Origin of the sequence: Mesorhizobium sp. M0626, assembly GCF_040320665.1 — a bacterium.
In the GTDB taxonomy this organism is placed as follows: domain Bacteria; phylum Pseudomonadota; class Alphaproteobacteria; order Rhizobiales; family Rhizobiaceae; genus Mesorhizobium.
Window position 1 is genome coordinate 54770 of the sequence record NZ_JAMYQD010000004.1, and the last position, 110881, is coordinate 165650.

Below are 110881 nucleotides of genomic sequence, written 5' to 3' on the forward strand. Positions count from 1 at the left end.
CTATCCCGCCGAGATCGTTGGCGTCATTTCCGACCGGGCCAACGCCGCCGGCCTCGGCATCGCGGCCGCGCGCGGTATCCCGACCAAGGTCATCGTGCGCGCCGACCATGCCAGCAAGGAAGCCCATGATGCGGCGATCGACGCCGCGCTGATTGCGTTCAATGCCGAGATCGTGGCGCTGGCCGGCTATCTGCGCATTCTCTCCCGCGGCCTGGTCGAGAAGTGGCAAGGGCGCATGCTCAACATCCACCCTGCCCTGCTGCCGGCCTTCAAAGGGCTCGATACGCATGCGCGCGCCCTGCGCGCCGGCATTCGCATTCATGGCTGCACGGTGCATTTCGTCACATCAGAGATGGATGACGGCCCGATCATCGCGCAGGCAGCGGTGCCGGTGATGGTCGGCGACAACGAAGACACGCTGGCCGCCAGAGTGCTGAAGGCCGAGCACCGGCTTTATGCGCTGGCACTCGGGCTGGTCGCCGACGGCAAGGCGCACATGGAAGGCGGCCGCACCGTGCTGGCGCATTTCGCCGACGATGCCGAAAACGGAACTTCCGTGGTGATGGCGCCCGACCCGCTGCGCGAAGAACGCGATCTCGAACATCTGGCGCGGATCACGCCGTAGGCCGACATGGCGACACCGAGACAATTGCTCCTGCTGCGCCACGCCAAGTCGAGCTGGGACGACCCGGCGCTTGCTGATTTCGACCGGCCGCTCGGGCCGCGCGGGCTGAAGACGGCGCCGCTGATGGGGCGCGAACTGGCCCGGCGCAGTTGGCTGCCTGACCTGGCGCTGGTGTCGCCGGCGCTGCGTACGCGCGAGACATGGCGGCTGGTCTCGGCGGAACTGTCGGCGAGCGTAACGGTGGAGTTCGCCGAGGCGCTTTTCGAAGCCACGGCTGGCGACATTCTGGCCGAGCTGCAGCAGGCAGTCGCATCGGCTAGCTGTCTCCTGGTGCTCGGCCATAATCCCGGCCTGGAGGACTTTGCCCGCCGGCTCGCCGGTCCGCGATCGGGTGTGGCTGCTCTCAGGAAACTTGAAGAGAAATTCCCGACCGGCGCCCTTGCCCGCTTTGTCATCGACGGCGACTGGGCGGATCTCGGCTTCGGCGCGGCCCGGTTGACGCATTGCATCAAGCCGAAGGATCTAAGCTAGACCAAGCTGCCTAACGGGCTAGCCGCAGGTGACAGCCGCAAACCGTGTTTTGAAAAGACCACGGTCAAACAAGGAGATAGGACCAATTGCTGGCGGATTGATTCAAGATCTTTGCGGCCCCGAGTCGATTGCATAAAAACAAGAGCGGTGGGCCGGGCCCACCGCTCTTTGTGGTCGTAGATTTCTCAGAAAATCAACGACCCCAGATGCCCTGGCCGGATTCCGGCTGGTTCGAGTCGCCCTTGATCGTGAAATCGCCGAGGCTGGCCGGCTTGCGGATCGAGGCGGTATAATTGTGATCGATGTTGCCGGCGGGCGCTGTTACAGCAGGCTGGTTGACGCTGTCGGAGCCGTAGTGGTCGCTGCCTGCGAAAGCGGTGCCGGTGGCAAGGAGGATGGCAGCAGCGGTAAGTGCGATCTTGGTCATTTCAGGTAATCCAGATTTTTCAGTTCTGTCCGTCAAGTGGCGTGCCTTGGGAGGAATTCGCGTCGCTCGGACCACCCCGAAATGGGTGTGCGTTGCTGCCATTGCCAATCACAAAAATGTGCGAACCGAACCGTTCGGTTCGGTCTAGGAAGGCGCGAAATGGCGTAGTTGTTGCTATATTCTATTCTCTATACGGCTCCGACCTCGCAACGCCCCTCGTTGCGTTACGCTTGCATCTCAAAAGGTCGTGAAGCCCAGTACGTCGCGCATGTCGTATTCGCGGGGCGGCCGGACGGCGACCCAGCGTGCTGCCGCAATGGCGCCGCGCGCGAACATCGAGCGGTCGGCGGCCGAATGGGAAAGCGTGAGCGTCTCGCCCTCGGCCAGCAAGCTCACGCTGTGCTCGCCGACGATGCTGCCGCCGCGCAGCACGGCAAAGCCGATCTCGCCGGCAGGGCGTGGACCTGTAACGCCGTCGCGGATGCGTTTCGCCACATCGTCCAGCCTGACGCCATGTCCGCGAGCGGCCGCCTCGCCCAGCATCAGCGCCGTGCCCGACGGTGCGTCGACCTTCATGCGGTGATGCGCTTCCAGGATTTCGATGTCGGTGTCGGGACCAAGTGCTCGCGCCGCCTGCTCGACCAGCCCGGTCAGCATGCTGAGCCCGAGCGAGTAGCTGCCGGAGCGAACGATGGCGACGGACTTCGAAGCAGTAGCGATGGCGGCGAGATCGGCCGGCTCGAAGCCGGTCGAGCCGATGACCAGCGCCGGGCCGCCGCGGGCCGCGCAAGCTTGTGCAAGATCGACGGAGGCCGCAGGCGTGGTGAAATCGATGACGACATCCGCAAGCGCCAGTGCTTCGTCGCGCTCGACCAGCCCCTCACCGATGCTGCCCGGCCTGTGAAAGCGGGCGACGAGCGCCAGCCTGGGATCGGTCTCGACGGCCAGCGCCATCTCCCTGCCCATGCGGCCGAGCGCACCGGCTATGGCTATTTTCAATGGATGCGGCATGGCGGCTTTCACTGGAAATGCGAGTCGCAACAATGATCTACCATGCCGCCCTGCCAGATTGATTCAGCCCGCGCCATGCGTCTTGAGCATCATGCCGGCGATCTCCTTGACCAGCTTGGCGGCAACCAGCGCGGTGAGATTGGAGACGTCCTGGCTTGCATTGTATTCGACGACATCGGCGCCGACGATGGGCTGGTCGATCCGCTGGATCAGGTTGATCACTTGCCGGGTTGTAAGACCACCGGGTTCGCGGTGCGACACGCCGGGCGCACAAGCCGGGTCGAGGCCGTCGAGATCGACCGAGAGATAGACCGGCGTCTTGAGATCGAGCTGCAGATCCTCGCTGAAATGCCGCGCCTCGATCATTTCGACGCCGAAGCGCTTGAGCTGGTCACGAAGCTCATCATTGAGGGTGCGCGAGCCGATCTGGATCAGCCGGTCGGCCAGCCCCTCCTCCAGGATGCGCGCGAAGGACGAGGTGTGGGACCGCCTGTTGCCCTGATAGGCATCGTAGATGTCGGGATGGGCGTCGATCTGGACGATCGTTAGCCTGGCATGGCGGCGGCGCACGGCACGCAGCACCGGCCAGGCGATGGCATGATCGCCACCGAGGCTGATCAACGGGTGGCCGGCATCCAGCGCGCGGCCGACCTCGGCCTCGATCCGCTCCCATGGACCGCCGGCGCCTGAAAAGTCGATGTCGCCGTGGTCGACGAAACTGTCCGCCACATCGAAGCCGGTTTCGCTCCACGAGCTGTGCGCGTCGCTTTTGAGTTCCCGCCGGATCAGGGCCGGCGCTGCGGCCGCGCCTTTGAGATAGGACGAGTTCTCGTCATGCGGTATTCCCAGAAGCGAAACCCTGGTCATCGGCGTGCGATCTCCGGCAACAGGCAATCTCCTTAAACCCGGCAGCTGGCTGGCGATAGCAGTGCCGCTTGGGCCAGTTGCGAAGGCGATCAGGCGTCATTTCCCGATCGCGCCGCCCAGTCTTTGCCTGACGATCGCGATATGGAAATCCGTGCCATGCAACAGCCCGTCATCGTTGAAGTCGTAGCTGGAATTGTGCAGCGGCGGCGAGGTCTCGCCATTGCCGAGAAAGACGAAGCAGCCCGGTACGTGATCGAGGAAGCGGGCGAAATCCTCCGAGGCGGTCATCGGCTCCGCCGCGATGCTGGCGGCGCCATAGGCCAGCACGCGCCTTGCGGCGACAAAGGCCGCGTCCACCAGGTCGGCATCGTTCTGCAGCGGCACGAATTCCCTGCTATAGGTCACGTCGGCGGCGACATTGTAGGCAGCGGCGGTGCCTGCCGCGATGACCCGCATCTGGCGCTCGATCTCGGCGCTGACCTCGGGACGAAAACTGCGGGCGTCACCGAGGATGCGGGCGAGGCCGGGCAATGCGTTGCGGGTGCCGTCGGTGATCAGCTCGGTCACCGAAACCACCGAAATGTCGGCGGGACTCAGCCGGCGCGAGACGATGGTCTGCAGATTGGTGACCAGCGCGCAGGCGGCGACCAAGGTCTCGTTCCCGGAATGTGGCCGCGCCGCATGGCCGCCGATGCCCTTGAGCACGATCTCGAAATTGTCCTCCGCCGACATGAACGGGCCGGCACGGGTCTCGAAATGCCCGACGGGCAGGCCAGGCATGTTGTGCAGGCCAAAAATCTCGTCGAAGGGAAAGCGCTGCAGCAGCCCGTCGTCCAGCATCGCCAGCGCGCCCCTGCCCCATTCCTCGGCGGGCTGGAAGATGAAGCGCACGGTGCCGTCGAAACCGCCCTCGGCGGCCAGCAGCTTTGCCGCGCCGAGCAGCATGGTGGTGTGGCCGTCATGGCCGCAGGCATGCATGATGCCGGGGTTCTGCGAGCGATGGGCGGTCGCGGACTGCTCGGTGATGCGCAGCGCATCCATGTCGGCCCTGAGCGCAATCGCCCGGTTGCCGCTGCCGCGCTTCAATGTGCCGACGATGCCGGTGCCGCCGACCCCCTCTGCAACATCGTCCAGCCCGAATTCGCGCAGCTTCGCGGCGACAAAGCCAGCGGTGCGCTTTTCCTCAAAGCCGAACTCGGGGTGCGCGTGCAAATCGCGCCGCCAGCCGGTCATTTCCTGCTTCAGCACATCACGATCGAGCTCAGCCATTTTCTCCCCGACCTATCTTGCAAGCTCACTGGCGACATCAAGCAGGATGTTGGTGCCGGCGACAAGCTCGGCATCTTCAGTGTGTTCGCGCGGATTGTGGCTGATGCCACCGGCGCTCGGGACGAAGATCATTGCCGCCGGCGCGAGGCGGGCCATCATCTGCGCGTCATGGCCGGCGCCCGATGTCATGCGCCTGACGCCGAGACCGCGGTTCTTCGCGGCCGCCTCGATCCGTTCGACGATGCCGATGTCGAATAGCACCGGTTCGAAGCGGGCGAGCCGCTCGACCGAGATCGATACGTTCTCCAAAACCTCAAGCTCCTCGAGATAGGCAGCAAGGGCCGCCTCATGCGCCTGCAAGCGCTGTTCGTCGGGATCGCGCAGGTCGATGGTGAAGACGGCGCGCGCGGGAATGACGTTGATGGCGTTGGGTTCGAAGCGCATCGTGCCGACCGTGGCCACGGTTGGCCCATTTGAAGCCCTGGCCCGATCGTGCAGGAAGGTGATGATGCGGGCGGCGGCGTGGCCGGCGTCGCTGCGCATCGACATCGGCGTGGTGCCGGCATGGTTGGCGGCGCCGTCGATGGTGATGCGCTGCCAGGAAATGCCTTGCAAATTCTCGACCGCGCCGATCGGCACGCCTTCACGCTCCAGCACCGGCCCCTGCTCGATATGAAGTTCGAGATAGGCATGCGGCTTGAGGAAGCCGGGTTCGCGGTCGCCGGCATAGCCGATGCGGGCGAGCTCCTGGCCGAGCACGCTGCCATCCGTGCCGATGGCGGCCAGCACGGCCTCGGCACTGACGCCACCGGCATGGCATAGCGAGCCCATCATGTCAGGCGTGTAGCGCACACCTTCCTCATTGGTGAAAGAGGCGACCGCGACCGGGCGCGACGGCGAAAAGCCCGAAGCCTGCAGCGTCTCGATCACCTCCAGCCCGGCCAGCACGCCGTAGCAGCCATCATAGATGCCGGCATCGATAACGGTGTCGATATGCGAACCGATGAGCAGCGGCGCCTGCCCGGCATTGTCGGGGCTTTGCCAGATGCCGAAGATATTACCGACCCGGTCGATGGCGACTTCCAGCCTGGCCTGCCTGAGCCAGCCGACAAAGAGGTCACGGCCCTGTTTGTCTGTGTCGGAGGCGGCGAGCCGGATCAGCCTATCCTCACTGTCGCGGCCAACGGCGGCGAGTTCCCGGATGCGGCCAAGCAGACGCTGTGCATCGATCCCGATCATGGCTATGCCTCGGCCTTCAGCTTGCCGGCCAGCACATCGGCGGGGCTCTGCCCGACCAGCTCGGTATAGCGGTGCGGGTCTGTGGCGCCTTCGGTGTTGATTACAAGCACGCGGGATTTGTCGTCGAACCCGAGAGCGGCCTTGTGGTCGGCCACCGCCCGGATCAGCCCGGCCAGACCGACGCCGCCGCTTTCGCCGGCGACGATCACTGGATCATTGCCAGCCGGCCGTGCCAGCCGCCGCATCACCGCGACCGCCTCCTCCTCATCCACCGTCATGAAGGCATCGGCAACCCGCGCCAGAACGCGCCAGGCAACTTGCGAGGCCTCGTAGCATTCGAGCATCGCCATCACCGTCGGCTGGTCGTGTGCGACCTTGACCACGTGGCCCGCCCGGGCGGCTGCGACAACGCAGGCGGCGCGGGCCGGCTCGACGACGATGAAGGTCGGCCTGGCGTCACCGAGCACGATGGCGAGATGGCCGGCCAGGGCGGCGGCAATGCCGCCGACACCGGCCTGCACGAAGACATGGGTCGGCGGCTGCGGCAACTGGCCCAACGCTTCGCGCACGATCGCCGTATAGCCCTGCATGACCAGACCGGGGATGCGCTCGTAGCCCGGCCAGGAGGTGTCGGACACCACGGTCCAGCCTTGCTCCGCTGAAACCTCGGCGGCCTGCCTGACCGAGTCGTCATAATTGCCGTCGACGCGGATCATCTCGGCGCCATAGCGGGCTATTGCTGCAATGCGCGCCTCGCTGACGCCGGCGTGAACGAAGATTGCCGCTTTCGCGCCTACCAACTGTGCACCTTGCGCGACCGAGCGGCCATGATTGCCGTCGGTGGCGCAGGCAACCGTCATGCCGGCAGCGACCGCCCGGACGTCGAACCGGTTGAGATCGGCCACGTCAACGGGCCGATGAAGCGATCGGCTCGCCTCCTCCAGCACCAGTCGAAAAACGGCATAGGCGCCGCCGAGCGCCTTGAAACTGCCGAGACCGAGGCGAAAGCCTTCATCCTTGATGTGGACGGAGCCGAGGCCGAGTTCGCCGGCCAGCGTCGGCAATGCATGCAACGGAGTTGCCAGGTGATTGTCGCGATGGGCAAGAAAGCGCTCGACCGTATCGGCACCGGCATTCCCCAGCGTTTCGGCATCGACCGGATCGAGCGGCCGACGGTGCAAGGCATTGCTGTTGAGCAGGAACACGGGTGGCCTCCTTTGGGTGTGACGAAATCATATTGCAGCCGAGGCGCAAATAGCGCTGTTATTGGCGCTTCGAAATGCAAATTTGTTTCGCCAGGATAGCGCTTTGCCTCGATCGCCTTCACTCGACAGTTTCGACCTCGCCATCCTTGCCATCCTGCAGCGGGACAACACGATGCCGCAGCGGCTGATCGGCGAAGCCGTCAACCTGTCGGCGCCGGCGGTGCAGCGGCGCATCAAGCGCATGGAACAGTCCGGCGTCATTGCGGGCAATGTCGCCGTGGTCGACCCGGCGGCGGTCGGCCATCCCATCACCATTTTCGTCGAGGTCGAACTGGAGAGCGAACGCTCGGACCTGATCGACGCGGCCAAGCGGCAATTCTCGGCAGAGCCCGAAGTGCAGCAATGCTACTACGTCACCGGCGAGGCCGACTTCATCCTAGTCATCACCGCGGCCGACATGGGGGCCTATGAGGCCCTGACGCGCAGACTGTTCTTCGACAGCAAGAATGTCCGAAAATTCCGCACCTTCGTTGCCATGGACCGTGTCAAGGTGGGGCTGACGGTGCCTCTGCCGGGATAGCCAGTCTCTTTTACGCAATTCCGGACGGAAAACCGCTCACACTTTTCCTGGAATTGCTTTAGCCCGCCGGCCGCAGCCAGACCTTGTTGTCGTGGAAGGCCGCACCGCCATAGGGCGCTGGTGCGTCGGCGCCGGTGAGCACATTGATGCCTTCGCCACGCTCATGGGCGCTGTTTGGCCAGATGCCCTCGGCGATCACCACGCCGCGCTTGAGGCCTTCGAACAGCTTTGCGTGCAGCACCACCTCGCCGCGCCGGTTGCCGACCTCGATACGGTCGCCGTCGCCCAAGCCAAGCGCGGCAGCGTCGTCCGGATGCACCAGGAGTTCCGGCCGGCCTTCCTTGGCTCTCGACACCGGCGTTTCCGAGAAGGTCGAATTGAGGAAGTTGCGCGCCGGTGATGTCGTCAGCCGGAACGGATGCTCGGCATCCGCGACCTCGATCAGGTCGACATGGTCGGGGAATTCGGGGAGTTCCGCCACCGGCCCGAACAGGCCCATGCTTTTCGGCGGCCGGTTGGGCGCCGCCTGCCCGCTCCAATTGGCGCGGAAATGGAATTTCTTGTCGGCATGGCCGAAACCATCGATGAAATGCGCCGCCTCGAAATCCGGCTGCAGGTCGACCCATTTGTCTTCCTTGAGGCTGGCGAAGGAGCCCAGCCCGCGCTTGCCCAGGATGATGTCGATATGCTGCTGCTCGGTCAGGCCAAAGCCCGGCCGGTCGGAGACGCCGAGACGCTGCGCCAATTGCTCGATGACGAAATGGTTGGTGCGCGGCCCTTCCGGCGGTTCGATCAGCTTGGGACCGAGCGTGATGTGCTGGTTGCCACCGCCCTTGTAGACGTCGTCATGCTCGAGAAACATCGTTGCCGGCAAAACGACATCGGCGAGCTTTGCCGTGTCGGTCATGAACTGTTCGTGCACGCAGGTGAACAAGTCGTCACGCAGGAAACCCTGCTTCACCAGCCGCTGCTCGGGCGCGACATTCACCGGGTTGGTGTTCTGGATCAGCATCGCCGTCACCGGCGGGGCGCCATAGAGCGCGTCCGCTGCACCGGTCAGCACCGGGCCGATGCGCGACTGGTCGAGATGGCGAATATCGGGATCGCGCATCGCGGCGCCTTCCAGCACATCCTGGTTGAGCTTGAAGATGCCGGAATTGGAATGGAAGGCACCGCCACCCTCATATTGCCAGGCGCCGGTGACGGCGGCGATGCAGGATGCCGCGTGCATGTTGACCGCGCCGTTGCGCTGGCGGGCAAAGCCATAGCCGAGGCGGAAATAGGTTTTCCTCGTCGTGCCGACGAGGCGTGCGAAAGCCTCGATCTCGGTGACGGCAAGACCGGTGATGGCGGAAGCCCATTCCGGCGTGCGCGTCTCCAGATGCGCTTCCAGCCCCTTCGGATCGTCGGTGTATCTTTCGAGATAGGCGCGGTCGGCCATGCCTTCCCTGAACAGCACATGCATGACCGCGCAGGCCAGCGCGCCATCGGTGCCGGGCTTCAGCACAAGGCCTATATCGGCCTGCTTCATCGTCGCGTTCTCGTAGACATCGATGACGACGATCCTGGCGCCACGCTCCTTCCGCGACTTGATGGCGTGGGTCATGACATTGACCTGCGTGACCACGGCATTGGTGCCCCAGATCACCACGCAGTCGGACTTCGCCATCTCGCGCGGATCGGGACCACGCAAGGCGCCCGCTCCCATCATCCAGCCGGTCCAGGCCAGATTGGTGCAGATCGAGCCGAAGAAGCCGGAGTATTTTTTCGCATGGCGCAGCCGGTCGATGCCGTCGCGCTGCACCAGCCCCATCGTGCCGGCATAGAAATAAGGCCAGACGGTCTCGGAGCCGTATTTTTCCTCGGCCGCGATGAATTTCTCGGCGACGAGGTCGAGTGCCACTTCCCAGCTGGATACCTTCCAGACGCCGTCACCCTTGGCGCCGGCACGCACCAGCGGCTTCAGCAGCCGGTCGGGATGGTGGACACGGTCGGCATAGCGCGCGACCTTGGCGCAGACGACGCCAGCCGTATACGTATTGGACTTGGCGCCATGGACACGGCCGATGCGGTTGCCATCGAGCAGCTCGACCTCGAGCGCGCAGGTCGAAGGGCAATCATGCGGACAGGCGGAGTGGCCGATGCGAAGCTGCTGGTTCATACCGCGTATTTAGCGGGTTTTGCGGGCGACGTGTAGGGCCAGATCTTACCCTCCCCTTGATGGGGAGGGTCGGCGCGCAGCGACGGGGTGGGGTGCGGCGCGGGGGGGTGGGCGGCCCCGCCGGCGCCTGGGCGCGGCGCCCCCCCCCCCCCCCTCTCCTCGCGGCGGCGGCGGGCGGCGGCGGCCGCCGCCCGCGCGCGGCCCCCCCCGCGGCGCGAACCCCCACCCCGCTCCGCTTCGCGGATCGACCCTCCCCACAACGGGGGAGGGTAATCACTCCACCGTGCCTTCCTCATACTCGGCCGACATGGTCAGCCACTTCTCCTCGTGACCGGCAAGCTGCTGGGCCAGTTGCGAGCGCTCCTTGGCGAGCCGGGTCGCCGTCGACGGATCCTTTTCGTAGACGGCCGGATTGGCGAGTTCGTCCTCGATCAGGTCGATGCGCTTGCGGATGCGGTCCATCAGCGCTTCGGTGGCGCGGATTTCCTTGGCCAGCGGCTCGAAGGCGGCGCGGCGCGCCGCGGCATCGCGGCGGCGATCGGCCTTGGATGCCTTCTCGGCCTCGCGCTTGCCGCGGCGATCGCCGGACACGCCGGTGACCAGCGTCTTGTAGTCCTCAAGGTCGCCGTCATACGGGTTGACCGCACCATCCTTGACCAGCCACAGCCGGTCGGCGGTCGCTTCCAGCAGATGGCGGTCATGCGAGATCAGGATGACGGCGCCGGGAAACTCGTTCAGCGCATGGATCAAGGACTCGCGGCTGTCGATGTCCAAATGGTTGGTCGGTTCGTCGAGGATGAACAAGTTTGGCCCCTCAAAGGCCGACAGGCCCATCAGCAGGCGCGCCTTCTCGCCGCCGGACAGGTCCTTAGCGGCGGTGTTCATCTTCTCGGTGGTGAGACCGAACTGGGCGACGCGGCCACGTACCTTGGATTCCGGCGCCTCCGGCATCAGCCGGCGGACATGCTCGTAGGCGTTTTCATCAGGCCTGAGATCGTCGAGCTGATGCTGTGCAAAGATCGCCACCTTCAGGCCCGGCGCCACCGTCATGGTGCCGGTTTCCTGCTTCAGCCGGCCGGACAGGAGCTTGGCGAAGGTCGACTTGCCGTTGCCGTTGGCGCCGAGCAGCGCGATGCGGTCGTCGGCATCGATGCGCAGCGTCATCTTCTTCAGGATCGGCTGGCCCTCGGTGTAGCCGACATTGACGTTGTTCAAGGCAATGATCGGCGACGCCACCGTTTTCACCGGTTCGGGGAAAGAGAACGGCCGCACCGTGTCGTTCACGATCGCCGCGATCGGCTTCATCTTCTCCAGCGCCTTGATGCGCGACTGCGCCTGTCTCGCCTTCGAAGCCTTGGCGCGGAAGCGTTCGACGAAGGACTCCATGTGTTTGCGCGCGGCTTCCTGCTTGACACGGCCCTTCTCCTGCAACTCCTTCTGCTCGGTGTACTGGCGCTCGAACTGGTCGTAGCCGCCGCGCCAGAAGGTCAGCTTCTTCTGGTCGAGATGAACGATGGAATTGACGGCGCGGTTGAGCAGGTCGCGATCGTGCGAGATCAGAAGCACCGTGTGCGGATATTTCGACACGTAGTTTTCCAGCCAAAGCGTGCCTTCGAGATCGAGATAGTTGGTCGGTTCGTCGAGCAGCAGAAGGTCGGGCTCGGCAAACAGCACCGCGGCGAGCGCCACACGCATGCGCCAGCCGCCGGAGAAGGACGAGGCCGGGCGGCGCTGCGCGGCGTCGTCGAAGCCAAGGCCAGCGAGGATGGTGGCCGCGCGAGATTCCGCCGAATGCGCATCGATATCCGCCAGCCGCATATGGATGTCGGCAATGCGGTGCGCGTCGGTGGCGGTCTTTTCCTCCTCGAGCAATGCGGTGCGCTCGAGGTCGGCCTTGAGCACGATTTCGATCAGCGGCTCCTCGGTGCCGGGCGCTTCCTGCGCCACCTGGCCGATGCGGGTGTTCTTGGGCAGGCTGATCGAGCCGGTCTCGGAGGGAAAGTCGCCGGTGACGGCCTTGAACAGCGTCGTCTTGCCGGTGCCGTTGCGGCCGACGAGGCCGGCCTTGGTGCCGGCCGGCAAGGTCAGCGAGGCATGATCGAGAAGCAAGCGTCCGGCCATGCGGAGCGAAAGATCGTTGATGATAAGCATGCCGGGGCTTTTGCACGGGAGGGCGGCGCTTCGCAAGTGCCTGGGCGCCGGCGGGGGCATAAGGCATGAAGACGGCGCGCCCAAAGCGCGCCGTCCATCACTGCTAACTGCAGACTGACTTTAAGAGGCTGCCTGGTTCAGGCTTTGGGTTTGCGCTTCGTCACCTTGGCCGCGGCGGCCGGAACGGCCGGCTTGCGGCCGAGGCCCGAGGACTTGGCCAGTGCCGAACGGGTCGCGGAGTAGTTCGGCGCCACCATCGGATAGTCCGACGGCAAGCCCCATTTGCCACGATATTCCTCCGGGCTCAGACCATGGTCGGTCATCAGGTGGCGCTTCAGCGACTTGAATTTCTTGCCGTCCTCAAGACAGACGATGTGATCGGGAAACACCGACCGCTTCGGATTGACAGCGGGGTTCAGCGCGGGGCTTTCCACGGCGGCAATGCTGCCCAGCTTGCGCACCGATGCGCTGACGCTGGCGATCAGATCCGGCAGGCCAGACGCAGGGAGAGGATTGTTGCCGACATAGGCCGAGACGATGTCAGCAGTCAGTTCAATAGCGGTCTTGCTGTCGATGGTGTGCAATTCTGTTTCTCCCGCCGGTCATGAAGTTGCCGGCTTTTTTTAAGACTTCTCTTGATGTATCGACCTAGCTGCACCCCCCAACGGGTCGCTAAAGTCTCAATAAACGATCAAGAATCGGAACAGGAGGATGTTTCCACAACAGGTTGCAACGTTGCAAATTAGAAAATCTAATACTTGGAAACGGCCGACTTCGCGCCAGCAGATTTCAACTGCACGGACGCCGCAGGTTTAGAGTCGGCCAGTATGTCCAGAATGCGCTTCCAGCGGGCGCACCGGCCGAAATCTTTTTGCTCTATCGCCTTTTCGGCCTTCATGGCGGCGTAGAGCGGCGCCTCGGCGCCGAACTCCTTGAGCAGCCAGAATGCTTCCTGTCTGGCGAGGCGTTCATCGTCGTCAAGCATGTTCAGCCTCCGAGCGTTCTATGCCCACCGCAATACAGCTGCCGATGACGAGGACCGCACCGGCTATCGCGGTCAGCGTCAGCCTTTCGCCCGACAGCGTCAGCAGCAGCGTCGATGCGATCGGGGTCAGATAGGCGATGACCGCAACCTTGCCGCCGCCTTCAAGCTTCAAGGCGCGCGACCAGAAATAATATCCCAGCCCCATCGGGCCGGCACCGAGATAGAGGCCAAGCAGGAGGTGCTCACTGGATGGCCAGGCAGCGCCGTCGTGAATACACCACAGCAAGGTCAGGCCGACGCCGACCAACGCCGAAGGCAAAAGCAAACGCTCCGACGGTGTGGCCAGGCGGGCGACCGCAATCGAATAGAAGGCCATGCACAGCGCCGAGCCGAAGGCAGCGAGATAGCCGACGATGCTGCCTTGGAGAAAAGGCTGGCCGCGACCACCCGAGATCACCAGCGCCACGCCGACAAAGCCGAGCACGGCAGTCAACCCCAGCAGCACGGGGCGTTGCCGCTTGCCCAGCACGATGACCGCCGCCGCGACCATCAGCGGCCAGGTGTAGGCGACGAGATTGGCCTCGATCACCGGCATGGAGGCAAAGGCGATGTATTGCAGCACCATGGTGCCGACCAGGCCAATAAAGCCGACCGCGACCGGCGCCAGGGTGCCGTCAGCACCCTTGGAAAAGGCTGCGTCTTGCGTGTCCCCCTTCCGGCTCGCCAGATGGATGACGGCGAACACCAGAGCCGCTCCACAAAATTGCAGCAACTGCACGAGCGATACTGGATGGCTGGCCAGCAGGGATTTGCCGACCAGCGCGTTGGTCGACCACAGGGCGACCGCGCCGGCGGCGAAGACCAGGGCCGATGGCGAGCCGGATCCATCCCGGAATCGGCGCGACGGTGCCTTGTCCTTATCGCCGACCATGATGTTACCGACGGTCAAACCGGCGTCCACTTCTATGCCCTGGCTACCATGATTCCCTTGATCCGCCCGGGACCGGCGCATCGGTCGCCGCCGCAACCGGACGCTCTTCCTCGAAGCGGCGATAGGCCGGCAGCTGGTTCGTCCAGACGTCTTCGGCCAGTTCGTTGACCCATTCGCGATCGTGATCATTGTCGGCTGCGAGATAGAACATGCGATTGTCGTCGACGTAGGGCTTGGCCACAGAGCGCTGGTTGAGGACCAGCGTGACGCGCGAGCCGAGCTGTATCGGCGCGGTGCGGTGCAGCACACCGAGAAACTGGCCGAGCGTGGCGTAGTTCTTCTTGTGGTCGATGCGCATGACCTGGTTGCGCGGAATCTCGCGGCCGGATTCAAGGATGGCGCGGCCGGTCTCGGAATCGTCGCAGTAGATTTCGAGATGGCCGCCGACCAGCGGATTGCTGATCGACAGCGGAATGAGTTCGGTGACCGGGACACCGTCGCAATGCCAATCGACGGCGCCGTCCTTGGGATTCATGAAAGTGACGGTCGAGCCGACGATCGACAGCGGATAGGGCTCGAGCTTGGTGCCCATCATGTCGGACAGACGTTCCAGGCGCAGCTTGTCATGCAGCAACTCCTTGATCTCCGGGATAAAACGGTCGGCGCCGGTGATGAAGGTAAGGTCGAGGTGCTTGTGCACGGCGTGGCTGGCCTTGAGCTTCAACGCCGCCTCTTCGATCGCCGCCAGCAGCGCCGGGTCGTAGCCATGCAGATACTGCGCAACGCCGAAACCCGACACTTTCCAGGCCGTCTCATGGCCGATAATGGCTTCTCGGCTCATCGCGTAGCGCAGTTCAGGTATGGTATGGGCGTTCATTCTACTTCTCCAGGATGGGGGCATCACTTGGTAAACTGTCGATTAATTTCCCCACCCCTGTAAAATTAGGAATGCTGGTGCTAGTGTAAGCCCAGCTTAAGGTCGAAACGCGTGCGTCTGCTCAGTCAGGTCAACCTCAATTCGCTGAAGATTGTCGAAAGTGCCGCCCGGCACCGTAACTTCACGCGCGCGGGCGAAGAGCAGTTTATTACTGCTTCCGCCGTCAGCCAGCGCGTCAAAAGCCTCGAGGAACAGCTGCGCTTCAAGATCTTCCAGCGCGGCGGCAATGCGGTGTCGCTGACACCCGAAGGCGAGACCTATGTGTCGCGCGTTCGCGAGGCGCTGGAGCGCATCGTGGCGGCCAGCATGGAGGCGACCGGACAGTCGCAGGCGCATGTGCTGAAGATTTCGGTGCTGCCGACGTTCGCGGCGCGCTGGCTGTTTGCCCGCCTGCCGCTGTTCCAGCGGCAATATCCCGAAATCGAAATGCGGGTCTCGACCTCCTACGCCACCAATGAGTTCGCCACCTCCGAGTTCGACCTCGAGATCCGCTATGGCGACGGCAGCTTTCCCGACCTCAAGGCGGACCTGCTGTTCAAGGAGGATTTGACGCCGGTGTGCAGCAGGAAGCTGTTCCACGAGGTTCTCGGCGATAGGCCGCCGTCACAGGTGACGCCCGACGACCTCAGGCATTTCACGCTGCTGCATTCCGACACCTGCACGCAGAACTGGCAGTCGTGGCTGGGTTTTGCCGGCGCGAGTTCCGTGCTCGGCGAGACCAAGAGCATCTATTTCGATTCCTGCATGATGTCCTATGAGGCGGCCAATGCCGGCATGGGCTTTGCAGTCGCCAACCGCGCCTATATGGCGAGCGAGATCCGCGCAGAGCGGCTGGTCGCGCCGTTTGCCGTGCATCACCCCAACACCGCCGGCTGGTATTTCGTCTGCCCGGTCACCGCGCCCTACACGCGCAAGGTGGAATTGTTCAAGCAGTGGATCATGGCCGAGGCGGCGCTGACGCAGTGCCAGCTGGACGCCGGGATTGCCGGCGGCCCGGTGCTGCGCAAGGCCATTGCCTGAGGTCGGATTCTTTCCGCGGCCTTGCGGGATTTGTCGTCTTTTCTGCTGGTTTTGCGCAGACGGCATGAGCAGAACCGGCACGAAAACTGCCACCTCATGACGCAGGCGAGAGACTCAGCTATCTTCGGTTGTTGCGGCGGACCTGATATCCGCCTGGCCGGCGCTATCAGCTCACCTCCCAAGCGGCGCCGGCCTTCTTCTCCTGAAAGCCATTTCTCGTCTCCCGCCGGAAAACGATCATTGCGCCGGCTGATCGCCGCCGGCCGCCGGCTTTGGCGCCGAATCCGTCTGCGGAGTTTGATCGAGCACCGGGGCTTTGGTTGGCTGGATGTCGCCGTCGCAGGCGGCGAGCGCCAAGCTGGCGGCTAGCAGAATCAGAAGCCTCTTCATGGCGACCTCCTAGGTCTGCCCTCTCCTTCGTAAGGCAACGAGGTGGTTCGGCTTTGGTTGCACGCTCGCAAACGACGCCGCGTCGGCTGGAACCAAACGGCGGCTCTGAGGTTGGTTGCCCAAAGGAGATCGCGCCATGATCCGTCTGCTCATTACCGGCCTTTTCGCTTACGCGACCTATCGCATCGCCAAGGAGATCATCAAGGACGTGCCTGACAATTTCGATCCGTTGCCGGTGCCTGGCGACGAACGCGCCGCCTTGCGGCGCCAGTCGGCGGCAACGGGTGTCGCGCCACGGCGGTAAGGGCGACTTCCGCCCGTTGCGAACAAAGCGGAAACGATGCTTGATAGGCGATGACCATCGCCATCAATGATTCGTCCTTGCGGCCCGCCTATCTGGCGAAGCTCAACGCCGAGCAGCGGCTCGCTGTCGAACATGGCGACGGCCAGATCGCCGGGCCGCTGCTGGTGATCGCCGGCGCCGGCTCCGGCAAGACCAACACGCTCGCCCACCGGGTTGCGCATCTGATCGTCAAGGGCGCTGATCCCAGACGCATTCTGCTTATGACATTCTCGCGCCGCGCCGCCACCGAAATGGCCAGGCGGGTCGAACGCATCGCCGGCGAGGTGCTGGGCCGAGACGCGTCCGTCATCGCCGATGCGCTGGCCTGGGCCGGCACGTTTCACGGCATCGGCGCCAGGCTGCTGCGCGACTATGCGCTGACGATCGGCCTCGACCCCGCCTTTACCATCCATGACCGCGAGGATTCCGCCGACCTGATGAATCTTGCCCGGCATGAACTTGGATTCTCGAAGACCGAAAGCCGTTTTCCGACCAAGGGCACCTGCCTGGCGATCTATTCGCGCGCCGTCAACGCGCAGGCGCCGCTTGGCGAGGTGCTGGGTTCGGCCTTTCCGTGGTGCTCGGGGTGGGCAGAACAGCTGAAAGAGCTGTTCGCCCGATATGTCGAGGCCAAGCAGGCGCAGAACGTGCTCGATTACGACGACCTCCTGCTCTACTGGGCGCAGATGGCCGCCGAGCCGGAGATCGCGGCGCATCTGGGCTCGCGCTTCGACCATGTGCTGGTCGACGAATACCAGGACACCAACCGGCTGCAGGCCTCGATCCTTTCGGCGCTGAAGCCGGACGGCGCCGGACTGACGGTGGTGGGCGACGACGCGCAGTCGATCTATTCGTTTCGCGCCGCGGAAGTGCGCAACATCCTCGATTTCCCGCAACAATTCGCGCGAGCCGCCGATGTCATCATGCTGGAGCGCAACTACCGCTCGACCGAGACCATTTTGGCGGCAGCCAATGCGGTCATCTCGGAGGCATCGGAGCGTTTCACCAAGAACCTCTGGTCGGAGCGCAAATCCTCGCAAAGACCGAAACTGGTCAGCGTGCGCGACGAGGCGGAGCAGGCGAACTATGTCTGCCAGGCCATCCTTGCCGAGCGCGAGGCCGGCACGGTGCTGAAATCGCAGGCGGTGCTGTTTCGCGCCTCGCACCACAGCGGCCCGCTGGAGATCGAACTGACGCGCCGCAACATCCCCTTCGTCAAGTTCGGCGGGCTCAAATTCCTCGACGCCGCCCATGTCAAGGACGTGCTTTCGGTGCTGCGTTTTGCCGAGAACCCGCGCGACCGCGTCGCCGGCTTCCGCGTGCTGCAGCTGCTGCCCGGCATCGGCCCTTCGGCGGCGAGCACCATCGTCGAGACCATGGCGACATCGCTCGACGAGGAAATGGGGCTGGCCCGCTACCGGCCGCCGCAACGCGCGGCTGAGGACTGGCCGGCCTTCGTTGCGCTTTATTCCGGCCTGCGCGCGCGGTCGGGGAAATGGCCGGCCGATCTCGAACAGGTCAGGCTGTGGTACGAGCCGCATCTCGAGCGCATCCACGAGGATGCGACGACGCGGCGGGCCGACCTCATGCAGCTCGAGCAGATCGGTTCCGGCTATGCTTCGCGCGAGCGCTTCCTGACCGAGCTGACGCTGGATCCACCGGATGCGACCAGCGACCAGGCCGGGCCGCCGCACCGCGACGAGGACTATCTGATCCTGTCGACCATCCATTCGGCCAAGGGCCAGGAATGGAAGAACGTCTTCGTGCTCAACACCGTCGATGGCTGCATCCCGGCCGATCTCGGCGTCGGCACCAAGGAGGACATCGAGGAGGAGCGCCGGCTGCTTTACGTCGCGATGACGCGGGCCAAGGACGGCCTGCATCTGGTGACGCCGCAGCGCTTCTTCACCCACGGCCAGGCAGCGCGCGGCGACCGCCACGTCTATGCCTCGCGAACCCGTTTCATCCCGGCCTCGATCCTCGGCGCCTTCGAGCAGACGTCGTGGGCGAGCGTCCACGCCAAGGACGATCCGCGCCACAGACCTGAAGTCCGCGTCGACCTCGGCGCCCGCATGCGCGGCATGTGGAAATAGCCGCAACCGCGATGCCGGCAGGGAGCGACCTCAAGAGCAAATCGTCCTGTCATGGCATCTCTCAGGGAACCTCGGGCCGCCAGCCGCGTTTTCTGGCGTCCAACCCGCGATCGGAGGGCGGCGGCCGCCGCCCTTCCGCCCATCCAGAGAGGCCAGAATGCACGACGCGATGTTCTTCACCCCGGTTGCCGTTAGCGTTGGCGCCGGCCACAAACGCATGCTCGCCTCGCTGTTCGAGATGCATGATTTCCTGACCGAATTTCCGCCGTCACGCCGGCGCCTGAGCTATGGCGCGGCCGTGAGGGCTTGCGAGGCGGCGCGCGCCGGAGAAATCTCGACCGAGGCCGCACGCGATGCCCTGATCACCTTTGCAGTCACGGCAGGCATCCTCTGGCCCGCGGTCCAGCCGGCCGTCTCGGTCAAGCCGGTCGCACACGGTTATGGCGGCTACGCCGTCTGAGACGGCCGGGACCAGGCCTGCCCAGCAAAAAAGATCACTCGGACTTGCCGGCAGACGTCGGCGAGGCCTGTGCCAGCCTTGCCGACGGGGCGGTCTGTTCGGTGTTGCCGACAAAGAGTTGATCGCCGACAAAGGGATAGGCAAGCTGCCGATGATAGAGCGAGGGAACCGGGTCATCGGTGTCGTATTCCGCGGCATCCTGTCGGGCATGAACAATGTGCCTACCAGCATGTCGAGCAAAGGCAGCTGCCCGGCGAAATTCTTGTCCCAGGCTTCGCGCTCATTGGCATGATGCCAGTGATGAAATCGCGGTGACGCCAGCAGCCATTTCAAAGGCCGTTGCGGCCGAAGATCGGCTCGCCAGAGATTAATGCCAAGGGATGAACGAATCGCGGCTGGCCACGGATTGCTGCCATTTGCCGGCAGGGGCCGCATGCCTGGCCAAACCAAGTCTCAGGTTTGGCGAATCGCCAACCGTTCCGACAGCGCAGGCAGCGGCACTGCGGCGACTGGAGAGCTTGCCGCCATCTGCCCGGATCGCGGCGGCCTTTTGAACAGCCCGCCTGCCCACCGCGTGGACGGGCGCTCGATCCATCGATAGCTTGCCCAGCTTACCATCAGGACACAAACGCCTGTGGTAACGATGTAGGAGAGGACACCCGCTGAATGGCTCAACCAGGCACCGAACAACAGCGACACTGCGATCATGGTCGGCCAATGCCACATATAGGTCGAGTATGAAATATCGCCCAGAAATGTGACCCACTTGGCTGGGCGCGAGCCGGCGCCCTCCAATGACAGCGCGCCCCATACGATCAGCGACGCAGCCGTTCCATAGATGGCGAGGCGAAGCAGGCCGGTCGTGGTCCCGAGCATCGGCCCAGCGTAATAACCGGCTACAGCCACAATGACACAGCCCAGAACTATGCAGACTCTCGGAAATGGCAGCGATCGGCGGCTCGCGACATAACCGATCAGCAATCCCGGCAGGAACTCCACTGTGATAGGGGCGGCAAAATACAATCCATGACCCCAGCCGCGCTCTGCTGCAGTCACAGCCACAATATGGGCTACGCCCCAGACAGCGATCACCGCTCCCGACCTTCGACCGAACAGCATGGCCAAACCCGCGACAAGGTAAAATTGAATTTCGAAGCAAAGCGTCCAACTGACCGGATGCAGAAAATTCGTCGTCACCAAGCCGAGGGTTTTCGGCGTCAATTGTGAAAAATCGACGGGATAGAGACCCCCGCTGCTGAGCAGCACGACGATTGTCGCGCCGAGGGAAAGCCAATAGATCGGATAGATCCTGACAAAGCGCCGCATAAGGAATTGCAGGGAATAAAAAGGGTGACCCGCGTTCTGCTGCTGCAGGAGACCTGCGATGATTACGCCACTGACGACGAAAAAAATGTCGACCCCGAACGCTCCGAAATGCAAGAAAAAGTTGTAGGCCGTAGCTCCCCATTGGTTCTTGCCAAATGATGAGACCGTACAAATATGCAAAAAAACAACTAAAGTTGCAGCAATCCCTCTTAACGCTTGTATTGAAAGTGATTTCGAGCGAAGATTCATATCTCACCCAGAAAAAACGATATTTTCTTTGGCATATTGCGGGCATTTCTTGATTAACCTATCATCTCTCTTAAGATTGTCGATTCACTCCTTTCATCGCTCCACAGGCTGATGTCAAAAGCCCGGAAGCTAACTGTTTCCGCGAGTTTAGACAGTGCGAGAGCCACGAACTGTTCCTGGCATACGGGCCGGCCGACCGGCAAAGCAAGGTGCCGTGGCACTTAGCTGCTCCGCACGGCTACTTCCGCAAAAAACGATATTTTTAGGTTAGCAGGCGAAATTTCGTGATGAATTGGAATCAATGAGCAGATTCGACATCTCGCCCTGCAATCGTAAAATAAGATTTTTCTATAAGCATGACACGATATCTGTAAGATTCTTATATTTCTAAGATGATATCGCGGTTCTACTAAAAGTAGGAAACAAAACATGCCGATAATCTTTGAATGCATATTGTGGAATGAAGCTCTGACGGCTAACCTACTTGGCAGAGTGGGAAGTGATGCGCTATTTTTTGCAAAAAGCATGTCACGGGGCTAAGTTAAGAAATAATATCAGCATACAGATGGGTGAAATCTTGGTGAATACACGAGATGTATTGTCGAACAGGCCGAGTCACCGGTGGAATAAACCCAACATTGGCGCTCTGTTCGCGACGGTTGGACAATTCGGTATCCAGCAGTTTTTTGACTTCCGCAAAGATCCCGCCGTCGAGAAGGTCAATGCACCATCTTCCAAAGCGCTGATTGACGAAACGCTCACAAAAGAGAAAGCAAGCCAGCTTCCCAAGCTTATGTGCGCACTCGACGTTCCTTCGAGCCGCTCATTTCACGTCGGCAAGGGGCTTGCGCTGTACCTGCAGGGCTGGGCTTTCTGTCCCGGCAACGCGATCAGACGGCTCTATGTCCTGGACGGAACCAGGCAGCATGAAATCAAGAACCATTCCTGGGCTCGGCCCGATGTCGTGCACTGCTTCTATCCCGCGCAGGATCCAACTGGCGGCAGCCTGTTCTCCGAATTCACCACCATATTGCCGATCGAGGAGATTGCGGAACCGGAGACCCGCGAACTGCGACTTCTTGCCGAGCTTAAATCCGGAGACATGATCGAGCAGTCTCTTGCCGCCTTCAGGCTCCAACCTGGGACCAACCGGCGACCGGTGAAGGTGAAATGGCCGGCCACTGGTCCCAAGATTGCCATCTGCATGGCGGCATACAATCCGCCACAGGAACTTCTGGAGCAACAGATCGCGTCAATCATCGGTCAAGACCACAAGAACTGGATCTGCATCATCACTGATGACAGCTCAAATTCCTCTTCCCGTCGCGATATTCTTGATTTGGTAGAGAATGATAAACGATTTATTTACGTTAGAAACAGGGAACGGAAGGGTTTCTACAAGAATTTCGAAGAGTGCCTTTCGCTGGTACCGGTCGGTGCAGAGTTCGTCGCGCTGGCAGATCAGGATGATCGTTGGCGTGCGGACAAACTAACCAAGCTCGTCCAGGCTTTGCCGGAGAACAAGAAACTCGCATTCAGCGACTGTCGTATCGTGGCCGCCGATGAGGTCGTCTCCGACACGTATTGGAGCCATCGCAAAAACGAATATACGGATTTTCTTTCGCTATTCCTCGGCAATAGCGTGAGTGGCGCCGCCAGCCTATTTCGCAGCGACATTCTCGACCGGATACTGCCGTTTCCGCAAAGGCTGGTGGATGCCTACCACGATCAGTGGATTGCACTTACTGCCCAGGTTGCGGGCGGGATTTCCTACACCCACGAGCCTCTGTACGATTATCATCAGCATGGAGCCAACGTGGTGGGGCAAGTCGTCGTGCCCTACGCCGGCGTTTCCCATTCAATAGGGTTTCTCCTGAAAGGCGTCGGAAACAAGCGTGCCTTGGTTGAGGCAGGTCGAGCTTTGCTGCACCAGGCACGCAGAGATTTTGTGGGGACGCTGGAAAAGGCCATATTCGCCGAGACGCTTCGGTTGCGAAACCCCGGGATGCCGGGAAGGCTGGGCAAGATAGTCAACCGCATGTCGCGCCTGACCACCAGCTTGGCCGAAGTGATCCTTCTGAGGTTTTCAGCCGCGCTACGGCGCCGTTCGACATTGAACGTCGAAGGACAGATGATGAACGCGGCCTTAGGTGTCAGGGCAAGAAATCTTGCCTATCGGTTGAAGAAAGCCAAATATTTGCAGTATGTCCGCAAGATCGCCACGGGATCCGACGCTCTGCCAAAAGCTGCGGCCTCCGGAGGGATACCGAGCGTCGCGGATACAAATGCCAGCTGGATTATTCACAATATCCAGCCGTTGACGCTGCGGGTGTCGAAGCGCGAGCCAAAGCGCGTCAACATCCTCCTGGCAACGATCGATTTCAAATATATTTTCGGAGGCTATATCGGCATGTTCAGCCTGGCGCTGCGCCTGCGTCGGGAAGGTTTTCTCGTCCGGATCGTGACGTTGGAACATACGGAACTGGACATGGCGCTCGCTCGCGAGCGCATCAAAGGTTATCCCGGCGTCGAACAATTGTTTGACGAGATCGAAATCGAACATCGGTATGATCGCGATGACGAATTGTTCGTTAATCCCAATGATCGCTTCATTGCCACCAATGGCTGGGCGGCCCATGTCGCGCACCACGCCAGCCGGAAACTGGGACAGGACCGTTTCATGTTCATGGTCCAGGAATATGAACCCTATTTCCTACCCATGAACACGATTGCCGCACTGTTCCAGCAATCCTACCGCTTCCCGCAGTTCCAGCTTTTCTCGACACCCTTGCTGCGCGACTTTTTCAAGCTGAACAAGATCGGCGTGTTCTCGCAACCGGGTGCGAAGGAAAACCACGCTGTGTTCCGCAACGCCATCCAAAAATTCAAACCGTCGATAGACGACATGCGCGATCGCGAGCGGCGGATTCTTTTCTACGCCCGCCCGGAAGCACATGCCGCGCGCAATATGTTCGAACTCGGCATAATGGCGCTTGCCGAGCTGGCCCGTTCCCCGGGTTTCGACGCAGACAAGTGGAAGTGCTACGGGATGGGCTCGATCGGCGGCGCCAGCAAGATCAGGCTGGCGAAAAATGTGGTCATGGAGATGCTGCCGAAGACCGATTTGCAGACCTATACCGAACGGCTACCGCACCATGATGTCGGCCTCTCGCTGATGCTGACGCCGCATCCCAGCCTGGTGCCGCTGGAAATGGCTTCGGCCGGTATGTGGACCGTGACCAACACGTTCGAGAACAAGACGGCTAAGAGCCTGCGGGATATCTCGACCAACCTGATCGCTGTGGAGCCGACGCTGGAGGGCGTTGTCGCCGGGCTCAAGGACGCCATCTCGCGCGTCGATCAATACGATAAGCGGCTGCAAGGCTCGCGCTTCGATTGGCCGACCGACTGGAACGACGCCTTCTCCCAGGCGACGATGAAAAAGATCGTCGACTTTCTGTCTGATGCGCCGATCCTTCCCGTCGCGATCCATTCGCCTCGAAAAGGGACGCACAGCATTCGGGCGCCGGCGTTTAAAGCGCGTCGCCTAGCCGCGGGCTCGGCCCGCGGGTAGTAAGGGTTTGAAGAACAAAATCTTGTTAGGGCGCGACCGGCCCGTCAAGGTTTTTTCATGATCATGACCGATTGCCCAAGAGAAGCTCCACCCCATGGCGCTTTCGGGCCATCGACGAACTCCTTGATCGACAGGTTGGCGTGTCCGGCCCACACTTCCCACTGGTTACGCTCGATGAATGTGTTGAGGTAGTACACCCCCAGCGATCCTTCAAAGACCGGCCATTGAGTGGGCTCAGCCAGTTCAAGAAACGATATGACCGCCGTGCCACCCGGCTTCAGCGCGCGGGATACTTCCAAAAGATACGTATAGCATTCTGTCTGCAATAGATGCGTGAAAACGCTGAAGGCGTACACCACGTCAAATTCACCATCGCCGCACGGAAAGCTCAATTGCCGGTGCAGTCTATATTCGAAGTGCTTGGGTGTTTTGGTTTTCGCGTAGTCGAGCATGGATTGGACGATATCGGTTCCCAGATAGCGGCTGATATTAACCCTCTTGGCCAGGGCGTGAGCCACTCTTCCGCTGCCACAGCCAAAGTCGAACACGGCATCTCCATCTCGAATGCCGGCATAGGCCAGAACATCCGCGGCAATCTTGCCGATGCCTTCGTAGTTGCCTCCAACAGCGAGGCTCATCGCCTCGTCAAGCGGGTATTTCGCCAGAAGATCGGCAACGTGGCGCTCATAGTTCTCAACAAAATGATATTCAGCCATGGCTCTTCGTCTTTGTTTTTGGATTGAGCGACAAAAGCAACTTCCAGTCGTCGTTGCCTCTAGGCGGATTTTTGCACGATGTATTGGTCCTGGTATTTCCACCATGCGCCGGCTTCGTAGGATATTAACCGCGATCCCGGCAGCCGGCCGATCTGAAAGCCGACATATTGCGGATGAACGGTCGAACTGCCGTAATCCTGCTTGTCGAGGTCAATTTGTTCCGATTCAGCCTCGAATGCGATGCCATCAGGGCCAGGTGTCGGGATATGCGGATTGATGGCGCGGGCGGATTCGCCGATGGTCGTGAAGATCAGATAACCGCCTGGCGCCAGCAGCGAGTAGAGCGCCGAAAGCCATCTGCCAAAAGTGCGATCCGGAAGATGGGAAAAAAGCGAAATTACGGCGATGACATCGAACTGTCCGGGGATATCGAGGTGCTCAGGATCTTTCGACGACAGGAAGGCCGGGCATCCGAAATGTTTTCTCACGAACTCCACCGCTTCAGGATGGATATCACTGACCGTCAGGTCGCATAATTTCCGTAGATGGCGGGTGACCCGCCCATAGCCGGCGGCGAATTCGAGAACCCTCGGATTGCTCGAATCGGCGCCGAGGCTCCCGATTGTCCGCATCAGTTGTTCCGCGTCAGCCAGGCCGCCCTTGAAGTAGAATTGCAGACCGGTTTCGGCGTTCAATTTCAGGAAATGCGCCAACATCAGATCTTCGGAGTGAAGCGCTGGGCTTACCCCATAGGCCTCCGCAAATCGCTTCGCCGTCGCTTCGAATTCTCCAACAGCTAAGGTTGCCATGTCACCCTTTCCGCTATTCTGTTTCACGAGTGTTTGCTGGCTTCATTTGGCCGCCTCATCATGAGCGGCGCGCCAGCCAAACTCTACATCCCTGAGGGTCGTTTGCTGGCCGGAATCGCCTGGGTCGATACGAATGGAACGCCCAGCCAGATAGTCGGGAAGAACCAGCGCAATCGTGTGGTCGCCAACGTCGAGCGGCACTTGAATCGAGCGACCAGCCACAAAAGCTCCGTCCTGGCCGGAGTGGGGTGAAAAAAAGATTTCGAATGTATCGGGGACTTTCAATGTCAACCGCAGTCGTATGCAGGGGATCTTTCCAACGCCGCCAGAGACGGGCACGGTGGCGACCATTTGGGGATCGGGGGCGGTGGTGAGATAACCGTTTGCGTCCGCAGCCATAGCTTGGAGCCTCGGCGAACCGGATGCGGGTGCAAAATCCCTGCATTCCCTGGCCGCCAGTTCATCACGTGCGACGAGGGCCTTGCCCAGCGTGTTCGGCCAAGAAAGAGGAAAGTTCAACACAGAATTGACGACCGCTCGCTCGACGCGGCTTACCACCAAGCGGTCGCTGGCCTGCACCGCTTTGGTGATCTCTTGGGGATCGGCATCGAAATTCAATTCGGCGCCGTGCCGGAACGGGTCCGTCAACCCGATTACTTTATTGTAGAACGAATCGTGCAAAACGAGGGTGGACTTCGCCTGGTCGAATTCTGCGACTGAAGCCAGTGCCTTTTTTTCCGCAGGAATGTCGATCTCGCTTTCCGGGTAGCCATTGCCAACCAGCAGCATTGTCGTTTCCATATCGGCTGGAGGCTGGGCCAATTTTCCGGTTAGTGCAGGTGGCGACATCGCCCTGGTGTCCCGAAACATCGCCGCGAGCAATTGGCGGAAGGCTATGGCCGCACCAAAGTTGGTCCAGTGGGTGTCCGCCTTGCCATACAGAATGTTGCCGGCGGGATTGCCCTTTTCGCTCCGCAGCGCGGTAAGGTGATCGACGATCTGGGGCGCCTCGACCCTAATCGCCGATCGCAAAAGTTCGGCACTTTGCTGTTTGCAGCCCCAGATCTTTTTGAAATGAGGGTCCAGAAATTCCGGATAAAGTGTGGATTTATCGGGCGCTATTGCAAAATACATATCAATTCCCGAGGCCTTGGCGACATCAAGCATGGCGCCAATGCGGGACACGGCCATTTCCACATCATATTGCTTTTGACATTCCCCCCCGAACCAGTCGTCCTTCCAGAACAGCCAGCCGTCCTTTCCGCTGGCTACATTGTTATGGTCATACTGGCGCACAATTCTCAGCAAGGCGGTGTTTCGAACGGTAATGGCCGTTTTCTTCAGTTGCGAGCGTTCAAGAAGAGCTGAAGCCAGTTGATCGAACGCACCGCTCGAACTGGTGGACAGAGCTTCTACCGGCGGAAATGCGGTGAACGGTATTCGGCCATAAGGTTCAACGGCGCCGCGAACAGCCAGCACCAACAGCGGCGACGCGATGATGACCACGAAGGCTGCGGTGACTATTGCGCTGCATATTTTTCTGGCTGTTTTCATCAGAATTGGAAATACAGGAACGGAGTGTAGCCACCGCTCAGCGCCAACACCTGACATACCATCAGGGCAACAACCGTGTAGCAGGCGCCGGCGACATACAGCTTATCGCCTCTGGTCTCGCTTGTCAGCAACTGGCCGAACGAAAGCCGGCCGGGCAAAACGTAAATTGCCGCACCGGCCACAAGGGCGATCAGGCTGGTCGTGGCTATCGGCGCAGCCGCATCGAGGCTGAATGCACCAGCGGCGTCGGGCGAAGCCATCGCCTTCCACAAAGACATTGCCTGTTCAAGCGACGTCGCGCGGAACAGCGGCCAGCTCAGCGTCACGACCGGCAGGAAATAGGCATATCGCAGCCACCCCTTCTCCAGCACTTTCGGCCAGGTGCCGGTGGCCACGCGCTCGACCAGGATGAAAAGCCCGTGGAACATACCCCAGCAGAAAAACGTCCAGGAAGCGCCATGCCAGAGGCCGGTTACCGCGAAGACGATCAACAGGTTTCGATAGGTCGCGATCCTGCCATGCCGGCTTCCCCCCAGCGGGATGTAAAGATAGTCGCGAAACCAGCTTGAAAGCGAGATGTGCCAGCGTCGCCAAAATTCGGTGATCGAACGGCTGGCGTAGGGTCTCTCAAAATTTTCCGCAAAGCGGATGCCGAACATGCGGGCAAGCCCGATGGCCATGTCGGAATAGCCGGAGAAGTCGAAATACAACTGGATGCCGTAGGTCGCGGCCGCCAGCCATGCCGTGGCAAAACCTATGGTGTCGTGGGGTGCGGCGAAAATGGCATCGGGGATCGGCGCAATACCATCGGCTATGATCACCTTTTTCATGAGGCCGTGAGCGAAGCGGGTGGCCCCAGTGGAGAAGTTCTCGAGAGATATTCTCGGCGCTCGAAAATCATCCACGACGTCCCGGAACCGCACAATCGGGCCGGCAATCAGGTGCGGAAAAAATGTGAAGTACGTACTGAAGAGCACGACATTGCGCTCTGCAGGAATTTCACGACGGTAGACGTCGATCAGGTAAGACAATGCCTGAAAGGTAAAAAAGGATATGCCGATCGGGAGGATTATGCCGGCGAATGTCGCCGACAGATTGCTGCCTGAAGTGAGGTCAAGGTTCACCGCTATGAAATCGAGATATTTGAAGAACACGAGAATGCCGACCAGCAGCACGATTGCCGCCCCGACAACTGCATTTCTCAATCTCGCGCTTTTGCAAAGGTCGACAGCCAGCGCGCCGAAATAGGCGATGACTACATCCGCGATGAGTATGATTACATACGACCCTGACGACCAATAGTAGAATGCCAAGCTCAGAACGAGCAGGCTTGGCCGAAAGGCAGAGGGCTTGGCAAAAAGAGCTATGGCAAGTGCGATAGGCAGGAAGAAGAAAAGAAAATTACTTGCCGAAAATACCATCCTGCCTCCAACCACGCCCACGCTCGGTGACCACCTCAGCTCTAAGAGCCAAGTTTGCCACCCAAGACCTCACCATCTATATCGAATATAGCGCGCAAGGATCGGCCAAAATACAAAAACATGTCCCAACGGCGAAAATATCGACAAAATGTATGAGCATTCGGCAATTCTCTCTGAATCATCCCTGCTCAGATAGTAGACGCCTCGCCTGATCTGTAAATGCTTATCTCTATGCACAGGTTGTTGATAACGCGCCCAAGCCGCTAGAGCGTTTCATCGTTTAGGGAAACGGCGAAACACTCTATTTCTTGTTCTGACGCAATTCCGAAGGAAAGCGCTAAGCGCTTTCCTGGGAACACACACTTTTCTTGGAATTGCTCTAAGGCGCTACGCCGAGCTGTCGGCGCACCGGTCCCAGCCCTCAATGCAACGTCGGATCACCGGCGAGCAGGCCGCGCGGCCCGGTCGTTTCGAAACTGACCTGGTCGCGGCCGTTGGATTTGGCCTTGTAGAGGTGCCGGTCGGCCGTCAGGAACATGTCGGCATAGGTGGTGGGTCCGCTGAAGGCGACGCCACCGATGCTCACCGAGAGCGGACAGGGCCGTCCATCCGGGGCAAACTCGACCTCGCGGATGCGCCGCCGGATCCCCTCGGCAACCAGCCAGGACTGCGACGGGTCGGCGCCAGGCAGGAAGATGGCGAACTCCTCGCCGCCGATGCGCCCGACGATGTCGGCGCCGCGCAGCTGGGCCTTGATCGTCTGCGCAATCAGCTTGAGCGCCTGATCGCCGCAATCGTGGCCCAATCGATCGTTGATGGTCTTGAAATGATCGGCGTCGACGATCAGCAGGGCGCCGGCATCGACGACGGCCTGGCTGCGCGCCTGTTCGAGATAGGCCTCGACCAGCATCGAAAACGCGCCGCGGTTGAACACCGCGGTCAGGCTGTCGGTCGCCGCGACGATGCTCAGATTCTTCTGGGCGATCGCCAGCTGGCGCATCTTGTACATCAGGAAAGAGAAGAACGATCCACCCAGCACGAGCGGCAGCAACAGGTCGGTGAGCTGCGCCCAGCGCAACGCTTCGGGCGACAGCGACGGAAAATTGTAGGAATCGACAAGGAAGGCCGCCGCGATACAGATCGCCGTGCCGACAACCGTGACTGCTATGACCCTGCCCAAGCTCGTGGGCGAAAGATCGACCCGCATGCCATTTCTCCCACTGTGTTCGCCATTTTGCAGCGGGAACACAAATGAAACCCTAAAATCTTACCTGCAATTCGAATGTGGTTAACCAGAACAATTCCAGGAAAGTGTGAGCAGCTTTCCCGGGAGAAGCGCGTGGGCGCTTTCCCTGAGAATTACCAAGACAAAGGGATAGCGCGTTTCATCGTTTCCGTTAAACGATAAAACGCTCCGCCAATCGAAAGGCGCGATCGATTGCCTTGTGAGTGGCGACAAAAAGCCCGCCACTTGCGCGGCGGGCTTTCCGACTGGCCGGAGGCTTCTCGTCAGCGCATGTCCCTCGGGAAGTCTGGGCCATGCGGTAGGAGAGTGCCGTAAAGCCTCACGGCTGGTTCGACACTCCCGGCGAAACCTGTCTCAGCGACGCGAGATCATAAGGCATAGCTGCCGCAGATCGCTGTCGTAGGTGCCCTCGCTGGCGAGCACATCGACGCAGCGCTTCTTCATACGTGTCAGCTGGCTGTTCGACATGCTGGCGACGACACCGGGTGTCCCAGGGGTGCCTGGTGTTCCAGGAGTTCCTGGAGTGCCGGGGGTACCGGGCGTACCGGGCGTGCCCGGCGTTCCGCCAATGCCGACGCCGACGCCGACGTTGATGCCGCTGCCGACGTTGACGCCGACACCGGCCTTGATACCTCCGCTGCCGCCGACCGTGGCCCCAACACCGGCCTTGATGCCACCGGCTCCGCCGACCGTCGCGCCAGCGCCGGCCTTGATGCCGCTGCTACCGCCGACTGAGGCGCCGAGGCCCGCAGTAACGCCGCTATTGCCGCCGACCGTTGCGCCAGCACCCGCCTTGATACCGCCGCTGCCGCCAACCGAGGCGCCGGCACCGGCCTTGACCCCGCCGCTGCCGCCGATCGAAGCGCCAACACCGGCATTGATGCCGCCAGCACCGCCGATAGATGCGCCGACACCGACGCCAATTCCGCCGCCTGCATTCGCGGGAGCGGCAAAAATGACGATAATTGCACCCGCCGCCAGTGTTCTAGCGATTTTTTGAGTGATATTAACCATGACACTCTCCTTGTTGCCGTTCTGCTTTGTGCATTGCAACATGCCAGCAAACCAAAGCAGACATATGCTTATGCACTCACAGCTACGCACGAGTCTTCCTTATAGTTTCTTTATTTTTTCCAAGAATAAGGATTGTAGTTCTCAAGGCGTGCACTGGTCTGCTAAAAAAAAATATGTTTTTGCTTCAACATTTAAACTTTGTTTAATTCTCTAAACAGAAATTCCACCGGAGTTGGAGCGGGTTGTGGCTGCGGCGGCCTGGAGCCGAAGGCCCACAAAAGGCGGGCCACCGACAGCCCAGCCACCTGGCCCCGTCACCGGGCAGCGTTGTGCCGACAGGGTCCTCACAACCCGGCTGGAATTCAGAGCTGGCGTCGGGGATGGATGGTCGGCGCAAATGTACCGGTAACGCTCCCGTGCGTTCAAACGGAAGCGCGGTCAGGAGATCAGGCGTAGGCGCGGCCTTCGTCGGTGCGTTGGAAAAAGGCCAGGTCGAGCTGCACCGAAGGCCGGCCGAGAATGGTCAGGATGGCGTGCGCCTGGCCGCGGTGATGGGTCTGGTGGTTGAAGACGTGTCCCAGCGCCGGCGCCAGCCGCTGCGAGACGGTGCGCATGTCGGAAACGGTCATGTAGGAGAAGCGGCCGGACAAAGCCTTTTCGGTCAAACCGCCGACCCAGTCGACGATCCGCCTGTCCTCGGCCTCACGCGCCAGCTTCAAGCCAGGCAATGCGCGGTGCAGGATGGCGTCGAGCTTCGTCGGCGCGTCGCCCTCGCCGGTGAAGCGTTTCATCCAGATGCGGTCGGTGGCCAGCAGATGGTTGAGCGTGCCCATCATCGAGCCGAAAAATGCGCCGACATCGCGGTTGAACTCTTCTTCCTCAAGTGCGGCGACGGCATCGTAGATGCGGCCATTGGCCCATTGATTGTAGGCCGCGAACATCATGAAATGCTGTTTCATCTTTTTCCCGCCGACGAGTTCCGCTTCAGCCGCAGGCGACTAATTAGACCGCGAGGGCGCAGCCGCCAATGACCATTCTGTTCAATGAACTCGTCGGACACGACGCGACCCGTCCGTTCAGCCCGCATTGCTGGAAGGAGGCGGCGGCAGCAGCTTAGGGAGTAGGCAGCAGGCAATAGGGTCCGAGCGCTGTACTGCCTACTGCCTACTGCCTACTGCCTACTGCCTACTGCCTACTGCCTACTGCCTATTCCCCACACAAGTCTCCTGATCGCCATGCCACCACCCCCCGATTTCACCGATGATTTTCGCGCCGGGCTGGTCACGCTGCTGCGCTGGCGCCGGGATGTGCGGCGCTTCGAGCGGACGGCTTTGCCCGAGGGTACGCTGGAGCGGCTGCTGGAGCTTGCCAGCATCGCGCCGTCCGTCGGTCTCAGCCAGCCGTGGCGCTTCGTGGTGGTCGACAGCGCCGAGCGGCGGGGCGCGGTGAGAGACTGTTTCGAGCGCTGCAATGCCGAGGCGCTGGCATGCTTTTCGGGCGAGCGCGCCGCGCTCTATGCCCAGCTGAAGCTCGCCGGTCTCAATGAAGCGCCCTGCCAGTTCGCGGTTTTCGCCGACCGCACGACGCAACAGGGCCATGGGCTCGGCCGCATGACCATGCCGGCGACCATCGACTATTCGGCCGTCATGGCGGTGCACACACTGTGGCTGGCGGCGCGGGCGGAAGGCATCGGCATGGGCTGGGTGTCGATCCTCGACGCCGCCGAGATGGCCGCAATCCTGGACACCCCGCCTGAGTGGACGCTGATCGGCTATTTCTGCCTCGGCTATCCCAGCGAGGAGCATGAGATGCCGACGCTGGAGCGCGAGGGCTGGGAGCGCCGGCGGCCGCCCGTTGTTATCAGGCGGTAGTGATACTGACAGTCACTTCGCGCCGTCTTTGCCGACCAGCTTCACGCAGATCGGGTCGCCCTTCGGCATCGGCGTGCATTGCCATTCGGGGCCGAAGCCGAAGTTCGTATCTGTGCGGCGACCCAGAAAGAGCAGCAGAACAAGGCCCACGGCAGCAAAAATGCCGATAATCAATAGGCTGGTGGTAGGCCAGCGCGTCCCGTCAAACATGGTCCGATGTCTTTCCGTTCCGCTGATTTCCCTTCGAAACCGTGCGTGCCTGCGCAATCGCCATTTTCCCGCAAAGCCTTGCCTTTGACCACAGCGTTGCGAACAGCCATGCGGGCGGTCGCGGTCGAATAACGCTGCCGGGGCGCCTCCCCTTGGCAATGGGCCGGGCGGCTTGTATAGAGCCCGCCACTCCACATTCCGATCTCAAGACTTTCCATCTCAAGACAAGGACGACCCCATGGCGCTCGAACGCACCTTTTCCATGATCAAGCCGGACGCGACCCGGCGCAATCTTACCGGCGCCATCACCAGGATGCTGGAAGAGGCCGGCCTGCGCGTCGTCGCCTCACGTCGCGTGTGGATGAGCCGCCGCGAGGCCGAAGGCTTTTACGCCGTCCACAAGGATCGTCCGTTCTTCGGCGAACTGGTGGAATTCATGTCGTCGGCGCCGACCATCGTGCAAGTTCTGGAAGGCGAAAACGCCATTGCCAGGAACCGCGAAGTGATGGGCGCGACCAACCCGGCCAACGCCGCCGAAGGAACCATCCGCAAGGTCCACGCGCTGTCGATCGGCGAGAATTCCGTGCACGGCTCCGACGCGCCGGAAACCGCTGCTGAAGAGATCAAGTACTGGTTCTCGGACACCGAGATCGTCGGCTGAGCCGATAGACAGGTTTGACTATGAAAGCCGGGGCAAAACCCCGGCTTTTTGTTTTTGGCCCGCTCCCTTAGCGGATCAGCGGCGTGTCCCAGAGGTCGCCGAGCAGCGTTTTCAGCTCGGTGAAGCGCTTCTGCCCAAGCTCCTGCGCCCATTCCCGCTCGACGTCGAGCAGGATGTCGGCCATCTTCTGGTATGCGGCGCGCCCGCGGTCGGTGAAGTGGACGACGGTCCCGCCGCTCTCATCGGGTGCCGCCGAGCGAGTGATATAACCCATCGCTTCCAGCGTCTTCAGCAGTTGATTCATGGCCTGCTTGCTCATCGCGGCGCGCTCGGCGAGCGCGCTCGGCCGAAGGCCATCCGGGCCGGGATATTGGATCACCGCCATATGCGGCGGGCTGAGGTCCTCGAAACCCGACGCCCTGAGACCCCTGATCAGCTTGCGGTGAATGGCCATGGCCGGAACGCGCAGCAGTGCACCGATCAGCGGTGGCTTCGTTGGCGGTTCTTCCCTGGATAATGGCATTGACACTCGGGTAAATCGAGTTTACTCATTTCGGTAAATCGGATTTACCACATGGGAGGGTGAAATGCTAGACAGAGCTAGCCAGATCAGCGTCAATCCGGCCGACGAGACAATCAGCCATGGCGGCCTTGCCGTGCGCTTCCTGCTTACCGGCGACCAGTCGAACGGCAGCATCGCCGCCTTCGAACTGACGGTCGCCGGCTCGCAGCGCCTGCCCGCCCCGGCGCACAGCCACGATCACTATGAAGAGACGATGTACGGGATCGAAGGCGTGCTGATGCTGACCGTCGACGGACACCGGCACGATATCGGGCCGGGCCAGGCGCTGTGCATTCCGCGCGGCGCGGTTCACCGCTTCGACAACGACACCGCCGCGACCGCCAAGGTGCTGTGCGTGGTGACGCCGGCGGCGATCGGCCCGGACTATTTTCGCGAGGCCTTCGCCATCTTCAGCACTGGCGGCCCGCCAGACCGCACCAGGCTGATGGACCTGATGCGCCGGTTCGGCCTGACGCCGGCGCCCCCGCCGCCGCAGTCTTGATTCTTAGCTCGCTGCGTTGAAGCGCAAGATATCGTGGCCGTCCTTGTCGGCGATGATCAGCTTGCCGCCATCGACACGGTATGACGCCGCCTTGGCGAGCGCCTCGAACAGCGCCTTTTCCTCGGCCATGATCTCCGGCGCGCAGGCCTTGTAGGTCGAGCCGATGTCGCTGATGACGATGGTCTCGCCATCGACCTTGGCGGTGGCGAAATAGGCGTTGCACGGGCCGCTGCCGCCCGCCTTGCCGGCTTCGCTGACCCGGAACGTCGCCTGCGGCTCCGAAATCACGCCGATACCGTCGATATATTCGACTAGCCAGCTCTGGCCGAACAGCGAGGCCGAGGTCGGCTTGTCGCTCGGCGCCACCATTTTCAGCACAATGGCGTGCGGCGCCTCGCTGAGCGGATCGACCTGATAGCGCGAGTCCGTGACGAACAGCAGCTTGTCGTCGGCGGTGATGCGCGCCTGCAGCGCATAGGTCATGTTGGGCCGGATCACCGTTGGATCGAAGCTGATCTCGAACTTGATCGGCACCTGGCCGGCCGGCGCTACCTTGCGCTCGCCGACAATGGCGGCCGGCGCATCGGCCAGCGATACATCGGCAAGTTGAACCGACAGCACGGCGTTGGGCGGCAGCGCGATGCGCTCGCGATACATCACCTCGCCCTTCAGGGTTTTCTCGGCGGCGACGGAAGGCTCGGGAACGGCCAGAACGCCGATAACCAGCGGCACAAAACCGAAGACGAAGAATTCGGCGATCCTGTCCAGCATGCCCTTGCTCCCTTTTTGCCGATGCGATTTGGCCAAGGGAATGCGGTCAATACATGGCTGCGCCGAGATTTATTCGGGCCGCGCCTTCCAGCGCGCCGCAGCCTGGTCGTCGGCGTCCTTGGCCTCGACCCAGCCGCCATCGGTGCCGTCCACGCGGTGCTCCTTCTTCCAGAAGGGTGCACGCGATTTCAGGAAATCCATCAGGAAATTGGCCGCTTCGAACGCCGCCTGCCGGTGCGAGGACGCCGCCACCACCAGCACGATGTTTTCGCCCGATGCGATCTTGCCGTGGCGATGGATGACGGTCAGGCCTTGCAACGGCCAGCGCTGAAGCGCCTCGCCGGCGATCCGGCTGATTTCTGCCTCGGCCATGCCTGGATAGTGCTCGAGTTCCAGCGCCGACAGCTGGCCCTGCTCGTCGCGGCAAAGTCCTGAGAAGGACACCACGGCGCCGATGTCGGCGCGACCCCCGGTCAGTTTCGCGATCTCGGCGGCAACGTCGAAATCGTCGCGCTGGATGCGCACCGTCGGCGCGCCGGACATGGTGTCAGCCCCCGGTCATCGGCGGAAACAGCGCGATCTCGCGCGCGCCGGCTATCTTCTCGCGATGCTCGACATGTTCCTGGTTGATGGCGACGCGGATCACATCAGGATATTGCAGCGCGTGCTCATATTCCTCGCCACGCGATTTCAGCCAGCGCAGGAGGTCGGCCACCGTCTCGATACCGGCGGGCAGTTCGACATCCTCTTCCGGCTTGCCGATCCGTTCGCGCACCCAGGCGAAATAAATGAGCCGGGTGATCATCTCACTCGTCCATGATGTGCTTGAGGCCGGCGCGGAAATAGTCGTAGCCGGTGTAGAGCGTGACGAGGGCTGCGATCCACAGCAGCACCAGTCCGGTCTGCGTGGTCAGCGGGAAGATCTTGTCGCCGGCAGGCCCAGCCAGCAGGAAGGCGATGGCGACCATCTGGATGGCGGTCTTCCATTTGGCGAGCTGCGTCACCGGCACCGAGACTTTCAATGCCGCCAAATATTCGCGCAGCCCCGAAACCAGGATTTCGCGGCACAGGATGATGATTGCCGCCCACAACGACCAGCCTGCGATGCCGGCATGGCGGTCGGTGTCGGCGGCGAGCAGCAGCAGGCAGGTGGCGACCAGCAGTTTATCGGCGATCGGATCCAGCATCTTGCCGATGTTGGACGTCTGCTGCCAGGCGCGCGCCAGATAGCCGTCGAGATAGTCGGTGATCGAAGCCAGCAGGAAGATGATCAACGCCGACCAGCGGGCGAAGTCGCTCGATTTCAGATGCCCCTCGAGAAAAAAGCACAGCACCACCAGCGGCACCGCGACGATGCGGGCATAGGTAAGCATATTAGGCAGGTTGAACGCGCGCTTGGCCATATCTCAGGGACTCTTTCTGCCTGCGTACTCAAATCAGAACCGGATGTAGGGGGTCAACAGGCGAGATTCGATTGGCCAGACGAAAATAGCGCGCGATTGCCGGGATTCGAGTGGCCTGCGAGAAAAGAACGGCTGCTGCCATTTGATCGGGACAGCGGCGTCACCGGCGCTCAGCTCTCATGGAAATGATTGTAGACGAGCTTGGCGACCTGCTCTGAAATACCGTCGACCTTGACCAGATCCTCGACTGCCGCGCGGCTGACCGCCTTCGCAGTGCCGAAGGCCAGCAGCAGCGCGCGCTTGCGGCCGGGACCGATGCCGGCGATCTCGTCGAGCGGGCTCTTGACCAATTCCTTCTTGCGCCGCGCGCGGTGCGAACCGATGGCGAAGCGATGGACCTCGTCGCGCAGCCGCTGGACGAAATAGAGCACGGGATCGCGGACGGGCAGCGAAAACGAGTCCCTGCCTCTGACGAAGAAACGCTCGCGGCCGGCATCGCGGTCCTGGCCCTTGGCGATGCCGATGGCCGCCACGCGATCCTCGATGCCGAGGTCGGCGAGGATCTTGCGCACCGCGCTCATCTGGCCCTGGCCGCCATCGATCAGGATGACGTCGGGCCAGGCCGGGAAGCTGCCGGAGATGTCTTCTTCGATGTCGTCGCCTGCTCCACCGGCTGCCGCGTCGTCGGGAACGACATCGCCATGTTCCTTCAGCAGCCGCGAAAAGCGCCGTTCCATCACCTCGCGCATCATGCCGAAATCGTCACCGGGCGTGATCTCGGTCGAGCGGATGTTGAATTTGCGGTACTGGTTCTTCACAAACCCTTCCGGCCCGGCGACGACCATGGCGCCAACGGCGTTGGTGCCCATAATATGCGAATTGTCATAGACCTCGATGCGCACCGGCGGCTTCGGCAGGCCGAAGGTCTCGGCAAAGCCGGCGAGTAGCCGGCCTTGCGTGGAGGTTTCGGCCAGCCGGCGGCCGAGCGCCTCGCGGGCATTCTGCAGCGCGTTGTCGGTCAAATCCTTCTTCTCGCCGCGCTGCGGCACCGAGATCGACACTTTACGGCCGGCGCGGGTGGACAGCGCTTCGGCCAACAGTTCCTGATCCTGGACGCCTCGCGACAGAAGGATGTTCCGTGGCGTCGGCTTGTCGTCATAGAACTGCGCCAGGAACGAGCCCAGCACTTCCGCCCCCTCCAGTGCCGGGTCGGCCTTGGGGAAATAGGCGCGGTTGCCCCAGTTCTGGCCGGTGCGGAAGAAAAACACCTGGATACAGACCTGGCCGCCCTCCTGATGGATGGCAAAGACATCGGCCTCATCGACCGTGGCCGGGTTGATGCCCTGATGGCTCTGCACATGCGATAGCGCTGCCAGCCGGTCGCGATAAATGGCGGCGCGCTCGAAATCGAGCTCCTGCGAGGCCTGCTGCATGGCGGCAGAGATTTCGGTCTTCACCTTCTGGCTGCGGCCCGACAGAAAATCCTTCGCCTCGCTGACCAGCTCGGCATAGTCGCTATGCGAAATTTCGCCGGTGCAGGGACCGGCACAGCGCTTGATCTGGTAGAGCAGGCACGGCCGGGTGCGGTTTTCGTAAAAGGAGTTGGTGCAGCTCCTGAGCAGGAAGGCGCGCTGCAGCGAATTGATGGTGCGCCCGACCGCGCCGGCCGACGCAAAAGGTCCGAAATAGTCGCCCTTGCGCGAGCGCGCACCGCGATGCTTGTAGATGCCGGGCGAGATGTGATCGCCAGTCAACAGGATGTAAGGGAACGACTTGTCGTCCCGCATCAGCACATTGAAACGCGGCCGCAAGCGCTTGATGAGATTGGCCTCGAGCAGCAGCGCTTCGATTTCGGTGCGGGTGACGACGAACTCCATCGTCGATGTCTCGCGCACCATGCGGCCGATGCGGGCGGTGTGGAACCGGCCTTGCGCGTAGTTGGTCACCCGCTTCTTCAGGCTGCGCGCCTTGCCGACATAAAGCACGTCGCCGGCGGCGTTCATCATGCGGTAGACGCCGGGCGCATTGGGCAGCCGCTTGACCAATGTCTGGATGACCTCGGCGCCGACCATGCCGTCGGCGTCGCCGGCATGCGGCGCCCAGTCTATCGCTGTGAAGGCGACATCGGGCCCGGTGGCCTCGGGCTCGACGATCTCCTCGACCGCTTCATCCTCAAGGTTGATCTCGGGCGGCATAGCGTCGGCGGCGCCGGCGCGCGTCTTGTGTTTCTGGTCTGCGGGACTCATTCCACCATGCCTGTCACATCCGGCGTCTGCCATGCAAGATGCTGGCCGCCGTCGAGCGCGATCATCTGGCCGGTCACCGAGCGCGCCTCCCAGAGATAGCGGATGGTGGCGCCGAATTCGGCCAATTGCGGGCCGCGCTTCAGAATCAGGCCATCGACCTGCTTTTGGAAATCATCATCGTCCTGGCGGGCATTCTTCAGCGCCGGACCGGGACCGATGGCGTTGACGCGGATGCGCGGACCGAGCGCCTGTGCCAGCATTTCGGTCTGCGTCCACAGGGCCGACTTCGACAGCGCATAGGAGAAATAGCGCGGCGTCGGCCGCCAGACGCGCTGGTCGATGATGTTGACGATCAGCCCCTCCTGCCCTTGCGGCAAGGCGCGGGCGAAGTTTTGCGCCAACAGCGCCGGCGTCTTCACATGGATAGCGAAGTGAAGGTCCCATGCCGCCCAGTCGAAGTCCTCGACGCTATCGTCGACGAACAGCGACGCATTGTTGACAAGAAGCGTGACCGGCCCGAGCGCTGCCGCGGCGCGGCCGACGAGATCGCCAACCGCATCCATGTCGGTCAGATCGGCGGCTACCACGCCGGCGCGGCCGCCTCCGTCCCTGATGCTCGCAGCCAGCGCGTCGGCCTCGGCGGTCGAGCGGTTGGCGTGGATGGCGACGGCAAAACCGTGCGCGGCCAGATCCTCGACGATCGCCTTGCCGATCCGCTTCCCCCCGCCCGTCACCAGCGCCGTTCCGGCGGCTTCGATCATCTGTCAATCCTCAATCTGCGCCTCAATTCGGCTAGCGGCACATTGTGACGCGTCCAGGGGTTAAATGCCGTTTCCACCTGGGGCAGGAATGTGGCGAAACGGCTTTTTCGCCGCCGGCACCGCCCCGGATTCGGGTCGGCAGGACCGCAATATAGGACGCTGAACCCGTTGCACCAAGCCGAGTGCAGTGCAGCATCGCCCGCGTACTGACATTTCGCTGTTGCGAAGATGCAACGTCAAGCTTCGGCCTCATTCGTGCCGGGGAATGACCCATTTTCAGGTTCGCTGCCGCCGCATTTTGACACGACATTCGGAACCGTTGAGTGCCAGATCCGTTTCACCCCCCGGACGGGTTGATGGCGCTCAGGACAAACAGGCCTACGTGTCTTGTGGCTTAAGGAGTAAACAACAATGCAAACCAATCTCAAATTCGCGCCGCTCGCGGTTGCGCTCGGGCTCTTCGCCCTCAGCGGTACCGCTTTTGCTGCCGATGTCGTCTCGGAAGAGCCCCCGGCGCCGGCCCCGATCGCCGAGCTCCCCGTCGCTTCCTGGGCCGGCCCGTATGCCGGTCTCAGCGCCGGCTACGGCTTCAGCGGTCATGCCAAAGTCCAGGACGGCGGCCCCGACATCAAGACCAAGGGCTTTGTCGGCGGCGTTTTCGGCGGCTACCAGTGGCAGCAGGAAAACTTCGTGTACGGTGCTGAAGCCGATCTCGGCTACAATGGCGTCAAGGGTGACAGCGGCGGCGTCAATTCCAAGGGCGGCTTCGAAGGCTCGCTGCGCGCCCGTCTGGGTTACGCCGTGACCCCGGAAATCCTGCTCTACGGCACCGGCGGCGGCGCCCTGAAGAACCAGAAGGTCTCGGTCCCCGGCGACAGCGACAGCAACACCATGCTCGGCTGGACGGCCGGCGTCGGCACCGACATCAAGATCACCGACAATGTGTTCGGCCGTGTCGAGTACCGCTACACCGACTTCGGTTCCAAGAGCTTCGACAGTGTCGGCACCAAGGTCAAAGAGAGCGACAACCGCGTCACCTTCGGCGTCGGTATGAAGTTCTAACTGTCGTTCAAGCCACGACACAAGAAAGCCGGGCCTCGCGCCCGGCTTTTTTTGTTTCGCCCGTCAGGCCGGCACAGCCACCTTCAGCCCCGGAAACTTCTCATCGAAACGCGCTGCCCAGCGGGTCAGGCGGCCGCGGCCCTTTTCCCATTTGCCGGCGAAGCGCAGAGAGAGGTAGCCGAGGCAGGCACGCAACGCCAGCTGGCCAAGCGTGATCTTCTTCGGCAGCTTCGGCGGATTGGCGTTGAGGAAATCGAGTGCGGCGGTGATCTTGGTCCACTGGCGATCGAGCCAGGGTTGATAGACCATCTCCTCCGGACGCGTGCGCCGCTCATAGACCATCGACAGCGCGCAGTCGCATATGCCGTCGGCCAGCGCCTCCAGCACTTCGGCCTCGAGGCGCTTGTCGGCATTGCGCGGCAACAACAGGCTCTTCGAAGCGCGGTTGAGATGCTGAGTGATCGCGCGGCTGTCGTGGATCGAGCGGCCGTCGTCGAGCACCAGCACCGGAATCTTGCCGAGAGGATTGGCTGACATCAGTTCAGCAGGCTTGTCCTCGGTCTTGACCGGCACGAGCTCGACGGCAATGCCGGCATGGAGTGCTGCCATGCGCACCTTGGAACTGTAGGGGGATGAGGACGCGTAGAGCAGCTTCGGCATGATCGGTTCCCTGTTTTCGGACGGCCAGTGCATGTCGCTCAAAAATGCGATTCCGGTCTTGAGAACGACGCGCGTAAAACAAAGGTCTAGAGCGTGTCGCCTGAACCCCATCGAATGCGACCGCCTTAGTGTTGGCCGATCTTCCCTGAGGGAGCAACTGCCAGAAGGGCAAAACCAGGCGGCCAATCCGCCGACAATGAAATCGCCATGCATGTCTCACAGAAGTGGCGTCAATTTCGAGAGAACGACATGCATCAAAACAAGACCTAAATCACAACAAAAAAGCTCCCGGGAATCTGCCAGTCGGCAAAGTTCCCGGGAGCTTTGAGATGGACCGCTGTTACTTCTTCTTGGCGGCTGGCTTTTTGGCCGGTGCAGCCTTCTTCACAGCGGCCGTCGACTTGGCGGCGGCGGCCTTCATCGGAGCCTTGGCGGCGGGTTTTGCCGCTGCCTTGGCTGCCGGCTTCTTGGCGGCGGGCTTGGCTGCTGCCTTCGCAGCAGGCTTCGCCACAGCCTTGGCGGCCGGCTTCTTGGCGGCGGGTTTCGCTGCTGCCTTGGCGGCGGGTTTTGCTACTGCCTTAGCTGCCGGCTTTGCCGCTGCCTTGGCAGCCGGCTTTGCCGCTGCCTTCGGTGCTGCCTTCTTTACTGCTGCAGGTTTCGCGGCAGCTTTCGGTGCCGCTTTCTTTGCCGGCGCTTTCGCCGCCGGCGCCTTCGTCGTGGTCTTTGCCATGCGATGCCCCTTGCGTTTGTGCCGATGGCCGTGAGTGACCCGGCGAGCTAATGCATATCTGACTCGTGCGTATCTAGCCAGCGAAGCATTACATAGAATTTTGCAGATTAAGTTTCGGTTACGCTGAGAGCAAGATCGCAATGATCGGCACAGAAATCGGCAAAGAATCTTCCCGCTTCGCAGCGAACTATTGCGAGAGAAATCTCTGATATCGCGACTCACACGATCTTCTCGTCAAGCTCACATTGTCTTGCAACGCCGTCGATCTCACGCGGTCATCGGCGGCCTATCGGATGGCAACAATCATCGCACCGCAGAGGCTGATCTTGCTTCATCCCCACGGTTGCAGGAACAGCACTAAACTAAACGCGAGCTTTTTACTCGTATATCGAAAGTGGTTGGATGGAAGCCAGGAAAGACAGTACTTGAAGGGACAGCCTGTTGTGTTGGACGTTTCCCAGACGAGAAGGGAGATCGCCAGCTTCGGCGCAAGAGATGCCCAACGGAAATGGGAAACGAAAGATCGGGGAATCCTCCTCCCGGGAAGCCGCGGTCCCTTGGAAGCCAAGGGGTGCGGGCCCCTAAGCGCCAACCCGTTCGCGCACCTGCAGCCGGCGCGAAGGCTCGGCGTGGTGGAGGTGGACGGCAAACGTATCCCACGGCGGCGCAATGCCGATCTGCATCAGGATCCGCCCGATCTCGCCGCGGTGATAGCCGCCATGCGTGACGACATGTGTCAGCATTTCCTGGCGTGACATCATCGCCCTGTCGCCGTCGGTGAAGGTGAAAGGCACAGGCTCTGACATGAGCTTTGGCGAGACGGCTTCGATATAGTCGAGATACCAACGATCCATCGCAGCGACATCAGCGCTCAATTCATCGAGTGCCGGTGTGTCCTCGGTGTTGTCGGACGCATAGCCATGACGCGTACCGGAAAGATGCGCGGCGAATATCTTCGATACGACAAGGTTGTGGTTGATGAGACGGGTCGCCGTGTGGCGCTGATCGATATGCTCCTGCTGGTCGAGGCCCGCAAGCTTCTCCAGCAATTCACCATTCGCCCAGGTTTGATAAACGTAGAGGCTGCGGAGCAAATCCAGCGCGTCCATGGTCTGTATCCTTTGCAAAAAATGTGAGTATGTTATCTATATTCTTGGCTGCTGGAGCAGACATGTCTACTCGCATTGCAAAGCCGCGCTCACGCATGCGCAAGCAGCCGCGCCAGGCGCGTTCGAGAGCGACGGTCGAGGCGCTCATCGAAGCCGGTGCTCATGTTCTGAGCGCGCTCGGCTGGGCCGGCTTCACCACCAACAAGGTGGCCGATGCGGCCGGCGTCAGCATCGGCTCGCTCTATCAATATTTTCCCGACAAGCTGTCGCTGGTCGAAGCAATTCGCCGGCGACATTTCGATCAGGTGCTGTCGGTGATCGCCGAATCAGCAGAAGGCGACAAGCCGCTCAAGCGATTCGCGCAGGAGCTGGTGCGCGGCATGATCGATGCGCACAGCATCCATCCGACGCTGCATCAGGTGCTGCTCGACGAGGCGCCGGGCGATCGCGGCTCACGCGCCGCCCATGCCTCGTTCCAGTCGCGCTATCTTGATCACTACACGGCGGCGGTGGCGCAATATCGCAGGCGCAGAAAGGACAATGAGACCGTGGCCCGGGTGCTGTCCTCAGCGGTCGAGGGCGTCATCCACAATGCCGCGCGGCGAGACATGCTCGACGCGCCGGAGCTGCAGAAGCAGTTGGTCGAGCTGATCTGCGCTTACGTGTCTGGTGGGAAGGCGGTGTGAGGCAGCGGCAGCAGTTCGGAGATTGGCGAAACCGGAGCGACATCAGATCTCCCCCTTGCGGGAGATGGCAGGTTCAACGGCGGTTCTTATCCGACCTTAGCGCAGGACGCGGCAGCGGCCGTTGTAGACCATCCAGCGGTCGAAGCCCGAGACGCAGAATTCGACATTGTCGCCGATCGAGGCAAAACCCTGGCCTTCCTCGATCAAGTACCAGATGGTGCGGGCGCGGCCATCGGAAAGGCTGACGGTGGCGCCGCAATAGCGGCGGCCGATCGGCCATTCTTCGCTGGCCGGGAGATAGCGATGCTGGTGGATGCGCTGGAAATCTGTGATCGAAACATCCGGCAGATGCGGCACGTGATGCACCTGGTAGGAGAAGCGGCTGGAGATCTTGCTTAGCACCCAGGCCTCGCCGCAAACGCCGCTGTCCTCGTCGGAATAGACGGAAAGATCGGCGGCCTGTGCTGGCTGGCCGAGGGGTGCGGCCAGCGGCGTGCAAAGCGAAATCAGGGCAGCAAGAGCGGATTTGGCAAAGCGAGTCATGGCAGCCTCTCAAAGGTCGACTGCGCCCACTTTGCGGATTCGGCGGCGCGCGGTCAAGCGGTCGCCCTGACGATGGTTTCCCGCTCCGCAACCGGTTTTGCCGGTGCGAAGCTGCGAAACCACGTCCTGACCTTCGAAAAAGCTCGCCTTGCCCATTAGGAAAAGCGGCCTGCCCATGGCCGGCGGGCCGCCGAAACCCGGTTCAGCCTTGCTTGGCGTCGCCCTGCGGTATGGCGGCCGGGTCCATCCACATCGCTTCCCAGACGTGGCCGTCAGGGTCGGCCAGGCTGCGATTGTACATGAAGCCATAATCCTGCTGGGCGTTGATGTCGGCGGCGCCGCCATTTTTCGCCGCCGCCTCGTTCATCGCATCGACCGCCGCGCGGCTGTCGCAGGACACGGCAAGCATGACCTCGCTCGAGCTGGCGGGCGGGATGGGGCGGTTGGTGAATTGACGCCATTTGGCGTGGGTGAGCAGCATGACGTTGATGGTTTCGCTCAGCACCATGCAGGCTGCGGTGTCGTCGGTGAAGTGCGGGTTGTTGTCGAAACCGAGAGCTTTGTAGAAGGCCATCGACGCAGCGAGGTCGGCGACGGGCAGGTTGACGAAGATCATACGGGGCATAGGGTCTCCTTGACAGTACACAGTTGAAACCGGACCGGCGTTGCGCCGGACCATCCTTCGATGCCTTCTCTCAAGGCACCGGTTTTGCTTTGCCGCGCAGCCTCTCGGTCTACACCTTCTGCATCGCTTCGACCTCTTCGATGAAGCCGAGCAAAACTGCATCTCGGCCACCGTGTATTTCTCCAGCAATGCGGCACCTGCCTCGAAGATCGGATGGTAGCAGCGCCGGACGAGTTCCTCGGTCTTCTTGCCCGCCGCTGCCATAACCTTGCGCCTGTCACCGGGATCCGGCTGGCGGCTGACGAAGCCGCGCTTTTCCAGCCGGTCAATCAACGTCGTAGCCGCCGCCGGCGTGAGATTTGTCTCCCTCGCTACGACGTTTGCCGGCCGCGGGCCGTGACTGATCGCGCCAGCGGCGCTCGGCAGCGCTCAGCACATAGATTTCGGCAACGGTCCCATCGAACGTTTCAACGGCATCCTGCCAGCGCGACATCGCGAAGCCTATCGCGTTGACCAGTTCCTTTTTTGTCGATCTTGGCTTCGATTCGAAATCTAATAATTAGATATCTATCTATCTGATTCTGGGATTAGCGTCAACGCCAAGCCGATTAGATGTGCATCTCCATGGTTTCGGTTCGTTCAACACAACTGAGCATTCGCGGATGGCGCCACCGTCAAAACTTCTAGCGACTTTGTGTCTTTGCCGCGGGCGTCGCCCGCTGCGAAGCGTCGCTACTCCCCGGCCAGCCATTCCAGCGACCAGTGCGCCGGCTTTTCGACCGCCAGCAATCTGTGCAGGACCGGCAGCACGATGCGCAGTTCGCGCTCCAGCGTGAAGGGCGGGTTGACCACCACCATGCCGCTGCCGTCGAGGCTTGGTTCACGCGATGCCGGCCGGATCTCGAACTCGATGTCGAGCAGTTTTGGAACGCCGGATTGCTTGAGCGCCTTGCGGAAGGCGATGATCGCTTTGCGGTCCTTGATTGGATACCACAGCGCGTAGATGCCACCCGGCCAGCGCCTGTGCGCTTTCTGCATGCCATCGACCAGGCGGTCGAATTCGCCGACTTCCTCGAACGGCGGATCGATCAAAACCAGGCCGCGCTTTTCCTTCGGCGGCAGATGCGCGCCAAGCGCCAGCCAGCCGTCGAGTTCGATCACCCTTGTCTGGAAATCGCCGGCAAACAGCGTCTTCAGCCTGGCGGCATCTGCGCCGTGCAGTTCGATCGCCGACAACCGGTCCTGCTTTCGCATGAGGTGCCTGGCGATCAATGGCGAGCCCGGATATTTCTTCACCCCGCCATCGGGATTGAGCGAACGCACCGCTTCAAGATAGGGGGCAAGCAGCGCAGCCGCCGATTTTTCGATCGGGGCGTGGATGAGGCGGCCGATGCCGCCTTGCCATTCGCCGGTCTTTTGCGCTTCCGCCGACGAAAGATCGTAGCGGCCAATGCCGGCATGAGTGTCGACGACACGGAACGCCTTGTCCTTCTGCTTCAGATAGTCGAGCAGAAGGCTGAGCACGACATGCTTGACGACGTCGGCGAAATTGCCGGCGTGATAGGCGTGACGGTAGTTCATGCCGCGCTCATGTCGAGGAGCCTCTGCCCCAACGCGGCGGTGGCGGCTTCGAGTTCGGGTTCTCCGGCCGGCGACCGCCGAAAGCCAGAGTAAGCAGGAAGCCGATCAGGCCGACGGCCATCAGCCCATAGCCAACCGGCCGTGCGCGTTGATCGATCTCACCGGCGCCGGAGCGCAGTATCAGATCCACTGCGCGTATCGGGATATCGTCGGCGTCGCCCGGGCCGACGGTGAAGAGATAGGCGCCGGGACTGACGGTTTCGATCACGCCGGCCTCGTCGCGAAAGATCTTGTCGGGCAGTTGCGGGCTGACCTGGCGCGGATTGTCGGCGTGGTTGAATTGCAGCGTCGAGGCAAGCACCGTGCGCCCGGCTGTGGCGGCAGTCAGCGTCAGCACGGTGCGCTGCTGCGAGACAATGCGCTCGGCCTTCGCCGTCAGGTCGACCAGCACTCTGACCGGCGCGTCGCCAGCTTTCAGCGTCACCGTCACAGGCCTAAACCGTCCCTGGTCGTAGACGCGCCAGGCGCCGATCTCGTGGCCGGAGAAATTGCTCATGGCCCAGGGATAGACGAAGCCAATGGCGGCGCCGGCAAGCAGTATCAGGACAAACAGAAAGCGCATTGAGGAGATCCGGGTGTTCGACAGATTGCCAATAACGCCCTGAAGGCCAAAAAGCGATGGCTGACGCAGCGGAGCCACCTTTGTGGAGTCCGTTGGCGGCACGCAAGCCATGTGGCACTTATGGCGAATGAAGCCTTCCGCAGAAGCATTGACTCGTCTTTTCCAACCGATGCCGGTGGCTCATGCCCAATAGCACCGTGCTGATCACCGGCGCCCGCGCGCCGGTGGCGCTGCACCTGGCGCGGCTGCTGCATGGCGCCGGTCGCCGGGTGATCCTGGCCGACAGCCCGGCCCGGCCGATCGCCGCAGCGAGCACGGCCTGCGCCGCCTACCATCGCCTGCCGCCGCCGCGCTTTGCCGCCGACGCCTATGCCAAGGCGGTGGAAGCGCTTGTCCGCGCGGAAGGCATCGAACTCGTTATCCCGACCTGCGAGGAAGTCTTTTATCTCGGTCGTCTCTGGCAGCACCGCGCCATGCCGGCCCGCCTCTTCGCACCCGAGATGGCGATGCTCGCCCGCGTTCACGACAAGCATGCCTTCATCCGGCTGGCGCAGAGCCTTGGGCTCGACGTGCCGGAAACGATACTGCTGCAAAGCGAGGCCGATCTCGACGGCGTTCGTGGCCAATCGCGCGAATTGGTGTTCAAACCTGTGTGGTCACGTTTTGCCCGTGACGTACTGCTGCGGCCATCGCCGGACGAACTCGACGCCGTCCGCCCCTCGCCCGCCGCTCCTTGGGTGGCGCAGCGCTACATCGCCGGTGAAGAGATCAGCGCCTATGCGGTGGCGGTCGAGGGTGAACTCAAAGCGCTGGCGCTCTACAGTTCGCTCTATCGCGCCGGCATGGGCGCCGGCATCTGTTTCGAGCCAGTCGGGGATGCGGCTGCCCGGCGCTTCGTCGAAACCTTCGTCGCCGGCGCCGGCTGGACCGGCCAGATCTCCTTCGACCTGATGCGCGAGAATAACGGCACGGTGCTGCCACTGGAGTGCAATCCGCGCGCCGTGAGCGGCCTGCACTTCTTTCGCGATCCGCGGCGCTTCGCCGACGCGGTCCTGGAGGATGGCGCCGAGGTGAAGCCCGACGTGACGGCGCCGCAGACGGTGAGGCTTGCGATGTGGATCTACGGGATGCCGGCGGCACTGCGCTCCGGTGGTCTCGGCAGCTTTCGCCAGGCGATGCACGATGCCGATGAGCTGCTCGACTGGCCGGGCGACCCCGCGCCGAAGCGGGCGCAGTGGCGCACGCTGGCCGAGATCGCCGGCACAGCACTGCGCCAGCGCATCAGCCTTCAGGCTGCGTCGACGCGCGATATCGAGTGGAATGGGCCGGAGCAGGACTAGTCGAGTTGAAGCGGAACTTCCCGTTTTCAGCTGAGTGCGTAAGTCCTGCTAAGGTTGCCTAAACGGGATTAACTGGCTTTGCGGACAATTGCAGGCCAAGCGCCTTGGTTACGCCCAGCAATGTACTGAGGCGCGGATCGCCCTTTTCGCTCAGCGCCTTGTAGAGTGCCTCTCGGGTCACGCCGGCGTCCTTCGCTATGCTTGTCATGCCGCGGGCGCGCGCGACAATGCCGAGGGCGTGCGCAATATAAGTCGCGTCCCCGGTCTCGAACGCATCAGCGAGCAGTTCGGCTTGAGACTCAGCATCATCAAGATATTCGGCGGCGTCGAATGGTGTGGTTCTGAGGGTCATATCAAACTTCCTTTGCCATTTTCCTGGCTTTTCCGATGTCCCTGTCCTGCGAGCCTTTGTCACCGCCGCAGAGCAGGATAATGACCGTGTTGCCGCGCCGGACGAAGTACACGCGGTATCTCGGACCGTAATCTACGCGCAATTATCCTATGCCATCGAAGAACTTGGCGTCTCCCGCCAGCCCAGCCTGAACGCGAACAATCCGTTGGGTGATCTTCTTTACGGCGCGAATGTCCGTGAGCCCTCTGAGCCATTTTCGGAATTCGTCAGTGGATCGAACTTCGATCATCCGTGAACTATAATTTACAGCAGAACTGGAATCAAGTGCCGTGAACTTTAGATTACAGCTCGATTTGGTGCACCCGCGGCTCTGCCGCCGCCGGTGGCATCTTGCCGTCGATGATCGCCGCTATGTCGCGGCGCAGGAAATCCAGCGGGCCGATCGCCGGCTGAACCTGCGGCGATATACGGGCGTTGTCGCTGGCCGATTTCAGCACACGGCGATCCTGCTGCAGGGCAAAGGCAAAGAGCGGCCGGAAAGCAAGCGCCTTGAGTTCGCCGAACAGGCCCTGTCGCGGGCCGATCAGCCAGCCGACGCCTTCGACGGTCCGTTCGTCCGCCTGACGCAAATGGAAAGTGGTCGCCAGCGCCAAGCCGCCCTTGCCCCAATATTCGAGTTCGACGATGCCGGGATGGCGGTAGCGGCCGATGGTCTTGGCGCGCTCGCCTTCCAGCAGCCGGCTGACCAGCCCCTGTTGGCGGTCCTCGCCGGTGTAGCAGCTTTCGACCCAGCCCTTGCCGCCGGTCACCTCGACGCGCACGAGATGGCGCTTTGCGGTCAGGCCGCGCAGGACACCCTTGTGGGTGAAGTGGGTGTGAGTGGCGTCGAGAATGTTCTCGGCGGCGTCGAGCACCGTCGATCGCGCCGAGCTTCGCACCCGCTTCACGACGACATCCTTGCCTTGCATGCAATGGAGATAGGGCTCGCCCTCAGGCGTGCCTGCCGAGACGAAGACGACGCCGTCGCGCTCGATCGCGCTGTAGCGGCGGATACGGTAATGCGGGACGTCGCCGACATGGCCGGGAATGGCGGTGCAGCGCCCTTCCCCATTGTAGCGCCAGCCATGATAGGGACATTCGATCTCGCCACCGACGACCTTGCCGGTCGAGAGTTCGACCAGGCGGTGAGCGCAGCGGTCGAAGAGGGCGGCAATGCCTTTCGCCGAGCGGAACAGCACCAGTGGCGCGCCGTCGAACAGGATGCGCTTCGGCTTGGCTTTGATGTCGGCAGACCGCATCACCGCCTGCCAATAGTCTTTGTCTTTCTGCTGCCGGGTGTCGCTCAAAGTTCAAATCTCCTGAGCAGGGGAATGCCGATCTTCGCGAGCACAAATTCCATGATCCGCACCGCCATGCGTTGGCGGCGCGGCAGATGGGCAGCATAGACGGCGTTGTATTCCACCGTCGCCACGGCGCCGCGCAAGCGTTTGAAGGCGGCGGCACCGGCGCTCATGTTGAAGAACAGGCTGTGCGCCATCGCATGATCCTGCGCCAGCGCCATCATCATGCGGTAAAGGCCTTCGCTCACCGGGAGGCCGGTGTCGTAGCCGACGATGGGCTGCGTCAGTGTCCTGCCGTTCTGAGACAAAGCGGCGACGGCGACCAGTTCACCGCCGGGACGACGCAGGCCTGCCAGTTGCAGGATGCCGCGACGGTGCGTCTCGCCGATATAGCGGGCCGTGTAGTGCGGGTTGAGCGGCGTGTATTTGTCGAGATAGAGCATCCGGTAGAGCGCTTCGGCGCGCGCATAGTCGGCCTCGGTGAAGTCGCCATTGCCGACCTGCTCGAAAGGCGTCGTGGGCAGCCGCTTGCGGTCGCGCTTCATGTCGTTGGTCATCGCCGAACCGTCGCCTGCGAAGATGTAGATCTGCCGCGCCGCCAGCATTCGAAAACCCTCCGCCTTCAGCGCTGCGATTGTCGAGGGATCGGCGATCTCGTTCAGGGAGCGGATGAAAACAGCGCGATCTGGAAAACGCGCGGTGAGATCGTCGCGCATCGCCGCGACCGCGTTGCGATCGAGCAGCGGCACCGGATTGGTCGAATAGAGCCAGTTGTTGACCTGAACCTGATGGTCAAGGCCGCTCATCCTGACCAGCGGCGCGCACAGGCCGATCAGCATCCGCATCATTTTTTGCAGCAAGGGCGAGGAGACGAAATTGCGGGTCTCGTCGATGGCATAGTCGATATAGGCGCTGGACGGGCAGCAGATATAGCAGTTCGGCGCTTCGCTTCTGTCGTTCAGCGTCAGCGGAAAGGAGCGGCCGGCGATCTCGAAGGTTTCGACAGCCACTGTCAGATTGCGCACGAGGTCGCGCACCGGCACCTCGTTGAAAAGCTGAACGAAGGCTTCGACCTCACGCGGGCTGTTTTCTACCCGGTTCGTCTGATCGAGTGGCAACATAGCGAGCCGGTTCATGATGCCGCTCCCAGGTGGCATTCGACCCGACGCAGTTTGCGGCCGGTCTCCAACGGCAGGCTCTTGCGCAGGAGGCTGACTCTCACCGTCGCCTGGCGCGCGGCCAGTAGCGTTCGCACGGCTGCATGCGCGGCAGTGGCGGCTTCGTCGGCGAGCTCGGGCGCAAGGCTAAGTTCGATGACGTCGGCAGCGGTCTGGACCAGGCGGAAATCGTCGATGCGCCGGTCGGCCTTGAGCACCGCATTGCGTAGTATGTCGGGCGTGACGAGGAGCTGCCCGTGCGGCGAGGCGAGCCGGAAAGCGTCGTCCATGCGGCCGACGATCTCGTCCAGCGTGCGCAGCGGCGAGCCGCAGCGGCATGGCTTTTCGGACAGCCGCAGCAGATCGTTCATCCGGTAGCGCGCCATGATCTGGGTCCGGCGGCGAAAGGCGGTGATCAGCGGCATGGCCAGGCCGTCGCCGGCCGGTTCGAACTCGAAGAACACCGAATCCTCGGCCAGATGCAGCCCGCCCTGGCGGCAGGTGACGGCGAACAGCCCTTCGGTCGCCATGTAGATCTGGTCGAGCTGACGACCAAAGAATGCCTGGATGACCGGCCGGTCAACCGGGTCGAGCGTTTCGGCGGCGCTGAAGACACGCTGCGGCTTGAGCCTAAAGCCCTCGACCGCGAAGTGCCGCAGCATCTTCGGCGGCGCGATGATCACCGTCGGCGCGAAACCTTCGAGAGCGCCGCGCCAGCTCTCCGGACCGCGCGTCAGATCGAAGAAGCGCAGGTCGATACGCCGCGATTTGCGCGCGCTATCGTAGAGCCCGGTGTTTTGCGGCAGGATCACCGCAACCCGCTGCCGGCGCCAGAGCAGATCGGGCACTGCTTTGGCCAGGATGGTGCCCAGCCAGCGGTATTTTTCCGCTTCGGAAATGATGAACAGGCCACGATTGCCCGACGTGCCGGTGCTGGCGCCGACTGTCAGTTCACCAATGCGGCCATCGCCTGCCTGCGCCTTCCAGGCCTCGGCGGCCGAGACGCCGCGGATGTTGAAGCGCTCGAAATTGCCCATCAGCGTCGCCTTGTCGGTCACCGGCAGATCGCCGAGATGACGCGGCGTCTTGCCGTAGAACGGCGCGCGCGGCAGGTCGCGGTCGAGAAAGCGGCGCAAGGCATGACCTTGCCAGCGTTCGAAATTCTCACGGCTCTTGCGCGAGAGCCATTGCGTCAACACAAACGAACGGGCCGCTTCCGTCGGCCCGTTCATGCGCTCTCTCCGGCCAGATCGTAGGCCGTCACCGCCGGATCATGACAAAGAACAACCTCGCCGCCGGTCGCCAGAAACCGGCGCAACATTACGCTGGTCGGCTCGATCGCGGCGGCATCCTCGGCCAGCAGGGTTGCCGGCAGACCGGGAGTTCGGTTTTCGACAAGGGCCGCGAACAACCATTGCGCGTCGACGGCGTAGAGCAGCGGCCGCTCGAGATTTGGGAACGAAAGGCCGAACTGGCCATCGGCATGGCCGGGCAGACCGACTGCGATGACGCTGCCGTCGCCGAACAGATCGGCGCCGCCTGGCACGCCGCCGCGAGGTTCGATCCGCCGCTTCGACGACAGCCCGTCGAGCCGGCTCTCGAAATCGGCCGGGAACAGTTCCTTGAAGACGCCATGGCGCAGATTCTGCCGGGAAGTCTTGGCCTTCGCCCGCGCCCAGGCGGTGTCATTGGCGATAAGCCGAGCGTTGGGAAACAGCGACAGGCCCGACATGTGGTCGGCATGGAAATGCGTGACAATGACGGTGCGCACATCCTGCAAAGACAGGCCGAAGCGCGCCAGTACCGCGAGCGGCTGCTCGGCTTCGTTGAGCTGGGGCCGGAGGATCGCACTGTAAAGACGCAGCGCCGTGCTGCGCTCGCTGCCTTGTGTCACATGCGGCGTGTAGCCGGTATCGATCAGTACGGGGCCGGCCTGCGGATGCATGATCAGGCCGTAGCGGACACGTAGCCTGACCTTCGCCCAGCTGCCGCCGCGCAGGATCAGGCGCTCGGCTGCGCTGACAGAGGCGCTGTTGGCGAAGACGATCTTCACGCAGCCTCCCTGCTTTCCGTCGCCTTGCCGAATGTGCGATCGAGCCCTTCCTCGAACGACACTTTCGGCGCCCAGCCGAGGATGCGGCCTGCCTTGGAAAGATCGAGGCTCTGCGCATAGGCGAACAGGCCAAGACCGTAGCGCGTCACCGGCGGTTCCGGGCGGCCGGGCAATATATTCGCTACCGTCTCCGCTATCCCGGCCGCCAGCATGGCGGGCCAGAGCGGCATTCTGCGCCAGCGCGGCTGCACGCCGGCGCGGGCGCAGGCCGCCTCGGCAATGCGGCGGACCGGCACCACTTCGCCGCCGGAGATGTTGAATATCTGTCCCTCGGCAGCGCTCCCGGCGGACAGCGCGGCAAGCACCGCATCGACGACATCCTCTATATAAGTGAGATCGATGCGCGCCTTGCCGTCGCGAAACAGCGGCAGCGGGCGCTGCCGTGCCACCTGCAGCAGACGCGGCAGCAGCGTGCGATCGCCGGGACCGTAGAGGCCGCGCGGCCGCAGCACCACCGGGCTGATCTCAGGCGCCGCCAGCACGATCTCCTCGGCCTGCCGCTTGGTGCGGGCATAGTGATTGACCGGAGGGGGCAAGGCCGCATTCTCGGAAACTCCGAGCTGGTCGCGATAGGCGAAACAGACCGTCGGGCTGGAGATATGGACGAAGCGGCGCACGCCTTGCCCGCGCGCGAAATCGCTGAGGTTGCGGGTAGCTGTGACATTTGCCGTCTGGAAATCCGCCAACCTGCCGAAGGGCGCGGAAAGTGCCGCGCAGTGGATGATCGCATCGACGCCGTCGAGAGCGCGCGCGGCAGCTGCATCGAATGGTTGAGACAAATCGAGCCGAACGACCCGATGACCAGCGGCTTCGAGCGCCGCGCAGCGTTTGGCGTCCCTGCCAAGACCCAGCGCCGGTGTGCCCAGTGCAGCCAGCCGCGCCATGACATGCGCGCCGAGGAAGCCGCTGGCGCCGGTGACGAGGACGCGTCCCACGGTCATGCTTCCAGCGCCATGCCGCCGAACGACACGCCGGCCGAGGTGCCGAGGAACAGCACTTTGGCGCCGGGCACAATGCGTTGTTCGCGGCGCGCGACGTCGAGCGCAAAGGGGATGGAAGCGGCGATCTGATTGCCGTAGCGCGCCGCGATGTCGACCAGCTTTTCCCTGGCGAAGCCGGTCTGGCGCGCCATGTGGGCGAGCGCCAAAGGGCTCGCCTGATGCGGCACGACGAGGTCGACATCGTCGTGCCGCCAGCCGGCGCGATCGAGCAACTCCGCTACAAAGCCGTTGAAATGGCGTGACGTGACGCGAAACAGTTCCTTACCCTCCATGTGGAACAGGCTGTGGCGGGCGAATTCCTCAGGCTCACGATGAAAGTCGAACCGGGTGCCACCGGAGCCGATGCTGCAGGCCTCATAGGCGGAAGGGTAGGTGCGCATCAGGTTGGCCGCGACTCGACCCTCGGCAGGGGCTGCCTGTTGCAGCACGGCGGCCGCCGCGCCATCGCCGAAGAGGGCCGCAATTTCCGGCTGGCCCTGCCACGGCAGCGCGCGCGAGGCGATTTCAGACGAGAACACCAGCGCCGTCCGGCATTGCCCGGCCTCGATCAGGCGCGACGCGGTCTCGAAGGCTGTGAGGAAGCCGAGGCAGGTGCTGTTGACGTCGAAAGCGGCCGCCGACCCATCGGCAAGGCCGAGGCGCTGCATGACCAGCGGCGCCGTCGACGGCAACGGCTGGTAAGGCACGCCGCAACCGCCGATGACCAGATCGACACTGCCTGCCTCAAGTTCGGCATCGGCAAGCGCCAGACGGGCTGCGGCACAAGCAAGGTCGACCTGCGATTCGGCCTCGCAGACATAGCGTTCGATGATGCCGGTCGCGGCCTCGAAATGTCCATCGCCAAACCCCAGCCGCGCATCGAGGGCGCGCGACGTCACGCATCGAGCCGGCACGGCCCGCCCCGTTCCGATGATCCTGATCCGCATTCTCAGCCCGCCGCTTGAGTTGCGCTTTTCGCAATCCTTAGATCGGATGGTTCGGCGATAACAGCGTCGTTTTCAAGACGCGCCGGCAAAGCGCTTACGCCTTGCGCTCCCAGCGCCGGTCCGGCGTCTGCTGCCAGTAGGTGACCGCGTGGCCAGCCTCCTTCAGCACCTTCCAATGCATCCGCGCACCTTCTACCTGGGCCGCGTCATGGCCGTCGAACAGGAACACGGCGCGTTCGTAGCCGGCGAGATCGGCGGGTGCGGCGCCATCGACGAGGAAGCGTATCTGCGCCTGGTTGGGGTTGGCGTCGCTTGTGGTGAGCAGGATTGGCTGTTCGGCCGGATGGGCTTCACGGTCGGTCGCGTGCGCGAGGAACGAATCGTCCCTGAATGTCCACAGATGCAGGTCGAGCGCATCGCGCCGCTCCTCGGTCCCGGTCTGCACCACGGCGCGCCAGCCGCGATCGACGCTGCGCTCGAGCAGGCCGGGAAGCGCATCCTCCAGCGTCGATTCGGTCAGGTGGTAGAACAGGACATCGGCCATTCCCTGCCTTATCCCTCGTAATTGTCGCGCACCAGCCGGTCGAGCAGCCTGACGCCGAAACCCGAGCCCCAGGACTGGTTGATCTCGCTCGGCGGCGAGCCCATCGCGGTGCCGGCGATGTCGAGATGCGCCCACGGCGTTTCCTTGACGAAGCGCTGCAGGAACTGCGCGGCGATGATGGCGCCGCCATAGCGGCCGCCGATGTTCTTCATGTCGGCGTTCTTGGAATCGATCAGCTTGTCGTATTCGGGCCCAAGCGGCATGCGCCACAGCCGCTCCTGACTCGCCTGGCCGGCCGCCGTCAACCTGTCCGAAAGTTCGTCATTGTTGGAGAACAGGCCGGCATAATGCTGGCCGAGCGCGACCATGATGGCGCCGGTCAGCGTCGCCAGATTGACCATGAATTTCGGCTGGAAGCGGTCGTTGCAGTACCACAGCGCATCGGCCAGCACGAGGCGTCCTTCGGCGTCGGTGTTGAGCACCTCGATGGTCTGCCCCGACATCGAGGTGACGATGTCGCCGGGGCGCTGGGCATGGCCGTCGACGGCATTTTCCACCAGCCCGACGATGCCAACGACATTGGCCTTGGCCTTTCGCGCGGCCAGCGCCTGGATGAGCCCGATGACGGCCGCGGCGCCGCCCATGTCGCCCTTCATGTCTTCCATGCCGGAGGCCGGTTTCATCGAATTGCCGCCGGTGTCGAAGGTGACGCCCTTGCCGACGAAGGCGACCGGTGCGTCCTTGGCCTTGCCGCCCTTCCATTGCATGACAGCCATCCGGGCGCCGCGTGGCGAGCCTTGCGCGACACCGAGGAGCGAGCCCATGCCGAGCTTCTTCATTTCCTTCTCGGTGAGGATCTCGACCTCGACGCCGAGCGCTTCCAGTTCCTTGGCGCGGGCGGCAAATTCGATCGGGCCGAGCGTATTGGCCGGTTCGTTGACAAGGTCGCGCGCCAGAAGCACGCCGTCGATGACCGCAACCTCGTCGGCGAAGGCCTTTTTCGCCGCGGCAGGATCGGCGGTGTGGATGGTCACCTTGACCGGTTTCTTCGGCTCGGCATCGTCCTTGTCTTTCCTGGTCTTGTATTTGTCGAAGGAGTAGCTGCGCAGAATGATGCCGGCGGCAAGGCTCGCCGCTTGCCTGCCGCCAATCTTTGCGCCCGGCACATCGAGGATGACGGCCACCTCCGCTGCCTTGCGCAGGGACGCGGCGATGGTGCCGCCAAGCTTCAGCCAGGCAAAGTCATCGAGGCCGGCGACCTTGCCGGCGCCGACCGCCACCAGTCGGTCGAGCGATGTTCCCTGCGGCGCCAGCACTTCGACGACACCGGCGAATTTTCCGGAAAACTCCGCCACCGGAAACGCCCGCGCCAGCGTTCCTGAGGGGTCGCAGGCCTTTGCCGGTTCGCCAAGGCCACCATCGTCGGCCGCCAGCACGAAGATGCTGCCCTTTTTGGGTGCGGCAAATTTGGCGAAGGCGATCAATGGTCTCAAAGTCATCAGGTCCTGCTTTCGGGAAACGGCTCAGATTTTCAGGAAAAATGCATTCTCAGGGAAGATGCGCGACATTTGGTCGTTTTCCTTGATTTGGCAAGACTTTGCCGGAATCAGGGCTCATATGCACAGCGGAATCGATAACGATTCGTCGCGGCACGGCCCCGCTTTCCTGCCGCAACCTGTTGTTAACCATCGATGTTCTCCCTTTCTTATCCATTGCCGCCGACACTCCGGCCTGCGGGACGAGCGATGTGGGACGGAGAATCGGATCGAACCGCCTGAAAGAAATGGCCAAACGCACCCAGTTGTACAGCCGCAGCCGGACGACTACCTTGTCCGCGGGCATGATGCCGTTCGGCAAATCGAGAAAAGCCTTACATGAAGGTCGTTGAACGCTACATCATGCGTCGCGCGTTGGCGGTGTTTCTCGCTGCGCTGATCTGGACGCTGGCCATTGTCTGGACGACGCAGGTGCTTGCCCGCATCGACCTGGTCACCGACAGTGGCCAATCGGCGCTGACTTTTTTCGAGGTCGCGGGCCTCATCATCCCCACCATCATCCCGATCGTGGTGCCATTCGCCCTGGTGGTGGCGGTGGCCCAGACGCTCAGCGTCATGAACTCCGATTCGGAATTGGCCGTCATCAACGCCGCCGGCGCCTCGCGCTGGACGATTGTGCGGCCGGTCCTGCTGATCGCGCTGGCGGCCAGCGTCTTTTCCTTCGCGGTCGACAATGGCGTCGAACCCTATGCCAGGCAGAAGAACCGCCAGCTGATAGCATCCTCGCGCGCCGATCTCTTGTCGCTGATCATCCAGGAAGGCACGTTCCGCAAGATCGACGACGGGCTGTTCCTGCAGATAGGCGAGCGGCTGCCGGACAACCGGCTCGGCGGCATCTTCGTGGCCGATTCGCGCGAAGAAGGCGCCAATCTGATCTATTATGCCAAGAGCGGCAGCGTCGTCGAAAAGGGTGACGAGAAGGTGCTGATGATGAATGACGGCGTCATTCATCGCAAGACGCTGACCGGCGACCTGTCGGTCATCCGCTTCACGTCCTACGCCTTCGACCTTTCCGCCTTCATGTCGGCGGCGAACGATATCATGCTCCTGCCCAAGGACCGAACGACGCAATACCTGCTCAACCCGGATCCGAACGACAAGATCTTCCAGCGCAGGCCCGGCGCCTACAAGGCCGAGCTCGACCAGCGCTTTTCCGAATGGTCCTATTCGCTGGTGTTCGCGCTGATCGCGCTGGCCGTGGCAGGCGATGCGCGCTCACACCGCGAGGCGCGCATCCACCCGCTGATCACAGCCATCGCCATTGCGCTGTTCGTGCGCTGGCTGGGCTTCTTTGCCGCCGGCAAGGCGGACAAGATCCCGCAATACGCCTATATGGTCTATGGCGTGCCGGTCATCGCCTCGGCGGTCGCCATCTGGTTCATCGTCACCTCGCGAAGCATGGAACTGCCCGGCAGCTGGGCCGACTGGATGACGAATTTCGCCGGCCGCGTCAGCGATGGCTGGACGGCGCTCAAGCTGCGCCTCAATCGGCGCTACACATCCGGCCAGGGAGCCTGACGATGGGCTGGACCCTGGGCCGCTACTTCTTCTTTCGCTACGTGTCGATCACGATCTGGTTCTTCATCGGCCTTCTGGCGCTGGTGTTCCTGATCGACTTCACCGAGCTGTCCGGCCGCATCACCGGCCTGCCGGGCTTCACCTACGGCACGGCGGTCGCGATCTCGGCGCTGAGGATGCCGATGATCATGCTGCAGACGGTGCCGTTCGTCGGCCTGTTCTCGGCGATGGCGACGCTGGTCTCGCTCAACCGAAAATACGAGCTGGTGATTGCGCGCTCGGCCGGAGTGTCGGCCTGGCAGTTTCTGTTGCCCTGCTGCATCGGTGCGCTGTTATTCGGCATATTGTCGGTCGGCGTGCTCAATCCGATCGCCGCGCATGGCTTCTCATGGTCGGAGCAGATGGAAAACCAGCTGCGATCCGGCAATTCGAACGTGGTGGCGGCCGATGCCACGCCGTGGATCCGCCAGAAAACCAACTCCGGCGACACCATCATCGGCGCCCGCGCCATCCTGAACCAGGGCCTGGAAATGGCCGACACCGTGTTCTTCGTCCTCGATCCGCAGGGCAATATCGTCGAGCGCAAGGACGCGGCGCGGGCCTTTCTGCGCGACGGCTACTGGGAATTGCAGGACGTCAAGGTGTTCAAGGACGGCAACATCCGTTCCGAAACGACCGACCAGTTGCCGACCAACCTCAAGCCGGAATTCGTGCAGGAACGGCTGGCGCGCCCCGAAACCATCCCGTTTTACGACCTTCCCGGCAAGATTGAGGTTGCCCGCTCCTTCGGCCTCAAGGCAAATGCCTTCGCCATGCAGTTCGATTCGCTGGTGGCGTTACCGTTCCTGCTTGTGGCCATGACGCTGATTGCGGCAACAGTTTCAATGCGATTTGCGAGGATGGGGCAGTCGGCAACGATGATTCTGGGTGGCGTCCTCGCCGGCTTTCTGCTTTATGTCGTTTCGGTATTGGTCAAGGCATTCGGCGTTGCGGGATTCGTGCCCACAGCCGTGGCTGCATGGGTTCCGGTTGTCGTGGCTATGTTCTTTGGGGTGACATTCCTGCTATACAAGGAAGACGGCTAGTGAGGGAGGCGGCTTTGCGCAGCCATAGGCAGGCCGGTTTGGCGCGCCTCTATTCGGCGAGCGCCTTGGCATGCCTGCTCGCCTGCGGCGTGCTGACGGCCCCTGCGCTGGCGCAGGACGTTACCGACGTGGCAACGAAGGTTCCCTCCGGCTCCCAGATGCTGCTGGCGGCCGACACGCTCGTCTATAACAATGACAACCAGACGGTCACCGCCATCGGCGGCGTCCAGATCGACTATGGCGGCAACAAGCTCGTCGCCCAGCGCGTCGTCTATGATCGAAACACCAAGCGGCTGGTTGCCAGCGGCAATGTGGAGATCGTCAACAGCGACGGCACCAAGATCAACTCGCAGCATATCGATATTACCGACGATTTCGCTGACGGTTTCGTTAATGCGCTGCGCGTCGAAACGCCCGAAAAAGCCTATTTCGCCGCCGAAAGCGCCGAGCGCATGGGCGGCGTGCTGACAACGTTCCACAACGGCGTCTATACGGCCTGCGAGCCTTGCGAAGACAAGCCGGACAAGGCGCCGACCTGGCGGATCAAAGCCAGGAAGATCATCTGGAACGGCGAAAAGAAAACGGTTCGCTTCGAGAATGCGAATTTCGAATTCTTCGGTTTCCCGCTGGCTTACCTGCCGGCGTTCGAGATCGCCGACCCTACGGTCAAGCGCAAAAGCGGCTTCCTGATCCCCAGCATCGGCTACAACAACCGTCTCGGCGTCGGCGTCAAAGTCCCCTACTATTTTGCCCTGTCGCCGACCTACGACCTCACCGTTACCGGCAGCGGCTACACCAAGCAGGGTTTCCTCGGCGAGGCCGAGTGGCGCCAGCGCTTCAACAATGGCCAGTACACGCTGAAGCTTGCCGGAATCAACCAGCAGGACCCTGGCGCTTTCCGTGATTTCGCGGCTTTCCCCGGCGGCTACAATGTCAATTCGGGGCCAGCAGGCGATCCGAACAAGTTCCGCGGCATGATGGGCACCAAGGGCCAGTTCGCCATCAATCCGCGCTGGGACTTCGGCTGGGATATCCTGCTTCAGACCGACAAGAATTTTTCGCGTACCTATACGATCGAAGGCTACAACGACGCCGTGCATCAATCGTCGGTCTACCTGACCGGCCTAAACGACCGCAATTATTTCGATGTGCGCGCCATGCGCTTCCAGGTTCAGGAGAACACACCGGACGGCAACGTCGCATCGCGCAGCGACAAGCAGCCCTGGGTGTTGCCGTCGCTCGACTATGCCTACATCCCCGACATGTCGGTGGCCGGCGGCCAGCTGTCGTTCAACGTCAATGCACGAGTCATTCGCCGCGACGATCTCGATCAGGCCTATTTTACCCCCTATGTGCCGGGCTCAGGCGTCCAGCGCGTGCGCGGCATCGAGGGCGAATCCGGTCGCCTCACCGCCGAAGCCGAATGGAAGCGTACCTTCACCACGGACGGCGGATTGCAGTTGACGCCCCTTCTGGCTCTGCAGGGCGACGTCGACTATCTCAACGCTTCTTCGGCTTCGCTGACTGCGGTAAACCAGATGGCAACGAATGTCGGTGCCGCCGACGACATGCGGTCTTCCTTCGCCCGGTACATGGCGACCGCCGGACTTGAAATGCGCTGGCCGGTGCTGTTCTCGATGACCGGCTCCAGCCATATCGTCGAGCCGATGGCGCAGGTCTTCATGCGCCCGAATGAGCAGTATGTCGGCGGGCTCGCCGTTCCCAACGAGGATGCACAGAGCTTCGTCTTCGACGCCACGACGCTGTTCGAGCGCGACAAGTTCTCCGGCTACGACCGCGTCGAAGGCGGCAGCCGCGCCAATGTCGGGTTCCGCTATTCCGGCGCCTACGACAATGGCTGGGGCACCAACGCGATCTTCGGCCAATCCTACCAGTTGGGCGGGCGCAACTCGTTCGATTCACCGGATCTGGTCAATGCGGGCGCCGATTCCGGCTTGGAGACTTCGACCTCCGACTATGTCGGCCTTGTCGGCTTCAGCAGCCCGAGCGGCTTCTCCGGTTCGCTCAGCGGCCGCTTCGACGAGCAGACCTTCGAAGTTCGCCGTGCCGAGGTGAAGGCCGCCTATTCCGGGCTGCCGGTTTCGCTGAGCGCCAAATACGCCTTCATCCAGGCGCAGCCGCTCTATGGTTTCACCACCGACCGCCACGAAGTCACGCTCGGCGCCTCGACACACCTGGCCGAAAACTGGCGCGTCTTCGGCACCGGCACCTACGACCTGCAACAAAGCGTGCTGGTCAAGGACGGCGTCGGCTTTGCCTACAATGATTCCTGCTTCACCTACCTGATGACGTACTCGGAATCACGCGACATCAACACCAAGGAAGTGTCGCAGAATGTCGGCTTCAACCTGTCGTTCCGCACGCTCGGCGATTTCGGCTCGTCCCAAAGCTCGATCGACTCCATCCAGTAGAGCCGGCTGACGACATCGTTTTGCCGCATAAAGCGGGCACGGATTTCGCCAATATCGGGCTGGAATCGGCCAAAACCGGGTAGAATTGGGATGCTTTCGATGAGGAAATACCTGTTTTCGGCAGGATTCGCGCTCCTGTTGGCGGCGACCTCGGTCTCTGTCACCATGATGGTACCGCCGGCGTTCGCCAGTGAAATCAAGTATGTCGTCAACAACATGCCGATCACCACCGGCGACATCGCGCACCGGGCTGCCTTCCTGAAACTGCAGCGCAAGAAGGGTGACGCGGGTCAGGAAATGATCGACCAGACGCTGCGCATGGCGGAGGCCAGGCGTCTCGGCATCCGCATCTCCGACGCCCAGGTAGAGGCTGCCTATCAGCGCTTTGCCTCGAGCAACAAGATGCAGCTCAAGCAGCTCGACGGTGTCATGGCGCAGTCCGGCGTGACCAAGGAGCATTTCAAGGAATTCATCCGCTCCCAGATGGCGTGGAACCAGGCGCTGAGCGCACGCTACAGCGGCGGCGGCGGGGAGGTGAGCGAACAGGATCTGGTCAAGCGCATGCTCGAAAAAGGCGGCGCCAAGCCAAGCGCCACCGAGTACATGCTGCAGCAGGTGATCTTCGTGGTGCCGAAGGCCGAGCGCAGTGCCACACTCGCCAAACGCAAGCGCGAGGCTGAAGCCATGCGCGCCCGCTTCAATGGCTGCAACACCACGCGTGAATTCGCCAAGGGCCTGATCGACGTCACCGTTCGCGACCTCCCCCGATTGCTGGCGCCGCAACTGCCGCCGGACTGGGCCGAGCAGATCAAGGCCACCAAGCTGGGCGGCGCCACGGCCGTGCGCGAGACCGATCGCGGCATTGAATTCATCGGCATCTGCTCGTCGCGAGAGGTTTCCGACGACAAGGCGGCCCAGATGGTGTTCCAGAGCGAAGGCAGCGGCGACAAGAACGCCGACGAGCTCTCGGCCAAATATGTCGAAGAGCTGAAGGCGAAAGCCAAGATCGTTACGCGCTGAACCGGCCCAGCCGTGCGTGAGACAGAGCTTCCGCTGGCGCTGAGCGTCGGCGATCCATCCGGCGTCGGTCCGGAAATCGCCATTGCCGCGTGGCAGAGCGCCCGCGGTTCCGGTGCCGCGCCCTTCTACCTTCTCGCCGATCCGGCGCTGATTGCCGCGCGGGCGCGCCGGCTCGGCGCGGCGGTGGCAATCGCCGAGACGGTGCCGGCCCAAGCAGCTGGTGTCTTTCAACACGCCTTGCCCGTGGTGCCGCTGGCGGCCCACTTCACCGACGATCCCGGCCGGCCCGACCCGGCCAATGCCGCCGGCATCATCGAGGCCATCGATCGCGCCGTCGCCGACTGCCTTGCCGGTCACGCGGCCGCGGTCGTCACCTGTCCGATCGCGAAGAAGCCGCTCTACGATGCCGGCTTCGGCTTTCCCGGCCACACCGAGTATCTGGCGTATCTGGCCTCGCTCCACACCGGCGGCACGGTGACGCCGGTGATGCTGATCGCCGGCCCCGAATTGCGCACCGTTCCTGTCACCATCCACATCGCGCTGGCCGAGGTGCCGAAGACGCTGACGACGGAGCTGATCGTTGCCATCGCGCGCATCACCGCCGGCGATCTTGCACGCCGTTTCGGCATCGCCAGGCCGAGGCTCGCGCTTGCCGGCCTCAATCCGCATGCCGGCGAAAGCGGCGCCATGGGGACAGAGGACGAGCACATCATTCGTCCTGCGGTCGACATGTTGCGGGCGCAAGGCATCGATGCCTTCGGACCGCTGCCGGCCGATACGATGTTTCATGCGCGCGCCCGCGCCGGCTACGACGTGGCGGTCTGCATGTATCATGACCAGGCGTTGATCCCGGCCAAGGCGCTGGCCTTCGACCAGGGCGTCAACGTCACGCTTGGCCTGCCGTTCATCCGCACCTCGCCCGATCACGGCACAGCCTTCGACATCGCCGGCAAGGGCATCGCACGTCCCGACAGCCTGATCGCGGCGCTAAAGCTGGCCCGCCGGCTGGCCGATACCGGCGCAAAGCCCGCAGTTGCATGAGCCAAAAATCATGAGCCCAAATCATGAGCCCAAAATTCATGAGCATTGACGGGCTGCCGCCGCTGCGCGAGGTGATCGAGCGCCATGGACTGCAGGCAAAGAAGGCGCTTGGCCAGAATTTCCTGCTCGACCTCAATTTGACCGGCAAGATCGCGCGCGTCGCCGGGGACCTTAGCGACAGTACGGTAATCGAGGTCGGCCCCGGCCCCGGCGGGCTGACCAGGGCGCTGCTCGCTGCCGGTGCCCGCCGCGTCGTCGCCATCGAGCGCGACGAACGCTGCCTTGCGGCCTTGGCCGAGGTCTCCAACCACTATCCGGGCCGGCTCGAGGTGATCAGCGGCGATGCGCTGAAGACGGATTTTGCCGCTCTTGCCAAGACCGCGTCACAAGGCAGCCCGGTGAGGATTGCCGCCAACCTGCCCTACAATATCGGCACCGAGCTGTTGATCCGTTGGCTGACTGTGGCGGACTGGCCACCCTTCTATCAATCGATGACGCTGATGTTCCAGCGCGAGGTGGCCGAGCGCATTGTCGCCGGTTTCGGCAGCGATGCTTATGGCCGGCTCGGCGTGCTGGCGGGCTGGCGGACCGAGGCGAGGATCGCCTTCGACGTGCCGCCGCAAGCGTTCACGCCGCCACCCAAGGTAACGTCCTCGGTGGTGCATCTGGTGCCGCGCGCCAGCCCTTTGTCAACCGACGTGAAAAAACTCGGTCGCGTCACCGAAGCCGCTTTCGGCCAGCGCCGGAAAATGCTGCGGCAGAGCGTGAAGAGCCTGGGTGGCGAGGCACTGCTGACGCGCGCCGGCATCGATCCGACCCGGCGTGCGGAGACGCTCAGCGTCGAGGAATTCGTGCGGCTGACAAACGCGGTTTGACCGGCGGCGCTAGCGCCGCCTAGCAATCGTCATTCAAACGCATTACATTGACGTCGAAGGAGATTGCCATGCCAGCAAATGCACTGGTCCAGACGCGCATCGACGCCGACATCCGGGATCGAGCTTCGGCGGTGCTCGAAAGCATGGGGCTGACGGTCTCGGATGCGGTGCGGATATTGCTCACCCGAACCGCCAACGAGGGTGCGCTGCCCATCGATCTCGTCACAAACAACGAGGCGTATGATTTATGGTTTCGCGCCAAGGTTCGCGAAGCGCTCGACGACACCCGACAAGACATTCCTGATGATCAAGTCGAGGCGCATTTTGCCGAGAGACGCGCCGCGGCGCGGCGTTCGGGTGAACCTAAATCTTGAAGATCGTCTGGTCGCCATTCGCGCTTTCAGATCGCGACGGCATCTTCGCGCATATCGAGGCCGACAATCCTGCGGCCGCGATCGCCACCGATGAGCGGATCGTCGCCGCAATCAACCGTCTTCGGGACCTTCCCCAAAGCGGCCGGATCGGCAGGCTTGCAGGGACACGAGAGATCGTCATCGTCGGCACGCCATATGTCGCGGCCTATCAGCTGACCAACAGCACGATTCGAATCCTGCGCGTGCTTCACGGAGCGCAGCGTTGGCCGGACGATCTGCCAGGCAGCTGATGCCGCTAATTTAGATTGCCAGCGGTGGACGAGCTATTCCGTCTTCTCGTCCAGCAACCCCGAGACGAAATCGAACAGCCCGGGCCGGCGGTCGCGCCGCAGCCTTTCCGCCGTCACGATGCCACGCACTTCGGCGAAGGCGCGGTCGAGATCGTCGTTGACGATGACAAAGTCATATTCCTTCCAGTGCTCGATCTCGTTGCGGGCGTTCTTCAGCCTGGTCTCGATCACGTGCTCCTGGTCCTCGGCGCGGCGCTTGAGGCGCGACTTCAATTCCTTCATCGACGGCGGCAGGATGAAGATCGAGACGATGTCGGCGCGCATCTTCTCCTTGAGCTGCTGGGCGCCTTGCCAGTCGATGTCGAAGAGCATGTCACGGCCCTGCGCCAGCGCCAGTTCGGCCGGCTCGCGCGGCGTCGCGTAGCAATTGCCGTGCACCTCGGCCCATTCGAGCAACGCGTCGGAATCGCGCAGCCGCTCGAACTCGCGCGTGGTGCGGAAGTGATAGTGGACGCCCTCGATCTCCGAGCCGCGGCGTGGCCTGGTGGTGACCGAGACCGATAATTCCAGGCTGCCGTCGCTTTCCAGCAGGTTGCGCGCGATCGTCGACTTGCCGGCGCCCGACGGCGACGACAGGACCAGCATCAGCCCGCGGCGGCGAATGCGGGATCCGAGATCCCTGGCAACCATCGGCTCCTTGCCACCCATTCGGGTTTACTCCAGATTCTGGACCTGTTCGCGAAACTGGTCGACCACCGCCTTCAGTTCCAGCCCGATGGCGGTGACAGTGGCGGCGTTCGACTTGGAACACAGCGTATTCGATTCGCGGTTGAATTCCTGCGCCAGAAAATCGAGCTTGCGGCCGATGGCGCCGCCATTTGCCAGCAGCGCTCTGCCCGACGCCACATGCGTCTTCAGCCGATCGATCTCTTCACGGATATCGGCCTTGGTGGCCAGGAACGCCGCTTCCATGTGCAGCCGGCCGGCATCGAGATTGGCCGACGCATCCATCAGCAGCCGCACCTGTTCGGCGATCCGCTCGCGGATCGCCGCCGGTTCGCGCGACGGGTCGGCCTCGGCTTGAAGCGTCAGCGCCTCAATGGCGTCGATATGGCCGGAAAGCAGCGAACGCAGCGCTTCGCCCTCGTTCTGGCGTGCCTGCTCGAGACCTGTAAGCGCCGTTTCCAGCGCGGACAGGATTGACGCGTCGAGTGCTGCCCGCACCTCCTCGGTTTCGCTGGTTTCAGGGATATCGAGCACGCCGCGCAGGGAAAGCAGACCGTCGGCAGTTGCCGGACCAACACCGAACTGGTCCTGCAGCCGCTTGGCCATGCCCGCCAGATCCCTGAGGAAGGCTTCGTTGACCACCGGCTGCGCCTGCTGGCCGGCGGCGCGGCCGACGGTCAGCGTCGCTTGGAAATTGCCACGCGAAAAGCGCTTCTGCAGCGTCTGCCGCACAGTCGGTTCGAGCCGCTCGAAACCTTGCGGCAACCGCAACCTGACCTCGACGCTCTTGCCGTTGACCGACTTGACCTCCCAGGCGATCGAGGCGCCGTCATGTTCGGCAACAGTGCGTGCAAATCCGGTCATGCTCTGCAAATTCATGATGCGGCTCGTGTCTCCCTGATGGTCCGATTCTAACAATTGCGCATGCGTTCGATATCACGGGCAGCGCGAATGTCAGAATCGCAATACCGGCAAGATGTTGATTGCCGCTGTCGTTTCGATCTCGCAGGGCTGAAATCGAGATTCAGAGGCACCCGAGCAAGACCGAAAACGCTTCGAACCCCGCTGTTCGTTCAAAGCAGCAGCGCGTCCGCCTCTGTCCGCGTCGCTTAAGGTCGATCCCTCTGAAAGCGCCGGCCTGCTACTGGGCGGCACCCGTATCGCCGGCATCACCGCTGTCACCGGCGGCATCGCCACTTGCGTCACCGTTGTCGTCGCCATCCGCCGGCGCATCGGTCTGGCCCGGAGTCTTGGCGCCCTTGGCGGCGTCTTCAGCCTGCTTCTTCTGCAGTGCCCGGTAGCGGGCAACGTTCTCATTGTGCTCGGCAAGCGTGGTGGCAAAGACGTGGCCGCCGGTGCCGTCGGCGACGAAATAGAGATCATCGGTCTTCGACGGGTTGGCGACGGCTTCGAGCGCGGCGCGGCCGGGATTGGCGATCGGCGTCGGCGGCAGGCCATTGATCAGATAGGTGTTGTAAGGCGTCTGTTTCTGGATGTCAGATTGATAAATCGGCCGGTCGGCGGGTTTGCCCTTGCCGCCGAACAGGCCGTAAATGATGGTCGGATCGGATTGCAGCCGCATGCCCTTGGCCAGACGGTTGAGGAAGACGGCGGCAACGCGCGAGCGCTCGTCGCCCCGGCCGGTTTCCTTTTCGACGATCGAGGCCAAGGTGACGAAGTCGTCGACATTGGCCAGAGGCAGGTCGGGCGCGCGCCGCTGCCAGACCTCGTCGACCAGCTTCTTCTGGTCGGCGAGCAGCTTGTCGACCATCTGTTGGCGCGTGGCGCCGCGGGTAAAGCGCAGCGTGTCGGTGGCGAGGCTGCCCTCAGCCGGCTTGGCGGCCGGCATGTCGCCGGTCAGCGCATCCTGCTCGGCGATGCGCTGCAGCGCCTGCTCGACCGTCAGGCCCTCGGGAATGGTCAGCGAATACATCACCGACTTGCCGCTCTTCAGAAGCTCCATGATGTCGCGCATGGAGGCGCGCGGCTTTATCTCGTATTCGCCTGCCTTCAGCGCTGAATCATTGCCATAGACCCGCACGGCGATGCGGAAGATGCGGGCATCGCTGATCAGCCCACGCCGTTCGAGCTGGTCGGCAATATCCTGGACGCCGGTGCTCGGCTTGACCAGGAAGGTGTCGCCGGCCACCGACGGGCCCGGTTCGTTGAATGCCTGCTTGCCGAAATAGAGCGAAACGCCGGCGGCGAGGATCATCAACATCACCGCGGAGATGACGAAGTTCATGAACACGACGACTTGGCTGCGCGAGGCGCGCGAGCGCTTTGGTGGTGGTGTGCCGGCTTCCGGGCGCAAAGCTTCGGCCGCGGTCTTCGGCACGATCGGGCCGGTCTGCTGGTTTTGTCCGAATTGTCCGCTGCCGCCCGGATTGGTGTTCATTAGCGCCCTACCATCTGATCTCTTAGAGCGACCATGCGCCCGATTGGACGCACAGCGTGCCCTAACATTTCAAGCCTACGCATCGTGCTTTTAAAAAAGCGCCTTCGGTTTCAGGCCGATGCGACGAATCCCCAGCGGCAGAGTAGGCTTGAATATGGCAAAATTGGCGACAGACCGCTGGCGCGCCGGTCGATACCGCAATCAGCCTGTATAACGCTGGAATACCAGCGAAGCGTTGGTGCCGCCGAAGCCGAAGGAGTTGGACAGCGCCACGTCGACCTGGCGATGCCGTGGCGTGTTCGGAACAAGATCGATCGCGGTTTCGCGTTCCGGGTTGTCAAGATTGATGGTAGCTGGCGCGATGTTGTCTCTGATAGCGAGGATCGAAAAGATCGCCTCGGCGGCACCCGCGGCACCCAGGAGATGGCCGATCGACGACTTGGTCGACGACATCGAGATTTTCGAGGCGGCGTTGCCGACCAGCCGCTCGACGGCGCCGAGTTCGATCGTGTCGGCCATGGTCGAGGTGCCGTGCGCGTTGATGTAGTCGACGTCGGCGGGCGTCAGCTTGGCCCGGTTCAGCGCCGCCGTCATGCAGCGGAAGGCGCCGTCGCCGTCTTCGGCCGGTGCGGTGATGTGATAGGCATCGCCGGTCAGGCCGTAGCCGGTGACCTCGGCATAGATCTTGGCGCCGCGCGCCTTGGCGTGTTCGAGTTCTTCCAGCACCACGACGCCGGCGCCCTCGCCCATGACGAAGCCGTCACGGTCGCGGTCATAGGGACGCGAGGCCTTCTCAGGCGTGTCGTTGCGGTCGGTGGACAGTGCCCGGCAAGCAGCGAAGCCGGCAAGCGATAGTCTGGTCACCGGCGATTCCGCGCCGCCGGCCAGCATCACGTCGGCATCGCCAAAGATGATCAGCCGGGCGGCATCGCCAATGGCGTGCGCGCCGGTCGAGCAGGCGGTGACGACGGCGTGGTTGGGGCCTTTCAGCCCATGCCGGATCGATACCTGGCCAGATACCAGGTTGATAATGTTGCCGGGAATGAAGAATGGACTGATACGGCGCGGTCCGCGCTCTTTCAGGATGATAGCGTTCTCGGCGATGCCCTCGAGGCCGCCAATGCCGGAGCCGATCATGACGCCGGTGGCGCAGCGCTCGGCTTCGGTGCTGGGCTCCCAGCCGGAATCCTTCAGCGCTTCGTCGGCGGCCGCAATCCCGTAAAGGATGAAGTCGCCGATCTTGCGCAGTTCCTTGGGCTCGAGCACGGCTTCGGGATTGAGCGTGCCGTTGGTGCCGTCGCCGCGAGGAATGACGTGGGCGATCTTGCAGGCAAGATCTTCCACTTCGAACTCGGTGACGCGCTTGGCGGCGCTGCGGCCGGTCAGAAGTTCCTTCCAGCTGTGCTCGAAGCCCATGCCGAACGGCGAAACCAGGCCAAGGCCCGTGACGACGACACGCCTCATCGCAGGTCCTCCCCGGTGATGACTGCGGATAGTGTCAGGCCGAAGCCTTGTCGATGTACTTCACGGCATCGCCGACGGTCAGGATGGTCTCGGCCGCATCGTCCGGAATCTCGACGCCGAACTCTTCTTCGAACGCCATGACGAGTTCGACCGTGTCGAGGCTGTCCGCGCCCAGATCATCGATGAAGCTCGCCTGCTCCGTCACCTTGTCGGCATCGACGCCAAGATGTTCGATGACGATCTTCTTGACGCGCTCTGCGGTGTCACTCATTTGGGGCATCCTCGTCTTTTGTTTGTCTGTCTTCGTTAGCGGGCAGAATGCCGCTAATCAAGCTGAAAGATGGTCCTGCCGGAAACGCAACGATGCCGGACCGGTTTTTGCCCGAACCGCCGGGTTGCGGGCCGCATTACACGAAAAATGGCCGAGGTCCAAGGCGAAATGGTCTCTTTTCACAAGCCGGCCATGTCTTCTTATCACCCGACAATATCCCGTCAGATCATGGCCATGCCGCCGTTGACATGGATGGTCTGGCCGGTGACGTAGGCTGCCTCGTTGGAGGCGAGATAGGCGACGGCCGATGCCACTTCAACACTCGTGCCCATGCGGCGCGTCGGGATCGCGGCCATTATCGCGTCTTTCTGCTTGTCGTTGAGCTTGTCGGTCATGGCCGATTCGATAAAGCCCGGGGCGACGCAGTTGACGGTGATGTTGCGGGTGGCGATCTCCTGCGCCAGCGACTTGGAAAAGCCGATCATGCCGGCCTTGGAGGCGCAATAATTGGTCTGGCCAGGATTGCCGGTGACGCCCACCACCGAGGTGATGTTGATGATGCGGCCATGGCGGCGGCGCATCATCGGATGGGTCAGCTCGCGGGTCAGCCGGAACACGGCGGTGAGGTTCACCTCCAGCACGCTGTCCCAATCCGCGTCCGCCATGCGCACGAACAGGCCGTCCTTGGTGATGCCGGCATTGTTGACCAGTATGTCGACGCCTTCGAGTTCGGCTTCGGCCTTCTGGCCAAGCGCCTTGACCTCGTCACGGTCGGCAAGATTGGCCGGGAACAGCTTTACCCGGTCGCCGAGTTCGCCGGCCAGGGTCTCCAGTTTCTCGATGCGGGTGCCGTGCAGGCCGACAATGGCGCCTTGCGCATGCAGCACCCGGACAATCGCCTCGCCAATGCCGCCCGATGCGCCGGTGACGAGCGCCTTGCGGCCGGTCAGTTCGAACATTTTCGTCTCCTGATCTTAAGAGAACACCCTTCCCACGGGAGAGGTTGAATCGCCAGTGGATTATGCAAGCGCGGCCAGCGCCGCCTCGACATCGGCCGGCGTGCCGACGGCCGATGTGGTGATGTCGCGGCTGATCCGCCGCGCCAGGCCGGAAAGCACCTTGCCGGCGCCGATCTCAAAGAGCGTGGCGACGCCATTGGCGCCGAACCACTCCACCGTTTCGCGCCAGCGCACGCGGCCGGTGATCTGCTCGACCAGGCGGCGCGCGATCTCGTCGGGGTCGCGGGTCGGGGCTACAGTGACGTTGGAGACGACGGGCACGACCGGTGCATTCTTGGTCACGCCCGCCAGCGCCTCGCGCATGACATCGGCCGCCGGCGCCATCAGCGCCGAATGGAAGGGTGCGGAGACCTGCAGCATCAGCGCCCGCTTGGCGCCCTTTTCGGTGCACAGTTTCGCGGCGAGTTCCACCGCCGCCTTGGCGCCGGAGATCACCAGCTGGCCGCCGCCATTGTCGTTGGCGATCTGGCAGACCTGGCCGGATCCCGTTGCGGCCTCGGTGCAAGCGGCTTCGACGTCGGGCTGTTCCAGTCCGATGATCGCCGCCATGGCGCCCTCGCCGGCCGGCACCGCCGCCTGCATGGCGTTGCCGCGGATGCGCAGCAGCCGGGCGGCATCGGCGACCGAAACGAAACCGGCCGCGGCAAGGGCGGAATATTCGCCGAGCGAATGACCGGCAACGTAGGCAACCTTGTCCTTCAGCGAAAAGCCGCGCACTTCCAGCGAGCGGATCGCCGCCAGCGAGACCGCCATCAGCGCCGGCTGGGCATTGGCAGTCAGGGTCAGCGCCTCTTCCGGGCCTTCCCAGATCAGTTTCGACAGCTTTTCGCCCAGCGCATCATCGACTTCCTCGAACACCCTGCGTGCCTCGGGGAAGGCGTCGGCGAGGTCCTTGCCCATGCCGACAGCCTGGCTGCCCTGTCCCGGAAAGGTGAATGCGACGGCCATTTGGGCGCTCTCCAGCGGCTGATTTTTCCTGCCTGTGACGCAAGGCGGACCGTCAAGTCAAGCCCGGAGGCGGCATTTCGGCTCTCGCTTGAACCGGAGCTGACCTCGAGTCCCTGTTCCCAAAGGCTTTTTGCCGATCACACCTGATGAAAACCGCTCACGAATCGTTTGCTGGCTCTTCTTATTTTCGCCACAGGCGCTAGCTTTTGCATGACAGTTCTATGACAGAACGGTGGCGCGAGTGGAAATACGCGTTGCTTGGGCCGGGGGAAAAGACGTGGCTAGGATCAGGAAGGGCGCGGCCGTACCCGCGCCACAGTTCTTGGAAGACGATCCGTCCACCGGCTACCTGCCGGGGCGCAGATGGCCGGTCATCCGCTACGGTCTGGTCACGCTGCTTGCCTCCGCCATTCTGGTGTTCGCCATCGAATGGATCGTGCGCGGCGACTTCTTCGGCACGGTCGACTTCTTCCTGCAGCCATTCAAGCCGGGCTGGACCACCATCATTGTCTTTGCATTGGTGCTGATGGGACTGGACGCCGTGCTTGGCCGCAGTCACCAGAGCCTGATGATCGTGGCGCCGCTGACGCTGGCGCTGGCCTTTGTCGGGCATCAGAAGTCGCATTATCTCGGCGATCCGCTCTACCCAACCGATTTTCTTTATTCGCGCCAGATCATGGCACTGATGCCGCTCCTGGTGCGCGAGCGGCCCTGGACGGCGCTCGCCATGGCGGTCGGCATCGTCGCCGGCCTGTCGCTGCTGATCTATGGCTGGCGGTTGTGGCGCCGCAAGGTTCCGATCCTCAGCCGCAAAGGGCGGCTGGCGCGGCTGACGCTGGCAGTGCCGCTGCTCGCCTTCTTCGTCTCGATCATGGACTACGCCACCTTCTCGTGGACCCGCGACCGGCTGCAGATCATCCCGATCATGTGGGACCAGAAGGAGAACTACGCCTCCAACGGGTTTGCGCTGGCCTTCGCGCTCAACGTGCCGATGGCGCATGTCTCGGCGCCGGCGGGCTATTCCGACAAGGCGATCGACGCGATCGACAGGCCTGATGTGACGGCCTCGGTACCGGATGAGAAACCCGACATCATCGTGGTGATGAGCGAATCTTTCTGGGATCCGACCAAGCTGCCCGGCGTTACAATCACGCCGGACCCGATCCCCAATGTGCGGGCGCTGCGTTCCGGCTATATGTTCTCGCCGGAATTCGGCGGCATGACCGCCAACATCGAATTCGAGGCGCTGACCGGCTTTTCCAATGCCTTCCTGCCGGCGGGCTCGATCCCCTATCAGCAATATGTGCGCACGCCGACGCCGTCGCTGGCGACCTTCCTGAAAAGCGAGGGATACCGGGCGCGCGCCATCCACCCGGGCACCAACTGGTTCTGGAACAGGGGCGCCGTCTATGCCGATTTCGGCTTCAACGATTTCCGCTCGGAAGAGACGCTGCCGCCACTGGAAAAGCGCGGGCCGCTGGCTTCCGATGCCTCGATGACCGACGAGATCATCGCAGAGGCCGACGCCAGCGAGCGGCCGGTGTTCTTCTTCGCCGTCAGCCTGCAGAACCACGGTCCCTACGAGCCGTACCGCTATTACAATCCGACCCACAAGGTCGCGGCACCGATCAGCACATGGGCGCGGGAATCGCTGCTCAGCTACGCCGAAGGCTCCGCCGATGCCGACCGTGGACTCGAACGATTGATTGAATGGGCGAAGAAGCGCGAGCGGCCGACGGTCATCGCCTTCTTCGGCGACCATCTGCCGCCGCTCGGCCCCGTCTATGTCGAAACCGGTTACCTGAAGGACAATGTCGCGCCGCGCAAGGAACCGACGCCGGAGGCGGCACTGGAGCATCATCAGACGCCGCTGGTCATCTGGTCTAACCGCACCGGTCCGGCGCAGGATATGGGCGCCGTGAGCCCGGCCTTCCTGCCCTACCATATCCTTACCACGGCCGGGATCACGCACCCCTACTATACCGGCTTCTTAGGCGCGCTGCGCGAACGCTATCGCGTCGTCGACCGCAATCTGCTTCTGACGCCGTCAGGTGAGGCCACGGCGGACTGGGCGCGGCAGAAGGACATCGATCCGGCGATCAACGATTTCCGCCTGCTGCAATACGACATGATGTTCGGCAAGCGTAAGGCGGCCCCGCACTTCTTCCCCGAAACGATCAACGGTCGTACCCCGCATACGAGTTGATGCCTGGTATTTTTCCAACCCTGCGACGCCAGGACGATGTCCGGAGCATGCGTTACCCTTGCCTTCCAGCCAATTTGCTATATAGACGCCGGCAATCTGCCGGTCCTTGCTGGGGGCTGAACGGAGGGCCGGAGGTTTTACCCAAAACCTTCGTGTGAAGCCAGAAGCGCTTCCGCCTCCCGTGTCTCCGCTCTCGACCGTCTCGAAATGCTCCTTTCTTCCCCGCCCCCTCGGGATCAGCGGGTCAGAGAAGTTGCAGAGGCTTTTGCCGCGAGGATCCGGGAGAGAAACGAAGAAAGGCACTGAACCACTATGGCTCTATACGAACATGTGTTCCTTGCCCGGCAGGACCTCTCGCAGCAGCAGGTCGATGCGCTTGTCGAACAGTACAAGGGCGTCATCTCCGCAAATGGCGGGTCCGTCGGCCGGGTCGAGAACTGGGGACTGAAGTCCCTCACCTACCGGGTCAACAAGAACCGGAAGGCTTACTACACGCTTATGGACCTCAACTGCCCGCCGGCAGCGCTCAACGAGATGGAGCGCCAGATGGGCCTGTCCGAGGACGTGCTGCGTTTCCTGACCGTCAAGGTCGAGGCGCATGAGGAAGGCCCGTCGGCCATGATGCAGAAGCGCGAAGAGCGCTCGGAACGCGGCGGCTTCGGCGACCGCGACCGTGGTGATCGTGGTCCGCGCTCGTTCGGCGACCGTGATCGCGGCGACCGTGGCGATCGTCCGCCGCGCTCATTTGGCGATGCCGGTGGCGATCGTGGTCCGCGCCGTCCGCGCGAAGGCGTTGAAGGAGGTGCAGAATAATGGTCGACATCAATCAGATCCCGACCCGGCGCCCGTTCCATCGCCGCCGCAAGACCTGCCCGTTCTCCGGCGCCAATGCGCCCAAGATCGACTACAAGGACGTGCGTCTTCTGCAGCGCTACATTTCCGAGCGCGGCAAGATCGTGCCGTCGCGCATCACCGCCGTCAGCCAGAAGAAGCAGCGCGAACTCGCCAAGGCGATCAAGCGCGCCCGCTTCCTCGGCCTGCTGCCCTACGTGGTTCGCTAAGACTTTCGAGCAGGCGGTTCGCCGCCTGCTTCCTTCTCCCACGGCGACGGGCGCCGCAGGGGTAATTTGATGATGCATGTCGTTGTCCCAAAACCGGGACCACTTTTGGCGACATGCATTGAAATCCCGAGTTGAGGTGAAAAGCCTCTAACTGCCGCGACAGGCAGGACAGCGACACCGGCGCCAAGGCGCTCAGAGCTTCCTGACCTGTTCCATTCAATTCGGCGCCGATCCCGCGGTCGGTGCCAGACGAAGGAACAAGACCATGCAAGTGATTCTTCTCGAACGCGTTTCCCGCCTCGGCCAGATGGGCGATACCGTCAAGGTCAAGGACGGCTTTGCCCGCAACTTCCTCTTGCCGCAGGGCAAGGCGCTGCGCGCCAACGAAGCCAACAAGAAGAAGTTCGAAGGACAGCGCGCGCAGCTCGAAGCCCGCAACCTCGAGCGCAAATCGGAAGCCAGCCAGGTTGCCGAAAAGCTCGACGGGAAGAGCTTCATCGCCGTACGTTCGGCCGGCGAGACAGGCCAGCTCTACGGTTCGGTGTCGACCCGCGACATCGCCGACCTGCTGACCGCCGAAGGGTTCTCGGTCAACCGCAACCAGATCCAGCTCAACCAGCCGATCAAGACTATCGGCGTCACCAATGTGGCGATTGCGCTGCATCCGGAAGTCGAGGTCACCATCAGCCTCAACATCGCCCGCACGGCCGAAGAAGCCGAGCGCCAGGCCAAGGGCGAGACGCTGACCACCGCCGAAGCCATCTATGGCGATGACATCAACGACAACGCACGGCCGGAGAACTTCTTTGACCCGAACACCGAGTTCGAAGGCGGCGAAGAAGACAACGCCTGATCCCGCACGGGGCGTGATCGGGAAGCGAGGGGAGCAGCGCTCCAATCACTTCCTCGTCATCCAGCCTTTCTGGACCAATGCCCGGGCCTCTCGCCCGGGCATTTTTGTGCCAAATGGAACTTTTCGAACCCCTATATATTGTTGCAGAATTGGTCCGCCAGTCTGACCGTGAGGGGACATTTGGTGATGAATATTCTGTTGAAACGCGTTCTCGACCGCCTGGTGCGTACGGGCAATCTGAAAGTCACCGGGCCGAAGGGCTCGACAGTGGTTTTCGGCGACGGCAGCGGCGAGCCGGTTCATATGCACATCAAGACCGCGCATGCCGAGCGCGCCATTACCTTCGATCCGATGCTGGCCGTGCCGGAAGCCTATATGGACGGCGAACTCGACATCATCGAGGGCGGCGTCCTGGGTATGATGCGCATCGCCTTCCAGAACATGGGCAGCGGCGGTATCGACGCCACCTGGTCGAAGGCCATCGAGGGTCTGCGCCACGCCTTTCGCCGCCTGCAGCAGATCAACACCGCATCGCGGGCGCGCCGCAACGTGCAGCGCCACTATGATTTGTCGGGTGACCTCTACCGGCTCTTCCTCGACGAGGACATGCAGTATTCCTGCGCCTATTTCGAACAGCCGGACATGACGCTCGACGAGGCGCAGATGGCCAAGAAACGCCATATCGCCGCCAAGCTCAGGCTGAAGGCCGGCCAGACCGTGCTCGATATCGGCTCCGGCTGGGGTGGGCTCGGCCTCTATCTCGCCAAGGCTTTCGATGTCGACGTGCAAGGCGTGACGCTGTCGACCGAGCAGCACGGCGTCGCCACCGACCGGGCGCATGCGCAAGGCTTGCAGGACCGCGTGCATTTCGACCTCAAGGACTACCGCGAACTCAATGAACGCTTCGACCGCATCGTCTCGGTCGGCATGTTCGAGCATGTCGGCGTCAACCACTTCCGCACTTTCTTCGACAAGTCGGCGACGTTGTTGAAGCCCGACGGCGTCATGCTCTTGCACACGATCGGCCGCTCCGGCGTGCCGTGGGCGACCAGCGCCTTCATCCGCAAGTACATTTTTCCGGGCGGCTACATTCCTTCGCTGTCGGAGGTGATGCCGGCGATCGAGAAGTCGGGCCTTGTAGTCACCGACATCGAGATTCTGCGGCTGCACTATGCCGATACGCTGAAGCATTGGGGCCAGCGCTTTGCCGCCAACCGCGACAAGGCCAAGGCCATCTATGACGAGCGCTTCTGCAGGATGTGGGAGTTCTATCTGGCGGCTTCGGAAGCCGCCTTCCGCTGGCAGGATCTGGTGATCTTCCAGATCCAGATCGCCAAGAAGAACGACACGCTGCCGATGACGCGCGACTACATGGCCAAATGTGAAAAGGCGCTGGAAATGCGCGAAATGGGGCATCGCCAGGAGACGGCGGGCGGCGAGCCTGCTGTCGCCAGGTCTGTGCCTGCCAGGTCCGTTGCTGTCAGGTCCGTTGCGGCCAAGCCAGCGCGCCGTCGCAAGGTGGCGGATCGCGAATAACGCCTCGATTGCGATTGCCGCTTGCCATTGACGGCTCTGACACTGAAAAAGGTCTCGTTCTCGCGAGACCTTTTTTAATGACCTGCCTGCCCACCATCGCCACCACCCTTGTCGAGATCGCCGGCGCCCCGGTGCTCGCGCCACGCGGAGCCTGAGCGTGGAACTCCCCGCCTCGCTGCGACAAGGCGTCGAGCGCCTGCTCGAAACGATACCGCTGGCGGTGCTGCGCCAGGCGGCGAAGACGCTGTCTGACCGCTACCGCGCCGAATTGCGCGACGGCCGCCTGCACATGGCCGAAGAGATGGCGGTAAAAGCCTATCTGGCGACGCGGCTGCCGGCGACCTACGCGGCGGTACGGGCCGGTCTCGACGAACTCGCCTATGCGCGGCCCGATTTCCAGCCAACGAGCTTGCTCGATGTCGGCGCCGGTCCTGGCACGGTGCTTTGGGCCACTACAGACCTGTGGCCCGACCTCGAAGAGGCGGTTCTGGTTGAAGCAAGCGCCGCGGTGCGCAAGGTTGGCCAGTCGCTCGCCCTTGATACCATCGCCACCAGGATGGACTGGCGCGCCGGCGACGTGACCATCGACCTTGCCGATCTCAAGCCTGCCGACCTCGTCACCTGCGCCTATGTGCTGGACGAGATCGCGCCAGCATCGTTGCCGAAGCTTGTCGGCCGGCTCTGGCATTTGACCGGCGACACACTGCTGATCGTCGAGCCCGGCACACCGGCAGGCTGGCAGCGCATCCTGGCAGTGCGCAGGCAATTGCTGGAGGCCGGGGCGCATGTGCTGGCGCCTTGTCCGCATGAGGCGCCCTGCCCGCTTGAGCCGCCCGACTGGTGCCATTTTTCGCGCCGCGTCGCTCGCTCGCGCCTTCATCGCCTGGCCAAGGACGCGGACGTGCCGTGGGAGGACGAGAAATTCATCTACGTCGCGGCGTCGCGGCAACCCGCGCCTGTACATCCGCCCCGCGTGATTGCACCGCCGAAATCGGGCTCCGGCAAGGTGCTGCTCAAACTGTGCCAGCCGGATGGCGGCGCCGGCGAGACACTTTTCACCAAGCGCGAGGGCGAGCTGTTCAAGGCAGCGCGGCGGCTGGACTGGGGCGATACACTGGACGGAAGAAGCGGATGATCACCGAGATTGTTCTTGCTCTGTTCCAACGACTCGGATAAAAGTCAGCGCCTTTCTGAGTCAACCGGAATCGGGGCGCGGAAACACTCTTCTGTGGACGGTTTGCCGCCCCTGTGAACAACGGGCATCGAGGTTGATTGGTCGTGCGGTGATGCAGAAAGGTCAGCACCGATTTATCTCGTTCTGATATCGAGAAGCCGGGATCAAAATCGGGGACATCATGGCAGAGGCAGCGCGAAAATTCGGCGTGGCGGAGCAGCAACCGCTTTATCGTGAAGCGCCGAACAACATCGAGGCCGAACAGGCGCTGCTCGGCGCCATCCTCGTCAACAACGATGCCTTCTACCGCGTCTCCGACTTCCTCAAGGCCGGCCATTTCTACGAGCCGCTGCACCGGAAAATCTTCGAGGTCGCGGCCGAGCTCATCCGCATGGGCAAGGTGGCGACGCCGATCACGCTGAAAACCTTCCTGCCGGCCGACGAGAAGGTCGGCGACATGACGGTGGCGCAATATGTGGTTCGTCTGGCGGTCGAAGCAGTCACCGTCGTCAATGCCACCGATTATGGCCGCGCCATCTACGATCTGGCCACGCGCCGGGCGCTGATCACCGTCGGCGAGGACATGGTCAACATCGCCTATGACGCGCCGGTCGACATGGCGCCGTCCGAACAGATCGAGGATGCCGAGCGGCGGCTGTTCGAACTGGCCGAAACCGGCCGTTACGATGGCGGCTTCGAGAGCTTCACCGACGCGGTCAAGACCGCCGTCGACATGGCCAACGCCGCCTATATGCGCGACGGCCATTTGTCGGGCCTCGCCACCGGCATGCGCGATCTCGACCGCCGCATGGGTGGCCTGCAGGCGTCGGATCTGATCATCATTGCCGGCCGTCCGGGCATGGGCAAGACATCGCTGGCCACCAACATCGCCTTCAACATCGCCGAGATGTATGAGCCGGCGCAACAGGCCGACGGCTCGTTCAAGGCAGCCAATGGCGGCGTCGTCGGCTTCTTCTCACTGGAAATGTCGTCCGAGCAGCTCGCCACCCGCATCATTTCCGAACAGACGGAAATTTCGTCGTCAAAAATCCGCCGCGGCGAGATTTCAGAGATGGATTTCGAAAAGCTGGTCGCCTGCTCGCAGACCATGCAGAAGATCCCGCTGTTCATCGACCAGACCGGCGGTATCTCGATCGCGCAGCTGTCGGCGCGGGCGCGGCGGCTGAAGCGTCAGCGCGGCCTCGACCTCATCGTCATCGACTATATCCAGCTGATGCAGGGGTCGAGCGCGAAATCGTCGCAGAACCGGGTGCAGGAAATCACCGAGATCACCACCGGCCTCAAGGCGCTGGCCAAGGAACTCTCCGTTCCGATCATCGCGCTGTCGCAGCTGTCGCGTCAGGTCGAAAGCCGCGAAGACAAGCGCCCGCAGCTGTCCGATCTTCGCGAATCCGGTTCGATCGAGCAGGACGCCGACGTGGTGATGTTCGTCTATCGCGAGGAATATTATCTGAAGAACCGCGAGCCGAAGCCCGGCACCGACGAGTACATCAAGTGGGAACACGAGATGAACGAGATGCGCGGCAAGGCCGAAGTCATCGTCGCCAAGCAGCGCCACGGCCCGACAGGTTCGGTGAGCCTCGCCTTCCATGGCGAGTTCACACGGTTTTCCGACCTCGCCGAAGAGCATCATATTGCGGAGAGGTTCGAGTAGTCTGTTGAGAAAGGCCTCATTCCTTCGCATCCCCCTCTGTCCTGCCGGACATCTCCCCCTCAAGGGGGGAGATTGGATGTCATGTCGGCTTTCGCCAATTTTCAACGTGGCAGGGTGGGCACCGAGACCAAAGCTGCTGATCTCCCCCCTTAAGGGGGGAGATGGCCGGCAGGCCAGAGGGGGGTGCTGCCCCACCAGCCTTTCTAGCTTCAGCACTGCGCGTAGGTGACTGCTGATGGCTAAATCGCGCATCCAGTTCATCTGCCAGAATTGCGGGTCGGTGCATCAGCGCTGGGCCGGTAAATGCGATGCCTGCGGCGAGTGGAACACACTCGTCGAGGAAGGCACCTCGGGCGGCATCGGCTCGGGACCGGCCAACACGCGCAATGCGCGCAAGGGCCGCGCCGTGGTGCTGACCAGCCTGTCCGGTGACATCGAGGACGCGCCGCGCATCATCTCGGGCATTGGCGAACTCGACCGCGCCACCGGCGGCGGCTTCGTGCGCGGCTCGGCGCTGCTGGTCGGCGGCGATCCCGGCATCGGCAAGTCGACGCTGCTTACCCAGGCCGCAGCAGCATTGGCGTCAAAAGGCCACCGCATCGTCTATGTCTCGGGCGAAGAGGCTGTCGCGCAGATCCGGCTGCGGGCGCAGCGGCTTGGCGTCGCCGACACGCCGGTCGAACTTGCCGCCGAGACCAATGTCGAGGATATCCTGGCAACAATAGCCGACGGCAGAAGGCCGGACCTCGTCATCCTCGATTCCATCCAGACGCTGTGGACCGACATGGCCGACTCGGCGCCCGGCACCGTCACTCAGGTGCGCGCCTCGGCGCAAGCGATGATCCGCTACGCCAAATCCACCGGTGCTGCCATCGTGCTGGTCGGCCATGTCACCAAGGAAGGCCAGATCGCCGGTCCGCGCGTCGTCGAGCACATGGTCGACGCCGTTCTCTATTTCGAAGGCGAAGGCGGCCATCACTACCGCATCCTGCGCACGGTGAAGAACCGGTTTGGGCCGACCGACGAGATCGGCGTCTTCGAGATGTCGGACAAGGGCTTGCGCGAGGTCGCCAATCCGTCGGAGCTGTTCCTCGGCGAACGCCACGCAAAATCGCCGGGTGCCGCGGTATTTGCCGGCATGGAAGGGACACGTCCGGTGCTGGTCGAGATCCAGGCGCTGGTGGCGCCGTCCACATTGGGCACGCCGCGCCGTGCCGTCGTCGGCTGGGACGGCGCACGGCTGTCGATGATCCTTGCCGTGCTCGAAGCCCATTGCGGCGTGCGCTTCGGCACCCACGATGTCTACCTCAACGTCGCCGGCGGCTACCGGATTTCCGAGCCGGCGGCCGATCTGGCGGTTGCCGCTGCACTGGTTTCGTCGCTCACCGGTCTTGCCCTTCCCGCCGATTGCGTCTATTTCGGCGAAATCAGCCTGTCGGGCGCAGTGAGGCCGGTTGCGCATGCGCAGCAGCGCCTTAAAGAGGCCGAAAAGCTGGGTTTTGGAAGTGCGGTTCTGCCCTTGGGCAGCGAGGAGGTTGTCGGGGGGATCGGGGCCGGCGCTTTCCAGCCGACCGAACTTGCCGATCTCGTCGCACGCATAGCCGGCTCACGGCGCAGCCGTGTCGACGTGGAAGATTGACGCGGCTCGCCCGAGCCGTGAAAAGACAATCTGAGTGGGGCGAAAGACATGCCGATTACGCTGCTGGACGGAATTCTCGTCGGCTTCACCCTGGTCTCGGCGATGCTCGCCATGGTTCGCGGCCTGTCACGCGAAATCCTGTCCGTCGTGTCCTGGGCGGCTGCCGCCGCGGCGGCATTCTTCTTCTACAAGCCGGTGCTGCCTTACGTTCAGCCCTATGTCGAAAGCGACAAGATCGCCATGGCGGCATCCGCCGGCATCGTCTTCCTCATCGCGCTGATCGTCGTTTCCGTCATCACCATGAAGCTTGCCGACTGGATCATCGATTCCAGGATCGGCGCGCTCGACCGTACGCTGGGCTTCCTCTATGGCGCCGCGCGCGGCGTCCTCGTAGTCGCCGTGGCGCTACTGTTCTTCAACTGGCTGGCCGGCGCCAAGGCCCCTGCCTGGATCGCCAACGCCAAGTCGAAGCCGCTGCTCGAGACCATCGGCGCCAAGCTGGAAAGCCTGCTGCCCGAAGATCCGGAAAACGCCATCCTGAAGAAGCTCAATCCGAATCAGCCGGCAGCCGAGACGCCTCCGGCGGCCGATGCACCGGCGGCGGATGCTCCGGCAACCGGTGACGATACGCCGGCGCCCGACGACGAGACCGACGCTCCGGCCGATAACGCACCCGCGCCCGCTGCTCCGGCTCCGGCCGCGCCGGCAAACTGATACGGACGGATGGTGCCGGACAGGCGCCATCCCGGCAGTTCCGGCCTGACTACGTTGCTTTCGCGGCGCTATCGCACTATATGGCCATTTTAGCGGAGCTTGAGCCCCATGGCAGTTTCGAAGGCAGACGCGGACGACGTGCTTTCCGCCGAAGCAGACGATCATTTCCACGACGAATGCGGGGTGTTCGGCATTTTCGGCCGGCAGGACGCTGCGGCCATCGTAACGCTAGGCCTGCATGCGCTGCAGCATCGCGGCCAGGAAGCGGCCGGCATCGTCTCCTATGACGGCACGCAGTTCCATGTCGAACGCCATGTCGGCCTGATCGGCGACACCTTCACCAAGCAGCACGTCATCGACAGCCTGCAAGGCAACCGTGCCATCGGCCACACGCGCTATGCCACGACCGGCGGCGCCGGCATGCGCAACATCCAGCCCTTCTTCGCCGAACTCGCCGATGGCGGCTTTGCCGTCGCCCATAACGGCAATCTCACCAACGCCATGACCGTGCAGCGCGCGCTGCAGAAGCAGGGCGCGATCTTCTCGTCGACCTCCGACACCGAGACGCTGCTGCATCTCGTTGCCACCAGTAAGGAACGCGATTTGAATTCGCGCTTCATCGACGCCGTGCGTCAGGTCGAAGGCGCTTTCTCGCTGGTCGCGATGACCTCCAAGAAGATGATCGGCTGCCGCGATCCGCTCGGCATCCGCCCGCTGGTGCTCGGCGACCTGGACGGCGCCTGGATCCTGGCCTCCGAAACCTGCGCGCTCGACATTATCGGCGCCCGCTTCGTGCGCGACCTGAAGCCCGGCGAAATGGTCGTGGTGACCTCGAAGGGCATCGAGAGCCTGTTCCCCTTCGAGCCGCAGAAGACCCGCTTCTGCATCTTCGAATATGTCTATTTCGCCCGCCCGGACTCCTCGGTCGAAGGCCGCAATGTCTACGAAGTGCGCAAGCGTATCGGCGCCGAATTGGCGCAGGAAAGCCCGGTCGAGGCCGATATCGTCGTGCCGGTGCCGGATTCCGGCACGCCGGCGGCAATCGGCTTCTCCCAGGCGGCAGGCATCCCCTTCGAACTCGGTATCATCCGCAACCACTATGTCGGCCGAACCTTCATCCAGCCCGGCGATTCGATCCGCCATATGGGCGTCAAGCTCAAGCACAACGCCAACCGCCGGATGATCGAGGGCAAGCGCGTGGTGTTGGTCGACGATTCGATCGTGCGCGGCACCACCAGCCAGAAAATCGTGCAGATGGTGCGCGACGCCGGCGCCAAGGAAGTGCATATGCGCATCGCCTCGCCGCCGACCAGCGCGTCGTGCTTCTACGGCGTCGACACGCCGGAGAAGTCGAAGCTTTTGGCATCGCGCATGTCGATCGAGGAAATGGCCGAGTTCATCCGTGTCGATTCGCTCGGCTTCCTCACCATTGACGGGCTCTACCGCGCCGTCGGCGAAGCCAGCCGCGACAATGAGCAGCCGCAATTCTGCGACGCCTGTTTCACCGGCCAGTACCCGACCCGCCTGCTCGACTTCGAAGGTCACGACAATGTGCGCACGCTGTCGCTGCTGGCGAACAACGGGGCGTAAAGCCCAACTGCTATCCTTGAAAGCGCTCGCATGACCCTCGATCTCTCCGGCCGCGTCGCGGTCGTTACCGGCGCCTCGCGCGGCATCGGCTACTTCATCGCCAAGGAACTTGCCGCCGCTGGCGCCCATGTCATTGCGGTAGCCCGGACCGTCGGCGGGCTGGAAGAACTCGACGACCAGATCAAGGCCGAGCGCGCGAAAACCGGCAAGGGCGAAGCGACGTTGGTGCCTCTCGACCTCTCAGACATGGCCGGCATCGACCGGCTGGGCGGCGCCATTCACGAGCGCTGGGGCAAGCTCGACATTCTGGTGGCCAATGCCGGTGTGCTCGGCGTCATCTCGCCGATCGGCCATGTCGAGGCCAAAACCTTCGAGAAGGTTATGACCATCAATGTCACCTCGACCTGGCGGCTGATCCGCTCGGTCGACCCGCTGCTCAGGCTGTCCGACGCCGGCCGCGCCATTCTCATGTCGTCCGGGGCCGCGCATTCGGCGCGCGCCTTCTGGGCGCCCTATGCGGCGTCGAAGGCGGCTGTGGAAGCCATGACGCGTTCCTGGGCGCATGAGACGCAGAGCCTGCCGCTCCGCATCAATGCGGTCGACCCCGGCGCCACCCGCACCGCCATGCGTGCGCAGGCCGCGCCCGGCGAGGATCCGGAAACGCTGCCGCACCCGTCAGAGGTGGCAAAACGCATCGTGCCGCTGGCGAGCCCCGAGATGAAAGAGACGGGGCTGATCTTCCAGGTCAAGAACAACCGCTTCGTCGCCTACCGGCAGCCGGAATAAACCGGGTTGTAGCGGGATTAAACAGGCCTCCAGTTACGTTTCTTCGAATGTAGGACATTCGAAACAGGAGGACCGACATGCGTAGACTTCTTCTCGTTGCCGCCGCCGCGATTGCCGCCACAGCCGGCGTGGCGCTGGCGCAATACGCAAAGATGAGTTTCTTCGTCACCAGCGTCGGTTCCGGCAAAGGCGCCGATCTCGGCGGTCTCAAGGGTGCCGACGCGCATTGCGCCTCGCTGGCGGAAGCGGCTGGGGTTACCGGCAAGGAATGGCACGCCTATCTCTCGAGCGCCAATGTCGATGCGCGCGACCGTATCGGCAAGGGTCCCTGGGTCAACGCCAAGGGCGAGAAGATTGCCGATGACGTCGCCTCGCTGCACAGCGACGCCAACGCCATCAACAAGCAGACGGCGCTGACCGAGAAGGGCCAAGTGGTCAATGGCCGCGGCGACAAGCCGAACCGGCACGACATATTGACCGGCTCGAAGCCTGACGGCACCAAGCTCGCCGACCAGACCTGCGGCGACTGGACCTTGAGCGGCGCGGAGGGCGCGGCGATGATGGGCCATCACGACCGCACCGGCCTCGACGAGTCGGCGGCGGCGAAATCCTGGAACTCCTCGCATGCCTCGCGCGGCGGCTGCAGCCAGGAGGCGCTGAAAGGCACCGGCGGCGACGGCCTGTTCTACTGCTTTGCGACGAACTGAGAGAAGTCTGGGGAGCGGTTCGTTCACGGGTCTGTGATGGTCCGGCAGGCCCCCTCCCCCCTCGCCCTGCTTTCGCCATCAGCCGGGAGTTGCTAGGGTCAACCCGACTCCGACACCCAGCAAAGCGAGGAATTCCCATGGCTGCTCCCAGCGTAGCATTGGTCTGGTACCTGGTGATCGCCGGCCCGCAAGGCGGCATGGTGGTGCTGCCCAGCACCTTCGACACCCGCGAACAGTGCACAAACGCGATTACCGAATATCAGAAGCAGCCGACGCCGGCCGGCTGGGCGGTCAACTGCGTGCCGAGCGCCTCCCCGTTTACCGATGAGGGCGACGCGGAAGAGCCTGCGGCGCAGTAGCGCCATCTCCCCCCTCGAGGGGGAGATGGCCGGCAGGCCAGAGGGGGTCGCCTCGCGTAGAGTGCCAACCTCCTTCCGCACAAAGGGCGTCGCGTCCAGTCGGCCGACCCCCTCTGTCGCCTTCGGCGACATCTCCCCCTCAAGGGGGGAGATCAGGCGCGCGCCTTCACCGTCAGCTCCGGCTTGCTGTTGATGGTCTGGAAGACCACGCAATAGCGTTCCGTCAGCTTGATCAGCGCGTCGATGCGATCCTGCGGCTCATCCGTGTCGAGGTTGAAATTCAACCGGATGGCGCGAAAGCCCACGGGGGCGTCCTTGGCCACGCCCAGCGTGCCGCGAAAGTCGAGATCGCCTTCGGCCTCGACGGTGGCTGCGCCGAGTTTGAACTCTAGTGCGGTGGCCACCGCCTTCAGCGTCACCCCGGCGCACGCCACCAGCGCCTCGAGCAGCATGTCGCCCGAACACAATTCGAGCCCGGAACCGCCGGTCGCCGGATGCAGGCCGGCGACCGCCAGCGCCCTGCCCGTCTCGACCTTGCAGGCAATCGACTGGTCGTCGATGGAGCCTTTGGCGCGAAGCGTGATCAGCGCTCGCGAGGAATCGTCGCGATAAGCCTCCTTGATCGGTGCCTGCATGGCCTTGAGTGCGGTGGCGTCCATGTTGCATTCCTTTTCGAGTCCGTCGCGCTTTGATAGCACTGATATGCCAGCGAGACAGCGCCCCCCTCTGGCCCGGCCACCTCCCCACAGGGGGGAGATCTGCAGCTTCGCCGATGGCGCTTTCTACGCCGGCGATTAGCGAAGGCGGTCGCGACATCCAATCTCCACCCCTGTGGGGGGAGATGTCCGGCAGGACAGAGGGGGCTGAAGGAATGCTACCTCACGAAGAGTTACTTTGACTTCGACCGCCCCGGCCATACCTAAGCAGAGTCATTCCCGCGGAGGCATCATGCCGTTCAAGCTGAAACTGATCTCGCTTACCCTGTTGGTGCTTGCAGCCTTCGCGCAGCCAGTCCTCGCCGAAACGCCCGAGCGCTCCGCACCGGCAGGCGGCGTGCTGTCGCTGCTGCCGGCACCGCAGACGACCAGCCATTCAATCACCATTGCCGGGCGCAAGCTGGACTATCAGGCTAAGGCCGGCACGCTGTCACTGCTATCCGGCAAGGGCGAGGTCACCGCGGAAATCTTCTATGTCGCCTATACGCTGCCGCCACTGGCGGGCGCGGAGAAGGCTCGCCCCATCACCTTCGTCTTCAATGGCGGCCCGGGCGCGGCATCCGCCTATCTGCATCTCGGCGCACTCGGCCCGCGTGTCGTCGCGACCGGCGCCGATGGCCAATTCCTGCCGCCGCCGCAAAAGCTGATCGACAATCCCGACAGCTGGCTCGACATGACCGACCTCGTCTTCGTCGATCCGGTCGGCACCGGCTACAGCCGCGAGGCCCCCGGCCAGGACACAAAAGATTTTTGGGGCGTCAGCCAGGACGCCAGTTCGATCGGCGCTTTCATCCGGCTCTATCTCGCCCAGAACGGCCGCACCGGATCGCCGCTCTTCCTTGCCGGCGAAAGCTATGGCGGGTTCCGCGCGGCACTTCTCGCCAGGACCCTGCAGGAAGATGTCGGCCTGAGCCCCAACGGCATCGTGCTGATCTCGCCTGCACTGGAGTTCACGCTGGTGCTGCCCGACGAATTCCAGCCACTGCATTGGGCGCTGGAACTGCCCTCGCTGGCGGCGGTGCGCCTGCGCAGCGAAGGCCTCAGCGGCGAGGCGCTGCGCGAAAAGCTCGCCGAGGTCGAACACTATGCTATGGGTGACTACCTCACCGCTCTGGCCGGCGGGCTGGAACAGGGTGGGCGGCTGGCCAGCCAGCGCGTGGCCGAGATCACCGGCCTGCCGCTCGACCTCGTGCAACGCAATTTCGCCCGCATCCCGACCGCCCTGTTCGCGCGCGAATTCCAGCGCCCCAGTGGAAAAGTGCTCAGCCCGTATGACGGCACCATCGCCACCAGCGACATCGCCCCGGAGAGCGCCCGCAGCGCCGGCCCAGATCCGGTGCTCGACCGCAGCGTGCCGGCGCTGACCTCGGCCTTTGTCGGTTATGCGCGCGACGAGCTGAATTTTCGCACCGATGTCAGCTACAGGTTGCTCAATGGCGATGTGACCCACGCCTGGGACTATGGCGGCTCGCGGCAAGGCTATGCCGGGGTGATGGACGATCTGCAGCGGGCGCGCTCGCTCAACCCGGGGCTCGGCGTGGTGATCGTCAACGGCGACACCGATCTGGTCACTCCCTATCTGGCCTCACGCTATCTGGTGAGCCAAATCCCGACGCTCGGCGGGGCAAAACCTATCCGTCTCGACGTCATCGAGGGCGGCCACATGATGTATCTCAGGCCGGGCGGCCGGCGCGCCCTGAAGGAGGCCGCTTCGGAGCTCTACCAGGCAACACAGTGAACGGCGTGCCCACGCTGTCGGCCAGGCTGCGCCAACGCAAGCTTGCCACTGGCGTAGCGCCCCGCAGGCTTTCGCCCGTATAGCCTGCAATGGGAGCCTGTTGGGGCAGGCTTCTTCTTCGTCCTCTTGACAGCGCCGGACACGCCGCATGGCCGATATTGCCATTCTGGAAACCCGCGAAAGGGTGCTTGCCGGCATCCTGTTCACCGGCTGCGCCTATTTCCTGTTTTCGACGCAGGACGCCGCGATCAAGCTTCTGGTCGTCGGCATCAGCGTCTGGCAGATCATGTTCTTCCGCTCGATCGCTGTGCTTATCGGCTGTGCTGCAATCGGCGGACCGCCCATCTTTGCCGACACAATGCGCTCGCCCATCGTGCGGCCGATGCTGGTGCGCAGCGCCTTCACGCTCGGCGCCTGGCTCTGCTACTACAACGCGGCCCGCTCCCTGCAGCTGGCCGAACTCACCACCATCTATTACGCCGCCCCGATCATCGTCACCGTGCTGTCGGTGGTGATGCTTGGCGAAAAGGTGCCGCTGTTGCGCTGGCTGGCGGTGTTCATCGGCTTCGTCGGCGTCTTCATCGCCTGTGATCCCACTCGTCTCGGCTTGTCCGTGCCGATGCTCTTGGTACTGGCTGCGGCAGTGCTGTGGGGCATTGCCGTGGTGCTGTTGCGCAAGACGGCGCTGGCCGAGCGCACGCTGATCCAGCTTGTGCTCAACAATTTCTACTTCCTGGTGTTTTCCGCGGTGCCGGCGCTGTTGGTCTGGCAGATGCCGGACTGGCGCCAGTTGCTGCTTTTGATCAGCGTCGGCGCGCTCGGCGGCGTGGCGCAATTTATGCTGTTCGAAGGCATGAAGCGGGCGCCGGTGTCGATCGTGGCGCCGTTCGAATACACCTCATTGGTCTGGGCCTTCGGGCTCGGCTTTGCGATCTGGGGCGACGTGCCGCGTCGCGAGGTGTTTCTGGGGGCGGCGTTGATCGTCGGCGCCGGCCTGCTGATCATCGGCAACGAGCATTTCCGCAAGCGGCTATGAGTACCCCCGTGCTGACAGCATGGTGGCAGGAGAAGACGGATAGGCTGCTGAGATGACGGAAGCGCTCGACGGCCCAGGCACCACAGATACCGCTGCCGAGCGTACGCTCGGCATTATGCTGGTGGCGGCCTCGGCGGCTTTCTTCGCCCTCACCGGCGTGCTGACCAAATCGATCCACGCCGACCCGCTGACCATCACTTGCTGGCGCGGCTTTGTCGGCGCGATCCTGATCACCTTCTATGTGCTGTGGCGCCGGCGCCGCTCCGGCGGGCCGGAAAGCTTGCGGCTTGGCTGGCGCGGCTGGCTGCTGGCCCTCGAGGGCGCCGCGGCCAGCATCGCCTTCATCTCGGCGTTCAAATTCACCTATGTCGCCAATGTCGCGGTCATCTACGCCACCGCGCCTTTCATCACCGCGCTGCTCGCCTTCGTGCTGGTGCGCGAGCCGTTCCGGGCGCAGACGCTTGCCGCCGCCGCCGTTTCGCTGTGCGGCGTAGCGATCATGGTCGGCTCCGGCTTCGGCAGCGGTCATCTGTTTGGCGATGGGCTCGCGCTGCTGATGACCGCCGGCAGCGCGCTCTACATGATCATGGTGCGCGCCTTCCGCGACACGCCGGTGGTGTGGGCGGGCGCAGTCTCGGCGCTTCTGCTGTTCGTGCTCGGCTGGTTCGTCACCGACCCCCTGGCGATTTCTGCTCGCGACGCCGTGCTGCTCGTCGCCTTCGGAGGATCGTTTGCGGCGGCGTCGATCCTGTGGACGGAAGGCTCGCGGCTGATCCCTGCGCCTGAGTCCGGCCTTCTCGGTGCCGCCGAAGTGCCGTTTGCGATCCTGTTCGCCTTCCTGTTCCTCGGCGAGATCGCGCCGGCCGCCAGCCTGATCGGCGGCGCCATAGTACTGTGCGCGGTTTTCGCCCATGCGGGGCGCGACTGGCTGGCCGCGAGAAAAAGTGCGGCAACCCAATAATTATTTTCCAAGTCATGGAACCATCATGCGGATCAGGCAGTTTTATGTGCGACGGGTCACCCCCCAAGTCCCCCCAAACCCCTCGACCCGTCCTCCTCAAAGCCGACCGTAAAGGTCGGCTTTTTCTTTGGACATCAGCCGGCAAAGCCGGGCAAGGCGAGGTTGTCGCTGAGCAGGATGGCAAGATCGCGCGCCGGCCGCTCGGCGCCCTGGCCGAGTTTTATCGCGAATTGCGCTGTCGGCACCGGCGGCAAGGCGAATTCGCGCGGTGCTTCGGCAATGCCTGAATGGGCAAAGCGGGCGGTGCGCAAGGTCAGCGCGATGCCGGCATTGACCGCCGTGCGCAAGCCGGCAAGGCTGGCGCTGCCGGCGGCAATGCGGTAGCGGCGGCCGGCAGCATCGAGGGCCGCGAGTGCTGCTTCGCGAAAGCCGCAATAGGGGTCGAGCAGCGCCAGCGGCAATTCCTCTTCCCGCACGGCAAGCCCTTTTTGCGAGCACAGCCACAGCATCGGCTCACTGAACAGCCCGACTTCGTCATTGGCCGGCGTCTTGCGCATGACAACGGCCAGATCGAGCTGCCCGGCCTGCAGCGCCTCGCCAAGCTCGGCCGAACGGCCAACGCGGAGTTCGACCCTGACGCGCGGATGGCTGGTCGCGAAGGCGCGCAGCAGCTCCGGCAGGCCGCTATCGGCGAAATCCTGTGTCGTGCCGATGGCGACGCGACCAGCGGCACGCGCGCCCTTGAGCGCCAGCCAGGCCTCGCTGTGCACGGCAAGAATGCGGCGGGCATGACCGACAAGATCCTCGCCGGCCGGCGTCAGCCCGCGCCCGCGCCCCTGCGCCACCAGCAGCGGTTCGCCGACGATTTCCTCCAGACGCTGCATCTGCGCGGTCACCGCCGAGGGCGAGCGGCCGACAGCAGACGCAGCCTGAGCCAGCGAGCCGCCATCGACAAAGGCAAGGAAGGTTTTAAGCAGATCGGGATCGAGAGCTTGCATACTTCGATAATACAGAACCTTTTGTTCGAAACAATTCGATTTTTTTGATTCAAAGATGATGGCATTGTCTCTCCAACGGCAAACAGACGCCGCTCAAACGAAGGAGAGAAAAATGCCCATCATCAACATCAGCGTCACCGGCAAGCCCGACGCCAAGCTGTCCGCCACAATCGCCAAGGAAATCACCGAGCTGACGGCAACCCATCTGCGCAAGGACCCGACGATTACCGCCGTCGCCGTCACCTATGTCGACCCGCAGCATTGGTTCGCCGGCGGCAAATCGCTGGCGGAGCATGGCGCCAACACCTTCTGGCTCGACATCAAGGTGGTCGACGGCACCAACACCAAGCTGGAACTGGAGGCTTATCTGAAGGCGATCTTTGAGGCCTTTGGTAAGTTGCTGGGTGGTGTGCACGAGGAAAGCTATGCCTTCGTGCATGAAGTCCCGGCCGCTGCTTACGGTTATGGCGGCAAGTCGCAGGAGTTCCGGTTCATCAGTGGGCGGCTGAAGGCCACGGCCTGATTGCTACCCAGCGGGAGGATGAAGCCTTGTATCAAGCGCGAAATCCTCCCGGAGATGCAAGCTATAAAGGCCTGCCGCCCGGTTGGGATCGAACACCAGGTTCCAGCTGTGCTGGGACACCGCGCTGGGGATCAGAAAGAACGGATGCTTTGCCAGCAGACCATCGCCGAACTGCTGCTGTCCCGCGCCCGGGATGCCGGGACGCAGCCAGTTCGCGCTCGGAATATCGTCGGTTTGGACCACATAAATCTCTGATGGATTGACGATGTCGAATGCCGTCAGCACGTGAGGGACAGCATCCAGCGTGCGAAACCCCTTGTGGACCGCCACCTCCAAGATGGCGGTCGATGGGTCGATGGACGCATATACGGCTCTGATCCCTTTGCTGTTCCACCTTCCCCCAAGCTTGAAGGCTCCTTCGCCACTGTCCCAGCTCGCCTTGAAGCGTCTGTGATCAAGCCTCCAGCCCAACACCTGCCCTGTTCCGAGGGAGCCCGGCAAAGGCGTCACGCGTAGACACCATAGTCGAGCCGCTCAAGAAACTCCTGCACAAGCGCAGTGCCCGCCGCCGTGGCCAGCAGATCGATCGGCCGGCGATTGTCCAAACCCATGGCAGGCTCGATCATCCATTTTTCCGCTTCTTCCTGAGTCCCGAGCACGGACGTGGCCTTTGTCAGGAGCTTGGCGAAGTTCCAGGTTCTGGAACCTTGCTCCCGACTGAGGGTCTTGGAGTGATCCGATTTGTGCCGCTGAAATGTCCGCTCGCTCATGCCGAATGCGGTCTCAAACGCATCGGCGGGATCAATGATGATCAGATGCCTGACGAGGCTTTCGAGCGCCTGGCCCGGAATTCCATGCAGGATCATTTCATGTGCCTCAAGAGGACTGGCTACCGAGAATCCAAGAACCTTCCGTCCACCAAACAGGTCGACCATTCGTTCGAACTCCGGCTCCATATGCGGTGCCTCGGCAAAACCCAGCGGGGAACTGGCCATATTACCTCTCCGTCACGTGTCGCTTTATTTACGACACGTGTCGCAACATTTCAAGGCCTGCGTTTGGGTCATTGCTTGGTGAGGTCAGGTGGAACACCGCTCCCTCGCACCCGCGCATTGACCTTGCTCCCCATTGCGCTACCCTCTGCTCTCGAAGCGGACGAAGAGCCGCATACCGGACCGTTGGGAGAGACGCGGCATGATCCTGACACTGGCGCTGCTTGCAGGCCTCGTGCTGGCCTGGCTGCTGATTGGCGCGATCGAGACGTTTCGTCTCGACCTGCGCTTTACCCAGGCGCTACTCTATGTGCCGTTCAAGCTCGCCTACCGGATCGATGACCGGCGCATCCGCATTGCCCGCAACGCGCCGACGCCGGTGATCTATGTGGTCTCGCACCAGTCACGCTTCGAGCCGGCGCTGATGCTGTCGCTGCTGCCCGACGACACGCTGCACATTCTCGACGAGGCCTCGGCGCGCTCGCCCTGGATGGAGCCTTGGCGCGAGCTTGGCCGCACCATCGCCTTCAACGCCGAGCATCTCTTCGTCAGCCGGCGGCTGGTCAGGGTGCTGAAGGGTAAAGGCCGGCTTGCCGTCTATCTGCCCGGTGACGTCGAGCCCGATGTGAAGACGTTTCGCCTGTTCCGCGCCGTCACCCGCATCGCCATGCAGGCCGACGCCCGCATCGTGCCGATCTTCGTCACCGGCGCGCGCGACCTGCCGGTTTCCTTGACGCCAAAGAACCGGGCGCCGCGCCACTGGTTCCCAAAACTCTCGATCAGCGTGCTGGAACCAATGACGATTGCCGAACTGGTGGCGCGCAACCCCGACCAGGCTTCCAACACAAATGCGTTGTTCGACCGCATCGCCGAGGCGCGGCTTTATGGCAGCAACCTCGATCGCGGCCTGTTCCTGGCCATGCGCGATGCCGCGGATCGCACCGGCGCCTCGCATCCGATCATCGAGGATGTGATCAGCGGCTCGCTCAGTTATCGAAAGATGTTCATCGGCGCGCGCGTTCTCGGCCGCCGTTTCGAGGCTATAACGTCACCCGGCGAAGCGGTCGGGGTTTTGCTGCCCAACGCCAATGGCGTGGTGCTGTCCTTCGTCGGCCTGCTCTCGGCCGGCCGGGTAGCGGCGATGATCAACTACACGGCAGGGCCGGCCAGCGTCACGGCCGCGGTCCGCACCGCAGTCATCCGAACGGTGGTTTCCTCGCGCGCGTTCGTCGAAAAGGCGGCGCTTGCCGACATCATCGCCGCGGTCGAGGCCGGCGGCGCCAAAATGCTGTGGCTGGAGGATGTGCGCGCAAGCGTCACCACACTGGAGAAACTCGCAGCAGCCGCGCTGTGGCGCTTCCCGCTGCAGCGGCAGGATGCGGCCAAGCCGGCGGTAATCCTGTTCACCTCAGGCTCGGAAGGCACGCCCAAGGCCGTGGTGCTGTCGCATCGCAATCTCCACGCCAACGCCATGCAGGCCGAGGCGCGCATTACCATTTCGCCGTCCGACATCCTGCTCAACGTGCTGCCGGTTTTTCACTCTTTCGGCCTGACCGGCGGTACCATCCTGCCGCTGGTGACCGGGGTGAAACTGTTCCTCTACCCCTCGCCGCTGCACTACAAGATCATCCCGGAGATCGCCCGCAAGGTGAAGCCGACCATCATGTTCGGCACCGACACTTTCCTTGCCAACTATGCCCGCACCGCCAAGGATGGCGATTTCTCCAGCCTGCGCTTCGTCGTCGCCGGCGCGGAAGCGGTGAAGCCGGAGACGCGGCGCGTTTATCGCGAGCGCTTCGATGCCTCGATCATCGAGGGGTTCGGGCTGACGGAGGCCGCTCCCGTCGTCGCCGTCAACACCGCCATCCATGGTCGCGACGGCACGGTCGGACGGCTGTTGCCGGCGATGCGCATGAAGCTCGAACCGGTCGAGGGTATCGAGGGTGCCGGCCGCCTGTGGCTGGACGGGCCGAATTTGATGATGGGCTACATGACCGCTGATCGGCCCGGCGAATTGCAGCCGCTGGACGGCTGGCACGACACCGGCGACATCGTCTCGGTCGACCGCGAAGGCTTCATCACCATTCGCGGCCGGGCAAAACGCTTCGCCAAGATCGCTGGCGAGATGGTGTCGTTGGGCGCCGTCGAGATGCTGGTGCAGTCGCTGTGGCCGGAAGAGCGCCACGCCGCGGTGGCGGTGCCGGACAAGAGGCGCGGCGAGCGCATCGTGCTGGTCACCACCGCCGACGACGCCGATCCGGAAGAACTGCGCGCCTTCGGCAAGAAGGCAGGTGCGGCCGAACTGATGGTGCCCAACGACATCGTCAAGGTCGGGGAGATCCCGGTGCTGGGTTCCGGCAAGACGGATTATGTCTCGACGCGGAACCTGGCGATCGAGAAGCTGGGGCTGGGCCTGGCGGCTTAGCGTATCTCCCTCCTTGAGGGGGAGATGGCCGGCAGGCCAGAGGGGGTCGCCTCGCGTGAAGCGCCGACGTCCTCTTCGCTCAAACGAGGTCGCGTCCGGGGCGTACCGACCCCCTCTGTCGCCTTCGGCGACATCTCCCCCTCAAGGGGGGAGATAACAACTACCCAATATCCGACGGCGGCACTTTTTCGCCCTCGCGCTTGGCGCGCTTCGAATACGCCCGCACGCTGAAAGGCAGGAAGATGAGATAGCCTGCGACAGAGGCGGTCAGCGTGTACCAGGGATAGGTCATCAACAGCAGGACGTAGAGAACGACCGCCAGGATGATCGGCAGCACCTTGTCGCCCGGCACTTTCAGGCTTTTGCCGGAATAGACCGGCAGCCGGCTGACCAGCAGGAAAGCGACCAGCACAGTGAAGCCGGTGGCGACGAATGCCGTCAGGCGGTCCGGCTCGAGACCGAGCCGCAGGAAGGACAGATAGAGCGGCAGCATGACCAGCACGGCGCCGGCCGGCGCCGGCACGCCGACGAAGTATTCGCTCTGCCAGATCGGCCGGTCATGGTCTTCGTCGAGCACGTTGAAGCGCGCCAGCCGCAGGCCACAGGCGATGGTGAACAGAAGGGCTGCGATCCAGCCGAATGAGCCGGCGCGGTCGAGCAGGAAGGCATAGAGCACCAGTGCCGGTGCGACGCCGAAATTGACGATGTCGGCCAGCGAATCCATCTGCGCGCCGAATTTGGATGTCGCCTTCAACATGCGCGCCAGGCGCCCGTCTATGCCGTCCAGGAAGGCGGCGAGCAGCACCATCACCACGGCCGGCTCGAAACGGCCCTCGAAGCCGAAGCGGATGCCGGACAGGCCGGCGCAGATGGCAAGCACGGTGACCAGATTGGGCAGCACCATGCGCATCGGAATTTCGCGGATGCGCGGGCCGCCGCTGCCATGGGCCTCGAACTTTTTGAACGGCGCGCCCACCGCTTACGAAATCCTGACGAGCGGGGTTGCGGCGACGCCGCCGAATTCGGCGAGCACGGTTTCGCCGCCGACCGCCGTCTGGCCGACGGCGACGCGCGGCACCGCGGTCGACGGCAGGAAGACGTCGACGCGCGAGCCGAAGCGGATCAGGCCAAAGCGTTCGCCGACGGCAATGGAGCCGCCCGTCTCGGCCCAGCAGACGATGCGGCGCGCCACCAGGCCGGCAATCTGCACGGCGACAACGATGCCGTTGGGACTGTCTATGACCAGCCCGTTGCGCTCGTTCTCCGAGCTTGCCTTGTCGAGTTCGGCATTGAGGAACTTGCCCGGCCGGTGCTCGATTTTGGTGATGCGGCCGCGCACCGGAGCGCGGTTCACATGGCAGGAAAAGACGTTCATGAACACCGAGATGCGGGTCATCTCGGTGTTGCCGAGGCCAAGCTCGCGCGGCGGCACGGCCGGGCCGACCGCCGAGATGACACCGTCGGCGGGACTAACCACCAGCCGGTCGTCGACCGGGGTGACACGCTCGGGATCGCGGAAGAAATAGACGCACCAGGCGGTCAGGATCAGGCCGATCCAGAACAGCACCGAGGAGAAATAGCCGAGGAACAGCGTGCCCGCACCAAAGGCGGCAATGAACGGATAGCCCTCGCGATGGATCGGAACGAAGGCATTCTTGATCGAATCGACAAGGCTCATCGGATGGGGCTCATGGGATGGGGGCGGTCCCTGTTTCAGGTCCGGCCTCAATACCGGAAAGGCTCCGCTGCCGCAACGCAACATTGGGCAAGGCCGCATCGTCCGCAGCCGGCAGAAACGGTGACGTGCTTGCCTGTCGGCTGCTTTGCCGCCAGAATTCGGGCCAACGCCGGCTGAACGCGCGGCGAAAAGGCCGACTTCCATGGCGCCAAATTCAGGCAAAACGTATCTTGTTGCCATACGATCGTCAGCCGTGGGTGCCGTTTTGACCGTACTTGTGGCAGCGAGCGACCACGCAGTTGCGCAAGGCAAGCCATCCTTCGACTGCGCCAAGGCCGCCAGCGTGGCGGAAAAGGCCATTTGCGCCGATCCGGTCCTAGCGCAAGCCGATGCCGACGTCGCGAAGAATTATACCGCGCTGCTGAAGAGGCTCGATGCTCATGCCGGCAAGGCGCTGCGGGACGACCAAAGCGATTTCATCGCGTATCGCGACCAGATCGCCGGCTTCAACGAAAGTTCGCCCAAGAACCAACAGACTTTCGATCTCGGCGAATTCCTGCGCGACCGCGCAACCTTCCTGTCCGGCATACGCAAGCCCCCCGATGCAGGTTTGATCGGCACATGGAGCAGCGTGCGCGGCAGCGTCGACATCAAGGCTGTTGGCGGAGGCAAGGTCGAAATCTCGGAAGATGTCGTTTCCAATCCAGTCTCGGGAAGTGGGTCATGCGAGATCGACGGCACGGTCGAGGAGCGCAACACTCTGCGGCTGGTCGACCGTGCCGTCGACAACGACAACCCAACCGGTTTTGTCTTTACCTTCCGACGCGACGGCGATGCGCTTGTCGTCGAGCAGAGCGGCGCCGGCAAGGATGGCAGATCGGAGCCCCTGTCATGCGGTGCCAACGGCCATGCCGATGGCACGTTCTTCCTGACGGAGAAAAAGTAGGCTTGCTGTCGCTAACCCGCCGCAGCGGAGCGATAAAAGTGGGCATTGAGCTCGGCCATAGCGGCCTCAGCGAGGCTTTCATCATCCTTGCAGCGCAAGAGGACACCGCCGTTCCGCAACGATTGGAAAAGGAAGACTTGGCCTGATGCCAGCACCACCCAATTCACGATTGCTCCTTCCTCCTTCTGCACCACCGAATTCGCAGAACGATGGCATCCGTCGGGTCGAAGCCTGCCTTGCGGAGCAGGAGGTCGACGGCGGCGGGAGCATGGTATTGTTCCGCCAGCTCAATGACCGCTGTGATCTCGGGCTCTTCAGCAATGCCAAGCTTGGCGCCAACTTTCGGGGCGTTAGCCGCTAGCGGGCTCTCGCCTGGCGGTATGACAAGCAACTCTTCTGGAGCGATGTACTCGTAGACCGTGACGTGTGTCTCCGTCGCACTGCATAGTCGGGTCTTCTTCGCGCTGGTCTGAAGTTGAAAAACCAGCTGTTTCTCTCCTTCTATGTTCAGCATCCTTGCCATGCCGAACGCGATTTTGATCTCGGGCGGCGCGATCTTGGCGCAGGCAAGGCCGGCCCCGACATCGCGCCAGCTCAAGATCATCTGGCCTGCCAAGTTGCCAACGGACTTATGAAGAAGCCTGCCTTCGCGCTTCGGATTGGCCATCACCAGCCGGTGTATGACGTCGTCGTAATCGTCACTATCGACAACTTGCAGATCAGGCCATGACGCGATCCAGCGCGCCAAAAGGTTTTCCATGGGCGCGGCCTCATCCGCAACGTAGAACGCATGATCAAGTGTATCGAGAAAATCATCCCGCCCGCCCTCGAAGCCCGTCTGCTGGGCGGCTTCGTTGGGATGGTCTGCAATCCAGCTGGACATCTTTTCCAAAGTCGCAAGCTGGCCCTTTGCGCCACAAGCAGTGAGTCCAGCTCGTGCGTTGGCAATCATGGCGCCGATTTCCTGCCCGGCATTGTGGATGAATTGACTATGGCCGCCGTTCTTTACCTCCGAAGAGTACGAGTCGGCATGAAGGACCTGCATCGCCTTGGTGTCGATTTCGGGATAACGATAGAGTCCTTTGGAAACCATCGCTGTGACGAATTGCATGACAGCGAAGACGAGAAAAAACGGCTCTTCATCAGGATCCTCAACGTTCGAACGCAGTACGACGACTGGCAACGGCAGGCCGAATTCCAACTGCTTTCCAGAATCTGATGCCGACTTCTCGGACGTTTTCTTGGATTTGCGGGAAAAGAAACCGAACATCGAAAATACTCTCTTGGTCGCAAAACTTGCGCGAACGGGTTATTTCCGACGCGACAATATCAGCTGCCCTCAAGGATTAAAGGCACTCTGATCCAGAGGCATCCGCACGATGGTTTGCCGAAATTGTCGACGGTGTCGGGGCGCCACAGATTCATACGTCCTTGGCAGGAAAGCGCTTCGCGACAATGCCGAATTGCGGCGAGTCGACAAACCAGGGTCAGAGATGCCATCCTCGAAATCAGTCGCCCTGAACGCCAAGGTCATTACAGAAGGCCTCGCTTTCGGAGAGTCTCCCCGCTGGCACGACGGACGCCTGTGGCTCTGCAACTGGGGAACCGGAGAGATCGTCGCGGTGGATGAGGACGGCGGGAACCAGGTGATGCTCACCGTGCCGGCCATCCTGCCCTATTCGATCGACTGGTTGCCGGATGGCCGATTGCTGATCGTCTCGGGTCGGGATGGCTTGTTGCTGCGGCAGGAGGCGGATGGAACGCTGGCCACCCATGCCGATCTTCGGTCGCTGTCAAACAGCCCGTGGAACGAGATCGTCGTCGACGGGCGCGGCAACATCTATGTCAATGGCGGCGGGTCGGCGCCTGCACCGAGCGAGCATTTCGGGCCCGGCACCATCGTGCTGATCACGCCGGACGGCTCGGTTCGACAAGTGGCCGAGAACATCGCTTTCGCCAACGGCATGGCGGTGACGCCGGACAACAGGACACTGATCGTGGCGGAGTCGCATGCCAACCGGCTGACCGCCTTCGATATCGCGGAGGATGGCGGGCTTTCCAACCGCCGGGTCTGGGCCGATCTCGATGGCTTTCCCGACGGCATCTGCCTCGATGCCGAAGGGGCTGCCTGGTACGCGGATGTTCCCAACAAGCGCTGCGTGCGGGTGCGCGAAGGTGGCGAGGTGTTGCAGACAGTCGATGCCGATCGCGGCTGCTTTGCCTGCATGCTGGGCGGGCCGGATGGCACGACACTGTTCATCGTTGCCGCCCAATGGCGCGGCTTCGAACATATGATCAGCGATGCCCGCACCGGCCAGGCAATGAGCGTCGAAGCGCCCGCACCTGGCACGGACTGGCCCTCCTACATCTCAGGCAGACGCTGATAGTTGGCGATTTCGGCCTTCACACCCAGCCGGGCAATGGTCTCCTGCGGGTTGAAGCCCGCCCGCTCATGGGCTGCCTTGACGATCGGCACGACATAGTCGACGGCCGCCTGGTTTTCCCATTCGACAATGGTGACCAGGTTGAACTCGCCCGGGCCCGAAAATTGCTCGAGCACGAAATCCTGGACGAAGCCTTGCTGCAGACGCAGCAATTCATGAGTCGCCCTGACCTTGCGAAGGATTTCTTCACGGGCCTCGGCAGGAACGACGAATTTGTCGACCCTGAACACGGCTGCCTCGGCAAGTTTATCCATTTGAATCTGTCTCCGTTCTTGAACGACTTGGGTTCGGTGGCTCAGGAACGGGTTTGCGATCTCAACTTAGGTTGAGGTCAAGGGGAAACTTTCGGTGGTGATGATGGCGACGACGCTGGATATCTCCCCCCTTGAGGGGGAGATGGCCGGCAGGCCAGAGGGGGTCGGTTCGACTGGATGCGCCCCCCTTGCGACCGATGAAGGTTAGCGCTCCACGCGCTGCGACCCCCTCTGTCGCCTTCGGCGACATCTCCCCCTCAAGGGGGGAGATAGCGCTCCGCCCCTAGTTCACCTCCGACGTCCTTCTGCGGACGACCACCCCCAGCTCATCGCTCTCCCTAGCAATGCGCAGCCTCTCCTCGGCTTCCGTCGCTTCGCGCTGGCGGTCCCACATCGAGGCGTAGAGGCCGTGTTGGCGCATCAGCTCGGCATGGGTGCCGCGTTCGGCGATCTCGCCGTCCTTGAGTACGATGATCTCGTCGGCCGTGATCACCGTCGATAGGCGATGGGCAATGACGATGGTGGTGCGGCCCTTGCTGACCAGGTCGAGGGCGGCCTGGATCTCCTGTTCGGTGTGGCTGTCCAGCGCCGAGGTCGCCTCGTCGAGCATCAGGATCGGCGGCGCCTTCAGGATGGTGCGGGCGATCGCCACGCGCTGCTTTTCGCCGCCCGACAGTTTTAGCCCGCGCTCACCAACCATCGAGCGGTAGCCTTCGGGTAGTCGTTCGATGAACGGGCCGATCTGGGCAAGCTCGGCGGCTTTCTGCATGTCTTCCTCGCTGGCGCCGATGCGGCCGTAACGGATGTTGTAGGCGATGGTGTCGTTGAACAGCACGGTGTCCTGCGGCACCATGCCGATGGCGCCGCGCAGGCTCGCCTGCGTCACATCACGGACATCTTGGCCGTCGATCAGCACCTGACCGCCCTGGACGTCGTAGAAGCGGAACAAGAGCCGCGAAATCGTCGACTTGCCGGCGCCGGACGGGCCCACGATGGCCACCGTCTTGCCGGCCGGAACCTCGAAGGAGACGCCCTTCAGAATCTTGCGGCTGGGGTCGTAGGCGAAGTGCACGTCGCGGAACTCGACCTTGCCGGCTGTAACAGTGAGCGGCTTGGCATCCGGCTTGTCGGTGATTTCCTGCGGCACATCGAGCAGGTCGAACATCTGCTCGATGTCGGTCAGCCCCTGGCGGATTTCGCGGTAGATGAAGCCGATGAAATTGAGCGGCACCGAAAGCTGCATCAGCATGGCGTTGATGAAGACGAAATCGCCGACCGTCTGCGTGCCGGCCTGCACCTCCAGCGCCGACATGCACATGACGATGACGGTGCCGAGACCGAAGATGATGCCCTGGCCGAAATTCAGCCAACCGAGCGAGGTCCATATCCTGGTCGCCGCCATTTCATAGCGCGCCATCGAACGGTCGAAGCGCTCAGCCTCCATACCCTCGTTGTTGAAGTATTTGACGGTCTCGTAGTTGAGCAGCGAGTCGATCGCCTTGGTATTGGCGTCGGTGTCGCTGTCATTCATGTCGCGGCGGATCGAGATGCGCCAGTCGCTGGCGCGCACCGTGAACCAGACGTAGAGCCACACCGTGGCCGCCACCACGACCACATATTTCCAGCCATAAGTGTAGGCGAAGATGCCGGTGGTCAGCGCGAATTCGAGGATAGTCGGCGCCGTGTTCAGCATGATGAAGCGCACGATCGTCTCGATGCCCTTGGTGCCGCGCTCGATGATGCGCGACAGGCCGCCGGTGCGGCGCTCGAGGTGAAAGCGCAGCGACAGCTGGTGCATGTGAACGAAGGTGCGGAACGCAAGCTGACGCACCGCATACTGGCCGACGCGGGCAAACAGCGCGTCGCGCAGCTGGTTGAAGCCGAGTTGCACCAGCCGCACGACATTGTAGGCGACGACCAGCATCACCGGCGCCAGCAGGAAGGATGGCAGCGGCGGCGGCGATTTGGCGTCACCGGCCAGAGAATCGGTCGCCCATTTGAAGAAGTACGGCCCGGCAACCAGTGTCAGCTTGGCAACGACTAGAAGCAGCGTCGCCCAGGTGACGCGTGCCCTGAGATCGGCGCGGTCGGCCGGCCACATATAGGGCCACAGATTGCGCAAGGTGCTGAAGGTCGAGCTATCGGAAACGGTTTTTTCTGCCACTTGTCTTGCCTTTTGGGTGAGAAATCAGCGGCCGGAGCAGCAGGAATTGACGAGTGCGGTCAGCGATGCGGAAACGTCGGCGAGCGCGGCGCGGTCGAGCTGATAGCGCGAGCGCTGGCGGTCGGGCTCGAAGCGGACCAAGCCTGCTTCGACCAGGATTTTCAGATGCTGGGAGACCGTCGACTGCGCGAGGTCGAGATGGTCGACAACCTCACGGCAGCAGCAGGAGCGGCTGGCCGACAGATGTCTAAGGATCTCGATGCGCGCCGGGTGCGAGAGTGCGGCGAAGCTCGCGGCAACGGCGCGGCTTTGGGGCGGTGCGCAGTTTGCGTGGTCTGGTTCAGTGAGCGAGTCTGCCATCGTTCATCGGCGATAGACGATGAACGGGTGCGTGGCAAGCTAACCCGATGGGTAGAGCGACCTAATCTCCCCCCTCGAGGGGGAGATGTCGCCGAAGGCGACAGAGGGGGTCGGTACGTCCTGACGCAACGTCGTTTGCAGCAAAGAGAAGGTCGGCGTTCTATGCGCGGCGACCCCCTCTGGCCTGCCGGCCATCTCCCCCTCAAGGGAGGAGATCAAGCGCTCGGCCGCTACTGCGTCTTCACCGGCGCCGTTGTCACCTGCTCGCCCATCGCCTTGAGGTCGGCGGCTTCGCCTTCCTTGGACTTTTCCGGAACCTTGAACACCTGCCCCGGCCAGATGCGGTCGGGATCGCTGATCTGGTCCTGGTTGGCGAGATAGATGGTCGAGAAGCGCACGCCGTGACCGTAGACGCGCCGTGAGATCCGCCACAGCGTGTCGTGCCTGCGGATGATCACCGCGCCGTCGGCATGTTCAAGCTTTGGCGCCACCGTCTCTGGCACATCGGGCGTTGCCGCCGCGACGACGGCTGGAACCTCAGCGGCAGGCGCTGCCGGTGCCGCAGGTGCCCCGGCAACCGCCGGGGCAGCCGGAGCCGGCGCTTCAGCCGCCGGTGCGGCTGGTGCGGACGCGGCAGCAGCTGGTGCGGGCTTCGCAGGGGCAGCCGCGATAGTGGCTGGCGCCGCAGGCTTCGGAGCGGCCGGTGCTTCGGCAGCAGCCGGTGCGGCCGGCTCAGCAGGCTTTGCTTCGGCGGGCTTGGTCTCGGTGGGCTTGGCCTCCGCGGGCGCCACGGCGGCGATCGCTTCGCCGGGTTCGCGCTCGAACGGCACGGCGGCGCGGGCCACGACCTTCACGCCGTCGGCGTCGAGACCGTCGACATGGATGGTGTAGCTGCCGACCGGGATGTCGCGCGTCGCCTCGACCAGGAAATGACCGTCGGGCGAGGTCACCGCATCACCAAGCAGGATATCGTTGGCATAGGCGCGCACCTTGCGGCCGGCGTCAGCCAGACCGGCGACGAAGATCTTGTTGCCGTCGATCTCGACCGCCTCGACGACGATCTTGGGTGCAGCCACGCCTGCCGCCGGCGGCGCTGCAGGTACTGCTGGCGCTGCAGGGGCAGTTGCGGCTTCCACAGCCGGAGCAGCAGGTGCTGTTTCAGCGGCCACGGCAGGCGCAGCCGTAGCAGGCGCCTCAGCGGCTGGGGCAGCGGCCTGATCGCCGGCGGCCGGTGCCGCGGGCTTGGTCTCAGGCGCCGGGACGCTAAGCAGCTCGGCCGGCTTGCCGGGTTCCTCGACCATCGCCAGCACCTGGCCGGCGGCGTCCTTGGGAACCGAAACGACGGCGGTCTGCACGGAAGGGGTAACCACATCGCCGGCCGTCGCGCGCAACGCAATCGTATAGTCGCCGGGCTTCAGCGGATCGTCGAGAACGATGACGAAGGCGCCGTCCGGACCGGCGACAGTCGAGCCAAGCACCGAGGAGCCGTTGAGGATCTCGATCTTCGAATTGGGCGCAGCATTGCCGGCAACGACGATCGAGCCGTTGCTTTCGACGCGCACGACGTCGAAGCTCGGCGCAACCGGGCCGGCCGCGGCCGGCGCTGGGGTTGTTGGGGCAGCAGCGGGCGCGGCAGGTGCCGCCGGAGCCGCAGCTTCGGTCGCGGGAGCCGTTGCGTCGGCAGGCGCGGGTGCTGCGGGAGCCTTGGCATCGGTGGGCGCGGCGGGCGCCGGCGGCAGCCTTCCCTCGGTCCCCGGATCGGCCAGCTTTTCAGCCGGCGGCGTCAGCGATGCAATCGCCGCAGGCGGCGTGGGATTCAGATACGGGTCGAGTGCGCCCGATACATAGGCGGTTCCGACGACCGCGACGGTCCCACCGGCCGCGAACAGAAACGCCTTCAATGGATTAACAGCCATATTTCCCCTACCCCTTAGCCACCTGAAGCCGGTCTAGCGTGTTTTGCCGGCACCGACAAGAAAAAGCCCGGGCTTGTCAGCCCTTGGGGCTTGACCCCGCATTCAGACCCAATCACCAATCACGAATGAACACGATTCGATCCGTCTGCGTCTATTGCGGCTCGTCTCCGGGCCGCGATGAAATCTATGCCAAGGCCGGGCACCTGCTTGGCCGCTCGCTCGCCAAAGCCGGCCTGCGGCTGGTCTATGGCGGCGGCACCAAAGGCATTATGGGCGCAGTCGCCGAAGGCGCGCTCAAGGCCGGCGGCAAGGTAACGGGCATCATTCCGCGCTTCCTCATCAACAAGGAGGCGACCGAAACCGCGCTTGACCGGCTCGACGAGTTGCTGATCACCGACAACATGCACGAGCGCAAGCACAAGATGTTCGAGAAATCCGACGCCTTTGTGGCGCTGCCCGGCGGCATCGGCACGGTCGAGGAAATCGTCGAGATCATGACCTGGGGCCAGCTCGGCCATCACCGCAAGCCGATCGTCTTCGCCAACGTTCAAGGATTCTGGGATCCGATGCTGGCGCTGCTCGACCATATGGCCAGCGAAGGCTTCATCCACACCGCGCAACGGGTCAAGCCGCTGGTGGTCGAAGACCCCGAGGCCATCGTCGCCGCCATCATGGTGGCGGGGTCGTCGGTCGATGCGCCGACGGAAGGCGTGCAGTCTGTAATTGACAAGATGTGAGGACGAAGCCGGCCTTGGCTCAGGCGGCCAGGAATTGAGCCCGGTTGGTGTCGTCGGCCTGGCGCACCAACTGCGCCGCGTCGTGCTGGCGCTCAAGGCTGCCGGCTACGAAACACTGGGCAACACCTGGATCGGCGACAGCAACAAGGCCAGCCTGGCCCAGAAGCAGAAGTCCAATGCGAAGCCACTGATCGACTGCATCTGCTTGGCAAGGATCTGTAGCGTTGGGGCAGCTGACTTCGATCTGTCCAGCTTTTCTTGAGCTCCGTCTTGTGCGCAATGTAAGCACGTTGGCGACGATTTCCATTTGCAGCCCGCTTCGCAGTTGGTTATCGGAGAACATTGGGCGGGAACGGAAATTTGGAGAGCGAGACAAAGGGGAGATGAATCCGCGCGAGCGATTGACGGCCGCGAAGGGCGAGATCGCGTCGGAACCAAGGACGGCGATCCTGGTCCTCGGAATGCACCGCAGCGGCACCTCGGCGCTCGGCGCCCTCGTCGCCGCGCATGGAGCCACGCCGCCGAAACATCTGCTGCCCGGGAGCCTCCACAATCCCAAGGGACATTGGGAAAGTACCCCACTCACCATCGCCGACGACCACCTGCTCACGGCGGCCGCCTCCTCCTGGCAAGATTGGCTGCCGCTAGATCGGCAGTGGCTGCAGTCGCCGGCAGCCGAGCGATTTCGGCCCATGATGACGGCGATCATTGCCAGCGAGTTCGGCGATGCCCCCCTGTTTTTCGTCAAGGATCCGCGGATCTGCCGGTTCCTTCCCTTCATAGCCTCGATCCTGGCCGATCTCAGGATTGACCCGATCGCATTTCTGCCTGTTCGCAACCCGCTCGAAGTCGCCTGTTCGCTGCAGGAACGGGATCAAATGGCACTGCCGACAGCGTTCATGCTGTGGCTCAGGCACGTGCTCGAAGCGGAGCATCATTCGCGACACATGCCGCGCTGTATCCTGCGCCACGAAGACCTGTTGAGCGACTGGCGACATCAGATGGACCGCGCGGCCAGGGAGACCGGAATCGTCTGGCCTGTCACGTCCGATCACGCCGACGCCGCAATCGCCGAGTTCCTGGACAAGGATCTGCATCATCAGCGGGCCTCGGTCGCTGATCTGCAAAACCATCCGGATGCCACGCCGTTAGTCCGCAGTGCCTATGCCATTTTGCGCAGTATGGCGTCTGAAGGCGACAGCCAGGACTTGCGCGACCAGCTCGACAGGGTGCGGGCGACGTTCGATGAGAGCTGCGATGTGGTTGGCAAGGCCGTTGCCGCAGGGAACCTGGCCGCTAAACGGCTACACGGCGAACTGGAAAAGGGCATCGTCGAGCGTGACGCCCTCGCTGACGCCCAACAGGCCCTCATCCGAGACCGAGACAGCTTCATGGCGGAGCGTGACGCGCTTGCTCACGCCCAGCAGGACCTCATCCAAGCCCGAGACAGCTTCATGGCGGAGCGTGATGCGCTTGCTCACGCCCAGCAGGACCTCATCCAAGCCCGAGACAGCTTCATGGCGGAGCGTGACGCGCTCGCCCTGGCCCAAGACGGCCTCGTAGCCGAGCGTAGCGCGCTGGCCAGGATCCGAGACGACCTGGTGGCGGAGCGCGATGCGGCGCTTGCGTCACGCGGCTGGCGATTGACCGGACCGTTGCGATGGGTGAGCTCCATTCGTCGGCGATAGCAGCAAACACTCTAAACGCTGCTCGACAAACTGTGATCGCCTGTCAAGAAACCGTCACACGGAACCCGCCTCACTCGTGTTACGAAGGACGGGTCGGCATCCGCGCGTCGGCATAGTCGAAATCTGAACCTGGTCGAAATTTCTTGGCGAGGCGAGCCGTGAACATTGCTCTCAACACGGAAGGCCTGTCGCCTTGCCTGCCCGACGAGCACGGGCTGTTCTTCATCTACCATTTCACCGCCGAGGGCCTGCGCACCAAGGACGCGGCCGAGGTTGCATGGACATGGCGCAGCTACCAGCTGTCCGACCTGCGCGCCCGTCATGAGATCGCCGCCGAGCAGGCTCTGCCCGGGCCGGTTCGCGAAGCTTTCCTCGGCGCCAGCCAGGGTTGCCACATCGATCTCGAGGATGCCTGGCTTTATGGCGACCTGCCGGATCTGCGCCACGACTATTCGGCGGAAGCGCGCGGGCTCGGCCATTTCCGTTTTGCGCTCAACGATAACACGCTGATCGGCGCGCGCAAGCAGCCACTGGAATCGGTCGATCTCATCCGCAAGGCGGTGGAGAGCGGCTCGCGCAAATTCCGCTCCCCCGCCGACCTGGTCGAAGCGGTCATGGGCCAGTCGCTCGACGGCATGGCGGCCGAGCTCCACGGTCTTGGCGATACGCTGGACGGCATCGAGGACCGTATCGTGCGCGATGCCTGGCACGGCGAGCGGCAGTCGCTGGTCGAGGCGCGCCGTCAACTGGTGGTCATCCACCGGCAGATGGCGACGCTCACAAACCTTTTTCGCCATCTCGACCATTCGCATCGCAATGAGCTGCCCGATCGGATCAATGACATGGCGACAAGGCTCTCGCACCGGGCACACACGCTCTATCACGACGGCGAGCAGTTGCAGGCACGCGCAAGGTTGCTGCAGGACGAGTTGATGGCCAAGCTGACAATGCAGTCCAACCAGCTGCTCTATGTGCTGTCGGTGATGACGGCGGTGCTGTTGCCGATGACCATCATATCAGGCCTGTTCGGCATGAATGTCGGTGGCCTGCCCATGGTCAATACGCCGATGGGCTTCTGGGTGGTCTCGGCGGTTTCGATCGTGATCGCCGCGGCGACCTACATGTTCGTAAGGCGGCTCGGGCGGACGTAACGCCCCGATCCCTTTGTTTTCACGCAATTCCCAAGGGAACGCGGCGCGCTTTTCCTGGAATGCCCATCACGCCGTAGCGCGAAGATCCTCGACGATGGTGCCGGCGGCAGCGACCTCCGCCTCATGGTCCGGCTCCCGCCAGGTCTCGGCGAGACCCGCCGCATACCATTCCTGCATGGCCGGCAGGCCAAGCAATTGCGGGGGATAGGCTGCAGCTGCCCCTTCGAAAGACAGCCCATAGGATAGCACACGGAACGCCACCGGAGCAAAGAAGGCGTCGACGGCGGTAAAATGGCCGCCGGCAAGGAACGGCCCGCCGAACAGG

Annotated in this window: 113 protein-coding genes and 2 pseudogenes (2 of these 115 cut by a window edge); 49 read left to right on the forward strand and 66 right to left on the reverse strand. The window is 62.8% G+C overall.

Translation table 11 applies throughout. The annotated features are described in order from the left end of the window. On the forward strand, positions 1–625 hold the 3' portion of the coding sequence (purN, locus tag NKI37_RS05815; RefSeq protein ID WP_023689060.1) for a phosphoribosylglycinamide formyltransferase. 83 nt of this gene lie to the left of the window's left edge; the window shows 625 of its 708 coding nt (coding positions 84–708); its start codon lies off the left edge, out of view; it ends in the stop codon at positions 623–625. 6 nt (positions 626–631) lie between these two features. After that, a complete protein-coding gene (locus NKI37_RS05820; RefSeq protein WP_023705321.1) occupies positions 632–1156 on the forward strand; it encodes a SixA phosphatase family protein in 525 nt (174 codons plus the stop codon). Positions 1157–1349: 193 nt separating this feature from the next. On the opposite strand, the gene NKI37_RS05825 is transcribed toward NKI37_RS05820, so the two are convergent. The 6 genes from NKI37_RS05825 to NKI37_RS05850 all read right to left on the reverse strand — a co-directional run bounded on the left by NKI37_RS05825 (position 1350) and on the right by NKI37_RS05850 (position 7174). Continuing rightward, positions 1350–1583 carry a DUF680 domain-containing protein gene (locus NKI37_RS05825; protein ID WP_023689062.1) on the reverse strand — a complete coding sequence of 78 codons (234 nt, stop codon included), beginning with the start codon at positions 1581–1583 and terminating at the stop codon, positions 1350–1352. A gap of 237 nt (positions 1584–1820) precedes the next feature. Next, complete coding sequence (gene dapB / locus NKI37_RS05830) at positions 1821–2594, reverse strand: 4-hydroxy-tetrahydrodipicolinate reductase (RefSeq protein WP_023695553.1); 774 nt, start codon at positions 2592–2594, stop codon at positions 1821–1823. A gap of 63 nt (positions 2595–2657) precedes the next feature. After that, positions 2658–3461: an agmatinase gene (speB, locus tag NKI37_RS05835; protein ID WP_023693928.1), complete on the reverse strand. Its 804-nt coding sequence runs from the start codon at positions 3459–3461 to the stop codon at positions 2658–2660. A gap of 96 nt (positions 3462–3557) precedes the next feature. Further along, positions 3558–4730 carry an amidohydrolase gene (locus NKI37_RS05840; RefSeq protein ID WP_352510928.1) on the reverse strand — a complete coding sequence of 391 codons (1173 nt, stop codon included), beginning with the start codon at positions 4728–4730 and terminating at the stop codon, positions 3558–3560. Positions 4731–4742: 12 nt separating this feature from the next. Then, positions 4743–5969 carry a Zn-dependent hydrolase gene (locus NKI37_RS05845; protein WP_031199450.1) on the reverse strand — a complete coding sequence of 409 codons (1227 nt, stop codon included), beginning with the start codon at positions 5967–5969 and terminating at the stop codon, positions 4743–4745. A 2-nt stretch (positions 5970–5971) separates the two neighbouring features. Beyond that, positions 5972–7174, reverse strand: coding sequence for a diaminopropionate ammonia-lyase (locus NKI37_RS05850; RefSeq protein WP_023701889.1), 1203 nt, complete (start codon positions 7172–7174; stop codon positions 5972–5974). A gap of 103 nt (positions 7175–7277) precedes the next feature. On the opposite strand from NKI37_RS05850, the gene NKI37_RS05855 reads away from it, so the two are divergent. Beyond that, positions 7278–7754 (forward strand): Lrp/AsnC family transcriptional regulator, encoded by a 477-nt coding sequence (locus tag NKI37_RS05855; protein ID WP_023684753.1) that lies wholly within the window; start codon positions 7278–7280, stop codon positions 7752–7754. Positions 7755–7812: 58 nt separating this feature from the next. Here NKI37_RS05855 and NKI37_RS05860 read toward each other — a convergent pair whose 3' ends face one another. The 6 genes from NKI37_RS05860 to NKI37_RS05885 form a co-directional block, all read right to left on the reverse strand. Beyond that, positions 7813–9915, reverse strand: a complete 2103-nt coding sequence (locus tag NKI37_RS05860; protein ID WP_352790582.1) for a molybdopterin-containing oxidoreductase family protein — start codon at positions 9913–9915, stop codon at positions 7813–7815. A 273-nt stretch (positions 9916–10188) separates the two neighbouring features. Continuing rightward, entirely contained in the window at positions 10189–12066 is a 1878-nt protein-coding gene (locus NKI37_RS05865) for an ABC-F family ATP-binding cassette domain-containing protein (RefSeq protein WP_352790372.1), read from the reverse strand. Positions 12067–12203: 137 nt separating this feature from the next. Further along, on the reverse strand, positions 12204–12650 hold the full coding sequence (locus NKI37_RS05870; protein ID WP_023670270.1) for a Ros/MucR family transcriptional regulator: 447 nt from the start codon (positions 12648–12650) through the stop codon (positions 12204–12206). A gap of 167 nt (positions 12651–12817) precedes the next feature. Further along, complete coding sequence (locus tag NKI37_RS05875) at positions 12818–13051, reverse strand: hypothetical protein (RefSeq protein ID WP_023684750.1); 234 nt, start codon at positions 13049–13051, stop codon at positions 12818–12820. Then, positions 13044–14012, reverse strand: a complete 969-nt coding sequence (locus NKI37_RS05880) for a DMT family transporter (protein ID WP_352518951.1) — start codon at positions 14010–14012, stop codon at positions 13044–13046. The genes NKI37_RS05875 and NKI37_RS05880 overlap by 8 nt, the downstream gene beginning before the upstream one ends. A gap of 13 nt (positions 14013–14025) precedes the next feature. Then, positions 14026–14859, reverse strand: a complete 834-nt coding sequence (locus tag NKI37_RS05885; protein ID WP_352518950.1) for a hypothetical protein — start codon at positions 14857–14859, stop codon at positions 14026–14028. A gap of 111 nt (positions 14860–14970) precedes the next feature. Here NKI37_RS05885 and NKI37_RS05890 point away from each other — a divergent pair, with 111 nt between their 5' ends. After that, positions 14971–15939 carry a LysR substrate-binding domain-containing protein gene (locus NKI37_RS05890; RefSeq protein ID WP_023711904.1) on the forward strand — a complete coding sequence of 323 codons (969 nt, stop codon included), beginning with the start codon at positions 14971–14973 and terminating at the stop codon, positions 15937–15939. Between the two features lie 237 nt (positions 15940–16176). On the opposite strand, the gene NKI37_RS05895 is transcribed toward NKI37_RS05890, so the two are convergent. Beyond that, entirely contained in the window at positions 16177–16329 is a 153-nt protein-coding gene (locus NKI37_RS05895; protein ID WP_023701894.1) for a hypothetical protein, read from the reverse strand. A gap of 136 nt (positions 16330–16465) precedes the next feature. Here NKI37_RS05895 and NKI37_RS05900 point away from each other — a divergent pair, with 136 nt between their 5' ends. From NKI37_RS05900 to NKI37_RS05910, 3 genes are all read left to right on the forward strand, one after another. Beyond that, entirely contained in the window at positions 16466–16633 is a 168-nt protein-coding gene (locus NKI37_RS05900; RefSeq protein ID WP_023684745.1) for a hypothetical protein, read from the forward strand. Positions 16634–16683: 50 nt separating this feature from the next. Then, a complete protein-coding gene (locus tag NKI37_RS05905; protein ID WP_352790375.1) occupies positions 16684–18765 on the forward strand; it encodes an ATP-dependent helicase in 2082 nt (693 codons plus the stop codon). A 157-nt stretch (positions 18766–18922) separates the two neighbouring features. Further along, positions 18923–19225, forward strand: coding sequence for a DUF982 domain-containing protein (locus NKI37_RS05910; RefSeq protein WP_023670262.1), 303 nt, complete (start codon positions 18923–18925; stop codon positions 19223–19225). A gap of 453 nt (positions 19226–19678) precedes the next feature. On the opposite strand, the gene NKI37_RS05915 is transcribed toward NKI37_RS05910, so the two are convergent. Beyond that, positions 19679–20800: an acyltransferase family protein gene (locus tag NKI37_RS05915; RefSeq protein WP_081730968.1), complete on the reverse strand. Its 1122-nt coding sequence runs from the start codon at positions 20798–20800 to the stop codon at positions 19679–19681. A gap of 502 nt (positions 20801–21302) precedes the next feature. On the opposite strand from NKI37_RS05915, the gene NKI37_RS05920 reads away from it, so the two are divergent. Further along, on the forward strand, positions 21303–24374 hold the full coding sequence (locus NKI37_RS05920; RefSeq protein WP_352790410.1) for a rhamnosyltransferase WsaF family glycosyltransferase: 3072 nt from the start codon (positions 21303–21305) through the stop codon (positions 24372–24374). Positions 24375–24418: 44 nt separating this feature from the next. Here NKI37_RS05920 and NKI37_RS05925 read toward each other — a convergent pair whose 3' ends face one another. From NKI37_RS05925 to NKI37_RS05955, 7 genes are all read right to left on the reverse strand, one after another. After that, complete coding sequence (locus tag NKI37_RS05925) at positions 24419–25090, reverse strand: class I SAM-dependent methyltransferase (RefSeq protein ID WP_023754709.1); 672 nt, start codon at positions 25088–25090, stop codon at positions 24419–24421. Between the two features lie 59 nt (positions 25091–25149). After that, positions 25150–25926: a class I SAM-dependent methyltransferase gene (locus NKI37_RS05930; protein ID WP_352790377.1), complete on the reverse strand. Its 777-nt coding sequence runs from the start codon at positions 25924–25926 to the stop codon at positions 25150–25152. Between the two features lie 15 nt (positions 25927–25941). After that, positions 25942–27453: an alginate O-acetyltransferase AlgX-related protein gene (locus tag NKI37_RS05935; RefSeq protein ID WP_023754711.1), complete on the reverse strand. Its 1512-nt coding sequence runs from the start codon at positions 27451–27453 to the stop codon at positions 25942–25944. Continuing rightward, positions 27453–28874, reverse strand: coding sequence for an MBOAT family O-acyltransferase (locus tag NKI37_RS05940; protein WP_352790379.1), 1422 nt, complete (start codon positions 28872–28874; stop codon positions 27453–27455). Before NKI37_RS05940 ends, NKI37_RS05935 begins: the two co-directional genes overlap by 1 nt. 421 nt (positions 28875–29295) lie before the next feature. Next, the gene (locus tag NKI37_RS05945; RefSeq protein ID WP_023711912.1) at positions 29296–30081 is read right to left on the reverse strand and encodes a GGDEF domain-containing protein; all 786 of its coding nucleotides are present in this window, start codon (positions 30079–30081) and stop codon (positions 29296–29298) included. Positions 30082–30474: 393 nt separating this feature from the next. Next, positions 30475–31134 carry a hypothetical protein gene (locus tag NKI37_RS05950; RefSeq protein WP_023814918.1) on the reverse strand — a complete coding sequence of 220 codons (660 nt, stop codon included), beginning with the start codon at positions 31132–31134 and terminating at the stop codon, positions 30475–30477. A gap of 446 nt (positions 31135–31580) precedes the next feature. Beyond that, on the reverse strand, positions 31581–32093 hold the full coding sequence (locus tag NKI37_RS05955) for a DinB family protein (protein WP_023814919.1): 513 nt from the start codon (positions 32091–32093) through the stop codon (positions 31581–31583). Between the two features lie 68 nt (positions 32094–32161). On the opposite strand from NKI37_RS05955, the pseudogene NKI37_RS31925 reads away from it, so the two are divergent. Both NKI37_RS31925 and bluB read left to right on the forward strand, forming a co-directional pair. Continuing rightward, positions 32162–32248, forward strand: a pseudogene (locus tag NKI37_RS31925) (glutathione S-transferase family protein); the annotation flags it as partial. Positions 32249–32369: 121 nt separating this feature from the next. Continuing rightward, positions 32370–33005 carry a 5,6-dimethylbenzimidazole synthase gene (gene bluB / locus NKI37_RS05960; RefSeq protein ID WP_352790383.1) on the forward strand — a complete coding sequence of 212 codons (636 nt, stop codon included), beginning with the start codon at positions 32370–32372 and terminating at the stop codon, positions 33003–33005. Between the two features lie 12 nt (positions 33006–33017). Here bluB and NKI37_RS05965 read toward each other — a convergent pair whose 3' ends face one another. Further along, positions 33018–33215 carry a hypothetical protein gene (locus tag NKI37_RS05965; protein ID WP_023814921.1) on the reverse strand — a complete coding sequence of 66 codons (198 nt, stop codon included), beginning with the start codon at positions 33213–33215 and terminating at the stop codon, positions 33018–33020. A gap of 238 nt (positions 33216–33453) precedes the next feature. Here NKI37_RS05965 and ndk point away from each other — a divergent pair, with 238 nt between their 5' ends. Then, complete coding sequence (gene ndk / locus NKI37_RS05970) at positions 33454–33876, forward strand: nucleoside-diphosphate kinase (RefSeq protein WP_023684731.1); 423 nt, start codon at positions 33454–33456, stop codon at positions 33874–33876. Positions 33877–33943: 67 nt separating this feature from the next. On the opposite strand, the gene NKI37_RS05975 is transcribed toward ndk, so the two are convergent. Continuing rightward, positions 33944–34399 carry a MarR family winged helix-turn-helix transcriptional regulator gene (locus NKI37_RS05975; RefSeq protein ID WP_023684730.1) on the reverse strand — a complete coding sequence of 152 codons (456 nt, stop codon included), beginning with the start codon at positions 34397–34399 and terminating at the stop codon, positions 33944–33946. Positions 34400–34463: 64 nt separating this feature from the next. Here NKI37_RS05975 and NKI37_RS05980 point away from each other — a divergent pair, with 64 nt between their 5' ends. Continuing rightward, a complete protein-coding gene (locus NKI37_RS05980; protein WP_023684729.1) occupies positions 34464–34940 on the forward strand; it encodes a cupin domain-containing protein in 477 nt (158 codons plus the stop codon). Between the two features lie 3 nt (positions 34941–34943). Here NKI37_RS05980 and NKI37_RS05985 read toward each other — a convergent pair whose 3' ends face one another. From NKI37_RS05985 to NKI37_RS06010, 6 genes are all read right to left on the reverse strand, one after another. Further along, positions 34944–35711, reverse strand: a complete 768-nt coding sequence (locus NKI37_RS05985) for a YbaY family lipoprotein (RefSeq protein ID WP_023715085.1) — start codon at positions 35709–35711, stop codon at positions 34944–34946. Between the two features lie 69 nt (positions 35712–35780). Continuing rightward, positions 35781–36254 carry a molybdenum cofactor biosynthesis protein MoaE gene (locus NKI37_RS05990; protein ID WP_023684727.1) on the reverse strand — a complete coding sequence of 158 codons (474 nt, stop codon included), beginning with the start codon at positions 36252–36254 and terminating at the stop codon, positions 35781–35783. A gap of 4 nt (positions 36255–36258) precedes the next feature. Further along, positions 36259–36516, reverse strand: coding sequence for a molybdopterin converting factor subunit 1 (moaD, locus tag NKI37_RS05995; RefSeq protein ID WP_023673448.1), 258 nt, complete (start codon positions 36514–36516; stop codon positions 36259–36261). Between the two features lies 1 nt (position 36517). Beyond that, positions 36518–37114 (reverse strand): CDP-diacylglycerol--glycerol-3-phosphate 3-phosphatidyltransferase, encoded by a 597-nt coding sequence (gene pgsA, locus NKI37_RS06000; RefSeq protein WP_023673449.1) that lies wholly within the window; start codon positions 37112–37114, stop codon positions 36518–36520. 170 nt (positions 37115–37284) lie between these two features. Further along, positions 37285–39360 (reverse strand): excinuclease ABC subunit UvrC, encoded by a 2076-nt coding sequence (uvrC, locus tag NKI37_RS06005; RefSeq protein WP_352790385.1) that lies wholly within the window; start codon positions 39358–39360, stop codon positions 37285–37287. Continuing rightward, positions 39357–40121: an SDR family oxidoreductase gene (locus NKI37_RS06010; protein WP_023701905.1), complete on the reverse strand. Its 765-nt coding sequence runs from the start codon at positions 40119–40121 to the stop codon at positions 39357–39359. Before NKI37_RS06010 ends, uvrC begins: the two co-directional genes overlap by 4 nt. A 411-nt stretch (positions 40122–40532) precedes the next feature. On the opposite strand from NKI37_RS06010, the gene NKI37_RS06015 reads away from it, so the two are divergent. Further along, positions 40533–41183 carry an outer membrane protein gene (locus tag NKI37_RS06015; RefSeq protein WP_023673452.1) on the forward strand — a complete coding sequence of 217 codons (651 nt, stop codon included), beginning with the start codon at positions 40533–40535 and terminating at the stop codon, positions 41181–41183. 63 nt (positions 41184–41246) lie between these two features. On the opposite strand, the gene NKI37_RS06020 is transcribed toward NKI37_RS06015, so the two are convergent. The 3 genes from NKI37_RS06020 to NKI37_RS06030 form a co-directional block, all read right to left on the reverse strand. Then, positions 41247–41843 (reverse strand): glutathione S-transferase family protein, encoded by a 597-nt coding sequence (locus tag NKI37_RS06020; protein ID WP_023689091.1) that lies wholly within the window; start codon positions 41841–41843, stop codon positions 41247–41249. Between the two features lie 340 nt (positions 41844–42183). Continuing rightward, entirely contained in the window at positions 42184–42573 is a 390-nt protein-coding gene (locus tag NKI37_RS06025; RefSeq protein ID WP_023673454.1) for a hypothetical protein, read from the reverse strand. A gap of 581 nt (positions 42574–43154) precedes the next feature. Continuing rightward, positions 43155–43682, reverse strand: a complete 528-nt coding sequence (locus tag NKI37_RS06030) for a DinB family protein (RefSeq protein ID WP_023727333.1) — start codon at positions 43680–43682, stop codon at positions 43155–43157. 62 nt (positions 43683–43744) lie between these two features. Here NKI37_RS06030 and NKI37_RS06035 point away from each other — a divergent pair, with 62 nt between their 5' ends. After that, a complete protein-coding gene (locus NKI37_RS06035; RefSeq protein WP_031198064.1) occupies positions 43745–44368 on the forward strand; it encodes a TetR family transcriptional regulator in 624 nt (207 codons plus the stop codon). Positions 44369–44464: 96 nt separating this feature from the next. Here NKI37_RS06035 and NKI37_RS06040 read toward each other — a convergent pair whose 3' ends face one another. From NKI37_RS06040 to NKI37_RS06060, 5 genes and pseudogenes are all read right to left on the reverse strand, one after another. Further along, a complete protein-coding gene (locus NKI37_RS06040) occupies positions 44465–44911 on the reverse strand; it encodes a hypothetical protein (protein ID WP_023673457.1) in 447 nt (148 codons plus the stop codon). A 202-nt stretch (positions 44912–45113) separates the two neighbouring features. Further along, positions 45114–45536: a VOC family protein gene (locus NKI37_RS06045; protein WP_352790387.1), complete on the reverse strand. Its 423-nt coding sequence runs from the start codon at positions 45534–45536 to the stop codon at positions 45114–45116. 315 nt (positions 45537–45851) lie between these two features. Continuing rightward, a pseudogene (locus tag NKI37_RS06050) lies at positions 45852–45962 on the reverse strand (MarR family transcriptional regulator); the annotation flags it as partial. 306 nt (positions 45963–46268) lie between these two features. Then, positions 46269–47117, reverse strand: coding sequence for a 23S rRNA (adenine(2030)-N(6))-methyltransferase RlmJ (locus NKI37_RS06055; protein ID WP_023831132.1), 849 nt, complete (start codon positions 47115–47117; stop codon positions 46269–46271). Positions 47118–47124: 7 nt separating this feature from the next. Continuing rightward, complete coding sequence (locus tag NKI37_RS06060; RefSeq protein ID WP_352790390.1) at positions 47125–47739, reverse strand: hypothetical protein; 615 nt, start codon at positions 47737–47739, stop codon at positions 47125–47127. Between the two features lie 182 nt (positions 47740–47921). Here NKI37_RS06060 and NKI37_RS06065 point away from each other — a divergent pair, with 182 nt between their 5' ends. Then, positions 47922–49079, forward strand: coding sequence for an ATP-grasp domain-containing protein (locus NKI37_RS06065; RefSeq protein WP_352790391.1), 1158 nt, complete (start codon positions 47922–47924; stop codon positions 49077–49079). A 58-nt stretch (positions 49080–49137) separates the two neighbouring features. Here NKI37_RS06065 and NKI37_RS06070 read toward each other — a convergent pair whose 3' ends face one another. Then, positions 49138–49431, reverse strand: coding sequence for an addiction module antidote protein (locus tag NKI37_RS06070; RefSeq protein WP_023672747.1), 294 nt, complete (start codon positions 49429–49431; stop codon positions 49138–49140). Here NKI37_RS06070 and NKI37_RS31930 point away from each other — a divergent pair. After that, positions 49415–49726, forward strand: coding sequence for a hypothetical protein (locus NKI37_RS31930; RefSeq protein WP_502896391.1), 312 nt, complete (start codon positions 49415–49417; stop codon positions 49724–49726). The two genes, NKI37_RS06070 and NKI37_RS31930, sit on opposite strands and share 17 nt — an antisense overlap. Before the next feature lie 46 nt (positions 49727–49772). Here NKI37_RS31930 and NKI37_RS06080 read toward each other — a convergent pair whose 3' ends face one another. From NKI37_RS06080 to NKI37_RS06120, 9 genes are all read right to left on the reverse strand, one after another. After that, positions 49773–50777 (reverse strand): Rieske 2Fe-2S domain-containing protein, encoded by a 1005-nt coding sequence (locus NKI37_RS06080; protein ID WP_023672745.1) that lies wholly within the window; start codon positions 50775–50777, stop codon positions 49773–49775. Beyond that, positions 50774–51907, reverse strand: a complete 1134-nt coding sequence (locus NKI37_RS06085; protein WP_352790395.1) for a GNAT family N-acetyltransferase — start codon at positions 51905–51907, stop codon at positions 50774–50776. Before NKI37_RS06085 ends, NKI37_RS06080 begins: the two co-directional genes overlap by 4 nt. Next, entirely contained in the window at positions 51904–53160 is a 1257-nt protein-coding gene (locus NKI37_RS06090; RefSeq protein WP_023711926.1) for a F390 synthetase-related protein, read from the reverse strand. The genes NKI37_RS06085 and NKI37_RS06090 overlap by 4 nt, the downstream gene beginning before the upstream one ends. Continuing rightward, positions 53157–53981: an MBL fold metallo-hydrolase gene (locus NKI37_RS06095; protein ID WP_023819171.1), complete on the reverse strand. Its 825-nt coding sequence runs from the start codon at positions 53979–53981 to the stop codon at positions 53157–53159. The genes NKI37_RS06090 and NKI37_RS06095 overlap by 4 nt, the downstream gene beginning before the upstream one ends. Continuing rightward, positions 53978–54982, reverse strand: a complete 1005-nt coding sequence (locus tag NKI37_RS06100; protein ID WP_352597511.1) for an NAD-dependent epimerase/dehydratase family protein — start codon at positions 54980–54982, stop codon at positions 53978–53980. Before NKI37_RS06100 ends, NKI37_RS06095 begins: the two co-directional genes overlap by 4 nt. Beyond that, on the reverse strand, positions 54979–55920 hold the full coding sequence (locus NKI37_RS06105; RefSeq protein WP_245261395.1) for a 3-oxoacyl-[acyl-carrier-protein] synthase III C-terminal domain-containing protein: 942 nt from the start codon (positions 55918–55920) through the stop codon (positions 54979–54981). Before NKI37_RS06105 ends, NKI37_RS06100 begins: the two co-directional genes overlap by 4 nt. A 142-nt stretch (positions 55921–56062) precedes the next feature. After that, positions 56063–56512 carry a DNA polymerase III subunit chi gene (locus NKI37_RS06110; RefSeq protein WP_023733866.1) on the reverse strand — a complete coding sequence of 150 codons (450 nt, stop codon included), beginning with the start codon at positions 56510–56512 and terminating at the stop codon, positions 56063–56065. An 8-nt stretch (positions 56513–56520) separates the two neighbouring features. Continuing rightward, complete coding sequence (locus NKI37_RS06115) at positions 56521–58011, reverse strand: leucyl aminopeptidase (RefSeq protein WP_027048814.1); 1491 nt, start codon at positions 58009–58011, stop codon at positions 56521–56523. A gap of 49 nt (positions 58012–58060) precedes the next feature. Further along, positions 58061–58354, reverse strand: coding sequence for a hypothetical protein (locus tag NKI37_RS06120; RefSeq protein ID WP_156033647.1), 294 nt, complete (start codon positions 58352–58354; stop codon positions 58061–58063). Positions 58355–58386: 32 nt separating this feature from the next. On the opposite strand from NKI37_RS06120, the gene lptF reads away from it, so the two are divergent. The 8 genes from lptF (at position 58387) to NKI37_RS06160 (ending at position 66703) form a co-directional block, all read left to right on the forward strand. Further along, on the forward strand, positions 58387–59586 hold the full coding sequence (gene lptF, locus NKI37_RS06125) for an LPS export ABC transporter permease LptF (RefSeq protein WP_023672737.1): 1200 nt from the start codon (positions 58387–58389) through the stop codon (positions 59584–59586). Between the two features lie 2 nt (positions 59587–59588). Further along, positions 59589–60671 (forward strand): LPS export ABC transporter permease LptG, encoded by a 1083-nt coding sequence (gene lptG, locus NKI37_RS06130; protein ID WP_023702945.1) that lies wholly within the window; start codon positions 59589–59591, stop codon positions 60669–60671. After that, a complete protein-coding gene (locus NKI37_RS06135) occupies positions 60671–63103 on the forward strand; it encodes an LPS-assembly protein LptD (RefSeq protein WP_023727348.1) in 2433 nt (810 codons plus the stop codon). The genes lptG and NKI37_RS06135 overlap by 1 nt, the downstream gene beginning before the upstream one ends. Before the next feature lie 90 nt (positions 63104–63193). Further along, a complete protein-coding gene (locus NKI37_RS06140) occupies positions 63194–64123 on the forward strand; it encodes a peptidylprolyl isomerase (protein WP_023695593.1) in 930 nt (309 codons plus the stop codon). Positions 64124–64135: 12 nt separating this feature from the next. After that, entirely contained in the window at positions 64136–65164 is a 1029-nt protein-coding gene (gene pdxA / locus NKI37_RS06145) for a 4-hydroxythreonine-4-phosphate dehydrogenase PdxA (RefSeq protein WP_352790399.1), read from the forward strand. Between the two features lie 38 nt (positions 65165–65202). After that, positions 65203–66039 carry a 16S rRNA (adenine(1518)-N(6)/adenine(1519)-N(6))-dimethyltransferase RsmA gene (rsmA, locus tag NKI37_RS06150; protein WP_023727350.1) on the forward strand — a complete coding sequence of 279 codons (837 nt, stop codon included), beginning with the start codon at positions 65203–65205 and terminating at the stop codon, positions 66037–66039. A gap of 68 nt (positions 66040–66107) precedes the next feature. Beyond that, complete coding sequence (locus tag NKI37_RS06155) at positions 66108–66413, forward strand: type II toxin-antitoxin system RelB/DinJ family antitoxin (RefSeq protein ID WP_023672731.1); 306 nt, start codon at positions 66108–66110, stop codon at positions 66411–66413. Continuing rightward, complete coding sequence (locus NKI37_RS06160; RefSeq protein WP_023672730.1) at positions 66410–66703, forward strand: type II toxin-antitoxin system RelE/ParE family toxin; 294 nt, start codon at positions 66410–66412, stop codon at positions 66701–66703. The genes NKI37_RS06155 and NKI37_RS06160 overlap by 4 nt, the downstream gene beginning before the upstream one ends. 33 nt (positions 66704–66736) lie before the next feature. On the opposite strand, the gene gmk is transcribed toward NKI37_RS06160, so the two are convergent. The 7 genes from gmk to fabD all read right to left on the reverse strand — a co-directional run bounded on the left by gmk (position 66737) and on the right by fabD (position 73529). Continuing rightward, positions 66737–67411 carry a guanylate kinase gene (gmk, locus tag NKI37_RS06165; protein WP_023672729.1) on the reverse strand — a complete coding sequence of 225 codons (675 nt, stop codon included), beginning with the start codon at positions 67409–67411 and terminating at the stop codon, positions 66737–66739. A 6-nt stretch (positions 67412–67417) separates the two neighbouring features. Beyond that, entirely contained in the window at positions 67418–68308 is an 891-nt protein-coding gene (locus tag NKI37_RS06170) for a YicC/YloC family endoribonuclease (RefSeq protein WP_352545396.1), read from the reverse strand. A 262-nt stretch (positions 68309–68570) separates the two neighbouring features. Continuing rightward, positions 68571–69827 carry an endolytic transglycosylase MltG gene (gene mltG / locus NKI37_RS06175; protein ID WP_023715070.1) on the reverse strand — a complete coding sequence of 419 codons (1257 nt, stop codon included), beginning with the start codon at positions 69825–69827 and terminating at the stop codon, positions 68571–68573. A gap of 201 nt (positions 69828–70028) precedes the next feature. Then, complete coding sequence (gene fabF / locus NKI37_RS06180; protein ID WP_023685687.1) at positions 70029–71291, reverse strand: beta-ketoacyl-ACP synthase II; 1263 nt, start codon at positions 71289–71291, stop codon at positions 70029–70031. A 34-nt stretch (positions 71292–71325) separates the two neighbouring features. After that, positions 71326–71562, reverse strand: coding sequence for an acyl carrier protein (locus NKI37_RS06185; protein WP_006203723.1), 237 nt, complete (start codon positions 71560–71562; stop codon positions 71326–71328). Between the two features lie 221 nt (positions 71563–71783). Beyond that, positions 71784–72521: a 3-oxoacyl-[acyl-carrier-protein] reductase gene (gene fabG / locus NKI37_RS06190; RefSeq protein WP_352790401.1), complete on the reverse strand. Its 738-nt coding sequence runs from the start codon at positions 72519–72521 to the stop codon at positions 71784–71786. Between the two features lie 60 nt (positions 72522–72581). Further along, a complete protein-coding gene (gene fabD, locus NKI37_RS06195; RefSeq protein ID WP_352794390.1) occupies positions 72582–73529 on the reverse strand; it encodes an ACP S-malonyltransferase in 948 nt (315 codons plus the stop codon). A gap of 277 nt (positions 73530–73806) precedes the next feature. Here fabD and NKI37_RS06200 point away from each other — a divergent pair, with 277 nt between their 5' ends. The 13 genes from NKI37_RS06200 (at position 73807) to NKI37_RS06260 (ending at position 87829) form a co-directional block, all read left to right on the forward strand. Beyond that, entirely contained in the window at positions 73807–75735 is a 1929-nt protein-coding gene (locus NKI37_RS06200; RefSeq protein WP_352790405.1) for an LTA synthase family protein, read from the forward strand. 312 nt (positions 75736–76047) lie between these two features. After that, positions 76048–76548: a 30S ribosomal protein S6 gene (gene rpsF / locus NKI37_RS06205; RefSeq protein WP_023672722.1), complete on the forward strand. Its 501-nt coding sequence runs from the start codon at positions 76048–76050 to the stop codon at positions 76546–76548. Further along, positions 76548–76796: a 30S ribosomal protein S18 gene (gene rpsR, locus NKI37_RS06210; protein WP_006203718.1), complete on the forward strand. Its 249-nt coding sequence runs from the start codon at positions 76548–76550 to the stop codon at positions 76794–76796. The genes rpsF and rpsR overlap by 1 nt, the downstream gene beginning before the upstream one ends. A gap of 265 nt (positions 76797–77061) precedes the next feature. After that, on the forward strand, positions 77062–77649 hold the full coding sequence (rplI, locus tag NKI37_RS06215; RefSeq protein ID WP_352790406.1) for a 50S ribosomal protein L9: 588 nt from the start codon (positions 77062–77064) through the stop codon (positions 77647–77649). A gap of 186 nt (positions 77650–77835) precedes the next feature. Beyond that, positions 77836–79185: a cyclopropane fatty acid synthase gene (locus tag NKI37_RS06220; RefSeq protein WP_352790408.1), complete on the forward strand. Its 1350-nt coding sequence runs from the start codon at positions 77836–77838 to the stop codon at positions 79183–79185. A 157-nt stretch (positions 79186–79342) separates the two neighbouring features. Next, positions 79343–80320 carry a small ribosomal subunit Rsm22 family protein gene (locus tag NKI37_RS06225; RefSeq protein ID WP_023733856.1) on the forward strand — a complete coding sequence of 326 codons (978 nt, stop codon included), beginning with the start codon at positions 79343–79345 and terminating at the stop codon, positions 80318–80320. 220 nt (positions 80321–80540) lie between these two features. Next, on the forward strand, positions 80541–82034 hold the full coding sequence (locus NKI37_RS06230; protein WP_023672717.1) for a replicative DNA helicase: 1494 nt from the start codon (positions 80541–80543) through the stop codon (positions 82032–82034). A 235-nt stretch (positions 82035–82269) separates the two neighbouring features. Then, positions 82270–83673 (forward strand): DNA repair protein RadA, encoded by a 1404-nt coding sequence (gene radA / locus NKI37_RS06235; protein ID WP_023805669.1) that lies wholly within the window; start codon positions 82270–82272, stop codon positions 83671–83673. A 48-nt stretch (positions 83674–83721) separates the two neighbouring features. After that, a complete protein-coding gene (locus tag NKI37_RS06240; RefSeq protein ID WP_023672715.1) occupies positions 83722–84387 on the forward strand; it encodes a CvpA family protein in 666 nt (221 codons plus the stop codon). 108 nt (positions 84388–84495) lie between these two features. Beyond that, the gene (gene purF, locus NKI37_RS06245) at positions 84496–85977 is read left to right on the forward strand and encodes an amidophosphoribosyltransferase (RefSeq protein ID WP_023672714.1); all 1482 of its coding nucleotides are present in this window, start codon (positions 84496–84498) and stop codon (positions 85975–85977) included. Between the two features lie 30 nt (positions 85978–86007). After that, entirely contained in the window at positions 86008–86763 is a 756-nt protein-coding gene (locus tag NKI37_RS06250) for an SDR family NAD(P)-dependent oxidoreductase (protein WP_023672713.1), read from the forward strand. A 77-nt stretch (positions 86764–86840) separates the two neighbouring features. Continuing rightward, on the forward strand, positions 86841–87470 hold the full coding sequence (locus NKI37_RS06255) for a hypothetical protein (protein WP_023743793.1): 630 nt from the start codon (positions 86841–86843) through the stop codon (positions 87468–87470). 137 nt (positions 87471–87607) lie between these two features. Then, complete coding sequence (locus tag NKI37_RS06260; RefSeq protein WP_023689120.1) at positions 87608–87829, forward strand: hypothetical protein; 222 nt, start codon at positions 87608–87610, stop codon at positions 87827–87829. 152 nt (positions 87830–87981) lie between these two features. Here the strand turns inward: NKI37_RS06260 and NKI37_RS06265 are convergent, their stop codons facing one another. Continuing rightward, positions 87982–88488, reverse strand: coding sequence for an OsmC family protein (locus tag NKI37_RS06265; RefSeq protein ID WP_023702954.1), 507 nt, complete (start codon positions 88486–88488; stop codon positions 87982–87984). Positions 88489–88777: 289 nt separating this feature from the next. Between NKI37_RS06265 and NKI37_RS06270 the strand changes: the two genes are divergently transcribed. The 3 genes from NKI37_RS06270 to NKI37_RS06280 all read left to right on the forward strand — a co-directional run bounded on the left by NKI37_RS06270 (position 88778) and on the right by NKI37_RS06280 (position 92280). After that, positions 88778–90283, forward strand: coding sequence for a S10 family peptidase (locus NKI37_RS06270; protein ID WP_023733852.1), 1506 nt, complete (start codon positions 88778–88780; stop codon positions 90281–90283). A gap of 148 nt (positions 90284–90431) precedes the next feature. Then, entirely contained in the window at positions 90432–91319 is an 888-nt protein-coding gene (locus NKI37_RS06275; RefSeq protein WP_023685677.1) for a DMT family transporter, read from the forward strand. 52 nt (positions 91320–91371) lie between these two features. After that, positions 91372–92280, forward strand: coding sequence for a DMT family transporter (locus NKI37_RS06280; RefSeq protein ID WP_023685676.1), 909 nt, complete (start codon positions 91372–91374; stop codon positions 92278–92280). A 134-nt stretch (positions 92281–92414) separates the two neighbouring features. On the opposite strand, the gene NKI37_RS06285 is transcribed toward NKI37_RS06280, so the two are convergent. Beyond that, complete coding sequence (locus NKI37_RS06285) at positions 92415–93278, reverse strand: LysR substrate-binding domain-containing protein (RefSeq protein WP_023693978.1); 864 nt, start codon at positions 93276–93278, stop codon at positions 92415–92417. 112 nt (positions 93279–93390) lie between these two features. On the opposite strand from NKI37_RS06285, the gene NKI37_RS06290 reads away from it, so the two are divergent. Continuing rightward, entirely contained in the window at positions 93391–93801 is a 411-nt protein-coding gene (locus NKI37_RS06290; protein WP_023672705.1) for a tautomerase family protein, read from the forward strand. A 3-nt stretch (positions 93802–93804) separates the two neighbouring features. Here the strand turns inward: NKI37_RS06290 and NKI37_RS06295 are convergent, their stop codons facing one another. Both NKI37_RS06295 and NKI37_RS06300 read right to left on the reverse strand, forming a co-directional pair. Beyond that, positions 93805–94311 (reverse strand): RES family NAD+ phosphorylase, encoded by a 507-nt coding sequence (locus NKI37_RS06295; RefSeq protein ID WP_352788198.1) that lies wholly within the window; start codon positions 94309–94311, stop codon positions 93805–93807. Beyond that, positions 94308–94796, reverse strand: a complete 489-nt coding sequence (locus NKI37_RS06300) for an Xre family toxin-antitoxin system antitoxin (protein WP_352788195.1) — start codon at positions 94794–94796, stop codon at positions 94308–94310. Before NKI37_RS06300 ends, NKI37_RS06295 begins: the two co-directional genes overlap by 4 nt. 199 nt (positions 94797–94995) lie before the next feature. Here NKI37_RS06300 and NKI37_RS06305 point away from each other — a divergent pair, with 199 nt between their 5' ends. Next, on the forward strand, positions 94996–97218 hold the full coding sequence (locus NKI37_RS06305; protein WP_352788192.1) for an AMP-binding protein: 2223 nt from the start codon (positions 94996–94998) through the stop codon (positions 97216–97218). A 160-nt stretch (positions 97219–97378) separates the two neighbouring features. Here the strand turns inward: NKI37_RS06305 and pssA are convergent, their stop codons facing one another. Together pssA and NKI37_RS06315 are read right to left on the reverse strand one after the other, a co-directional pair. Then, positions 97379–98194 carry a CDP-diacylglycerol--serine O-phosphatidyltransferase gene (pssA, locus tag NKI37_RS06310; protein ID WP_023672701.1) on the reverse strand — a complete coding sequence of 272 codons (816 nt, stop codon included), beginning with the start codon at positions 98192–98194 and terminating at the stop codon, positions 97379–97381. Positions 98195–98197: 3 nt separating this feature from the next. Then, complete coding sequence (locus tag NKI37_RS06315) at positions 98198–99256, reverse strand: phosphatidylserine decarboxylase (protein ID WP_348528079.1); 1059 nt, start codon at positions 99254–99256, stop codon at positions 98198–98200. Here NKI37_RS06315 and NKI37_RS06320 point away from each other — a divergent pair. Together NKI37_RS06320 and NKI37_RS06325 are read left to right on the forward strand one after the other, a co-directional pair. Next, positions 99162–99842, forward strand: coding sequence for a lysozyme inhibitor LprI family protein (locus tag NKI37_RS06320; protein ID WP_198022201.1), 681 nt, complete (start codon positions 99162–99164; stop codon positions 99840–99842). The genes NKI37_RS06315 and NKI37_RS06320 overlap by 95 nt on opposite strands. Positions 99843–99844: 2 nt before the next feature. After that, entirely contained in the window at positions 99845–99988 is a 144-nt protein-coding gene (locus tag NKI37_RS06325; RefSeq protein WP_156936459.1) for a hypothetical protein, read from the forward strand. 17 nt (positions 99989–100005) lie between these two features. On the opposite strand, the gene NKI37_RS06330 is transcribed toward NKI37_RS06325, so the two are convergent. Then, positions 100006–101112 (reverse strand): DMP19 family protein, encoded by a 1107-nt coding sequence (locus tag NKI37_RS06330; RefSeq protein ID WP_352788186.1) that lies wholly within the window; start codon positions 101110–101112, stop codon positions 100006–100008. A gap of 223 nt (positions 101113–101335) precedes the next feature. On the opposite strand from NKI37_RS06330, the gene NKI37_RS06335 reads away from it, so the two are divergent. Further along, positions 101336–102226 (forward strand): SMP-30/gluconolactonase/LRE family protein, encoded by an 891-nt coding sequence (locus NKI37_RS06335; protein ID WP_031199446.1) that lies wholly within the window; start codon positions 101336–101338, stop codon positions 102224–102226. On the opposite strand, the gene NKI37_RS06340 is transcribed toward NKI37_RS06335, so the two are convergent. From NKI37_RS06340 to NKI37_RS06355, 4 genes are all read right to left on the reverse strand, one after another. Next, the gene (locus NKI37_RS06340; RefSeq protein WP_352788183.1) at positions 102205–102540 is read right to left on the reverse strand and encodes an antibiotic biosynthesis monooxygenase family protein; all 336 of its coding nucleotides are present in this window, start codon (positions 102538–102540) and stop codon (positions 102205–102207) included. The genes NKI37_RS06335 and NKI37_RS06340 overlap by 22 nt on opposite strands. Before the next feature lie 283 nt (positions 102541–102823). Next, the gene (locus NKI37_RS06345; RefSeq protein WP_352764035.1) at positions 102824–104704 is read right to left on the reverse strand and encodes an ABCB family ABC transporter ATP-binding protein/permease; all 1881 of its coding nucleotides are present in this window, start codon (positions 104702–104704) and stop codon (positions 102824–102826) included. A gap of 24 nt (positions 104705–104728) precedes the next feature. Then, a complete protein-coding gene (locus NKI37_RS06350) occupies positions 104729–105064 on the reverse strand; it encodes an ArsR/SmtB family transcription factor (RefSeq protein ID WP_023805680.1) in 336 nt (111 codons plus the stop codon). Positions 105065–105294: 230 nt separating this feature from the next. Then, positions 105295–106980: a LysM peptidoglycan-binding domain-containing protein gene (locus tag NKI37_RS06355; protein ID WP_286461570.1), complete on the reverse strand. Its 1686-nt coding sequence runs from the start codon at positions 106978–106980 to the stop codon at positions 105295–105297. A gap of 125 nt (positions 106981–107105) precedes the next feature. Here NKI37_RS06355 and NKI37_RS06360 point away from each other — a divergent pair, with 125 nt between their 5' ends. The 4 genes from NKI37_RS06360 to NKI37_RS06375 all read left to right on the forward strand — a co-directional run bounded on the left by NKI37_RS06360 (position 107106) and on the right by NKI37_RS06375 (position 110556). Beyond that, on the forward strand, positions 107106–107717 hold the full coding sequence (locus NKI37_RS06360; protein ID WP_023673582.1) for an LOG family protein: 612 nt from the start codon (positions 107106–107108) through the stop codon (positions 107715–107717). Further along, the gene (locus tag NKI37_RS06365) at positions 107704–107979 is read left to right on the forward strand and encodes a hypothetical protein (protein WP_156033733.1); all 276 of its coding nucleotides are present in this window, start codon (positions 107704–107706) and stop codon (positions 107977–107979) included. The genes NKI37_RS06360 and NKI37_RS06365 overlap by 14 nt, the downstream gene beginning before the upstream one ends. Before the next feature lie 121 nt (positions 107980–108100). Then, positions 108101–109405: a sulfotransferase family protein gene (locus NKI37_RS06370; protein WP_352625986.1), complete on the forward strand. Its 1305-nt coding sequence runs from the start codon at positions 108101–108103 to the stop codon at positions 109403–109405. A gap of 158 nt (positions 109406–109563) precedes the next feature. Further along, positions 109564–110556 (forward strand): transporter, encoded by a 993-nt coding sequence (locus NKI37_RS06375; protein WP_023824154.1) that lies wholly within the window; start codon positions 109564–109566, stop codon positions 110554–110556. Positions 110557–110622: 66 nt separating this feature from the next. Here NKI37_RS06375 and NKI37_RS06380 read toward each other — a convergent pair whose 3' ends face one another. Continuing rightward, on the reverse strand, positions 110623–110881 hold the 3' portion of the coding sequence (locus NKI37_RS06380) for a glutathione S-transferase family protein (RefSeq protein WP_023673578.1). It continues 428 nt past the right edge of the window; the window shows 259 of its 687 coding nt (coding positions 429–687); the start codon falls outside the window, past its right edge — the gene reads right to left on this strand; it ends in the stop codon at positions 110623–110625.

What these genes read in the sequence shown, in the direction of transcription:
- NKI37_RS06230 (WP_023672717.1), top strand. Translation starts at nt 80,541, where the DNA reads ATGGCAGAGGCAGCGCGAAAATTCGGCGTGGCGGAGCAGCAACCGCTT.
- NKI37_RS05990 (WP_023684727.1), bottom strand. Translation starts at nt 36,254, where the DNA reads ATGTCCGGCGCGCCGACGGTGCGCATCCAGCGCGACGATTTCGACGTT.
- lptG (WP_023702945.1), top strand. Translation starts at nt 59,589, where the DNA reads ATGGGCTGGACCCTGGGCCGCTACTTCTTCTTTCGCTACGTGTCGATC.
- bluB (WP_352790383.1), top strand. Translation starts at nt 32,370, where the DNA reads ATGCCACCACCCCCCGATTTCACCGATGATTTTCGCGCCGGGCTGGTC.
- NKI37_RS06085 (WP_352790395.1), bottom strand. Translation starts at nt 51,907, where the DNA reads ATGAACCGGCTCGCTATGTTGCCACTCGATCAGACGAACCGGGTAGAA.
- NKI37_RS05975 (WP_023684730.1), bottom strand. Translation starts at nt 34,399, where the DNA reads ATGCCATTATCCAGGGAAGAACCGCCAACGAAGCCACCGCTGATCGGT.
- NKI37_RS05840 (WP_352510928.1), bottom strand. Translation starts at nt 4,730, where the DNA reads ATGGCTGAGCTCGATCGTGATGTGCTGAAGCAGGAAATGACCGGCTGG.
- NKI37_RS06240 (WP_023672715.1), top strand. Translation starts at nt 83,722, where the DNA reads ATGCCGATTACGCTGCTGGACGGAATTCTCGTCGGCTTCACCCTGGTC.
- NKI37_RS05940 (WP_352790379.1), bottom strand. Translation starts at nt 28,874, where the DNA reads ATGGTATTTTCGGCAAGTAATTTTCTTTTCTTCTTCCTGCCTATCGCA.
- lptF (WP_023672737.1), top strand. Translation starts at nt 58,387, where the DNA reads ATGAAGGTCGTTGAACGCTACATCATGCGTCGCGCGTTGGCGGTGTTT.
- NKI37_RS05905 (WP_352790375.1), top strand. Translation starts at nt 16,684, where the DNA reads ATGACCATCGCCATCAATGATTCGTCCTTGCGGCCCGCCTATCTGGCG.
- NKI37_RS06220 (WP_352790408.1), top strand. Translation starts at nt 77,836, where the DNA reads ATGAATATTCTGTTGAAACGCGTTCTCGACCGCCTGGTGCGTACGGGC.
- NKI37_RS06090 (WP_023711926.1), bottom strand. Translation starts at nt 53,160, where the DNA reads ATGAACGGGCCGACGGAAGCGGCCCGTTCGTTTGTGTTGACGCAATGG.
- NKI37_RS05950 (WP_023814918.1), bottom strand. Translation starts at nt 31,134, where the DNA reads ATGGTTAATATCACTCAAAAAATCGCTAGAACACTGGCGGCGGGTGCA.
- pgsA (WP_023673449.1), bottom strand. Translation starts at nt 37,114, where the DNA reads ATGGCCAAGCGCGCGTTCAACCTGCCTAATATGCTTACCTATGCCCGC.
- NKI37_RS06335 (WP_031199446.1), top strand. Translation starts at nt 101,336, where the DNA reads ATGCCATCCTCGAAATCAGTCGCCCTGAACGCCAAGGTCATTACAGAA.
- uvrC (WP_352790385.1), bottom strand. Translation starts at nt 39,360, where the DNA reads ATGAGTCCCGCAGACCAGAAACACAAGACGCGCGCCGGCGCCGCCGAC.
- NKI37_RS05935 (WP_023754711.1), bottom strand. Translation starts at nt 27,453, where the DNA reads ATGAAAACAGCCAGAAAAATATGCAGCGCAATAGTCACCGCAGCCTTC.
- NKI37_RS05825 (WP_023689062.1), bottom strand. Translation starts at nt 1,583, where the DNA reads ATGACCAAGATCGCACTTACCGCTGCTGCCATCCTCCTTGCCACCGGC.
- NKI37_RS06360 (WP_023673582.1), top strand. Translation starts at nt 107,106, where the DNA reads ATGAACACGATTCGATCCGTCTGCGTCTATTGCGGCTCGTCTCCGGGC.
- NKI37_RS05865 (WP_352790372.1), bottom strand. Translation starts at nt 12,066, where the DNA reads ATGCTTATCATCAACGATCTTTCGCTCCGCATGGCCGGACGCTTGCTT.
- NKI37_RS06065 (WP_352790391.1), top strand. Translation starts at nt 47,922, where the DNA reads ATGCCCAATAGCACCGTGCTGATCACCGGCGCCCGCGCGCCGGTGGCG.
- NKI37_RS06155 (WP_023672731.1), top strand. Translation starts at nt 66,108, where the DNA reads ATGCCAGCAAATGCACTGGTCCAGACGCGCATCGACGCCGACATCCGG.
- NKI37_RS06010 (WP_023701905.1), bottom strand. Translation starts at nt 40,121, where the DNA reads ATGATCGAAGCCGCCGGAACGGCGCTGGTGACGGGCGGGGGGAAGCGG.
- dapB (WP_023695553.1), bottom strand. Translation starts at nt 2,594, where the DNA reads ATGCCGCATCCATTGAAAATAGCCATAGCCGGTGCGCTCGGCCGCATG.
- NKI37_RS06020 (WP_023689091.1), bottom strand. Translation starts at nt 41,843, where the DNA reads ATGCCGAAGCTGCTCTACGCGTCCTCATCCCCCTACAGTTCCAAGGTG.
- NKI37_RS06030 (WP_023727333.1), bottom strand. Translation starts at nt 43,682, where the DNA reads ATGGACGCGCTGGATTTGCTCCGCAGCCTCTACGTTTATCAAACCTGG.
- NKI37_RS05980 (WP_023684729.1), top strand. Translation starts at nt 34,464, where the DNA reads ATGCTAGACAGAGCTAGCCAGATCAGCGTCAATCCGGCCGACGAGACA.
- fabG (WP_352790401.1), bottom strand. Translation starts at nt 72,521, where the DNA reads ATGTTCGAACTGACCGGCCGCAAGGCGCTCGTCACCGGCGCATCGGGC.
- NKI37_RS06025 (WP_023673454.1), bottom strand. Translation starts at nt 42,573, where the DNA reads ATGGCAAAGACCACGACGAAGGCGCCGGCGGCGAAAGCGCCGGCAAAG.
- moaD (WP_023673448.1), bottom strand. Translation starts at nt 36,516, where the DNA reads ATGATCACCCGGCTCATTTATTTCGCCTGGGTGCGCGAACGGATCGGC.
- mltG (WP_023715070.1), bottom strand. Translation starts at nt 69,827, where the DNA reads ATGAACACCAATCCGGGCGGCAGCGGACAATTCGGACAAAACCAGCAG.
- NKI37_RS06060 (WP_352790390.1), bottom strand. Translation starts at nt 47,739, where the DNA reads ATGCGCTTTCTGTTTGTCCTGATACTGCTTGCCGGCGCCGCCATTGGC.
- NKI37_RS06185 (WP_006203723.1), bottom strand. Translation starts at nt 71,562, where the DNA reads ATGAGTGACACCGCAGAGCGCGTCAAGAAGATCGTCATCGAACATCTT.
- purF (WP_023672714.1), top strand. Translation starts at nt 84,496, where the DNA reads ATGGCAGTTTCGAAGGCAGACGCGGACGACGTGCTTTCCGCCGAAGCA.
- NKI37_RS05965 (WP_023814921.1), bottom strand. Translation starts at nt 33,215, where the DNA reads ATGTTTGACGGGACGCGCTGGCCTACCACCAGCCTATTGATTATCGGC.
- NKI37_RS06055 (WP_023831132.1), bottom strand. Translation starts at nt 47,117, where the DNA reads ATGAACTACCGTCACGCCTATCACGCCGGCAATTTCGCCGACGTCGTC.
- NKI37_RS05945 (WP_023711912.1), bottom strand. Translation starts at nt 30,081, where the DNA reads ATGCGGGTCGATCTTTCGCCCACGAGCTTGGGCAGGGTCATAGCAGTC.
- NKI37_RS06260 (WP_023689120.1), top strand. Translation starts at nt 87,608, where the DNA reads ATGGCTGCTCCCAGCGTAGCATTGGTCTGGTACCTGGTGATCGCCGGC.
- NKI37_RS06290 (WP_023672705.1), top strand. Translation starts at nt 93,391, where the DNA reads ATGCCCATCATCAACATCAGCGTCACCGGCAAGCCCGACGCCAAGCTG.
- NKI37_RS06035 (WP_031198064.1), top strand. Translation starts at nt 43,745, where the DNA reads ATGTCTACTCGCATTGCAAAGCCGCGCTCACGCATGCGCAAGCAGCCG.
- NKI37_RS06070 (WP_023672747.1), bottom strand. Translation starts at nt 49,431, where the DNA reads ATGACCCTCAGAACCACACCATTCGACGCCGCCGAATATCTTGATGAT.
- NKI37_RS06315 (WP_348528079.1), bottom strand. Translation starts at nt 99,256, where the DNA reads ATGGCCTTTTCCGCCACGCTGGCGGCCTTGGCGCAGTCGAAGGATGGC.
- NKI37_RS06300 (WP_352788195.1), bottom strand. Translation starts at nt 94,796, where the DNA reads ATGGCCAGTTCCCCGCTGGGTTTTGCCGAGGCACCGCATATGGAGCCG.
- ndk (WP_023684731.1), top strand. Translation starts at nt 33,454, where the DNA reads ATGGCGCTCGAACGCACCTTTTCCATGATCAAGCCGGACGCGACCCGG.
- NKI37_RS05885 (WP_352518950.1), bottom strand. Translation starts at nt 14,859, where the DNA reads ATGAACGCCCATACCATACCTGAACTGCGCTACGCGATGAGCCGAGAA.
- NKI37_RS06100 (WP_352597511.1), bottom strand. Translation starts at nt 54,982, where the DNA reads ATGACCGTGGGACGCGTCCTCGTCACCGGCGCCAGCGGCTTCCTCGGC.
- NKI37_RS06115 (WP_027048814.1), bottom strand. Translation starts at nt 58,011, where the DNA reads ATGACTTTGAGACCATTGATCGCCTTCGCCAAATTTGCCGCACCCAAA.
- NKI37_RS05985 (WP_023715085.1), bottom strand. Translation starts at nt 35,711, where the DNA reads ATGCTGGACAGGATCGCCGAATTCTTCGTCTTCGGTTTTGTGCCGCTG.
- gmk (WP_023672729.1), bottom strand. Translation starts at nt 67,411, where the DNA reads ATGGGTGGCAAGGAGCCGATGGTTGCCAGGGATCTCGGATCCCGCATT.
- rpsF (WP_023672722.1), top strand. Translation starts at nt 76,048, where the DNA reads ATGGCTCTATACGAACATGTGTTCCTTGCCCGGCAGGACCTCTCGCAG.
- NKI37_RS06330 (WP_352788186.1), bottom strand. Translation starts at nt 101,112, where the DNA reads ATGTTCGGTTTCTTTTCCCGCAAATCCAAGAAAACGTCCGAGAAGTCG.
- NKI37_RS06045 (WP_352790387.1), bottom strand. Translation starts at nt 45,536, where the DNA reads ATGCCCCGTATGATCTTCGTCAACCTGCCCGTCGCCGACCTCGCTGCG.
- NKI37_RS05915 (WP_081730968.1), bottom strand. Translation starts at nt 20,800, where the DNA reads ATGAATCTTCGCTCGAAATCACTTTCAATACAAGCGTTAAGAGGGATT.
- NKI37_RS06370 (WP_352625986.1), top strand. Translation starts at nt 108,101, where the DNA reads ATGAATCCGCGCGAGCGATTGACGGCCGCGAAGGGCGAGATCGCGTCG.
- NKI37_RS06170 (WP_352545396.1), bottom strand. Translation starts at nt 68,308, where the DNA reads ATGAATTTGCAGAGCATGACCGGATTTGCACGCACTGTTGCCGAACAT.
- NKI37_RS06120 (WP_156033647.1), bottom strand. Translation starts at nt 58,354, where the DNA reads ATGCCCGCGGACAAGGTAGTCGTCCGGCTGCGGCTGTACAACTGGGTG.
- NKI37_RS06140 (WP_023695593.1), top strand. Translation starts at nt 63,194, where the DNA reads ATGCTTTCGATGAGGAAATACCTGTTTTCGGCAGGATTCGCGCTCCTG.
- NKI37_RS06285 (WP_023693978.1), bottom strand. Translation starts at nt 93,278, where the DNA reads ATGCAAGCTCTCGATCCCGATCTGCTTAAAACCTTCCTTGCCTTTGTC.
- NKI37_RS05910 (WP_023670262.1), top strand. Translation starts at nt 18,923, where the DNA reads ATGCACGACGCGATGTTCTTCACCCCGGTTGCCGTTAGCGTTGGCGCC.
- NKI37_RS05920 (WP_352790410.1), top strand. Translation starts at nt 21,303, where the DNA reads ATGCGCTATTTTTTGCAAAAAGCATGTCACGGGGCTAAGTTAAGAAAT.
- radA (WP_023805669.1), top strand. Translation starts at nt 82,270, where the DNA reads ATGGCTAAATCGCGCATCCAGTTCATCTGCCAGAATTGCGGGTCGGTG.
- NKI37_RS05900 (WP_023684745.1), top strand. Translation starts at nt 16,466, where the DNA reads ATGATCCGTCTGCTCATTACCGGCCTTTTCGCTTACGCGACCTATCGC.
- NKI37_RS06110 (WP_023733866.1), bottom strand. Translation starts at nt 56,512, where the DNA reads ATGGCCGATGTCCTGTTCTACCACCTGACCGAATCGACGCTGGAGGAT.
- NKI37_RS06270 (WP_023733852.1), top strand. Translation starts at nt 88,778, where the DNA reads ATGCCGTTCAAGCTGAAACTGATCTCGCTTACCCTGTTGGTGCTTGCA.
- NKI37_RS06255 (WP_023743793.1), top strand. Translation starts at nt 86,841, where the DNA reads ATGCGTAGACTTCTTCTCGTTGCCGCCGCCGCGATTGCCGCCACAGCC.
- NKI37_RS05925 (WP_023754709.1), bottom strand. Translation starts at nt 25,090, where the DNA reads ATGGCTGAATATCATTTTGTTGAGAACTATGAGCGCCACGTTGCCGAT.
- NKI37_RS06040 (WP_023673457.1), bottom strand. Translation starts at nt 44,911, where the DNA reads ATGACTCGCTTTGCCAAATCCGCTCTTGCTGCCCTGATTTCGCTTTGC.
- NKI37_RS05895 (WP_023701894.1), bottom strand. Translation starts at nt 16,329, where the DNA reads ATGAAGAGGCTTCTGATTCTGCTAGCCGCCAGCTTGGCGCTCGCCGCC.
- NKI37_RS06305 (WP_352788192.1), top strand. Translation starts at nt 94,996, where the DNA reads ATGATCCTGACACTGGCGCTGCTTGCAGGCCTCGTGCTGGCCTGGCTG.
- rsmA (WP_023727350.1), top strand. Translation starts at nt 65,203, where the DNA reads ATGAGCATTGACGGGCTGCCGCCGCTGCGCGAGGTGATCGAGCGCCAT.
- NKI37_RS05955 (WP_023814919.1), bottom strand. Translation starts at nt 32,093, where the DNA reads ATGAAACAGCATTTCATGATGTTCGCGGCCTACAATCAATGGGCCAAT.
- NKI37_RS06340 (WP_352788183.1), bottom strand. Translation starts at nt 102,540, where the DNA reads ATGGATAAACTTGCCGAGGCAGCCGTGTTCAGGGTCGACAAATTCGTC.
- NKI37_RS05875 (WP_023684750.1), bottom strand. Translation starts at nt 13,051, where the DNA reads ATGCTTGACGACGATGAACGCCTCGCCAGACAGGAAGCATTCTGGCTG.
- NKI37_RS06250 (WP_023672713.1), top strand. Translation starts at nt 86,008, where the DNA reads ATGACCCTCGATCTCTCCGGCCGCGTCGCGGTCGTTACCGGCGCCTCG.
- NKI37_RS06265 (WP_023702954.1), bottom strand. Translation starts at nt 88,488, where the DNA reads ATGGACGCCACCGCACTCAAGGCCATGCAGGCACCGATCAAGGAGGCT.
- NKI37_RS05845 (WP_031199450.1), bottom strand. Translation starts at nt 5,969, where the DNA reads ATGATCGGGATCGATGCACAGCGTCTGCTTGGCCGCATCCGGGAACTC.
- NKI37_RS06280 (WP_023685676.1), top strand. Translation starts at nt 91,372, where the DNA reads ATGACGGAAGCGCTCGACGGCCCAGGCACCACAGATACCGCTGCCGAG.
- rpsR (WP_006203718.1), top strand. Translation starts at nt 76,548, where the DNA reads ATGGTCGACATCAATCAGATCCCGACCCGGCGCCCGTTCCATCGCCGC.
- NKI37_RS05820 (WP_023705321.1), top strand. Translation starts at nt 632, where the DNA reads ATGGCGACACCGAGACAATTGCTCCTGCTGCGCCACGCCAAGTCGAGC.
- fabD (WP_352794390.1), bottom strand. Translation starts at nt 73,529, where the DNA reads ATGGCCGTCGCATTCACCTTTCCGGGACAGGGCAGCCAGGCTGTCGGC.
- rplI (WP_352790406.1), top strand. Translation starts at nt 77,062, where the DNA reads ATGCAAGTGATTCTTCTCGAACGCGTTTCCCGCCTCGGCCAGATGGGC.
- NKI37_RS06015 (WP_023673452.1), top strand. Translation starts at nt 40,533, where the DNA reads ATGCAAACCAATCTCAAATTCGCGCCGCTCGCGGTTGCGCTCGGGCTC.
- NKI37_RS06275 (WP_023685677.1), top strand. Translation starts at nt 90,432, where the DNA reads ATGGCCGATATTGCCATTCTGGAAACCCGCGAAAGGGTGCTTGCCGGC.
- fabF (WP_023685687.1), bottom strand. Translation starts at nt 71,291, where the DNA reads ATGAGGCGTGTCGTCGTCACGGGCCTTGGCCTGGTTTCGCCGTTCGGC.
- NKI37_RS06350 (WP_023805680.1), bottom strand. Translation starts at nt 105,064, where the DNA reads ATGGCAGACTCGCTCACTGAACCAGACCACGCAAACTGCGCACCGCCC.
- NKI37_RS06355 (WP_286461570.1), bottom strand. Translation starts at nt 106,980, where the DNA reads ATGGCTGTTAATCCATTGAAGGCGTTTCTGTTCGCGGCCGGTGGGACC.
- speB (WP_023693928.1), bottom strand. Translation starts at nt 3,461, where the DNA reads ATGACCAGGGTTTCGCTTCTGGGAATACCGCATGACGAGAACTCGTCC.
- NKI37_RS05860 (WP_352790582.1), bottom strand. Translation starts at nt 9,915, where the DNA reads ATGAACCAGCAGCTTCGCATCGGCCACTCCGCCTGTCCGCATGATTGC.